102 protein-coding genes (2 of these 102 running past the window's edge) are annotated in these 115,343 nt (G+C 54.8%); 66 read left to right on the top strand and 36 right to left on the bottom strand.

What is annotated here, in order from left to right:
* The 3 genes from INT32_RS01265 to INT32_RS01255 form a co-directional block, all read right to left on the bottom strand.
* Window positions 1-522, bottom strand: the 5' portion of a protein-coding gene (locus tag INT32_RS01265; RefSeq protein ID WP_193086917.1) for an ABC transporter ATP-binding protein. Its footprint begins 195 nt before the window's first position; only the first 522 of its 717 coding nucleotides appear in the window; its start codon is at window positions 520-522; the stop codon falls past the left edge of the window.
* Window positions 522-2,186: an iron ABC transporter permease gene (locus tag INT32_RS01260; protein ID WP_193086916.1), complete on the bottom strand. Its 1,665-nt coding sequence runs from the start codon at window positions 2,184-2,186 to the stop codon at window positions 522-524. The genes INT32_RS01265 and INT32_RS01260 overlap by 1 nt, the downstream gene beginning before the upstream one ends.
* Before the next feature lie 138 nt (window positions 2,187-2,324).
* Window positions 2,325-3,356: a Fe(3+) ABC transporter substrate-binding protein gene (locus INT32_RS01255; RefSeq protein WP_193086915.1), complete on the bottom strand. Its 1,032-nt coding sequence runs from the start codon at window positions 3,354-3,356 to the stop codon at window positions 2,325-2,327.
* Window positions 3,357-3,745: 389 nt separating this feature from the next.
* Here INT32_RS01255 and INT32_RS01250 point away from each other — a divergent pair, with 389 nt between their 5' ends.
* The 4 genes from INT32_RS01250 to INT32_RS01235 all read left to right on the top strand — a co-directional run bounded on the left by INT32_RS01250 (window position 3,746) and on the right by INT32_RS01235 (window position 8,522).
* On the top strand, window positions 3,746-4,132 hold the full coding sequence (locus INT32_RS01250; protein WP_193086914.1) for a Rid family detoxifying hydrolase: 387 nt from the start codon (window positions 3,746-3,748) through the stop codon (window positions 4,130-4,132).
* Between the two features lie 13 nt (window positions 4,133-4,145).
* Complete coding sequence (gene recG, locus INT32_RS01245; RefSeq protein ID WP_193086913.1) at window positions 4,146-6,194, top strand: ATP-dependent DNA helicase RecG; 2,049 nt, start codon at window positions 4,146-4,148, stop codon at window positions 6,192-6,194.
* 128 nt (window positions 6,195-6,322) lie between these two features.
* Window positions 6,323-7,270 (top strand): LysR substrate-binding domain-containing protein, encoded by a 948-nt coding sequence (locus INT32_RS01240; RefSeq protein WP_193086912.1) that lies wholly within the window; start codon window positions 6,323-6,325, stop codon window positions 7,268-7,270.
* Window positions 7,271-7,400: 130 nt separating this feature from the next.
* On the top strand, window positions 7,401-8,522 hold the full coding sequence (locus INT32_RS01235) for a high-affinity branched-chain amino acid ABC transporter substrate-binding protein (protein WP_193086911.1): 1,122 nt from the start codon (window positions 7,401-7,403) through the stop codon (window positions 8,520-8,522).
* 225 nt (window positions 8,523-8,747) lie between these two features.
* Here INT32_RS01235 and INT32_RS01230 read toward each other — a convergent pair whose 3' ends face one another.
* The 4 genes from INT32_RS01230 to ugpB all read right to left on the bottom strand — a co-directional run bounded on the left by INT32_RS01230 (window position 8,748) and on the right by ugpB (window position 13,131).
* A complete protein-coding gene (locus INT32_RS01230) occupies window positions 8,748-9,830 on the bottom strand; it encodes a sn-glycerol-3-phosphate import ATP-binding protein UgpC (RefSeq protein WP_193086910.1) in 1,083 nt (360 codons plus the stop codon).
* Window positions 9,831-9,841: 11 nt separating this feature from the next.
* Window positions 9,842-10,687 carry a sn-glycerol-3-phosphate ABC transporter permease UgpE gene (gene ugpE, locus INT32_RS01225; RefSeq protein ID WP_193086909.1) on the bottom strand — a complete coding sequence of 282 codons (846 nt, stop codon included), beginning with the start codon at window positions 10,685-10,687 and terminating at the stop codon, window positions 9,842-9,844.
* A gap of 12 nt (window positions 10,688-10,699) precedes the next feature.
* Entirely contained in the window at window positions 10,700-11,581 is an 882-nt protein-coding gene (gene ugpA / locus INT32_RS01220; protein WP_193086908.1) for a sn-glycerol-3-phosphate ABC transporter permease UgpA, read from the bottom strand.
* A gap of 239 nt (window positions 11,582-11,820) precedes the next feature.
* Window positions 11,821-13,131: a sn-glycerol-3-phosphate ABC transporter substrate-binding protein UgpB gene (ugpB, locus tag INT32_RS01215; protein WP_193086907.1), complete on the bottom strand. Its 1,311-nt coding sequence runs from the start codon at window positions 13,129-13,131 to the stop codon at window positions 11,821-11,823.
* Between the two features lie 226 nt (window positions 13,132-13,357).
* Between ugpB and proC the strand changes: the two genes are divergently transcribed.
* The 6 genes from proC to INT32_RS01185 all read left to right on the top strand — a co-directional run bounded on the left by proC (window position 13,358) and on the right by INT32_RS01185 (window position 18,575).
* Complete coding sequence (proC, locus tag INT32_RS01210; RefSeq protein ID WP_193086906.1) at window positions 13,358-14,227, top strand: pyrroline-5-carboxylate reductase; 870 nt, start codon at window positions 13,358-13,360, stop codon at window positions 14,225-14,227.
* A 1-nt stretch (window position 14,228) separates the two neighbouring features.
* Window positions 14,229-14,789 (top strand): queuosine precursor transporter, encoded by a 561-nt coding sequence (locus tag INT32_RS01205; RefSeq protein ID WP_226816368.1) that lies wholly within the window; start codon window positions 14,229-14,231, stop codon window positions 14,787-14,789.
* A gap of 157 nt (window positions 14,790-14,946) precedes the next feature.
* Window positions 14,947-15,873, top strand: coding sequence for a high-affinity branched-chain amino acid ABC transporter permease LivH (gene livH / locus INT32_RS01200; RefSeq protein ID WP_193086905.1), 927 nt, complete (start codon window positions 14,947-14,949; stop codon window positions 15,871-15,873).
* Window positions 15,870-17,108, top strand: coding sequence for a high-affinity branched-chain amino acid ABC transporter permease LivM (locus INT32_RS01195; protein WP_193086904.1), 1,239 nt, complete (start codon window positions 15,870-15,872; stop codon window positions 17,106-17,108). The genes livH and INT32_RS01195 overlap by 4 nt, the downstream gene beginning before the upstream one ends.
* Entirely contained in the window at window positions 17,105-17,872 is a 768-nt protein-coding gene (gene livG, locus INT32_RS01190; protein WP_193086903.1) for a high-affinity branched-chain amino acid ABC transporter ATP-binding protein LivG, read from the top strand. Before INT32_RS01195 ends, livG begins: the two co-directional genes overlap by 4 nt.
* Window position 17,873: 1 nt before the next feature.
* On the top strand, window positions 17,874-18,575 hold the full coding sequence (locus INT32_RS01185) for an ABC transporter ATP-binding protein (RefSeq protein ID WP_193086902.1): 702 nt from the start codon (window positions 17,874-17,876) through the stop codon (window positions 18,573-18,575).
* A gap of 236 nt (window positions 18,576-18,811) precedes the next feature.
* Here the strand turns inward: INT32_RS01185 and INT32_RS01180 are convergent, their stop codons facing one another.
* The 6 genes from INT32_RS01180 to INT32_RS01155 form a co-directional block, all read right to left on the bottom strand.
* A complete protein-coding gene (locus tag INT32_RS01180; protein WP_193086901.1) occupies window positions 18,812-19,567 on the bottom strand; it encodes a glutathione S-transferase family protein in 756 nt (251 codons plus the stop codon).
* A 374-nt stretch (window positions 19,568-19,941) separates the two neighbouring features.
* Window positions 19,942-20,565 (bottom strand): SCO family protein, encoded by a 624-nt coding sequence (locus INT32_RS01175; RefSeq protein ID WP_193086900.1) that lies wholly within the window; start codon window positions 20,563-20,565, stop codon window positions 19,942-19,944.
* A gap of 17 nt (window positions 20,566-20,582) precedes the next feature.
* Window positions 20,583-22,742, bottom strand: a complete 2,160-nt coding sequence (locus INT32_RS01170; RefSeq protein ID WP_193086899.1) for a M3 family metallopeptidase — start codon at window positions 22,740-22,742, stop codon at window positions 20,583-20,585.
* Window positions 22,743-22,744: 2 nt separating this feature from the next.
* Window positions 22,745-23,608: a bifunctional methylenetetrahydrofolate dehydrogenase/methenyltetrahydrofolate cyclohydrolase FolD gene (folD, locus tag INT32_RS01165; RefSeq protein WP_193086898.1), complete on the bottom strand. Its 864-nt coding sequence runs from the start codon at window positions 23,606-23,608 to the stop codon at window positions 22,745-22,747.
* Window positions 23,609-23,623: 15 nt separating this feature from the next.
* The gene (locus INT32_RS01160; RefSeq protein WP_193086897.1) at window positions 23,624-24,229 is read right to left on the bottom strand and encodes a response regulator transcription factor; all 606 of its coding nucleotides are present in this window, start codon (window positions 24,227-24,229) and stop codon (window positions 23,624-23,626) included.
* Entirely contained in the window at window positions 24,226-25,980 is a 1,755-nt protein-coding gene (locus INT32_RS01155; protein ID WP_193087233.1) for a PAS domain S-box protein, read from the bottom strand. The genes INT32_RS01160 and INT32_RS01155 overlap by 4 nt, the downstream gene beginning before the upstream one ends.
* 292 nt (window positions 25,981-26,272) lie before the next feature.
* Between INT32_RS01155 and aceE the strand changes: the two genes are divergently transcribed.
* The 9 genes from aceE to INT32_RS01110 all read left to right on the top strand — a co-directional run bounded on the left by aceE (window position 26,273) and on the right by INT32_RS01110 (window position 39,191).
* The gene (aceE, locus tag INT32_RS01150) at window positions 26,273-28,975 is read left to right on the top strand and encodes a pyruvate dehydrogenase (acetyl-transferring), homodimeric type (RefSeq protein ID WP_193086896.1); all 2,703 of its coding nucleotides are present in this window, start codon (window positions 26,273-26,275) and stop codon (window positions 28,973-28,975) included.
* Between the two features lie 11 nt (window positions 28,976-28,986).
* The gene (gene aceF / locus INT32_RS01145; RefSeq protein WP_193086895.1) at window positions 28,987-30,732 is read left to right on the top strand and encodes a dihydrolipoyllysine-residue acetyltransferase; all 1,746 of its coding nucleotides are present in this window, start codon (window positions 28,987-28,989) and stop codon (window positions 30,730-30,732) included.
* Between the two features lie 8 nt (window positions 30,733-30,740).
* Entirely contained in the window at window positions 30,741-32,630 is a 1,890-nt protein-coding gene (gene lpdA / locus INT32_RS01140) for a dihydrolipoyl dehydrogenase (protein ID WP_193087232.1), read from the top strand.
* A 207-nt stretch (window positions 32,631-32,837) separates the two neighbouring features.
* On the top strand, window positions 32,838-34,145 hold the full coding sequence (folC, locus tag INT32_RS01135; protein WP_370540159.1) for a bifunctional tetrahydrofolate synthase/dihydrofolate synthase: 1,308 nt from the start codon (window positions 32,838-32,840) through the stop codon (window positions 34,143-34,145).
* 32 nt (window positions 34,146-34,177) lie between these two features.
* Window positions 34,178-35,134 (top strand): SPOR domain-containing protein, encoded by a 957-nt coding sequence (locus INT32_RS01130; protein ID WP_193086893.1) that lies wholly within the window; start codon window positions 34,178-34,180, stop codon window positions 35,132-35,134.
* Between the two features lie 15 nt (window positions 35,135-35,149).
* Window positions 35,150-35,638 carry a CvpA family protein gene (locus INT32_RS01125; RefSeq protein ID WP_128394236.1) on the top strand — a complete coding sequence of 163 codons (489 nt, stop codon included), beginning with the start codon at window positions 35,150-35,152 and terminating at the stop codon, window positions 35,636-35,638.
* 62 nt (window positions 35,639-35,700) lie between these two features.
* A complete protein-coding gene (purF, locus tag INT32_RS01120; RefSeq protein WP_193086892.1) occupies window positions 35,701-37,218 on the top strand; it encodes an amidophosphoribosyltransferase in 1,518 nt (505 codons plus the stop codon).
* Between the two features lie 298 nt (window positions 37,219-37,516).
* Window positions 37,517-37,972 (top strand): MarR family winged helix-turn-helix transcriptional regulator, encoded by a 456-nt coding sequence (locus tag INT32_RS01115; RefSeq protein ID WP_193086891.1) that lies wholly within the window; start codon window positions 37,517-37,519, stop codon window positions 37,970-37,972.
* Window positions 37,965-39,191, top strand: a complete 1,227-nt coding sequence (locus INT32_RS01110; protein ID WP_193086890.1) for a multidrug effflux MFS transporter — start codon at window positions 37,965-37,967, stop codon at window positions 39,189-39,191. Before INT32_RS01115 ends, INT32_RS01110 begins: the two co-directional genes overlap by 8 nt.
* 33 nt (window positions 39,192-39,224) lie before the next feature.
* Here INT32_RS01110 and INT32_RS01105 read toward each other — a convergent pair whose 3' ends face one another.
* The 4 genes from INT32_RS01105 to map are packed head-to-tail and all read right to left on the bottom strand — an operon-like array spanning window position 39,225 to window position 43,872.
* Entirely contained in the window at window positions 39,225-39,710 is a 486-nt protein-coding gene (locus INT32_RS01105) for a disulfide bond formation protein B (protein WP_193086889.1), read from the bottom strand.
* Window positions 39,707-40,420: a MarC family protein gene (locus INT32_RS01100; RefSeq protein WP_193086888.1), complete on the bottom strand. Its 714-nt coding sequence runs from the start codon at window positions 40,418-40,420 to the stop codon at window positions 39,707-39,709. The genes INT32_RS01105 and INT32_RS01100 overlap by 4 nt, the downstream gene beginning before the upstream one ends.
* 7 nt (window positions 40,421-40,427) lie before the next feature.
* Window positions 40,428-43,031, bottom strand: a complete 2,604-nt coding sequence (locus INT32_RS01095; protein WP_193086887.1) for a [protein-PII] uridylyltransferase — start codon at window positions 43,029-43,031, stop codon at window positions 40,428-40,430.
* Between the two features lie 37 nt (window positions 43,032-43,068).
* Window positions 43,069-43,872 (bottom strand): type I methionyl aminopeptidase, encoded by an 804-nt coding sequence (map, locus tag INT32_RS01090; RefSeq protein WP_193086886.1) that lies wholly within the window; start codon window positions 43,870-43,872, stop codon window positions 43,069-43,071.
* A gap of 463 nt (window positions 43,873-44,335) precedes the next feature.
* Here map and rpsB point away from each other — a divergent pair, with 463 nt between their 5' ends.
* The 17 genes from rpsB to INT32_RS01005 all read left to right on the top strand — a co-directional run bounded on the left by rpsB (window position 44,336) and on the right by INT32_RS01005 (window position 61,492).
* Complete coding sequence (rpsB, locus tag INT32_RS01085; protein WP_193086885.1) at window positions 44,336-45,085, top strand: 30S ribosomal protein S2; 750 nt, start codon at window positions 44,336-44,338, stop codon at window positions 45,083-45,085.
* Between the two features lie 193 nt (window positions 45,086-45,278).
* The gene (gene tsf / locus INT32_RS01080; RefSeq protein ID WP_193086884.1) at window positions 45,279-46,154 is read left to right on the top strand and encodes a translation elongation factor Ts; all 876 of its coding nucleotides are present in this window, start codon (window positions 45,279-45,281) and stop codon (window positions 46,152-46,154) included.
* A 201-nt stretch (window positions 46,155-46,355) separates the two neighbouring features.
* Entirely contained in the window at window positions 46,356-47,069 is a 714-nt protein-coding gene (pyrH, locus tag INT32_RS01075) for a UMP kinase (RefSeq protein ID WP_193086883.1), read from the top strand.
* A 9-nt stretch (window positions 47,070-47,078) separates the two neighbouring features.
* The gene (frr, locus tag INT32_RS01070) at window positions 47,079-47,639 is read left to right on the top strand and encodes a ribosome recycling factor (protein WP_193086882.1); all 561 of its coding nucleotides are present in this window, start codon (window positions 47,079-47,081) and stop codon (window positions 47,637-47,639) included.
* A gap of 51 nt (window positions 47,640-47,690) precedes the next feature.
* Window positions 47,691-48,458, top strand: coding sequence for a polyprenyl diphosphate synthase (gene uppS / locus INT32_RS01065; RefSeq protein WP_193086881.1), 768 nt, complete (start codon window positions 47,691-47,693; stop codon window positions 48,456-48,458).
* 10 nt (window positions 48,459-48,468) lie between these two features.
* Window positions 48,469-49,356, top strand: a complete 888-nt coding sequence (locus tag INT32_RS01060; RefSeq protein ID WP_193086880.1) for a phosphatidate cytidylyltransferase — start codon at window positions 48,469-48,471, stop codon at window positions 49,354-49,356.
* Between the two features lie 40 nt (window positions 49,357-49,396).
* A complete protein-coding gene (dxr, locus tag INT32_RS01055; protein WP_193086879.1) occupies window positions 49,397-50,569 on the top strand; it encodes a 1-deoxy-D-xylulose-5-phosphate reductoisomerase in 1,173 nt (390 codons plus the stop codon).
* 5 nt (window positions 50,570-50,574) lie between these two features.
* Window positions 50,575-51,909: an RIP metalloprotease RseP gene (rseP, locus tag INT32_RS01050; RefSeq protein WP_193086878.1), complete on the top strand. Its 1,335-nt coding sequence runs from the start codon at window positions 50,575-50,577 to the stop codon at window positions 51,907-51,909.
* Window positions 51,910-52,021: 112 nt separating this feature from the next.
* A complete protein-coding gene (gene bamA / locus INT32_RS01045) occupies window positions 52,022-54,391 on the top strand; it encodes an outer membrane protein assembly factor BamA (protein WP_193086877.1) in 2,370 nt (789 codons plus the stop codon).
* A gap of 116 nt (window positions 54,392-54,507) precedes the next feature.
* Window positions 54,508-55,119 carry an OmpH family outer membrane protein gene (locus INT32_RS01040; RefSeq protein WP_193087231.1) on the top strand — a complete coding sequence of 204 codons (612 nt, stop codon included), beginning with the start codon at window positions 54,508-54,510 and terminating at the stop codon, window positions 55,117-55,119.
* Window positions 55,116-56,207 (top strand): UDP-3-O-(3-hydroxymyristoyl)glucosamine N-acyltransferase, encoded by a 1,092-nt coding sequence (gene lpxD, locus INT32_RS01035; RefSeq protein ID WP_193087230.1) that lies wholly within the window; start codon window positions 55,116-55,118, stop codon window positions 56,205-56,207. Before INT32_RS01040 ends, lpxD begins: the two co-directional genes overlap by 4 nt.
* 95 nt (window positions 56,208-56,302) lie before the next feature.
* Entirely contained in the window at window positions 56,303-56,761 is a 459-nt protein-coding gene (fabZ, locus tag INT32_RS01030) for a 3-hydroxyacyl-ACP dehydratase FabZ (protein WP_193086876.1), read from the top strand.
* Window positions 56,758-57,552: an acyl-ACP--UDP-N-acetylglucosamine O-acyltransferase gene (gene lpxA / locus INT32_RS01025; RefSeq protein WP_193086875.1), complete on the top strand. Its 795-nt coding sequence runs from the start codon at window positions 56,758-56,760 to the stop codon at window positions 57,550-57,552. The genes fabZ and lpxA overlap by 4 nt, the downstream gene beginning before the upstream one ends.
* Window positions 57,549-58,718, top strand: a complete 1,170-nt coding sequence (gene lpxB, locus INT32_RS01020) for a lipid-A-disaccharide synthase (RefSeq protein ID WP_193086874.1) — start codon at window positions 57,549-57,551, stop codon at window positions 58,716-58,718. Before lpxA ends, lpxB begins: the two co-directional genes overlap by 4 nt.
* Before the next feature lie 25 nt (window positions 58,719-58,743).
* Window positions 58,744-59,355, top strand: a complete 612-nt coding sequence (rnhB, locus tag INT32_RS01015; RefSeq protein ID WP_193086873.1) for a ribonuclease HII — start codon at window positions 58,744-58,746, stop codon at window positions 59,353-59,355.
* A gap of 214 nt (window positions 59,356-59,569) precedes the next feature.
* A complete protein-coding gene (locus INT32_RS01010; RefSeq protein WP_193086872.1) occupies window positions 59,570-60,643 on the top strand; it encodes a fatty acid desaturase in 1,074 nt (357 codons plus the stop codon).
* A gap of 75 nt (window positions 60,644-60,718) precedes the next feature.
* Entirely contained in the window at window positions 60,719-61,492 is a 774-nt protein-coding gene (locus INT32_RS01005) for an RNA methyltransferase (protein ID WP_193086871.1), read from the top strand.
* A 34-nt stretch (window positions 61,493-61,526) separates the two neighbouring features.
* Here the strand turns inward: INT32_RS01005 and INT32_RS01000 are convergent, their stop codons facing one another.
* The gene (locus INT32_RS01000; RefSeq protein WP_193086870.1) at window positions 61,527-62,372 is read right to left on the bottom strand and encodes a pyruvate, water dikinase regulatory protein; all 846 of its coding nucleotides are present in this window, start codon (window positions 62,370-62,372) and stop codon (window positions 61,527-61,529) included.
* 144 nt (window positions 62,373-62,516) lie between these two features.
* Here INT32_RS01000 and ppsA point away from each other — a divergent pair, with 144 nt between their 5' ends.
* The 4 genes from ppsA (at window position 62,517) to INT32_RS00980 (ending at window position 67,027) form a co-directional block, all read left to right on the top strand.
* Window positions 62,517-64,883, top strand: a complete 2,367-nt coding sequence (gene ppsA, locus INT32_RS00995; RefSeq protein WP_193086869.1) for a phosphoenolpyruvate synthase — start codon at window positions 62,517-62,519, stop codon at window positions 64,881-64,883.
* Window positions 64,884-65,172: 289 nt separating this feature from the next.
* On the top strand, window positions 65,173-65,502 hold the full coding sequence (locus INT32_RS00990; RefSeq protein ID WP_193086868.1) for an FKBP-type peptidyl-prolyl cis-trans isomerase: 330 nt from the start codon (window positions 65,173-65,175) through the stop codon (window positions 65,500-65,502).
* Window positions 65,503-65,593: 91 nt separating this feature from the next.
* On the top strand, window positions 65,594-66,046 hold the full coding sequence (locus tag INT32_RS00985) for an NfeD family protein (protein ID WP_193086867.1): 453 nt from the start codon (window positions 65,594-65,596) through the stop codon (window positions 66,044-66,046).
* Window positions 66,047-66,061: 15 nt separating this feature from the next.
* A complete protein-coding gene (locus INT32_RS00980; protein ID WP_193086866.1) occupies window positions 66,062-67,027 on the top strand; it encodes an SPFH domain-containing protein in 966 nt (321 codons plus the stop codon).
* 133 nt (window positions 67,028-67,160) lie between these two features.
* Here INT32_RS00980 and smpB read toward each other — a convergent pair whose 3' ends face one another.
* Window positions 67,161-67,622 (bottom strand): SsrA-binding protein SmpB, encoded by a 462-nt coding sequence (gene smpB / locus INT32_RS00975; RefSeq protein WP_193086865.1) that lies wholly within the window; start codon window positions 67,620-67,622, stop codon window positions 67,161-67,163.
* Window positions 67,623-67,789: 167 nt separating this feature from the next.
* Between smpB and INT32_RS00970 the strand changes: the two genes are divergently transcribed.
* From INT32_RS00970 to INT32_RS00960, 3 genes are all read left to right on the top strand, one after another.
* Window positions 67,790-68,224 (top strand): type II toxin-antitoxin system RatA family toxin, encoded by a 435-nt coding sequence (locus INT32_RS00970; RefSeq protein ID WP_128394208.1) that lies wholly within the window; start codon window positions 67,790-67,792, stop codon window positions 68,222-68,224.
* Window positions 68,217-68,603 (top strand): RnfH family protein, encoded by a 387-nt coding sequence (locus tag INT32_RS00965; RefSeq protein ID WP_193086864.1) that lies wholly within the window; start codon window positions 68,217-68,219, stop codon window positions 68,601-68,603. The genes INT32_RS00970 and INT32_RS00965 overlap by 8 nt, the downstream gene beginning before the upstream one ends.
* A 130-nt stretch (window positions 68,604-68,733) precedes the next feature.
* Window positions 68,734-69,888, top strand: a complete 1,155-nt coding sequence (locus tag INT32_RS00960; RefSeq protein WP_193086863.1) for an enoyl-CoA hydratase/isomerase family protein — start codon at window positions 68,734-68,736, stop codon at window positions 69,886-69,888.
* Here INT32_RS00960 and INT32_RS00955 read toward each other — a convergent pair.
* Window positions 69,862-70,836, bottom strand: coding sequence for a folate-binding protein YgfZ (locus tag INT32_RS00955; RefSeq protein ID WP_193086862.1), 975 nt, complete (start codon window positions 70,834-70,836; stop codon window positions 69,862-69,864). The genes INT32_RS00960 and INT32_RS00955 overlap by 27 nt on opposite strands.
* Before the next feature lie 218 nt (window positions 70,837-71,054).
* Here INT32_RS00955 and mltG point away from each other — a divergent pair, with 218 nt between their 5' ends.
* From mltG to crcB, 8 genes are all read left to right on the top strand, one after another.
* Complete coding sequence (mltG, locus tag INT32_RS00950) at window positions 71,055-72,068, top strand: endolytic transglycosylase MltG (protein WP_193086861.1); 1,014 nt, start codon at window positions 71,055-71,057, stop codon at window positions 72,066-72,068.
* Window positions 72,065-72,694 (top strand): dTMP kinase, encoded by a 630-nt coding sequence (gene tmk / locus INT32_RS00945; RefSeq protein WP_193086860.1) that lies wholly within the window; start codon window positions 72,065-72,067, stop codon window positions 72,692-72,694. The genes mltG and tmk overlap by 4 nt, the downstream gene beginning before the upstream one ends.
* Window positions 72,695-72,700: 6 nt before the next feature.
* Window positions 72,701-73,762, top strand: coding sequence for a DNA polymerase III subunit delta' (holB, locus tag INT32_RS00940; RefSeq protein WP_193086859.1), 1,062 nt, complete (start codon window positions 72,701-72,703; stop codon window positions 73,760-73,762).
* A gap of 13 nt (window positions 73,763-73,775) precedes the next feature.
* Window positions 73,776-74,543, top strand: coding sequence for a TatD family hydrolase (locus tag INT32_RS00935; RefSeq protein WP_193086858.1), 768 nt, complete (start codon window positions 73,776-73,778; stop codon window positions 74,541-74,543).
* Window positions 74,544-74,639: 96 nt separating this feature from the next.
* Entirely contained in the window at window positions 74,640-75,293 is a 654-nt protein-coding gene (locus INT32_RS00930; protein ID WP_193086857.1) for an ankyrin repeat domain-containing protein, read from the top strand.
* 12 nt (window positions 75,294-75,305) lie between these two features.
* Window positions 75,306-76,097: a hypothetical protein gene (locus tag INT32_RS00925; protein WP_193086856.1), complete on the top strand. Its 792-nt coding sequence runs from the start codon at window positions 75,306-75,308 to the stop codon at window positions 76,095-76,097.
* A 172-nt stretch (window positions 76,098-76,269) separates the two neighbouring features.
* Window positions 76,270-77,571, top strand: a complete 1,302-nt coding sequence (locus INT32_RS00920) for a Glu/Leu/Phe/Val dehydrogenase (RefSeq protein ID WP_193086855.1) — start codon at window positions 76,270-76,272, stop codon at window positions 77,569-77,571.
* Window positions 77,572-77,856: 285 nt separating this feature from the next.
* Window positions 77,857-78,246: a fluoride efflux transporter CrcB gene (crcB, locus tag INT32_RS00915; protein WP_193086854.1), complete on the top strand. Its 390-nt coding sequence runs from the start codon at window positions 77,857-77,859 to the stop codon at window positions 78,244-78,246.
* Window positions 78,247-78,539: 293 nt separating this feature from the next.
* Here the strand turns inward: crcB and INT32_RS00910 are convergent, their stop codons facing one another.
* The 6 genes from INT32_RS00910 to INT32_RS00885 form a co-directional block, all read right to left on the bottom strand.
* The gene (locus INT32_RS00910; RefSeq protein WP_193086853.1) at window positions 78,540-79,235 is read right to left on the bottom strand and encodes a glutathione binding-like protein; all 696 of its coding nucleotides are present in this window, start codon (window positions 79,233-79,235) and stop codon (window positions 78,540-78,542) included.
* Entirely contained in the window at window positions 79,232-79,714 is a 483-nt protein-coding gene (locus INT32_RS00905; protein WP_193086852.1) for a glutathione peroxidase, read from the bottom strand. The genes INT32_RS00910 and INT32_RS00905 overlap by 4 nt, the downstream gene beginning before the upstream one ends.
* Complete coding sequence (locus tag INT32_RS00900; RefSeq protein ID WP_193086851.1) at window positions 79,711-80,610, bottom strand: DMT family transporter; 900 nt, start codon at window positions 80,608-80,610, stop codon at window positions 79,711-79,713. Before INT32_RS00900 ends, INT32_RS00905 begins: the two co-directional genes overlap by 4 nt.
* Window positions 80,611-80,859: 249 nt before the next feature.
* Window positions 80,860-81,843: a tripartite tricarboxylate transporter substrate binding protein BugE gene (locus INT32_RS00895; RefSeq protein ID WP_193086850.1), complete on the bottom strand. Its 984-nt coding sequence runs from the start codon at window positions 81,841-81,843 to the stop codon at window positions 80,860-80,862.
* A gap of 127 nt (window positions 81,844-81,970) precedes the next feature.
* Complete coding sequence (locus INT32_RS00890; protein WP_193086849.1) at window positions 81,971-82,891, bottom strand: DMT family transporter; 921 nt, start codon at window positions 82,889-82,891, stop codon at window positions 81,971-81,973.
* A 1-nt stretch (window position 82,892) separates the two neighbouring features.
* Entirely contained in the window at window positions 82,893-83,774 is an 882-nt protein-coding gene (locus tag INT32_RS00885; RefSeq protein ID WP_193086848.1) for a LysR family transcriptional regulator, read from the bottom strand.
* Window positions 83,775-83,904: 130 nt separating this feature from the next.
* On the opposite strand from INT32_RS00885, the gene INT32_RS00880 reads away from it, so the two are divergent.
* From INT32_RS00880 to INT32_RS00860, 5 genes are all read left to right on the top strand, one after another.
* The gene (locus tag INT32_RS00880) at window positions 83,905-84,585 is read left to right on the top strand and encodes an RraA family protein (protein WP_193086847.1); all 681 of its coding nucleotides are present in this window, start codon (window positions 83,905-83,907) and stop codon (window positions 84,583-84,585) included.
* A 12-nt stretch (window positions 84,586-84,597) separates the two neighbouring features.
* The gene (locus INT32_RS00875; RefSeq protein WP_193086846.1) at window positions 84,598-85,584 is read left to right on the top strand and encodes an NAD(P)-dependent oxidoreductase; all 987 of its coding nucleotides are present in this window, start codon (window positions 84,598-84,600) and stop codon (window positions 85,582-85,584) included.
* Window positions 85,585-85,670: 86 nt separating this feature from the next.
* Window positions 85,671-86,645: a tripartite tricarboxylate transporter substrate binding protein gene (locus INT32_RS00870; RefSeq protein ID WP_193086845.1), complete on the top strand. Its 975-nt coding sequence runs from the start codon at window positions 85,671-85,673 to the stop codon at window positions 86,643-86,645.
* A gap of 15 nt (window positions 86,646-86,660) precedes the next feature.
* Entirely contained in the window at window positions 86,661-87,827 is a 1,167-nt protein-coding gene (locus INT32_RS00865; RefSeq protein WP_193086844.1) for an alpha-hydroxy acid oxidase, read from the top strand.
* A gap of 77 nt (window positions 87,828-87,904) precedes the next feature.
* The gene (locus tag INT32_RS00860; RefSeq protein ID WP_193086843.1) at window positions 87,905-89,215 is read left to right on the top strand and encodes a M20/M25/M40 family metallo-hydrolase; all 1,311 of its coding nucleotides are present in this window, start codon (window positions 87,905-87,907) and stop codon (window positions 89,213-89,215) included.
* Between the two features lie 294 nt (window positions 89,216-89,509).
* Here INT32_RS00860 and INT32_RS00855 read toward each other — a convergent pair whose 3' ends face one another.
* The 4 genes from INT32_RS00855 to INT32_RS00840 all read right to left on the bottom strand — a co-directional run bounded on the left by INT32_RS00855 (window position 89,510) and on the right by INT32_RS00840 (window position 95,213).
* Window positions 89,510-90,385 (bottom strand): SMP-30/gluconolactonase/LRE family protein, encoded by an 876-nt coding sequence (locus INT32_RS00855; RefSeq protein WP_193086842.1) that lies wholly within the window; start codon window positions 90,383-90,385, stop codon window positions 89,510-89,512.
* 82 nt (window positions 90,386-90,467) lie between these two features.
* The gene (locus INT32_RS00850; RefSeq protein WP_226816365.1) at window positions 90,468-92,498 is read right to left on the bottom strand and encodes an ABC transporter permease; all 2,031 of its coding nucleotides are present in this window, start codon (window positions 92,496-92,498) and stop codon (window positions 90,468-90,470) included.
* Complete coding sequence (locus INT32_RS00845) at window positions 92,499-94,019, bottom strand: sugar ABC transporter ATP-binding protein (RefSeq protein WP_193086841.1); 1,521 nt, start codon at window positions 94,017-94,019, stop codon at window positions 92,499-92,501.
* A gap of 66 nt (window positions 94,020-94,085) precedes the next feature.
* Window positions 94,086-95,213 carry a sugar ABC transporter substrate-binding protein gene (locus INT32_RS00840; RefSeq protein ID WP_193086840.1) on the bottom strand — a complete coding sequence of 376 codons (1,128 nt, stop codon included), beginning with the start codon at window positions 95,211-95,213 and terminating at the stop codon, window positions 94,086-94,088.
* 160 nt (window positions 95,214-95,373) lie between these two features.
* Here INT32_RS00840 and INT32_RS00835 point away from each other — a divergent pair, with 160 nt between their 5' ends.
* From INT32_RS00835 to INT32_RS00825, 3 genes are all read left to right on the top strand, one after another.
* Window positions 95,374-96,069, top strand: a complete 696-nt coding sequence (locus tag INT32_RS00835; RefSeq protein ID WP_193086839.1) for a GntR family transcriptional regulator — start codon at window positions 95,374-95,376, stop codon at window positions 96,067-96,069.
* A gap of 85 nt (window positions 96,070-96,154) precedes the next feature.
* On the top strand, window positions 96,155-96,757 hold the full coding sequence (locus tag INT32_RS00830; RefSeq protein WP_193086838.1) for a DNA-3-methyladenine glycosylase: 603 nt from the start codon (window positions 96,155-96,157) through the stop codon (window positions 96,755-96,757).
* 358 nt (window positions 96,758-97,115) lie between these two features.
* Entirely contained in the window at window positions 97,116-97,784 is a 669-nt protein-coding gene (locus INT32_RS00825) for an RraA family protein (RefSeq protein WP_193086837.1), read from the top strand.
* Window positions 97,785-98,049: 265 nt separating this feature from the next.
* Here the strand turns inward: INT32_RS00825 and INT32_RS00820 are convergent, their stop codons facing one another.
* Window positions 98,050-99,066: a LacI family DNA-binding transcriptional regulator gene (locus INT32_RS00820; protein ID WP_193086836.1), complete on the bottom strand. Its 1,017-nt coding sequence runs from the start codon at window positions 99,064-99,066 to the stop codon at window positions 98,050-98,052.
* 212 nt (window positions 99,067-99,278) lie between these two features.
* Between INT32_RS00820 and INT32_RS00815 the strand changes: the two genes are divergently transcribed.
* Entirely contained in the window at window positions 99,279-100,247 is a 969-nt protein-coding gene (locus tag INT32_RS00815) for a tripartite tricarboxylate transporter substrate binding protein (protein WP_193086835.1), read from the top strand.
* A 151-nt stretch (window positions 100,248-100,398) separates the two neighbouring features.
* Here INT32_RS00815 and INT32_RS00810 read toward each other — a convergent pair whose 3' ends face one another.
* The 5 genes from INT32_RS00810 to INT32_RS00790 form a co-directional block, all read right to left on the bottom strand.
* On the bottom strand, window positions 100,399-101,319 hold the full coding sequence (locus tag INT32_RS00810) for a hypothetical protein (RefSeq protein ID WP_193086834.1): 921 nt from the start codon (window positions 101,317-101,319) through the stop codon (window positions 100,399-100,401).
* Window positions 101,316-103,304 (bottom strand): iron-containing redox enzyme family protein, encoded by a 1,989-nt coding sequence (locus tag INT32_RS00805; protein WP_193086833.1) that lies wholly within the window; start codon window positions 103,302-103,304, stop codon window positions 101,316-101,318. The genes INT32_RS00810 and INT32_RS00805 overlap by 4 nt, the downstream gene beginning before the upstream one ends.
* Window positions 103,305-103,314: 10 nt before the next feature.
* Window positions 103,315-104,286 (bottom strand): fatty acid desaturase, encoded by a 972-nt coding sequence (locus INT32_RS00800; protein WP_193086832.1) that lies wholly within the window; start codon window positions 104,284-104,286, stop codon window positions 103,315-103,317.
* Entirely contained in the window at window positions 104,283-105,071 is a 789-nt protein-coding gene (locus INT32_RS00795; RefSeq protein WP_193086831.1) for a sterol desaturase family protein, read from the bottom strand. Before INT32_RS00795 ends, INT32_RS00800 begins: the two co-directional genes overlap by 4 nt.
* A gap of 619 nt (window positions 105,072-105,690) precedes the next feature.
* A complete protein-coding gene (locus INT32_RS00790; RefSeq protein ID WP_193086830.1) occupies window positions 105,691-106,284 on the bottom strand; it encodes a TetR/AcrR family transcriptional regulator in 594 nt (197 codons plus the stop codon).
* Window positions 106,285-106,359: 75 nt separating this feature from the next.
* Here INT32_RS00790 and INT32_RS00785 point away from each other — a divergent pair, with 75 nt between their 5' ends.
* The 6 genes from INT32_RS00785 to dkgB all read left to right on the top strand — a co-directional run.
* Window positions 106,360-107,838, top strand: coding sequence for a phytoene desaturase family protein (locus INT32_RS00785; RefSeq protein ID WP_370540146.1), 1,479 nt, complete (start codon window positions 106,360-106,362; stop codon window positions 107,836-107,838).
* A gap of 313 nt (window positions 107,839-108,151) precedes the next feature.
* A complete protein-coding gene (locus tag INT32_RS00780) occupies window positions 108,152-109,351 on the top strand; it encodes an efflux RND transporter periplasmic adaptor subunit (RefSeq protein ID WP_226816364.1) in 1,200 nt (399 codons plus the stop codon).
* Window positions 109,352-109,361: 10 nt separating this feature from the next.
* Window positions 109,362-112,541, top strand: coding sequence for an efflux RND transporter permease subunit (locus INT32_RS00775; RefSeq protein WP_193086828.1), 3,180 nt, complete (start codon window positions 109,362-109,364; stop codon window positions 112,539-112,541).
* A complete protein-coding gene (locus INT32_RS00770) occupies window positions 112,538-114,016 on the top strand; it encodes an efflux transporter outer membrane subunit (protein WP_226816363.1) in 1,479 nt (492 codons plus the stop codon). The genes INT32_RS00775 and INT32_RS00770 overlap by 4 nt, the downstream gene beginning before the upstream one ends.
* Before the next feature lie 209 nt (window positions 114,017-114,225).
* Complete coding sequence (locus INT32_RS00765; RefSeq protein ID WP_193086827.1) at window positions 114,226-114,651, top strand: organic hydroperoxide resistance protein; 426 nt, start codon at window positions 114,226-114,228, stop codon at window positions 114,649-114,651.
* A 495-nt stretch (window positions 114,652-115,146) separates the two neighbouring features.
* Window positions 115,147-115,343, top strand: the 5' end (the start) of a protein-coding gene (dkgB, locus tag INT32_RS00760; protein ID WP_193086826.1) for a 2,5-didehydrogluconate reductase DkgB. It continues 610 nt past the right edge of the window; 197 of the gene's 807 nt are visible here — the first part of the coding sequence; the start codon lies at window positions 115,147-115,149; the stop codon falls past the right edge of the window.

Here is a 115,343-nt window from a genome sequence, read left to right as displayed (position 1 = left end):
ATCCAGATTGGAAAAGGCTTCATCCAGCAACAGCAATTTGGGCGAGGGCGCCAGTGAGCGCACCAGTGCAATGCGTTGTTGCTGGCCACCGGAAAGTTCGTGCGGGTAGCGGTCACGCAGATCAGACAGACGTACCAGCTCCAGCAATTCATCCACCCGCTGTCTGCGCGCTTGTTGTGTTTGTCTGCGCAGGCCAAACTCGACATTCTGTTCAATCGTCAGATGCGGAAACAGAGCATAATCCTGGAACATCATGCCAATGCGGCGATGTTCCGGTTCGATCATGCGACCGGGTTCGGCGATGACCTGGCCGTCGAGCAGAATCTGCCCTGCGTAGACCGGCTCGAATCCAGCGATGGCGCGCAGGACCGTGGTTTTTCCGCAGCCGGACGGCCCCAGCAGGCACACGATTTCACCCGCAGGCACCTGCATCGTGTAGCCGTCGACAACCACCTTCATCCGGTGGTCATGTTTATAGCCCAGCCGAATGTCATTGATTTGCAAAATGGGGGTTGGGTGCATCAGTAGTTTGCCTTCAATTGGGTACGGGCCAGCAAGATCACCGGAATCAGGCCGGCAAATACAATAATCAGAGCGGCAATCGCCCCTTCGTCATAGGTGCCACGTGCCGCCTCGGCATATAGCCATGTTGACAGGGTTTCAAAATTGAGCGGACGCAGCAGCAGTGTAGCCGACAACTCTTTCATGGCATCCACAAAAATCAGCAGAGCCGCTGCGCCCAGCGCCGGACGCAGCAACGGAAAGTGAACACGCAGGAAACTGCGAAATGCACTGTGTCCCAGACTGCGCGATGCCTGTTCTAGCGATGGGGGAATCCGGGCCAGGCCCGATTCAATGCTGCCAACCGAAATGGCCAGAAAGCGCAGCGTATAGGCCAAGACAATGCCGGCTGCCGAGCCCATGATATACAACTGCGGAGGAATGCCGGCTAGCACGTTCATGGCGCCTGAAATGAGTTGATCAAACCACGAATAGGGAATCAGCAGTCCAGTGGCCAGGACGGTGCCTGGGATGGCATAGCCTAGGCTACTGCAACGGGCAAGCAAGCGTGCGGTGCCGCTACGAGCATGACGCGCAGACCAGGCGATGATCAACCCGCAGCAGATGGTGACGACAGTGGCTAGCAGCGACACGGATACCGTGTTGTATGTGGCGCTGAGCAGCTCCATTGACACTGCTTGCAGCGACGACAGGCGCTTGATCGATTCGTTCACCAGAAACCAGAAGGGGATGATAAAGCCGGTAATGATGGGGAACCAGCCCAACAACATGGCGACAAGGGCAGCAACGCCGCGCAGCTGCACGGGTTGTATCGGGTGCATGCGCTGGGTGATGGCATAGCGTTGGCGACGCCGGGCGTAGCGTTCCATATAAATCAGCAGCGTTACCACGGCCAGCATGACAATCGCAATTTGCGCTGCGCCCTCCAGATTGGACCGGGTGATCCAGGTTGTATAAATGGAAATGGTCATGGTCTGGATGCCGAGAAATTCTGAAGCGCCTACATCGTTCAGCGTCTCCAGCAGCACCAGGCTCAAGCCTACCGCCATGGCTGGACGAGCCAGGGGCACCACAACGCGCCAGAAGGCTTCACGACGCGAGCATCCCAATGTTCTGGCCGCTTCCAGCAGACTGGCAGCCTGCGTCATGAACATGACCCGGACACTTAAATAGACATACGGATACAACACCAGCCCCAGCAAAAGGATGGCGCCAGCCATGGAGCGCAGGTCGGGTAGCCGGAATTGGCGCGGTGAGTCATAGCCCAGCAGGTCGCGGATCAAGGTTTGAATTGGTCCCAGCGGGTGAAGCACATCCAGATAAGCGAACGCCATGATATACGTGGGCACGGCCAGGGGTAACAACAGGCCCCAGGTTACCAGCCGGCGGGTGGGAAACAGATAAGCGGTCGTCAGCCATGCGCTGCCGCCGCCGATCAGTGCACTCAGGACACCCACGCCCAGCAGCAGAAGCACGGTGTTCGATAACGAGACAGGAAGCACATTATGCAACAGGTTCAGCCAGTGGCCGGTCTCGCCGGATACGGCCAGCGCGGTCAGCACCAGCACCGGTGCCAGAACGCACAACGCCAGGGCGGCAGCTATCCACTGACTGGGTGACCAGCGACGGGTAGCGGTCAAGGCGGCAGAAGAAGGGGTGGCCATACCGAGTTTACCAAACGCATGCGGCGGGCTTGATGCCCGCCAGACAGGAAAATACAAAAAAGAGAACGGTTGGTCGGCGTTGACCAGTGCCTGACACGAGTGCCTGGCTTTCCGTTCTCAGAGCGCAATAAGCGGTAATTATTGATCGAACCCGACTTGGTCGACCAGTTCGCTGGCTTGCTTACGGTGCTGGGCAATGTCTGCCAATGGCAGGGTGTCGGCTTTCAATGCACCGAAGCTGGCTACCGTCGGATCCAGTTGTACGCCCTGGCGTACCGGGTATTCGTAATTGGCGCTAGCATACAGACCCTGCGCTTTTTCCGAAGTCAGATATTCTAGCAGTTTGACTGCGTTGTCCTTGTTGGCTGAGTGTTTGGCGATGGCTGCGCCGCTCACATTGACATGGGTGCCGCCTTCTTTGCTGCCGGCAAAGGTCGGTAGAATAACTTTGATTGCATTGCCCCATTTATGTTGGTCCGAATCGGGCTTTGCATTGCGCATCTGGCCGACATAGTAAGAATTGGCAATGCCGATGTCGCATATCCCGCCAAGAATATCTTTGGCAACGTCACGGTCGCCGCCGGCTGCCTTACGGCCCAGGTTGGCCTTGACGCCTTTGAGCCAGGCCTGTGCTTTTTCGGCGCCGTCATGGGCAATGATTGCAGCAAAAAGGCTGGTATTGTATGGATGCTGGCCCGAGCGGATGCATACCTTGCCTTTCCACTTGGGATCGGCCAGTTCTTCATAAGTAAACTTGTCCAGGTTCAGGTCTTTAGCGGCATACAACACCCGGGCCCGTGTCGACAACGCAAACCATTGGTTGCCTGGATCACGCAAACTGGCCGGAACGGCCTGGTTCAGCGCATCCGATTGCACCGGTTGGGTAATGCCGGCATTCACCAGATCAATCAGGTTACCGTAATCGACCATCATGAGCAGGTCGGCGGGTGAACGCTCACCTTCGCTCTTTACGCGCTCGACCAGGCCATCTTTCATGAAAACCGTATTGGTCTTGATGCCGGTTTCCTTGGTAAAGTTGTCCAGAATGGGCTGGATCAGCTTGGGCTCGCGTGTCGTGTAGATATTGACTTCACCTGCGGCATAGGCCTGAGCGCCACAAAGAACACCAGCGCACGTGAGCGCCTGAGTTAGGATAGAGAGAGATTTCATGACCGCCTTTATTATGTGAGAATAAATCCAACCGGATCAGTCGTTGCTGTTAATCTGATACCGGCAAATCGAATGTTGCTGACAATAAGAATGATTTTCACTATATTACTTCAGCAAAATTTCAGCTACGAAATAAATCAAGTTTTTTTAAAAAATTTTGTCAGAAAAAAGTAAAAAAATGCGACAAATTTCATCCTGACATCCCGGATTTGCCTGTTGCGCTAGACCAGTATGGACGCTGGCGTGGTGCAGGCATGCATCGCCCGCTTCAAGGTCCCGTGCCGTAACGTCGGTAGACTGCGCCTGCCAGCACACGATTATTTTAGGGCCGAAAGTGTATATACTATTGTTATTGCCTATAGTAAACGCCTCGTTCATTGGAGAATCTCATGACCAAACAAGTCATTCAGACAGACAAAGCCCCCAACGCCATCGGTCCTTATTCCCAGGCAGTAGTCACGCCCGCTGGCAGCACCGTCTACCTTTCCGGCCAGATCGGTCTGGACCCGACCACAGGTGATCTGGTTTCCGAACAGGTTGAAGAACAGGTGCGTCAGGCTTTCAGCAACATGAGCGCCGTCATTCATGCTGCCGGCGGTTCATTGCACAGTATTGTCAAACTCACCTTGTTTTTGACCGACCTGGCCGATTTTGGCATTGCGAACACAGTGATGTCCGAGCTGATCCCTGAGCCGTTTCCGGCCCGCTCGACGGTTCAAGTGAGCGCGTTGCCCAAAGGCGCTCTGTTCGAGGTAGAGGCCATCATCGTCGTCTGACCATCCCGCTGCCATGCCTGTTGCTTCCGCGAGAACCAATAGTCCCACCGCCATCGGCAAGAAATTTGCAAGCCTCGGACTGGTTCAGGATTTTGATTTTGTGTTGCATTTGCCGTTGCGTTACGAAGACGAAACTGCGCTGCATCGCATTGACTCCCTGTGTCCTGGCCAAATGGCGCAGGTCGAAGGGATCGTGCGCAAAGCGCAGGTGCTTATCCGGGGCCGGCGGCAACTGACCGCCACGATCGACGACGGATCCGGCCAACTGTCGCTGCGCTGGCTGAATTTTTATCCGAGCCAGATTAAAGCCGTTGAAGAAGGGCGGCTTATTCGGGTGCGCGGCGAAGTACGTGGCGGATCGTTCTGGGGTTTTGAAATGGTGCACCCCAAAGTCAGTCGTGCCGGCGTACCGCTCTCGGATCGCCTGACGCCGGTGTATCCGGCGACTGAGGGCCTGAACCAACCGCAAATTCGCAAGGCGGTCAATGCCGCGCTTTCCCGGGTGCAGCTGGACGACACGCTGCCCGTAGCGGTTCAGCGCAAATATCAGCTTGCTCCCTTTGCCGAGTCCATACAGTTGCTGCACAATCCACCCAAGCAAGCCGATACGCTCGCGCTGATTGAAAAAACGCATCCGGCGTGGGAGCGGATCAAATTTGATGAGTTGCTGGCTCAGCAATTGGCGATGTCGCTGGCACGCGCCACGCGACAGAGCAAGAAGGCCTATGCCATGCAGGGCAAGCGTTCCGGACTGACGCAACGCCTGCTTGCCCAGGTAGGCTTTGCTTTGACCGGGGCACAGGAACGCGTCTGCAAGGAGATTCTGGCCGATATGCAACGCACCTTTCCTATGCAAAGATTGCTGCAGGGAGATGTGGGCAGCGGTAAAACCGTGGTGGCCGCCATTGCAGCGGCTCACGCGATCGATCAGGGGTTCCAGGTTGCCGTTATGGCGCCCACCGAAATCCTGGCCGAACAGCATTTCAGAAAGATGTCCGCCTGGTTTGAGCCGCTAGGTATCAGCACCGGCTGGCTGGCAGGCAGCCTGACGCCGAAAAAAAAGCGGCAGGCTGCAACGCTGGTGGCCGAGGGCACCACGCAACTGGTCGTCGGCACCCAGGCGCTGATTCAGCAGCATGTGACGTTCGCCAGGCTGGGACTGATGGTCGTGGACGAGCAGCATCGTTTCGGTGTCGGACAGCGCCTGAGCCTGGCCCGCAAAGGCGAGCAGGAAGCGGTCGCGCCCCATCAGCTGAGCATGAGCGCCACGCCGATTCCGCGTACATTGGCCATGACCTTTTTTGCTGATCTGGATGTCTCGGTGATCGACACCTTGCCGCCGGGTCGCACGCCGGTGATGACCAAATTGTTTGCCGATTCCCGGCGCGACGAATTGCTGGCACACGTGCATGAGGTGATTCGCCAGGGCAGGCAGGTATACTGGGTCTGTCCACTGGTCGAAGAAAGTGAGGCTTTGCAGTTGCAGACGGCGACCGACACGTTCAACCGGCTGCAGCAGGAACTGCCCCAATTGCGCATTGGCCTGCTTCATGGACGCTTGCCGACACAGGAGAAAACAGCGATCATGTCTGCGTTTCATGGGCATGCGCTGGATTTGCTGGTCGCCACCACCGTTATTGAGGTCGGCGTGGATGTGCCCAATGCCTCGCTGATGATCATTGAACATGCCGAGCGCTTCGGGCTGGCGCAATTGCATCAGCTGCGGGGTCGGGTGGGTCGCGGAAAAAATGAATCGGTGTGTGTGCTGTTATACCAGGCGCCCCTGTCGTCTGTGGCAACGGCCAGACTCAAAGCCATGTATGAGACGCAGGACGGCTTTGAAATCGCCCGGCGTGATTTGGAACAGCGCGGTCCGGGTGAATTTCTTGGTTTGCGGCAATCGGGCATGGCGCTGCTGCGTTTTGCCGATATCGAGCTGGACGCGCCCATTGCCGAGCAGGCGCGGGACACAGCGCAGTGGCTACAGTCAACGTATCCCGAAGCGGCAGCCGCGCATTTACAACGCTGGGCGCGACAGCGGGCAGATCTGCTCAGAATATGAAGTATTTCATCCGGATGTAGACGTTCTGGGCCCGCATGCACGGCTCAGAATGTGCGTTTGAACAGGACTATCCTGTCCACGGCTGCCTATTGCGGCCAACTTGACCCTTACTTAACGCGGAGCCTGGTGTGACGCTTACCGAACTCAAATATATCATTGCAGTGGCCCGGGAACGACATTTCGGTCGTGCGGCAGAGGCGTGCTTTGTCAGCCAGCCAACCTTGTCTGTTGCTATCAAAAAGCTTGAAGATGAACTGGGCGTGGTTATTTTCGAACGCGGCGGCAATGAGGTTGGCGTGACGCCGACGGGGCTGCGGATCGTTACACAGGCCCAGAAGATTCTTGAAGAAAGCGCCAATCTGAAGGAAATCGCCAGGCAGGGCAACGATCCGCTTACCGGCGCATTGCGCGTCGGTGTGATTCATACCATCGGGCCTTATTTGCTGCCCAAGCTGATTCCGCTGCAATTGCGTATTACACCGCAGATGCCGCTGATCCTTCAGGAGAGTTTTACGGTGCGCCTGCTGGAGTTGCTGCGCCAGGGCGAGATCGACTGCGCCATCGTCGCATTGCCGCTACCTGAAGCCGGACTAGAGGTGCGCTCGCTTTATGAAGAACATTTTATTGCCGCGGTTCCGCGCAATCATCGCTGGGCAGGACTCGCGCAAATCGACACCGAAATGCTCAAGCAGGAAACCATGCTCTTGCTGGGCGCCGGTCACTGCTTTCGTGATCAGGTATTGGAAGTCTGCCCGGAAATGTCGCGATTCTCCGCCGCTGCGGATGGCATCCAGCGATCCTTCGAGGGCTCTTCACTGGAAACCATCCGTCACATGGTAGCCGCCGGCCTGGGCATTACGCTGCTGCCGATGACGGCCTTGCCCGAGAAGCCGCCTGCCGCAGACGATTTGGTGCATTATGTACCGCTAAAGGAACCGATACCAAACAGGGAAGTGGTGCTGATCTGGCGTCGCAGTTTTCCTCGACTGCAGGCCATTGATGCCTTGGCCGATTGCATTTATCGATGCGATCTGACCGGCGTCAGAATGCTCAACGGCAAGATCCGCAGCCTGTAAGTGCATCGCTTGTAAACGCAGATCAGGGTTTACCTTGAGGGTTCGGACAAAATTGAACCATGGCAAAAAAAGTGCGAGAATAGCAGCGTTAAACGTTATTACGTATTCTTACATTACCGGAGTATTACAAATGAACTATCTGAAAGCATCTGCACTGTCAATGGCCATTTCTGCCGGCCTGATGCTGTCGACCCAGGCATTGGCTGCAGATACCATAAAAATCGCGGCAGTCGGACCGGTGACCGGCCCGGTAACGCAATATGGCGATATGGTACGCGAAGGCATTCGCACAGCAATCGAATCAATCAACGCCGCAGGCGGATACGATGGCAAACAGTTCGAAATGGTTGAAGTCGACGATGCCTGCGAACCCAAACAGGGGCCCATTGCGGCCAATAACGTCGTCAACAAGGAAATTGGTTTCGTGGTCGGCCCGGTATGCTCGGGCGCTACGGTAGGTGGCGCATCTATTTATAACCAGGAAGGGGTAGTCATGATTACGCCTTCTGCAACTGCGCCCAACGTGACTGATGGCAAGAATTTCGATTTCGTTTTCCGCACCATCGGACGCGACGATCAGCAAGGTCCTGCAGCGGCAAAATATATCATCGACAGTGTCAAGCCCAGCAAGGTTGCTATCCTGCATGACAAGCAGTCTTATGGACAGGGCATTGCCTCATCGGTACGGGACAACTTGAACAAGGCCGATATTGATGTCACCTTGTTCGAAGGCATTAATGCTGGTGAGACCGATTACTCGTCCGTGATTACCAAAATGAAGGCAGCAGGCGTCGATTTCGTTTACTACGGAGGCTACCATCCTGAAATGGGCCTGCTTATGCGCCAGGCAGCAGAGCAGGGGCTCAAAGTCAAATTCATGGGCCCGGAAGGCGCCGGCAATCCTGAAATCAATGCGATCGCCGGTGACGCGGTAGAGGGCATGCTGCTGACGCTGCCTGCCGATTACTCTGCACTGCCGGAAAACAAAGCCGTGGTCGAGGCCTTCAAGGCCAAAAAACGCAACGCGTCCGGTGCTTTCCAGCTGACTTCCTATGCAGCGACACAGGCTATCTTCGAAGGGATCAAGGCCACCAAGAGTACCGATCCTGAGAAAGTGGCCGAGTGGCTGCATGGCAATTCAGTCAAGTCGGTGATTGGTGATCTGTCATGGAACAAACAGGGCGACCTGAACGAGTTCAAGTTTGACATTTACACCTGGCATAAGGACGGCAGCAAAACGGCTGTGAAGTAAACGGTTTCGCTGCAGTGCCTCTCACACGCGGCCACGTGTAGCGAGCCGGATTGCCCGACCAGACCAAAAAAACCGGATCCAATTTATGGATCCGGTTTTTTTTGAGGTCGTTCCAGGCACTCTGGCACAGAGAGCGCAACACACTGTTGTAGCTAAACAGATTCAGCCGGCGTTCGACGCTGATATGTGGTGTAAAAGATAAGCAAGGATGTTGTTACGTGCGGTTCAATCAATACGGCGTGTCGTCACCGGATCGAACCAGTGCAGATGATGTCGGGCGTCCGCACCGGCATTGATCCTGTCGCCGATTTTATAATTGGCGGAGGCTGTCTCGTGGACATCGCAACGGATAACGACCAGGGTATCGCCGACCCATCCGTGGATGAGTTTTTCAGATCCCAGGATTTCGATCATTTCGATTGTCATCGGGATGCCGGGTTCATCCAATTGGACGTGTTCAGGACGAAAGCCCAGGATAATCTCCTTGCCACGGGCACGTTCCGGAACTTGTGCTGCGGATATGGCCATTTTCTGGCCGTCCCTGGTCATAATGTCACCGCCAGCGTTGACTGACACGGGGATCAGGTTCATCGGCGGCGAGCCAATGAAGGCGGCGACAAACGTCGTTGCCGGTTTTTCAAATACTTCAATTGGCGTGCCGATCTGTTCAGCAACGCCTTTGTTCATCACGATCATGCGGTCGGCCAGCGTCATGGCTTCGACCTGGTCGTGGGTGACGTACAGGCTGGTGGTGCGCAGGCGTCGATGCAATTTCTGGATCTCCAGGCGCATCTGTACTCGCAGCTTGGCATCCAGATTGGACAGCGGCTCATCGAACAGAAACACCTTGGGTTCGCGCACGATGGCGCGGCCCATGGCTACACGCTGGCGCTGTCCGCCGGATAACTGCTTGGGCCGCCGTTCAAGCAGGCTGCCCAGCTCCAGGATGCCGGCCGCCTGCTGCACCCGTTCATCAATCTGCGCTTTGGTCAGCTTGCGGATTTTCAGGCCATAAGCCATGTTTTCATAGACCGACATATGGGGGTAAAGCGCATAGTTCTGAAAGACCATGGCAATATCGCGCTCTGCCGGTTCCAGCCCGTTGACGACGCTGCCATCGATCAGAATCTGGCCTTCTGTTACTGATTCCAGACCGGCAACCATGCGCATCAGTGTGGACTTGCCGCAACCGGAAGGGCCGACGATAACAATGAACTCACCGTCTTTTACCTCCAGGTTCACGCCGTGGATCACGGCAACATTGCCGGGATAGGTTTTTCTGATGTCGTTAAATTGTAGTGTTGCCATTTATTAATCCTTTATTTCTCGGTATCCACGAGCCCCCTGACAAACCACTTCTGCATCAGCACCACGACCAATCCGGGCGGAATCATGGCAAGTAGGGCGGTTGCCATCACAATGTTCCAATCGGTCACGCTGTCGCCACCGCCGATCATGGTGCGGATGCCGACCACAATGGGGGTCATGTCGTCTGTCGTTTTCATGACCAGGGGCCACAGGTATTGGTTCCAGCCATAAGTGAACTGAATCACGAACAGGGCGGCGATGCTGGTTTTTGATAAGGGCAGTAAAATATCGCGGAAAAAGCGCAAGGGACCGGCGCCATCAATTCGCGCGGCTTCAATCAGTTCGTCGGGTACGGTCAGAAAAAACTGCCGGAACAGAAAGGTGGCAGTGGCCGAGGCGATCAGCGGCAGCGTAAGTCCGGCATAGGTATTGGTCAGGCCAAGGCCGGCGACCACTTCAAAGGTCGGAGAAATACGCACCTCCACCGGCAGCATGAGCGTGACGAAAATCATCCAGAAACACAGCATCCGGAACGGAAAGCGAAAATAGACCACGGCAAACGCCGAAAGCATGGAAATGGTGATTTTGCCTATGGCAATCGTCATAGCCGTAACGAAGCTGACCCAGAGCATGTGGGCGACACTGTTTGGCGCAGAACTAGAGCCGCCAAGCAGTGCATTGGTATAGTTCTCTATGAAATGTCTGCCTGGCCAGAGCGACATGGGAGCATTGGCCACTTCCTGGGCTGTCTGCGTTGAGGCCACGATGGCAATATAGAGTGGAAAGGCCACCACGACCAGGCCAATGATCAGGATCAGGTGGGCCAGCAAATCCAGCATAGGGCGTCGTTCAATCATTGCGGTGTTTCCTTAGTACTGGACTTTACGGTCAACATAACGGAACTGGACGACCGTCAGCGCAATTACAATCATCATCAAAATTACCGACTGTGCGCCGGACGAGCCGTAATCGAATGACTTGAATGCAGTCTTGTACACGTTGTAAACCAGTATGTTGGTAGACGTGCCGGGACCTCCCTGGGTGGTCGTATCGATAATCGCGAACGTTTCGAAGAAGGCATAGACGATATTGATGACCAACAGGAAGAACGTCGTGGGCGACAACAACGGGAACACAATGGTGCGAAAGCGCCGGAACGGGCTGGCGCCATCGATGGCTGCCGCTTCCAGCAACGAGGTCGGAATGGATTGCAGGCCGGCAAGAAAAAACAGAAAGTTGTAGGAGATCTGTTTCCATACTGCGGCGATGACAACCAACGTCATGGCATCGGTCGAATCTAAGCGCGGATTCCAGCTGATGCCAAGATTGGCCATGTATACGGCCAGCGTGCCCACGGCGGGCGAGAACAGAAATGCCCACAGTACACCGACGACGGCCGGCGCAACGGCATAGGGCCAGATCAGCAGGGTTTTGTATGCGCCGGCTGCCCGCACCACGCGATTGGCCATGACCGCCAGCAAGAGCGAGACCGCCAGGCCGATGGCAGCGACCAGGCCAGAAAACAGCAGTGTGACCCAGAAGGAGGAATAATAAGTACTGTTGCTAAATAAGCTGGTGTAATTGTCCAGACCAACAAATTGTTGATCACCGCCGAAGGCCGATTCGATAAAAAACGATTGCCAGATTGCCTGGCCGGCCGGCAGGAAGAAAAAAATAGCGGTAATAAGCAACTGCGGCGCCAGAAGCAGATAAGGCAGCAGTTTATGGCTGAAAACTACGCGTTTTTCCATGAGAGAGTTCCAATGCAATATCCGGGAAAAACGATGCAACCCCGGTATATGGCGACAGGCGGACAGCAGTGACGTCAGCGGCCGGGAAAGCAGGTCTGTTCAATCCGAAGACTGTAGAGCAGTTGCCATTGCGCCGGCAAGACCGGCAGAGTTTCAAGGCGAAAAATGATGACTGCGATAAAACAAAAACAGCGAAGGCAATGATGCTGTGCCCTCGCTGCCTGAACAGTCAGAATAGCTTATTTGTTGCCCTTTTCAAAACGGACCAGCAATTCATTCGCCCGTTTTTCCATGTCGGCTGCGCCGTCCTTGATGGAAATCTTGCCGCCGAACATGGATTCCATGACACCTTCCTCTATATCACGAATTTGTGGCAGAAAGCCCAGACGAACACCGCGCGATTGCGCCGTCGTTTCCACATTCAGTTGCTGGAACGGGACATCGGTACCGGGGTTCTTGTCGTAGTAACCGGAAGCCTTGGTCGCATCGTAGGCGGCTTTGACCACAGGCACATAGCCGGTGTCCTGGTGCCATTTGGCGGCAACTTCCGGTTTGGTCAGGTGATGAAAGAAAGCAGTCACGCCTTTGTAGACCTCAGGCGATTTTTTGGAGAATACCCACAGTGAAGCACCACCGATCACGCTATTTTGCGGGGCGCTCTTGACGTCCTCGTAATAGGGCAGTTTGGCAACGCCGAATTTAAATTTGCCGTTCTTCAGGATGTTGGCCCGCGTGCCACTGGATCCGGTAAACATGCCACATTTGCCGGAGATGAAAAGGGCGTTGGCAGCATCGCCGCGACCACCGTAGGTGAAGGTGCCTTCCTTGGACATCTTGCTCAGAAATTCAAAGTGCTTCAGGAATGCGTCCGATTGCAACTCGACTCGGGCGTCCAGGCCACCAAAGCCATTATCTTTGGAGGCGTAGGGCACATTATGCAGGGCGGCAAAGTTTTCGATCAACACCCACGCTGGCCATGAAGTGGTGTAACCGCATTCGACGCCGGCTGCCTTGAGCTTTTTCGCAAAGGCTTCGATATCTGCGTAGGTTTTGGGTCCCTGTTCCGGATCCAGGCCTGCTTTTTTGAACAGGTCTTTGTTATAAAACATCACTGGCGTCGAACTGTTAAAGGGCATGGAAACCAGTTTGCCGCTGGTATCGGAATAGTAGCCGGCAATACCAGGCACGAAGGCTTTCGGGTCCAGCGGATTACCGGCTTTCTCTGCCATGTCCTGTACCGGTTCGATAGCGCCCTGGGAGTACATCATGGTGGCTGTACCCACTTCAAACACCTGGATGATATCCGGTGACTGCCCCGCACGGTATGCGGCGATGCCCGCGTTCATGGACTCTCCGTAATTGCCTTTGTAGGTTGCCTTGACGACATAGTCTTTCTGGGAAGCGTTGAAGTCTTTGACAATGTCGCTGACCCGTTCGCCCAGCGGTCCTTCCATTGAGTGCCAGAAGGTAACGTCGGTAGCCGCAAGGGCGCTGAAGCTGGCAAAGGACATGGCGCTGGCCAGGGACAAAGTACGGATCGTATAGCGCATGGTTAAATTCTCCGGGGGGTAGGGGTGTCCCGATGCAAAACGGGACGTGATAAACGGCATTATAGTATGACTTGTTTGTTACAGAATAGTGACTATCCCTAACCCGCCTCGCGTGCGCGCGCTTGTCGCGAAAGTCCAGTAAAATCACCCGTTTGCTTGTCTTTTTGTCTGGCTCAGCGTATTTTCTGGTGTGCTGTCGGGCATTAGCAGAGTACAATCCCTGACCATGAAAAATTCACTCTCTATCGCTTTTATCGGTGGCGGAAATATGGCAGGCGCCATGTTGGGCGGCCTGCTTGGCAATTTGTGCGAGCCGCAGGACGTCCTTGTCGTGGATCCCAGCCAGACGACGCGCTCGGCATGGGAAGACAAGGGTGTGGCCACCGCAGCCGCAGCTTCCGAGGCGCTCGGTCAATATAAAGTCTGGATCTATGCCGTCAAGCCGCAAATCATGCAACAGGCCATCGATGCGTCACACCGGTTTTTGCAGGACGACACGCTGGTGATCAGTATTGCCGCCGGTCTTACAACGGCATCGCTTTCGGGCTGGCTCGATCAGGCAGAACCAGCGCGCGGCACCCGGCTCATTCGCTGTATGCCCAATACCCCGGCGTTGATCCGCCAGGGCATAACCGGGCTGTACGCCATGCCTGCGGTCCCTTCCTCGGACCGGGAACTGGCCCAGGAAGTGCTCAGTTCTGTCGGCGAGGTGGTCTGGGTAGACAATGAGGCCCAACTGGACGCGGTCACGGCGCTCTCCGGCAGCGGCCCGGCCTATGTCTTCCTGTTTATTGAATCGCTGATTAGCGGCGGCATCAGCCTGGGGCTGAGCCAGGCGCAGGCGCAGCGTCTTGCCCTGGCCACACTCAAGGGTGCGAGCCTGCTTGCCGCCGGTTCTGAGGATTCGCCGGCCCGATTGCGGGAGAATGTCACGTCGCCGGGCGGTACGACGGCTGCGGCGCTGAATCGGTTCACACAGGGCGATTTTGCCGGATTGGTACAAGCTGCCATGCAGGCGGCCAATGACCGGGCAGCCCAGATGGCGCAGGAGTCGGCCGCAGCCGACCAGCCCGCTCAGGATCCAGGAAAAAAATAGCATGAATACCACAAGATTTGACAAAATGACGATCAATCAGACGCTGCTGGCCGTTGCCATCATGGGGCTGATTATCGTGTCGTCCAACATTCTGGTGCAGCCGCAGTTCCATATCAACGCCTGGCTGACTTGGGGCGCCATCACTTATCCCATCTGCTTTCTGGTAACCGACCTGCTGAACCGGCGTTTCGGTCCAGCGCGGGCCCGTCGCGTGGTGTCTATCGGGTTTATCTTTGCCGTGCTGGCTTCCTATGTCGTGGCTGACTCGCGCATCGCGATCGCCTCCGGAGTGGCGTTTCTGACGGCACAGTTGCTCGATATTCTGGTGTTTGACAAGCTTCGCTACAAATCCTGGTGGAAAGCGCCTTTCATCGCTGGCTGGCTGGCCGCCATCATCGACACTTTCCTTTTTTTCGGCGTAGCGTTCGTCGGTACCGATGTACCATGGGTGACCCTGGCCACGGGTGACGTGGGCATCAAACTGGTCATCAACGCGATGCTGCTGGCGCCGTTCCGCGTCCTGATGTGGAATCTTGGCCGTCCACGCAGCGCGCAGGCGTAAAGCAGAAATAATTGCAGCATAAGGGAGCCAAGCGAGGTTGAAGGTTAACCGTCAGGCTTGCTCCTTCAGAAACGACGTAATCCAATAAGAGCAACGGGACCGCCATTCATTCCAGACAGATTTCCAGGAGGAGTGAGGACGGCACGAGGAGCGCATTATGCAGGAATTTCTACCTCAATTCATTCAACAACTGATCAATGGCATGTCGCTGGGTGCGATCTATGCCCTGATCGCCATCGGTTACACCATGGTATACGGCATTATCGGTATGATCAACTTTGCCCATGGCGAGATCTATATGATTGGCGCCTATGTGGGACTGGTGACGCTGTCGGCACTCGGTATTAATCACGGCATTCCGATTCCGTTGGTGATTATCGCCATGCTGCTTATTTCTGCGGTCGTTACCGGCTTTTACGGCTATGCGGTCGAAAAGATTGCCTACCGGCCGCTGCGCGGCAGTCCGCGGCTGGTCGCTTTGATTTCCGCTATCGGTATGTCCATTTTTTTGCAGAACTGGGTAGCGATCGGACAGGGTTCGCGCGATATGGCCGTCCCCAATTTGCTGGCTGGATCGTTCCAGTTCAGCCTGGGCGGTGACTTTGCGATTACGCTGACCTATTCCAGGCTGATGATTATGGGCGTGGTGTTTGTGTTGATGATTGCACTGACGCTTTTCATTCGCCATTCCCGCATGGGCCGTGCGTCCCGTGCCTGCTCCCAAGATATGCGAATGGCCAGTCTGCTGGGTATCGACACGAATCGTGTTATATCATTCACGTTTATTCTCGGTGCGGTGCTTGCCGCCGTCGGTGGCGTGCTCATTGCACTAACCATAGGCAAGCTGAATCCGTTCATTGGCTTCATAGCCGGTATCAAGGCGTTTACCGCGGCTGTGCTCGGCGGCATCGGCAGTGTTCCGGGCGCCATTCTAGGTGGCCTGTTGCTGGGGGTGGCCGAAACCATGGCAGCCGCCTACATCGGTTCGGAATACAAGGATATTGTGGCTTTTGGCTTGCTGGTGCTGATCCTGTTGTTCAGACCGACTGGGTTGCTGGGTAAACCGGAGGTAGAAAAAGTATGACGCAGAATTTGAAAAACGCCATTATTGCTACGCTGGTGGCCGGAATTCTTTTGACACCCATTTTCGGGCTCGGCCTGGTTCGCCAGGGTATCCGCATGACGATCGTTCCCGACTGGACGGTTGTCTTGATAGGCATGGCAATCGTGTTTGTCGTGCAACTGCTCAAGCCGCTGATCTTCAAAGGCAACAAGCAATCGCTGGCGAAAAAGCTGCGTTCGGGCAAGCATGCCGTCCTTGGCCAAAAGACCATGTTCAGCCTGTTCGCCCTGATGCTGGTCATTGCCGTTGTCTGGCCCTTTTTTGGCGATCGCGGCCAGATTGATATTGCCACGCTGGTATTGATTTACGTGATGCTGGGCCTGGGCCTGAATATCGTGGTCGGTTTCGCCGGGCTGCTGGATCTGGGTTTTGTCGGGTTCTATGCGGTTGGTGCCTATACCTACGCTTTGTTATACCATTGGGCAGGCTGGGGTTTCTGGGAAGCGCTGCCCCTTTCTGGGTTGTTTGCCGCGCTCTTTGGCTTTGTCCTGGGGTTTCCGGTATTGCGCCTGCGCGGAGACTATCTGGCCATCGTCACCTTGGGGTTCGGTGAAATTATCCGTCTGCTGTTGACCAATCTGACCAGCCTGACTGGTGGTCCTGATGGCATTTCGGGTATTCCCAAGCCATCGGTCTTCGGTTATGAGATGGCCCGTCGTGCGCCCGAAGGCGAGCAAACCTTTCATCAGTTAATGGGCTGGAAATTTGATACCGTGGATGTGGTGATTTATCTTTATCTGATGGCGCTGGTACTCGCGGTTATTACATTTGTTATATCCGCCAGGTTGATCCGCATGCCCGTTGGTCGCGCCTGGGAAGCGCTGCGCGAAGATGAGATTGCCTGCCGCTCCCTGGGTATGAATCCGACGAAAATCAAATTATCGGCTTTTACTCTGGGCGCCATGTTTGCCGGTTTTGGCGGCGCGTTCTTTGCAGCGCGGCAAGGCCTGGTCAACCCGGAGTCGTTTACCTTTATCGAGTCGGCGCTGATCCTGTCCATTGTCGTATTGGGCGGCATGGGCTCGCAGATTGGCGTAATTCTGGCTGCCATCGCATTGACTGTATTGCCTGAACTGGCGCGTCAGTTTGCCGAATACCGGATGCTGATATTTGGTCTGGTGATGGTGCTAATGATGATCTGGCGTCCGCAGGGCCTGCTGCCGGTCAAACGTCCTCACGTGGAGATTGAAAAATGAGTGATGTAGTCCTGCGTGTCGAATCTCTTAAAATGCGTTTTGGCGGTCTGCTGGCTGTCGACTCGGTCAGCCTGCAAGTCCATAAGAATGAGGTGTTTGCCATTATCGGCCCTAACGGAGCCGGCAAGACCACGGTCTTTAACTGCATCAGTGGTTTTTACAAGCCGACAGAGGGCAGTATCGATCTTCACGGCAAGGGGCTCACTGGTTTACCCAGTCACAAGGTCGCCCAGCGCGGGGTGGTGCGCACATTTCAAAACGTGCGCCTGTTCAAGACGCTGACGGCCCTGGAAAATCTTCTGGTGGCCCAGCATACACAGCACGAGTCCAATTTTCTGGCGGGTCTGCTCAATTTGCCGTCATACCGCCGGGCAGAGCGCAAGACGCTGGATACAGCGCTGTTCTGGCTTGATTTCATGGGCATTCGCGAGTTTGCGAATCGCGAGGCCGGCACCCTGGCATATGGCCATCAGCGCCGGCTGGAAATCGCCCGCTGCATGATTACCAAGCCGACCTTGCTGTTGCTCGATGAGCCCGCGGCAGGGCTCAATCCACAAGAGAAAAAGGCCCTGTCCGGCCTGATCAATCGCCTGCGGCACGAATTTGACCTGTCTGTCTTGCTGATTGAGCATGACATGAGCCTGATTATGGGTATATCCGACAGGATCCTGGTCATGGAACATGGCAAGCCGATCGTGACCGGGGCGCCCGAAATCGTACGCGCTGATCCACGGGTCATCAAAGCGTATCTGGGAGAAGAATAAGATGCTGAAACTGGACAATGTAAGTACACACTACGGCGCGATCCAGGCGCTCAATTCGGTGTCTATTGAAGTCAATGAAGGGGAAATCGTTACGCTGATCGGTGCCAACGGGGCCGGGAAGACGACTTTGCTGATGACTGTCTGTGGCAATCCCAGGGCTTCGTCCGGCACGATCCGGTTTCTTGACCGGGATATTACCGCTGAACCTACATCGTTGATCATGCGCCGGGGTATCGCAGTGTCACCGGAAGGACGCCGCGTCTTTCCAGACCTGACCGTGCTGGATAATCTGAAAATGGGTGGTTTTTTCCTGCCGCGCGAGCAGATAGAACAGGGGATTGATCATGTATTCGGATTGTTTCCCCGCTTGAAAGAGCGAGCCTCGCAACGGTCAGGCACTATGTCAGGTGGTGAGCAACAGATGCTGGCCATTGGTCGTGCACTGATGAGCAAACCACGCCTGCTGCTGCTGGACGAACCTACGCTTGGTCTTGCACCGCTGATTATTGCGCAGATTTTTGAAATTATTCAGACCATTCGCGACCAGGGTGTGACGGTATTCCTGGTGGAACAGAATGCGCACAAGGCGCTGAAGGTGGCCGACCGTGGATACGTACTTGAAACGGGTAACGTTGTACTGGCCGATACTGGCGCCAATCTGCTGGTGAATGATGAAGTGCGCAAAGCCTACCTGGGTCACTGATTCTACATGGCCATTGGCTAGTAGTGATGAGCGATGCGTTGTGTCGCGAATAAACACCCTTATCCTGCGCCTTGGATAACGCCATTCTGATGATGTCCTGCACAGGCAGGACGATCTGTGCAGGACAACTGATTCGGATGGGCCCGCCTGATGGCTGAGGTCAGCGGCCCGCTTCTGCTTGCATAAATCCGCTTCGACCGAGGCACGTCTTTTGAAACGGAGCTACAGAACTAGTTCTATCGGGTGGCGTCTGTGGGTGCTGATGCGTTGGCCGCGTCAACTGACGGTTCTACCGTGGGTTCCTGGGGATCATTTTTTCCTGGCAGGGACAGCGTCAGCAAGCCTGCCTTTTCTTTTGCGCGCTGATAGGCCGGCCGCAAGCGAATGGCTTCCAGAAATGCCTTGATGTTCAGCAGGTTGTCACCGATGAGGCCACGACCGTGCAGAACCTGTAGCGCGAATCCCATTTGGATGTCGGCGGCACTGAAGTGACTGCCACAGAACCAACCGGTATTGCCCAGTTCGGAGTCCAGGAAATCCAGTTTGACGTTCAGATCAGGCATGACAAAGCTGTCGAGTGTGCCGTTGACTGTTTTTTTCACAATGGAGCGTGCAAAAAAGGGCACCCGGGCATTGGCCATTTTGTTGAGCACCAGCGTAAGCAAGGCGGGTGGCATCAGCGAACCTTCGGCAAAATGCATCCATTGCGAATAACGCAGGTAGTCTTCGGAACTGATGGGTGGACGCAATCCACGATTGTCGTAGCGGTTAAGCAGATACTCGATAATGGCGCCGGATTCGATCAGGGTGAAGCCGTTGTCGCACAGCACGGGGGCTTTACCCAATGGGTGTACGGCCTTTAAGGAGCTTTGCGCTCGCATGGTTTCCGGATGACGCTCGTGACGCTCAATCTGGTAACTCAGCTCAAGTTCTTCCAGCAGCCAGATGATGCGGAACGAACGTGAGGCTTCCAGATGGTGTAGTGTGATCATAGCTTTCCCAGGTCAATTTGATTACAGGTAACTGCCAGTTTACCAAAATGCGTGAATTGTTGCCGCGTATCGCTCGTTGCAGCGATAGCCCACGCATGAATGCAGCCTGAATCGGGGCGATGGATGATGCGGTTAATCGGCGCGATGACGGCGTAGCGCATCACAAGGCGTGACCGAGCAGGTGCAGCGGCTGCGATTGCGCAGGCAGCTGGCCTACTACGCAACCACGATTGTGCCGTTCCCGGTCATTGGGTAGCGACAGGGAGCATGGCTGCAGCCGTAGCGGATTGATACTCGAACGGCTAGACCGAGAAAGTCAGGTTGTAACCAGAACGCAGGTAGAACGCAGGTAGTAGAGGCCTGCTGCTTTGGGCTCAGAGCAGAGTGCGAATTTTCTCCGTCACCTGTTCCGGCGTTTCGCTGTCGGAGGCCAGATAACGGGCGCGGCCGTCTTTGTCGAAAATATAGATACCGCGACCATGCATCACTTCGTATGCCTCTGGGTTGCTGGCATCCTTGGGTTTGCTGATCTGATAGGCAACACGGTAACGGCGCGCGACAGAGGCAATCTGCTGCTCGCTGCCGGTCAGCCCGATCGCGCCATTATTGAAGGCATTGACATACGCCTGCAGCACTTCAGGTGTATCACGGTGCGGATCAACACTGATGAAGAGAATCTGGGCTTCTTTGGCCTTGGGCCCCAGTTGTTGCATTACTTCGGACAGTTGCGCCATGGTCGTGGGGCAGATGTCCGGGCAGCTTGCATAGCCGAAAAACAGCATGACCACCTTGCCTTTTACTGCCTGTTCGGTCAGGGTTTTGCCTTCGCTTGCATTGAGCGAGAAGGACAGGTCGGGCAGGTGATTGGCTATCGGATAGATCGTTGTCGGACGCTGGCTTTGCGTCGCGCCGGGGACATCGGGAATGCCCTGGGCGACTGCCGCATGCAATACGAAAGGTGTGGCCAGGGCCAGCATCAGGGAAAGGCGAACGCGCATTATACTTCCATTAAAAATCAGGCGGCGGCCTCGGCCACAAGCCCGCTGTGACGCAGCAGGGCAACGGGTGAGGGGCTGCGGCCGCGAAATGCTTCAAATGATTCTGCAGCAGGACGTGAGCCGCCCACGGCCAGAATCTGCTCCTTGAATGATTGACCGATTTGCGGATTCAAAGTTCCCCGATCGCTGTCGGCGTGCTCTTCAAAAAGACTATACGCATCGGCCGACAACACCTCGGCCCATTTATAGCTGTAATAGCCTGCGCCATAGCCGCCGGCAAACAGATGAGAAAAGTTATGCGCAAATCGGTTCCACGACGGCGGCATAATGACGGCCACTTCCTGACGGACCTGATTCAGGATGTGCATCACGGTCTCAATCGCGGTCGGTTCTGCACGTGTGTGAATCAGCATATCGAATAATGAAAATTCGATCTGGCGCACCATTTGCATGCCGCTTTGGAAGTTGCGAGCCGATAGCAGTCGCTCGAACAAATCGCGATCCATTTGTTTGCCAGTTTCCCAATGCGCGGCCATGCTGCGCATGACCGGCCACTCCCAGACGAAATTCTCCATGAACTGGGAAGGCAGTTCGATTGCGTCCCATTCGACACTGGCAAAAGGCGAGGCTGCAGGTTCGTCTACTTTTGACAGCAGCGCATGCAAGGCATGGCCTGTTTCATGAAACAGCGTGATGACATCATCATGGGTCAGCAGGGCAGGCTTGGTCCCCTGGGGACGCGAGAAATTGCAGTTAAGGTAAACAACCGGCATGATACTGAGCGTGCTGGTAATGTGCCTGCTTCGCTCGCTGTCGACCCACGCGCCGCTTTGTTTTCCCTTGCGGGCATAGAGGTCGGTATACAGATGGCCGATGACACGTCCCTGTTCCTGCACTTCAAAAACACGTACGTCGGTATGCCATACCGGGGCATCGAAGGGCACCAGATCTATATTGAATAGCGTTTTGATCACATCAAACAGCCCGCTCATGACGTTCGCTTCGCTCAGATATTGCCGGACTTCTTCGTCCGAGTAGGCGTATCTGGCCTGACGCAATTGTTCCGAAACGTAGGTGTAGTCCCAAGGTTCCAGTGTTGCCATGCCCAGTTCCGTGGCTGCAAATTCGCGTAAGGTTGCGACATCCTGTTGGGCAAACGGGCGGGCCTTTGCTGCCAGATCACGCAGGAATGCAATGACCTGGTCTGCCGATTGGGCCATCCGGGTTTGCAGGCGCATCTGGGCAAAGTTGGCAAAGCCCAGCAGGTGTGCATCTTCCAAGCGCAAGTCGAGCAGCTTTTCAATCACCGGCGAGTTGTCGTATTGCGGTTCGCCCAGTTCCGAAGCCAGTGTGGCGTAGCCGCGATAGAGCGCTTCACGCAAGGTAGCGCTTTTTGCATATTGCATGACCGGCAGATACGACGGCATTTTCAGGGTAAAGCGCCATCCGGCCTGCGCGGGCTGGTCGGCAGCATTGGCACTATCGGATCCATCGTCGCCTTCAACTTCGGCGGTTTGGGCAGCCGCTTCGCTCGCAGCCTGGGCAGCCGCGTCAATGACGTCTTGAGGCAAGCCGTCGAGCATGGCGGCATCATGGACCTGATAATGCCAATTGTCCATGGCATCGAGCGCATTTTCGGAAAACTTCTGTGAGGTCAGTGCAATGTCTTCATTCAATTGCGCGTAACGCTGCCTTGTTTCGCCTTCCAGTTCGACGCCGCTTAACCGGAAATCGCGCAGCGCCAGTTCGATGATGCGCTTGCGAGTGGGGGTATAGCTTGCGAATTCGGCACTCTTGGAGACCGCAAGATAACGCTCGAACAGATCCCGGTTCAGGCCGACCCAGGTGGAAAACTCAGTAATGACCGGCAACATGCCGTTGTAGGCATCACGCAGCGCCGCGGTATTGATAACGGCGTTCAGGTGCCCTGCAACCGACCAGGCACGCCACAGGCGGCTGGACAACGCCTCCATGGGATCAATGAAATTATCCCAACCGGGCTGTGTGCTATCGCTGACCAGGGCTTCAATTCCCTGGCGCGTTTCAGCCAGCAGCAGTTCGATGGCCGGCGCAATATGTTCCGGCTTGATCGAGGCGTAGTCGATCAGATCAGAAATGGGAGCGAGCAGTGGATTGCCGGTTGTGGCAATGGTCTGGACAACCTGAGTTTGCGTCATAGTTAAGTTTTCTGTTTCAGATTCTGTTGTTCGGCTGCGTGTACGGTATTGAGCAGCAACATGACAATTGTCATGGGACCGACGCCGCCGGGCACGGGTGTGATGGCAGCGGCCACTTGCCGGGCGCTTTCAAATTGCACATCGCCCTTGAGTTTGCCGTCCTGGCCGCGATTGATACCTACATCGATGACCACTGCGCCTGGTTTGATCATATCGCCCGTGATCATGTCGGGTTTGCCGGTAGCGACCACCAGAATATCGGCGCGTCGGGTCTGGGCGCCCAGATCGCGGGTTTTCGAATTACATATGGTGACGGTTGCGCCAGCTTTCTGCAATAGCAATGCCATTGGCTTGCCGACAATGTTGCTGGCGCCCACCACGACTGCCTCGGCGCCGCGAATAGTTACCTGTTCGTCTTCAAGCATTTTCATGATCCCGTACGGGGTGCACGGAATGAAGGTGGGCTTGCCGATCATCAATGCCCCGGCGTTGCTGACGTGAAAGCCATCGACATCCTTGGCCGGCGAGATCGCTTCGATAACGGTATCGGCATTGAAATGCGGTGGCAGAGGCAACTGAACCAGAATGCCATTGACCGAGGCATCGTTATTGAGCGTGCTGATACGCGTCAGCAGCTCGGCTTCGGTCATGTGTGCCGGATAGGTTTCGACCGAAGAAGTCAGCCCAAGCTTGTTGAACGTGTTGGCCTTGTGATTGACATAGACCTGCGAGGCAGGGTCGTCACCGACCAGAATAACCGTAAGCGAAGGAACAATACCCTGTTCTTTGAGCCTGGCCAGATGCGGGATCATTTGCAGCTTGAGTTTTTCGGCCAGCTGTTTGCCATCAATAATACGTGCTGTCATATTGTTTTTGCAGTCCTACTTTACCAAAGCCACTTTCATTAAATCGGCGACCGTGGTCACTTCGAGTTTTTCCATAATATTGGCGCGATGCGCTTCGACAGTTTTGATACTGATATTCAAATCGTCGGCAATTTGTTTGTTCAGCCTGCCGGCCACAATGCGTTCAAGAACCTGTTGTTCGCGGGCCGTCAGGCGGCCAATAAGTTCTTCATGGTTTTTGCGGGCTTGTTGTTCGGAGGCGTTGCTGACCGCCTGTTCCAGCATGCGTGCGATGATTTCGCGAAGGTCCGCTTCGTTAAACGGTTTTTCCAGAAAGTCGACAGCACCCCTTTTCATTGTGGACACTGCCATGGGCACATCGCCGTGGCCCGTAATGAACACCACAGGAATGGTCGCCTTGCGTGCCACCAGTGTCTCTTGCAACTCCAGACCTGACATGCCAGGCATACGCACGTCGGCGATCAGCACGCTGATGACGTTCGGATTGTAGCCTTCGAGGAATTTTTCCGCGCTGTCGAAGGCCACGACCTGATAGCCGTTGGCCTCGAGGAGCCAGCGCAGCGAATCACGCACTGCTTCGTCATCATCTACGATATATACAATGCTGCTTGGGTTATTCATACGGTTAATTCCTCTTTGATAGGTGTGTCATTGGGCTCTTGTGGAGCACAGGGCAGGGTGAAATGAAACAGGGTGCCTCCGTCTGGATTGGCCTGTGCCCAGAGTCTGCCATGGTGTGACTCGATAATGGTGCGACATATATTCAGGCCCATTCCCAGCCCTTCGGATTTGGTACTGAAAAAAGGCTCGAACAGTCGTTCGGGCTCCTGTATGCCATGGCCACGATCGGTCACGACAAATTCGACCAGCGGGTTCTGCTGTTTTATTTCCACGGTCAGCAGGTCATGCTCGGAGTGGTTCATCGCTTCCAGGCCGTTCTTGACCAGATTCAGCAGCACCTGTTCGATCAGAATCGGGTCTGCCAGCACATGGGGGACATGATCGGGAATAATGGCTTCGATACGAATCTGCCGCTTGCGCGCATCGATTTCGGCGAAGTCCAGTGCATGTTCGACAATCTCTTCAACCGGTACGCGCTGGCGGCGTGGTTCACTGCGTTTGACGAATTCGCGGATGCGACTGACAATTTTGCCGGCGCGCTCAGCTTGGTTTGCCGCCTTTTCCAGTGCTGAAAGCAGCGATTCGTTGGTAGCCCGCCCTGATTTGAGCATGGCCACAGCGGCCATATTGTAATTGGCAATGGCGGTCAGCGGCTGGTTCAGTTCGTGCGCAAGCGATGAGGCCATTTCGCCCATGGTGGTCAGGCGGCTGGTGAGCTGGATTTTTTCCTGCTGGTTGCGCGACTCTTCTTCATGTTTGCGTCTCTCGGTAATGTCGCGCGCCACCTGCAGGCGAACGCGCCGGCCATCGGTCCAGACCAGCATGCGATGCTGCACTTCAAACCAGCTGTTGACACTGGGCGCATATTGTTCGATCGAGTCTTCGGTAAAACGGCCGCGCCGGCCGGCCAGCAGTTCGGCATGGCCCTGGGGCTGGGAGCCGAAAAGGCGGCGATAGGTACGGTTGGCAAACAACAACTCGCGTCCGTTCACTGTATCTGCCACTACGGAGATGGCGTCATCAAGCCCTTCGAGAACCGTCATGAAGCGCTCGTGGGCCGCCGCCAGGGCTTCGCGCACACGTTTGGGTTCGGTAATGTCGGTCATGGAGGTCATCCAGCCGATCTGCTCGCCATTGGGATCGCGCAGGGCAGAGACGTACATGCGCGAAGTAAAGCGCGAGCCGTCGCGGCGCTGCGCCTCGACTTCCAGACCGGTGCTGGGCGTTTTTCCGGACATCAGGATATCGAGCGTGCGCTGGTGTTCGTCGTAGCGACCGGGCACCCAATAGGGAAAGGGCGTGCTTTTGCCCAGCAGATCAGCCTCGTTCCATCCCATCATGCGACAAAAGGCTGGATTCACGTAGGCAATACGGCCCTGCATGTCCAGCACGCGCATGCCGGTTGACATGGAGTTTTCCATGGCGCGGCGAAAACTGGTTTCAGCCTGCAGGGCAGCTTCGGCATGTGAGCGAAAACGCGTATAGCGCCATAACGCGAGCAGGCTGATAATGATGATCAGGGAGAGGGCGATGACGAAAAAAAGCAGCCGCTGCTGTCGGGTTTCTTCGTCCATGGTAATGAACATGACGCTTTGGCTGTGCAAACGCTGCAGCCAGAAAAAACCGGCCATAACCAGCAGATACAGCACCAGAACAAAAACGGGGGTGATCCAGTACAGGCCGCGTTTTCTGAATTTTGCGCTATCGTAAAAAGACGAGGTAAGCAAAGATTTGCTTGGTAATTCGGGCATGCTCATGATCACAATTCGTAACCTGGACATTTTAAAGGAGTTAAATGCAAATTCACAGCAACTGTGCAAATTTTGTCATTTAGTCATGTTGCGCTGCAATGTAAATTTCACATTATAAAATGCAATATCATTATATAAAATATTTCTTGTCAGAGGCGGCCCGCTCTTTTAGAATGGGCACCAGTCAGGTGTACAAACCCGCAAACCGGGTTGTCCTGCGCACCGAAAATGGTATGGTTACACAAACACGATAGTGCCGTGGCCAGCATAAAAAATCGATATGGAGAACTGAATGTCTACATCAGATAAACCTCAGACAGGCAAATCCACAGATGTGGATAGCGTAGAAACCCAGGAATGGCTCGATTCACTGGAAGCAGTACTGGACAGAGAGGGCCCTGAACGCGCGCACTTTTTGCTCGAGCAACTGACCGATCTGGCACGCAGGTCCGGCTCCAACATTCCGTATTCCCCCCATACAGCCTATGTGAATACCATTCCGCCTGGACTTGAACCGCGACATCCCGGCAACATGGCCATGGAAGAGCGTATCCGCTCTTATGTGCGCTGGAATGCCATGGCGATGGTGGTCAGGGCCAATAAACACAATCCTGAGGATGGTGGCGATCTGGGCGGCCATATCGCGTCTTTTGCTTCGCTGGCAACCATGATCGGTTGCGGCCAGAATCATTTCTGGCACGCTGCGACCGAAGATCATGGCGGCGATCTGGTGTATTTCCAGGGTCACTCTTCACCCGGTGTGTACGGACGCGCCTATCTTGAAGGGCGCCTGACCGAAGACCAGTTGGACCACTTCCGCCAGGAAGTGGGCGGCAAGGGTCTGCCTTCCTATCCGCATCCCAAGCTCATGCCGGAATTCTGGCAGTTTCCAACTGTCTCCATGGGCCTGGGTCCATTGATGGCCATTTATCAGGCCCGTTTCCTGAAGTACCTGCACGCCCGCGGCATCGCCGACACCAGCAAACGCAAGGTCTGGGTATTCTGCGGTGATGGCGAAATGGATGAACCCGAATCCCTGGGCGCCATCAGCCTGGCTGCGCGTGAAAAACTGGATAACTTGATTTTCGTGATCAACTGCAACCTGCAGCGTCTTGACGGACCGGTACGCGGCAACGGCAAAATCATCCAGGAGTTGGAAGGGGAATTTCGCGGCAGCGGCTGGAATGTGATCAAGCTCATCTGGGGCGGTTACTGGGATCCACTGTTGGCGCGCGACAAGGAAGGCATTCTGCGCAAAGTCATGCAGGAAACCGTTGATGGCGAATACCAGGCCTGCAAGGCCAATGATGGCGCCTATGTTCGCGAACACTTCTTCGGCAAGGACCCGCGCCTGCTGGAAATGGTCAGCCGCATGAGCGACGAGGAAATCTGGCGCTTAAACCGTGGCGGTCACGACCCCTACAAAGTATATGCTGCATTTGACGCTGCCAAGAATTCGGTCGGCCAGCCTACCGTCATTCTGGCCAAAACCATCAAGGGCTATGGTCTGGGCGCAATCGCGCAGGGTCAGAACCCGGCTCACCAGCAAAAGAAACTGGACATCAATTCGCTCAAGGGCTTCCGCGACCGTTTCAATATCCCGATAGCCGACGAACAGCTTGAAAACCTGCCGTATTACAAGCCCTCTGAAGATTCGCCTGAAATGAAGTATCTGCGCCAGCAGCGCGAGAAATTGGGCGGGTACTACCCAAGCCGTCGTCCCCTGGCGGACGAAAAACTCAAAGTGCCGGCACTGGATGTTTTCAAGGCCGTGCTCGAGCCGACCAGCGAAGGTCGTGAAATTTCAACAACCCAGGCGTTTGTGCGCTTTTTGAATCAGCTGCTGCGCGACAAACAGCTTGGTGAGCGGGTTGTACCGATTCTGGCCGACGAATCGCGCACCTTTGGTATGGAAGGGTTGTTCCGCCAAATCGGTATTTATGCGCCGGAAGGACAGAAGTACACGCCTGTGGATAAAAATCAGGTGATGTATTACAAGGAATCGGCCGACGGCCAGTTGCTGCAGGAAGGGATCAACGAGGCGGGGGCATTTGCTTCGTGGATTGCCGCGGCGACATCCTATTCGACCAACAATCGCATCATGATTCCGTTCTTCATCTACTACTCGATGTTCGGATTCCAGCGGATTGGCGATCTGGCCTGGGCTGCCGGCGATATGCAAAGTCGCGGCTTCCTGCTTGGCGGTACGGCCGGTCGCACCACGCTCAATGGCGAAGGTTTGCAGCACGAAGATGGCCACAGTCATATTCTTTCTTCAACCATTCCAAATTGCGTCAGCTACGATCCGACTTTTGCGCACGAAGTGGCTGTGATCATGCAGCATGGTCTGAAGCGCATGGTTGAAAATCAGGAAAACGTGTATTACTACATCACGCTGATGAATGAAAACTATGCCCAGCCTGGCCTCAAAGAGGGCGATGCAGAAGGCATTATCAAGGGTATGTACAAACTGCAGTCCACAAGTGGCGGCAAGCATCATGTCCAGTTGATGGGGTCGGGTACCATTTTGCGCGAGGTCATGAAAGCCCAGGAACTGCTCAAGCAGGACTGGGATATTTCTTCGGATGTGTGGAGCGTTACCAGTTTTACCGAGCTGCGCCGCGAAGGCCTGGACGTGGATCGTCACAACCTGCTCAACCCCAATGGCAAACCGCAAGTGCCTTACGTTACCAAGCAGCTGGAAACGGCAGAAGGTCCGATCATTGCGTCGACCGACTATATGAAACTGTTTGCTGACCAGGTGCGGGACTTTATGCCCAAGGGGCGCACATACCGGGTGCTGGGCACCGACGGATTCGGCCGTTCCGACTTCCGTTACAAACTGCGTGAGCACTTTGAAGTGGATCGTCATTTCGTTGTTCTGGCTGCGCTCAAGGCGCTGGCCGACGATGGTACGATCGATAAATCAAAAGTGAGCGAAGCCATTCAGAAATATGGCATTGACCCCAACAAAGCCAATCCTCACCACGCATAAGGCAGATCATTATGAGCAATGTAATCGAAATTAAGGTTCCGGACATTGGTGATTTCAGTGAGGTGGAAGTCATTGAGTTGCTGGTGGCGCCGGGCGATACCATCAAGGAAGAGCAAAGCCTGATCACTGTTGAGTCGGAGAAGGCATCCATGGAAATTCCTGCTTCGGCTTCAGGCGTTGTTAAAGAGGTCAGCGTCAAGGTTGGCGACAAAGTGGCTGAAGGCAAGGTTATTCTGACCCTCGAAGCAGAGCAGGCTGCGGACGACAGCAAGCCTGCCGCCGGGAATGCGGCGAACGATGCTGCAAGCGACTCTCAGGAACGCACCTCGGGCGCAGACGAACCTGCGCAGGCGGACAAGGAGGAGCCTGCTGAGCAGCAAGAGGCAGCACAGCAGGCTGGCGCCGAAAGTGGCAGCGCCACGCTGGAGGTGACGGTGCCGGATATCGGCGACTTCAGCGAGGTAGAAGTGATTGAAGTGCTGGTTGCGCCGGGCGATAAAGTCAAGCAGGAGCAAAGCCTGATTACCGTGGAGTCGGATAAGGCATCCATGGAAATTCCTTCGTCTGACGACGGGGAAGTTGAGGCGGTGCTGGTCAAGGTGGGTGACAAAGTGGCCAAAGGCACGGCCATTGTCAAGCTCAAGTCTGGCGGTGGTTCTGCCAAAGCGGCTGCGGCGCCTGCCGAGACAAAGAGCAAGCCTGCCGATAGCAATGTCGACAAGGCCCAGGGCGAGCTGGCTGCTGCTGCCAAGGCGCCTGCGCCACAGGCAAGCGGCGCTGCGCAGCAACGCGTTTCACCAACGGCTGCTTTCGGCTCTGCCGTATCTGCCCGCAGTTTGCCGCATGCTTCGCCATCGGTTCGGAAATTCGCCCGCGAACTGGGTGTGGATCTGACCCAGATTACCGGTTCCGGAGAAAAGCAGCGCATTACGCAAGACGATGTTCGAAAATTCGTCAAGGCCGCGCTTTCTGTGGCCACCAGTACGTCTTCTACGACCACCAGTTCGCAAGTTGGCGGTGGCGGTTTAAGTGTTCTGGACTGGCCGAATATTGACTTCTCCAAATTCGGACCGATAGAAAGCAAGCCTTTGTCGCGTATCAAGAAAATTTCCGGCGCCAACCTGCATCGGAACTGGGTCATGATTCCGCATGTGACAAATAACGAGCAGGCCGATATTACCGAACTGGAAGCCTTCCGGGTTGCCATGAACAAGGAATATGAAAAGGCCGGCATCAAGTTCACCATGCTGGCGTTCCTGATCAAGGCCGTGGTGTCGGCACTGCAGAAATTTCCGGAATTTAACGCCTCGCTCAGTGGTGATAATCTGGTGCTCAAGCAGTACTTTCATGTCGGATTTGCAGCCGATACGCCAAATGGTCTGGTCGTGCCGGTGATTCGCGATGCCGACAAAAAAGCGGTCAGCCAGATTGCCAAGGAAATGACCGAGCTGGCCAAACTGGCGCGGGATGGCAAATTGTCGCCAGCCCAAATGCAGGGCGGGTGTTTTTCCATCAGTTCGCTCGGTGGTATTGGCGGCACAAGCTTTACGCCTATTATCAATGCGCCCGAAGTGGCCATTCTGGGCGTCTCCAAATCGTCCATGCAGCCGGTATGGAACGGTAAGGAATTTGCACCGCGCCTGATGTTGCCGCTGTCGCTTTCCTATGACCATCGTGTGATCGACGGTGCCGCTGCAGCGCGCTTTAACGCGTATCTGGCTGCAGTTCTGGCGGATTTCCGCCGTGTCCTGATCTGACGGAGATACTGATGAGTCAAGTAGAAATCAAGGTACCCAATATCGGCGACTTCGATGCGGTAGAGGTTATCGAAGTACTGGTCGCCGAAGGCGATACGGTCAAGGAAGAACAGAGCCTGATTACCGTTGAGTCGGACAAGGCATCCATGGAAATCCCATCTTCGGCTGCCGGCAAAGTTGTGTCCCTGTCGGTCAAAGTGGGTGACAAGGTTGCCGAGGGCGACGTAATTTTGATGCTTGAAGCTGCCGCGGCAGGTGCACAGGCTGCCAGCGACAAGCCAGCGGCGCAGGACAAGGCGCAGCCTGCTGCAAAAAGCGATGCGGCTGCGGCTCAGAAAGCGGCTGATGCTGGCGACGAGGGCAAAACACGGGACAGTGCCAGTGATTCGCCAAGCAAGTCGCCAGCGCCGGATACGGGTGACAAAAAATCCACAGACGTTGCTGCTCGCAGCGAGGTCAAGTACGCGCCTGTGGCATCGGCGCCTGCGGACGGTTGCGACGTGCTTGTACTGGGCGCCGGTCCTGGCGGTTATTCGGCTGCGTTCCGTGCCGCCGACCTGGGACTAAACGTGGTGCTGGTCGAACGCTACGCCACACTGGGCGGCGTATGTCTGAACGTCGGATGCATCCCCTCCAAAGCACTGCTGCACAGCGTAGCCGTACTGGAAGAGGCGAAACACCTTTCTCAGAACGGCATCACCTTTGGTGAACCGACCATCGATCTGGACAAGCTGCGAGCCAGCAAGGACAAGGTGGTTTCCACACTTACCGGTGGTCTGACCGGCATGGCCAAGGCGCGCAAGGTCAAGGTGATTCAGGGGTTGGGCGAGTTTGCCGACGAACATCATTTGACTGTGAAGAAAGATGATGGATCAAGCGAAACAGTGGCCTTCAAGCACGCCATTATTGCGGCTGGCAGTCAGTCGGTGAAACTGCCGTTTCTGCCGGAAGACGAAAGGATCGTCGATTCCACCGGTGCCTTGAAACTGAAAAGCATTCCGGAAAAAATGCTGATTATAGGCGGCGGCATTATCGGCCTGGAAATGGGCACGGTCTATTCCGCGCTTGGCGCACGCCTGGATGTTGTTGAAATGCTCGATGGCCTGATGCAGGGCGCAGATCGCGATCTGGTCAAGGTATGGCAAAAGAAAAACGAAGACCGTTTCGATCAGATCATGGTCAAAACCAAAACGGTTGCGGCCCAGGCCAAGCCCGATGGTATCTGGGTCACGTTCGAGGGTGAAGCGGCGCCTGCCGAGCCACAAAGATATGATCTGGTTTTGCAGGCGGTGGGGCGTTCTCCCAACGGGGCAAAAATCGGGGCCGACAAGGCTGGGGTTCAAGTGTCTGAGCGCGGGTTCATTGAAGTTGATGAGCAGATGCGTACCAACGTGTCGCATATTTTTGCCATTGGCGATATCGTGGGCCAACCCATGCTGGCGCACAAGGCCGTGCATGAAGCGCATGTGGCTGCCGAAGTCATCGCAGGGCACAAGAGTTATTTTGATGTCCGCGTTATTCCTTCTGTTGCCTATACCGATCCGGAAGTGGCTTGGGCAGGTTTAACAGAGGAAGAAGCCAAGACGCAGGGCATCAAGTACGAAAAGGGCGTGTTCCCATGGGCGGCGTCGGGCCGGGCCATTGCCAATGGTCGCTCCGAAGGCTTTACCAAGTTGCTATTTGACGCCGAGACCCATCGAATCATTGGCGGCAGCATCGTGGGCACCCATGCCGGCGACCTGATTTCCGAAGTGGCCCTGGCCGTGGAGATGGGTGCCGATTCCGTTGATATCGGCAAGACCATTCATCCTCATCCTACGCTTGGCGAATCGGTGGGCATGGCGGCAGAGGTCGCGCATGGTACATGTACCGATTTGCCTCCGGTCAAACGCAAGTAGACCGGTTGGCTTGTGCGGCCACTGATGGCAGCTGCACATAGTATGCGCCGTTGTTGTCGCAGCAGGATACTGTCGTGTCATCTGGTTTTCTGCGGACTGCACAGGCTGCAGGCAAGTGAAGAACACTCTTATTTCCGGTTAACGCCGAAAATAGGGGTGTTTTTCATTTTGATGACTTAAAATTCTGCTTTCGGGTATTTCATTTTTATTATGTCTGCCGTTCCTACTAGTAAGCACTCGCTGGCCGATTGGCTAGCTTATCTTGAATCGCTGCACCCCACGGCAATCGAGCTCGGCCTGGACCGGGTCAGAACGGTAGCCCAGCGCCTGCAGGCCTGTGAGGGCGGCGGCGTCAAAATCATTGTGGGCGGCACCAACGGCAAAGGCTCCACCTGCGCCATGCTCGAGGCCATTTATCTGGCCGCCGGATACAAAACCGGCCTGTATACCTCTCCGCATCTGATCGATTTCAATGAACGCATCCGTCTTCGTGGCGAACTGGCTACAGACGAGCAAATCGTCCGACAACTGGCGCACATCGAGATGGCGCGCGGCGAAATATCTCTCACCTACTTCGAATACACCACGCTGGCTGCGCTGTTGCTGTTCAAGGAACACCAAACCGACGTGGCCATTCTTGAAGTCGGCCTGGGCGGGCGACTGGACGCAGTCAATATCGTGGATGCAGATTGCTCCATCGTTACCAGCGTCGATGTTGATCATATCGAATGGCTCGGGGATACCCGGGAGAAAATCGGCTGGGAAAAGGCGCATATTTTCCGCAAGGGAAAGCCGGCCATTTGCAGCGACCCGCAGCCGCCGCAGTCAGTGCTGGACTACGCCCGCGAGATTGAAGCGGATCTGTGGCTGTTCGGACACGATTTCAACTATTCGGCCGACAAGCAGCAATGGGCTTTTGCCGGCCGCAACCAGCGGCGCAATGCGCTGGCGTATCCCGCCTTGCGTGGCGCTAATCAGTTGCTCAATGCTTCGGCTGCGCTGGCGGCAATCGAGTCGTTGCGGGACCGGCTTGCTGTTCCACAGCAGTCGGTGCGCCAGGGCTTGATTCAGGCGGCGCTGCCCGGACGCTTTCAGATTATTCCCGGACAGCCTACCGTGGTGCTCGACGTGGCGCACAACCCGCATGCAGCGGCAGTGCTTGCTCACAATCTTGATAGCATGGCCTATTTTCCCTATACCCATGCGGTGGTCGGCATGGTCAATGACAAGGATTGCGACGAGATCATCAAAAAGTTCGGCCGCAAGGTGGATCACTGGTATTGCGCCAGCCTTGATGGCGAGCGCAGTCGTAGCGGCCATGATATCGCCGAAAGAGTGCGCGGGCAGTTGCCGGCCGATGCAGAAGGGTTACCAACCGTAACGGTTTTCGATTCTCCGGCTGCTGCCTATGATTCTGCGCGTTCAAAGGCCGCCGACAATGATAGAATAGTCGTGTTTGGCTCGTTTTTAACCGTGGCCGCAGTTTTACAGCATTTGGGGCGTCCAGCCGTCTGAAGCTTATCTTTATAAATAGTCGGGAATAAGTTATGGGTTTATTCAATTCACAAGATAATAATCGGCCGGGACAACGCCGTACCCAGTCTGAGCAGAACCAGGCAAATGACCTGCGGGTCAAGGCCAGAAACCGGCTGATCGGCGCGATTATTCTTGTTCTGGCCGCGATCATTATCGTGCCTATGGTGCTCGATACCGGCGGCACAGACAGTACGCCGACGCCGGCCCAGAAACCGCCCTTGGTATCGGGCGGGGGCAGCGACAGCAATTCCCTGTCCGTGACGACAACGCCGGGCGTTGAATCCAGCGGTCCAAGTTCCACATCACAGCAGGCTACCGTTGATGGCAGTGTGCCGCAGACTCCACCGGTGACAGGATCGGTCGCTGCAGGGACCGCTGAGCAGCCGCAGGACCCGGGAGTAGCGCCGGAAACCCAGGAGCCGGGATTGACAGGGCTGACCGAAGCCATTGATCCGAACCGATCCATCGCTTCGGGTACCGCAAACCAGCCGGTAACGCCTGAGGATCAGGCCGAGCAGGCAAAGCAGGAAGCTGCTGCTCAGGCTAAAGCCCAGGCAGATGCCAAAAGGGCGGCAGAACGCAAAAAGGCCGCAGCCAACAAAGCCGCTGAGCAGCCTAAAAAGCCTGGCGTGATCAGGGACAGCAACCGTACCGATGATGGCTCCCGTGCGCTGGCTATCCTGGAAGGCCGTGAACCTGCACAGGCGGAGAAAAGCAAACCCAAGGTCACCTCGGGAGATTATTCGCTGCAGATCGCTTCCTACGGCTCTGCGGATGACGCACAAAGCCGCCGCAGCAAACTGGCTACCGAGGGCGTATCCAATGTATATGTTCAGAATTCTGTCGTAAACGGCAAGCAGATTTATCGTTTGCGCGTAGGCCCGTTCAAATCACGTGAGGCTGCACAGGCAGCGCAAACCCGCCTTCGTTCACTGGGTTATGACAACGGTTTCATCTCGTCGAATTGATATCCATGCATCGAAGTGACCGAATTTGATTACACCTGCCTTGGGATTATCGCGATCTCGGGGCTCCTTGGATTAATGAGAGGGTTTCTTAAAGAAGCCTTCTCATTAATCGCTTATGCTGCCGCATTTATTGGCGCGATCTGGTGGGGCCCGGTGGTTTATCCCTGGGTGATGCAATACATCAACAACGCGCTGATCAGCATGGGCATCGGGTACGCGGTGGTATTTATCGCCATTTTACTGGTTGTCGGTCTGGTCAATGTGACGCTGGCAACCCTGATTGAGGCCACGGGCCTGGGACCGGCCGATCAGGGGCTCGGCATTTTGTTCGGCATCGCCCGTGGTGTCATGATTATCCTGATACTGGTTGTACTTGCTGGTTATACGCCATTTCCCAAGGAGCCCTGGTGGGTCAATGCCAGATTTTCACCCATGGCGATGATGGCGGTGCATGAAATCAAGCTGCGCCTGCCAGACAGCATCGGGTCGTATTTACCTTATTAGTTTTCTTCCCTTAGTTTTCTTCCCTTAGTTTTCTCTCTCGTATTTTTCAGGATAGGCTTTTTATGTGCGGAATTATCGGTATCGTCGGGCGCGGTCCAGTGAATCAACTGGTATACGACAGTCTGCTGTTACTGCAACATCGTGGACAGGATGCAGCCGGCATTGCGACCGCCTACGGCAACCACTTCAATATGTACAAGGCCCATGGCCTGGTGCGCGACGTATTTCGCACTCGCAATATGCGCGATCTGCCTGGCCATTCCGGTATCGGACAGGTGCGTTATCCAACGGCCGGCTCCAGCGATTCGCTGGAAGAGGCGCAGCCATTTTATGTCAACGCGCCTTTCGGCATTACGTTTGCCCACAATGGCAATCTGACCAACTGGCGTGAACTGCGCGAGTCGCTGTTCAATGTAGATCAGCGCCATATCAATACCAATTCAGATTCTGAAGTCTTGCTCAATGTACTGGCGCATGAACTGCAATCGGCTGCAAAGGGCAGCACCCTGGATCCGGCCGCGATCTTCAGCGCTGTGGCTGCATTGCACCGGCGAGTCAAGGGGGCGTACTCGGTGGTTGCGCAAATTGCCGGATATGGGTTGCTGGCTTTCCGCGATCCATTTGGCATCCGGCCGCTCTGTTTGGGTAAGTACGAATCCGAACTGGGCGCGGAGTGGATGGTGGCATCTGAATCGGTTGCGCTTGAAGGTAGCGGGTTTGATTTCGTTCGTGATATTGGTGCCGGCGAAGCCGTGTTCATTGACTTGGATGGTAATGCGCATGAGCAGCAATGCGCCGACAATCCGGTGCTCACGCCCTGCATTTTCGAGTATGTCTATTTTGCCCGCCCCGATTCCACCATTAATGGCGTAAATGTCTACAATGCACGCCTGAAGATGGGTGAGTACCTTGCCGATAAAGTGGCCAGGCAGTTACGCTTGCGGGAAATTGATGTCGTGATGCCCATTCCTGATTCTTCCAGGCCGGCCGCAATGCAGCTGGCCTCCAAGCTCAAGCTTGAGTATCGTGAAGGGTTCATCAAGAACCGGTATGTGGGTCGCACCTTTATTATGCCCGGGCAGGCGGTACGCAAAAAATCGGTCCGCCAGAAATTGAACGCCATGAGTGTTGAGTTTAAGGACAAAAATGTGCTGCTGGTGGATGACTCCATTGTACGTGGCACGACCAGTCGCGAGATTGTCGAGATGGCAAGGGCGGCCGGAGCCCGGAAAGTGTTTTTCGCCTCGGCCGCGCCTCCTGTCTGTTTTCCCAATGTCTACGGTATTGACATGCCAACCCAGGATGATTTGATCGCCAACGGCAGAACGCCTGAAGAAGTTGCAGCCGAGATTGGCGCAGACGGCCTGGTGTATCAGGACCTGGCTGACCTGAAAGCGGCCATTTCGGATTTGAATCCGGCGCTCACTCAGTTTGAAGCCTCCTGCTTTGACGGCCAATATGTTACTGGCGATGTTGATAGCGCTTATCTGGAAAGACTGCGCCTGACCAGGCATCAGGTCAAGGAAGGCCAGGCGGTTGGCGGCCTGCAATTTAATATGGGGTACGCAGCGAACGTTTAAGCGTAGTGTGCGCTTTAGTCCCTGTCTGTGCAAAGCAGCAGGGACGCTATTTATACCGTAGAGCCGTGTTCATAACGGGCGCTATGAATCTGACCAAACAAGTGCCGTTGGATTTAAAAGGGCGTCATTGCGGCGAACGTTAGCAGATCACAGAATTATTCCCAAGAATTATCCCATTTGCGTCGGTAATGCCGATTCATTGTCGTCTGGTGTGTTTCGGAATATAATTGACATATCATCTATTGATAAGTCACTTATGTCTCTCTCCAATACAACCACAAAACCTGATTGCGGACGAATGCTTCTCTCTCTTTCGGGACAAATCAATCGTCAGTGGCGCAGGGCACTGGATCGCCGCCTGCAGCCTTTGGGGCTGACCGAGGCTACCTGGTTACCGTTGCTGTACATTGCAAGGGCAGCGCAGACATTGCGTCAAAAGGATCTGGCCGCGCTGATGGGGCTCGATAGCTCATCGGTGGTGCGTCTGCTCGAGGGTCTGCAAACTGCGGGTTACATCCAACGTCTGGAAGGCACGGACCGGCGTGAAAAAATCATCCACCTGACCGATACCGGTCGGCAAACAGTATCCAGCGTCGAGCGGGTAGTGCATGAAGGCCGGCGTCGCCTATTCCTGGATATTGATGACGCAGATCTGGAAACAACCCGAACGGTATTGCAACAGCTTCTGGACACACTGGAATCACTGGACGGCGCGCTCTGGTCTGATACGGATGGCACCGATTCTCATGCCTGAAAAAATCGTCATACGCGCGCCATTGTGGCTGTTGGTGCTGGTAACGCTGAGCGGCACCCTGGCCATGCATATGTTTGTGCCGGCCATGCCGGATGCTGCGGCCGATCTTGGCGCCAGCATGAGCGCCATGCAAATGACGATCAGCCTGTATATACTTGGCCTGGCTTTCGGCCAGCTGATCTATGGTCCGCTCTCGGATGGGTTCGGCCGGCGCCCGATGCTGCTTGCCGGCCTGTCGATCTATGTGCTGGCCGGCGTGGCAGCGGCCTTATCGCAAAGCGAGTCTACGCTGGTGTTGGCGCGGCTGTTTCAGGCGTTGGGCGGATGTGCCGGCCTGGCGCTGGGGCGGGCCATTGTACGCGATACGGCGGCAGGCGATAGTGCGGTCAAGGACCAGGCGTTACTCAACCTGATCATGATGGCCGGGCCGGGTCTGGCCCCGTTGCTAGGGTCGTTCCTTACCTTGCAATTCGGTTGGCGCGCTGTTTTCTATGCACTCGTATTGCTGGGCGTCATTACTTTGCTTTCGACCTGGCGATTGCTGCCGGAAACCGGTGCGCCAACGGGTAAAGTGAGGCCGGCCGCTTTGGCCTTGGATTACAAATCGTTGCTGCGTTCTCCGTCGTTTCTGGCTTATGCGTTTGGCGGTGGCTGCGCCACGACTGCCATTTATTCCTTTATTGCCGCCGCGCCTTTCATCATTACGATGGATTTGCATCGATCCGTACAAGAAGTAGGCATATATCTGGCCCTGTTGATCGTTGGGCTGTCGGTAGGAAATGCGGCGACGCGGCAACTGATCGGTCGCTATTCGCTTGAGCGACTGCTGATTGGCGGCAATGCGCTAAGTGTTGTTGCGGCCTTGCTGCTGCTGGCCTCTACGCTGGCCGATCTGCTGCATATCGTTAGCGTGACAGCGCTGATGTTCGTATTTGCAATCGGCGCTGGCATTGCAAGCCCGGCGGCCCTGACCAAGGGGCTGAGTGTGGATCGTCATTTGATTGGCTCGGCAGCAGGCTTGTATGGTTTTACACAAATGTTGGTGGGGGCCATCTGTACGTCGCTGGTCGGGCTTGGAGATGATCCCGCGCTCACGGCATTTACGGTGCTTGCATGCACCGCTATCCTGGGTCAGGCTGGATTATGGTTCGGCATGAAACAGGACCGGCGCCTGTCGCATAACGTATTGGCCTCGGATGCGTCGGCGGGTCATCACTAAAACGGTCTGCGGCCGACGCCGGAGGCTGTTATGCTATATGCGGGAAGTGCGCTGTGTTTTCCCGAACAATGCGTAGCCACTCAACACGAGCAATACGACAAACAACAGTAACGCCCACAGGACATATTCAACGCCAAGCACACTCACTTTGGCGTCCATGCAGGTGGCATAAATGCCGAAAAGCCAGGGCGCCAGGCTATCGAGTCCGGTGGTTCTGGACATAAATATGTCAGCAAATGTACGGTCGCATGACACCATTTCTGCCGCAACCGTATGCTGATACCATGCTGCTACGATACCGGCGATGGACAATGCGAAGGACAACAGGGCCATCATGCGCTTTGCAGCCCCCGGAATCAGGTTGCCCAGCAGGCAGACCCCCGCGATAAGCAACAGAATGAGCCGCTGCAGCACACACCATGCGCAAGGCGGCATGTTGAAAACATGCTGGCTGACAAGTGCAACAGCCAATGCAAGCAGGCAGAGCAGGGCAATGAGATTCAGGCGAGACTGGGTCATAGAGAGGTTCTGGAGTAGGTTGAATAAATATCGGCAAACAGGCGCATGATCAGCTCATGTGCGCCGTCCCACATAATCTGGACGCCGATACACAGCAGAATGAAAGCGGACAGCCGCATGAATACGGCGGTCCCTGAAGCGCCCAGACGGGCAAGAAAGCGCGCGGCAAAACGCAGGCAGAAAAACAGGATAGTGCTGACGCTGATCACCGCCAGGATCATGGCGCTCACGCTCATGACGCCCGCGCCTGCGCTGATAAAATCAAAGGAAGCCCCAACGGTAATAGCCGCCGATATACTGCCCGGCCCGCAGGCGATCGGGAAGGTGAGCGGGTAGAAGGCGCTGGACTTTACTTTTTCCTGCGAATAATTTTCCACCAGTTTTTCATGGGCATCGGTATCCGGATCTTTCGCATTGACCAGTTGCCAGGCACTGGCCACGACCAGCAGGCCGCCACCGAGACGGACAATGGGCAGCGAGAGGCCGAAAAAACTCAATACCATATTGCCAAACAGCGCGGCAAGCGTGAGCATCACAAAAACGTTGATTGAAATGCGCTTGGCCAGCAGCTTGCGGGTTGAGGCGCTGGCCCCTTCGGTCATGGTCAGGAAGATGGGCGCAACTGCGGGTGGGTTTACGATAGGCAGCAGCGTGGCAAGGACAAACAGAAAACTGCGGCTGAAAATCAGGATATATTCATTAATGCTCATTGTTGTTTTATTTCTGCGCGGTCAGGTTGTTGATTGCGGTCAGCAAGTCACGTTTAAACTGCATTTGGGTGCGAGGATTATCCAGCGCATTGCCGCCGAGAATGAAAATATCCTCGACCCGGTCTCCCAGTGTCATGACCTTGGCCATTTGCAGGTTAATCTGGTGCCGCTTGAAGGTGTTGGCAAGCGCATAAAGAATACCAGGGCTGTCCATCGCTGTAATTGACAATCGCCAATACTGACTGTTTTCATCAGGCAAAAGTTCAATAAGAGGCACCAGCGGGAACGTGCGCGAGCGGCGAACATTGGCGCCCACGACATAGCGGTTGCTCTTTAAGGTCAAGGGTTCATTCTGTGCCGGCAGCGGCGTGTTCAGCCGGTTGCGCAAGCCGTGTTCGATCAGCGGCACATTGGAGCGGATGTCCGCGTCAATGGCTGCACTGTCCACCACGAAACTGTCCAGCGCGTAGCCCTGGCGCGTCGTGTGGATGCGGGCGTCCAGAATATCAATGCGTTGTTCGTAGAAATACGAGCAGATTTGCTCAAACAGATCGAGGCGATCGGGTGTGTACACCATCACCTGAATGCCTTCGTTATTTTCGGTAGGACGGGCGCGGACCTGGGCCCCTACCTGCGGTAGCATGCGATACAGAAGGCGGGTATGCCAGGCGATATCTCTGGCTTCGTGCCGTAAAAAATAGGCTACATCCAGGGTATTCCAGAACCGATCCCGGTCCTCGTCGCTGATGCCCGAAAAACGTACCAGCGCGATCGCGTCATTCTTGCGTTGCGTCAGTACCGATTGCCGGTCGAAAACGTTGGTTCCCAAGGCGGTCAGGGTGTAATGGTACAGGTCTTCAAGCAATTTGCCTTTCCAGGCGTTCCAGACTTTGGGGCTGGTGCCGCGAATATCGGCGACAGTGAGCAAATAAAGGGCGGTCAGGCGGCGTTCCGTGCCTACGATATCGGCAAACTCCTGGATAACCGAGGGCTCGGACAGATCCCGTTTCTGGGCGAACGCAGACATAGTCAGATGGTGTACTACCAGAAACTCGACCAGCGCGCGATCTTGCGGATCCAGATTGTGGTCGCGGGCGAATTTACGCACTTCCAATGCACCCAGTGTCGAGTGATTGCCGCCACGCCCTTTGGCGATGTCATGAAACAGGGCGGCCACATACAGCAGCCAGTGCTGGTCCATGTCGGCAATCAGCCGGCTGGCCAGCGGATATTCCTGGGCATGTTCGGGCATGGTGAAGCGGCGAATATTGCGGATCACCATCAGTGTGTGCTGGTCAACGGTGTATACGTGAAACAGGTCGTGCTGCATTTGTCCCACGATTTTCCGAAATACCGGAATGTACTGGGGCAAAATGCTGAGCATGGTCATTCGTCTGAAGCTGTGCACGATGCCGGTGGGCTGCTGCAGTATTTGTAGAAACAGCCATTTGTTCACCGGATTGCGGCGAAACTGTGCGTCGATCCTGTGGCGTGAGCTCCAGATCTGTCGTTGTAGCTTGGCCGACATGTCATTGACTTCCGGGTGCTGTTGCAATACCAGAAAGGCTTTCAGAAGCAGTTGCGGTTTGCGCTCGAATGCGTCGTCTGCGACAAGATCAAGCTGCTGACCAACGCGGCAGAAGTCTTCATCGATCATGACACTGCAATCTTTGACCGGGAAAAAGTACTCCCGGAAACTTTGCATCATGATGTGGTTCATCAGATAGACAATTCTGGCGGCCCAGTAATAGCGCTGCATGAGAATTTCGCTCGGACGCCGGGTATCGGTGGCCTTGATGCGGTATACCTCGGCCAGCAGCGGCTGATTATGGAACATCAGGCGGTCGTCACGTTTTCCCGCAAGCAAATGCAGGTCTATGCGCAAGCGCTTGAAAGCCTGCTCGGATTTGGCGCATTTGGCTGCTTCGTCGCGCGTCATCATGTCGTGCGTGACCAGGTCGCGCCAGGTGCCCGATAGCCCGGCAGCTAGACTGATCCACCGAATCATCTGTAGATCGCGCAGGCCTCCCGGTGATTCCTTGCAATTGGGTTCAAGCGAATAGGGCGTTTCACTGTAACGTGCGTATCGCTGCTGCAGCTCGAGCTGCTTGGCCAGAAAGAAATCCTGGGGATTCAACTGTTCGCGAAACCGCGCTTCAAGCGCGGACACAAGCTTGCGATTGCCCAGAATAAAACGCAATTCAAGCAAGCCGGTTTCAATCGTGATATCGGCGGCGCTCTCGCTCAGGCATTCGTCGATGGTCCGCACGCTATGGCCGATGTCCAGGCCCAGGTCCCATAAGGACGACACGAATTGCTCCAGAAGCGCTTTGTCGCCATCCTCGGGCGGTCGCTGCAAAAGGATAAGCAGATCGATATCCGAATAGGGAAACAGTTCGCCCCGTCCATATCCGCCGATTGCGCACAGGCTGGCGCCGGCGGGCAAGGGAAAACTGGCGGCCAGCTCCTTCATTGCCTGGTCGGTGTGTTTCCTGAGCGCTGCCAGCAGCGAATCCGGACGCGATCTGTGCTGGCGGTAATTGTCCACGGCCTGTGTTTTCTGCGCCTGCAGGCGGTTACGGATCGCGGTAGCCGGACTCACAGTGTTCATGAATGTCCTTCGGGCCTCATGGTGTGCAAACTGGCTGTCAGGGCAGGCTCTTGACGAAAGCAGGCGGGGCAGGCATGCCCGGCGAGCGCGTCAATACATCGTAGCCGCTCTCGGTCACGATCAGCGTATGCTCCCACTGTGCAGACAGACTATGGTCGCGGGTGACCACAGTCCACTGATCCGCCAATACCCGCGTTTCCCGGCGACCGGCGTTGATCATGGGTTCGATGGTGAAGACCATGCCCTGTTCCAGAGTGAGACCCTCGCCGGGTTTGCCATAGTGGAGCACTTGTGGGTCTTCATGAAAGCGCTGGCCGATACCATGTCCGCAATATTCCCGAACGACGGAAAAGCCGTTGCTTTCAGCGTGTTTTTGAATCGCGTGGCCGATATCGCCAAGCGTTGCGCCGGGACGCACTTGTTCTATACCGAGCCACATGCATTCATAGGTGATGTCGGTCAGGCGTCGGGCCAGAATGGACGGGGCGCCCACGTAGAACATGCGGCTGGTATCGCCGAACCATCCGTTCTTGATGATGGTGACGTCAATATTGAGCACATCGCCCGATTTGAGCTTTTTGTCACCCGGGATGCCATGACAGATGACATGGTTGACCGAAGTGCATACGGCGCCGGTGAAGGGCGGGTAGCCTGGGGGCTGATAGCCGATGGTGGCCGATTCGACGCCCATCTCTGTCATAAAATCGTGACAGATTTTGTTGATTTCGCCGGTGGTCATGCCCGGTTTGATTTGAGGGGCGACATGATCGAGGACCCGGGCGGCGTCTTCGCAGGCTGCCCGCATGGCATCAATGTCCTGCTGATTTGTGAGTGTGGCCATAACTGCTTGAGTAAATGAGTGAAATAATAGTAGAATTATAGGCTTTCCCGGATTTGTGTGGCGAATCTTTGGTAAAAGCAGCCAGTTATCAGGGTTGCCGGGGGGTGCCACACAGTGTACAGGGCAATGGCCCTGGCTTGCAAAGCCGTGCGTCAGAATTGGTAATGCCAAGTTGAGATTGCCTTTAATACAAAAGACGTTATTACCAAAGACGTGAATACTAACACCAAAGGCATTAATGCCAATCATTAATACCAAGATGTCAGGTATCCAAGGTAATGCGACGTCAAGGCATGACGACTCATAGGTAGGCCAGAGCGGGTGGCGGGAAAAAATGCTGGAAAGTCTCAGTGAAGTTTGTTTTTTATTTTAATAGCGCGCCGTTTTTCCTAGGGTGTTGATTATATACAACAAAATCAATATCAAGACGGTGCTGGAACTTAACCCTTTGGAGTTATAAATCATGTCATTAATGCGTGAAATGCTTGAAGCTGGTGTGCACTTTGGCCACCAAACCCGTTACTGGAACCCCAAAATGTCTCAGTACATTTTCGGTCACCGTAACAAAATCCATATTATCAATCTGGAAAAAACCGTTGCCAGCTTTCTGGAAGCCCAGAAATTCGCACGCCAGATTGCCTCTCGTGGCGGCAACATCCTGCTCGTGGGAACAAAACGCGCTGCCCGTGAAATTATTGCCGAAGAAGCGGCACGTTGCGGTATGCCCTTTGTAGACAGCCGCTGGCTGGGCGGCATGATGACCAACTTCAAAACGGTCAAAACGTCCATCAAGCGCCTCAAGGACATGGAAGCGGCTGTTGCTGACGGCAGCAAAGAGCGCATGAGCAAGAAAGAAGGTCTGATGTTCGATCGCGAAATGGATAAGCTGAACAAATCCATCGGCGGCATCAAGGACATGAACACCTTACCTGACGCGTTGTTCGTTATCGACGTCGGGTATCACAAAATCGCCATCCAGGAAGCCCGTACACTGGGTATTCCCGTTATCGCAGTTGTCGATACCAACCACTCTCCGGACGGTGTTGAGTACGTGATCCCAGGAAACGATGACTCTGCCAAAGCGATCGCGCTGTACGCAAAAGGAATTGCAGACGCAGTTCTGGAAGGCCGCGAGCAGAATCTGAACGGCGTGGTTGAAACCATCGTCGAAGGTGAAGAAGAGTTCGTCGAAGAAGTACCGGAAAACAACTAAGCTTTACTGCAGCACAATGCGCCCGTCGCTCACGGGCGCATTCGTCAAATCCGGCAATACTTGCAGCGCGGTTTGCCGCTATCATGTCATCCGCACCTGCTATTGTCACTATTTCGAGTGGCACGGGCCTGTTCCGCGTCGCATCTCTTTCCTGCCATAGCAGGATCGTTCAATAAATTTAACTGGAGTTATCATGGCTGTGATTACCGCCTCAATGGTCAAAGAGTTACGGGAAAAAACCGACGCCCCCATGATGGAATGCAAAAAAGCCCTCTCCGAAGCAGAGGGCGATATGGCGCGCGCGGAAGAAATTTTGCGTGTCAAGCTGGGTAGCAAAGCCAACAAAGCCGCGTCGCGTGTGACCGCCGAAGGCCTGATTGGCTTGTATATTGCTCCTGAAGCAACAACTGGCGCCGTTGTTGAAGTCAATTGCGAAACAGACTTTGTTGCCAAAAACGAAGATTTCATCAATTTTGTCAACAGCGTCGCCCAGCTGATCGCTGAAAAGAACCCTGCCGATGTTGCGGCCCTGGCCGACTTGCCAATGGGCGAGGGCACGGTTGAAACGACGCGCGCCGCGCTGGTAGGCAAAGTGGGTGAAAATATGGCCATTCGCCGTTTCACCCGTTTCGAGACCGAAGACCAACTGGCCAGTTATGTGCATGGCGGCCGTATCGGCGTTCTGGTTGATTACAAGGGTGATGCCGAAGTGGGTAAGGACTTGGCCATGCACGTTGCCGCAACCAAGCCTAAAGCGCTGGATGCCTCAGGTGTTGCCCAGTCTGATATCGATGCCGAACGCTCTGTTGCCGAGCAGAAAGCGGCCGAGTCAGGCAAGCCTGCCGAGATCGTTGCCAAAATGGTCGAAGGTTCTGTCGCTAAATTCCTCAAGGAAGTAACGTTGATGAACCAGCCCTTTGTCAAGAACGACAAGCAAAGCGTTGAGCAAATGCTCAAAGAGAAAAAAAGCAGCATCAATCGCTTCTCTCTGTTTGTGGTCGGTGAAGGCATTGAAAAGAAATCAACCGACTTTGCAGCAGAAGTTGCCGCTGCAGCTGCTGGTAACTAACTTCTCTTTATTGCGGTTGCGGTTTGCAGCAACGCATGCAGGCGCGACCGGCGATAAAGCAGTTGTCTAATACAGGCCACCCGTTCGTTTACGGGTTGTCAGTCCAAAGAATCCCCTTTTAAGGGGATTCTTTTTAATTTCCGTAATTGTCGTAGCCAGAGTGGTTACAATAGCGTGTCAATTTTCAAAGGTAGTTCGGCCATGAGCAGCAAATACAAACGTGTGCTTTTAAAACTTTCGGGTGAAGCGTTAATGGGCGACGACGCCTACGGCATCAACCGCAGCACCATCAATCGCATGACTGGTGAAATCGCTGAAGTCTCGCGCATGGGCGTCGAGCTGGCTATTGTCATCGGTGGCGGCAATATTTTCCGGGGCGTAGCGCCCGGCGCTCAAGGCATGGATCGTGCAACCGCCGACTACATGGGGATGATGGCCACGGTAATGAATGCGCTGGCGCTGCAGGATGCGCTCAAGGGGCATGGCGTGGTCACTCGGGTGCAATCGGCCCTGAATATTGACCAGGTCATCGAGCCTTATATCCGCCCCAAGGCGTTGCGCTATCTGGAAGAGAAAAAAGTCGTCATCTTTGCGGCAGGCACCGGCAATCCGTTTTTCACGACCGACACGGCTGCTGCGTTGCGCGGCGCAGAAATAGGCGCAGAGATCGTCCTGAAAGCGACCAAGGTCGATGGTGTCTACTCAGCTGATCCAAACAAGGATCCTACCGCTACGCGCTATTCCCGCATCAGTTTCGATGAGGTTATTACACGTCGCCTGGAAATCATGGATGCCACAGCGTTTGCGCTTTGTCGCGACCAGAAACTGCCTATCAAGGTGTTCAATATCAACAAACCGGGCGCGCTTGCCCGCGCAGTTTGCGGTGAAGATGAAGGCACGCTTGTACACGTATAAAGGAAAGAAATGAGTATCTCTGAATTGCAGAAGTCGGCCGAGAGCCGCATGAACAAATCACTGGACACCCTGAAAACAAACTTGTCCAAAATTCGTACGGGCCGTGCGCACGCCGGCATTCTGGATCAGGTTAATGTGGACTATTACGGCTCTGCAGTGCCGGTCAGTCAGGTCGCCGCAGTCAATGTTGTTGATGCACGCACACTGAGTGTCCAGCCTTGGGAAAAGCAGATGTCCGGCCCGATTGAAAAGGCGATTCGCGAGTCTGATCTGGGTCTCAATCCTGTATCCATGGGCGAGACTATCCGCGTTCCCATGCCAGCATTGACCGAAGAGCGTCGCCGTGATCTGGCCAAAGTGGTCAAGAGCGAAGGCGAGGATGCCAAGGTTGCCGTGCGCAATTTGCGCCGAGATGCGAATGACAGTTTCAAGAAATTGCTCAAGGACAAGGAAATATCTGAAGACGATGATCGTCGCGCCCAGGATGTTATTCAGAAAATGACCGACCGCTTTGTTGCCGAAATCGACAAGGTCGTTACACAGAAAGAAGCCGAAATCATGACGGTTTGATCGTGCCGGCATTATTCCGACGGCATTGTTTTTAACTGAATAGATCAACTCATGAATCCAAGTTCCACACTCTGCGTACCAGAGACTGGCAACATACCCAGGCATGTCGCAATCATCATGGATGGAAACGGGCGCTGGGCGACTCGTCGGTTCATGCCGCGGACAGCGGGCCATGCCAAAGGCGTGCAGGCGGTGCGGCGAGTTGTGGAATATTGCGGCGCCAATGGCATTGATTACCTGACGTTGTTTGCTTTCAGTTCCGAAAACTGGCGCAGGCCGCAGGAAGAGGTGTCGCTGCTGATGAAGCTTTTCGTGCAGGCGCTGGAAAAGGAAGTCTCCCGCTTAAACAGCAATAATGTCCGGCTGCGGGTAGTGGGTGATCTGTCGCCGTTCGAGCCTTATTTACAGAAGTTGATCCGGGATGCCGAAGCCACCACCAATGGTAATAGCGGCTTGACGCTGACCATTGCGGCCAACTACGGAGGGCGCTGGGATATCTTGCAGGCCTTTCGCAAAATGTTGCAGGTGCACCCGGAATTGACCCAGGATACAGCGCAGGTGTCCGAGCAGTTGCTCGGCGAGTATCTCTGCATGAACTGGGCCCCCGAGCCCGACTTGTTCATTCGCACGGGCGGCGAGAGCCGCATTTCAAACTTTCTTGTCTGGCAGCTTGCCTACACCGAATTATATTTTACCGACTGTTACTGGCCTGATTTCGGCGCCAGGGACATGGATCGGGCCATCGAGTGGTATCGTGGGCGTGAACGCCGATTCGGCCGAACCAGCGCGCAAATTTCGGATGATTCCCCGTCCGCCTGAAGGAGAGCGCATGTTATTGCAGCGCATCATTACCGCGGTCGTTCTGTTGATCGTTCTGCTGCTGGTCAGCGTTTTTCTTGCGCCGGTCTGCTTTCGCATCTTTGTCGCCATAGCGAGTGCCATTGCGTTGTGGGAATGGCTGCGGCTGACTGCCTCGGCAAATGCGGCGCGGATTATCGCCATTGTTTATCTGATTGTGGCGGGGTGGACCGCAATCGCGGGGTTTGATGATGCCGCTGTGAACACTGCTGGCGCCATGCCCGCAGATATGCCGTGGGCCGGCGGGATCTCGCCGGTTGCCGCTGCTGTTGCCACGCTGGGGGTGTTGTTCTGGACAATCGCGGTGCCGCTGATCCTGAACCGCGCCGATACGCAGCGTACACCTGTCAGTGTGCTCAGCAGCCTGGCCGGCATCATTGTCGTTGGCGGCAGTGCGCTGGCCCTGGCGATGCTGCACTTGCAACATGGAGTCTGGTTTATTTTCTCGTTCCTGGGTGTTATCTGGTGTGCGGATACTTTTGCCTATTTTGGCGGCAAGCATTTTGGCGGCGCCAGGCTGGCACCGGCTATCAGCCCGGGCAAAACCCGATCGGGTGCAATCTGCGGTCTGATTGCAGCGGTCATCTGGATGCTCGCCACCATGTATATCGACGGCAGCTTTGCCGGCTATGTGCACCAGTATTTCCCCGCGTTTCTTGTGCTATTGGTTGGGGCTGTGTTGGCAACGTATTCCATGATTGGCGATTTGTATGAATCCCTGATCAAGCGCCGCGCCGGCATCAAGGATTCAAGCAATCTTTTGCCGGGACATGGCGGAGTCTGGGACCGGTTCGATTCGATACTCTCGGTCACCCCGCTGGTTCTTGCCTTATGGATGCTGATCCGGCATTTTCATTAACGGCGCTTGCGCCCAAACACTTTTCCGGAAAAGAAAGTCCATGCAGAATATTACGATTTTCGGAGCAACCGGCTCGATTGGCGACAGCACACTCGATATTGTGCGCCGGCACCCAGACAGATTCAGTGTGTATGCACTCAGTGCCCAGCGACGCATGCAGAAACTGGCGCAGCTGGCGCTTGAGTTTTCGGCCAAAGTGGTCATTGTGCCGGACGTCGATGCCGTTGATGCGTTCCGCGAGCACTGGCCTGCCCAGCATGCGCTGCCAGAGATCAGGATGGGCGAACGCGGATTGTGCGAAACGGCCAGGGATCCCGAGACAGATTGCGTGGTGGCGGCGATAGTCGGCATTGCGGGCCTGGCGTCGGCGTTCGAAGCAGCGCAGGCGGGCAAGCGTATTTTGCTGGCCAACAAAGAAGCGCTGGTCGCCGCCGGATCGCTATTTATGCACACGGTGCAAACCCATAACGCGCAATTGTTACCCGTCGATAGCGAACACAATGCCATTTTCCAGTGCCTGCAAAACGGCAGGCAAAAGCAGCAAATACAGCGACTGATTCTCACTGCCTCGGGCGGCCCGTTTCGTGATATAGCCATCAGTGAGCTGGACCACGTAACGCCAGAACAGGCTTGCCGTCATCCGAACTGGAGCATGGGGCAGAAGATTTCCGTAGATTCGGCGACAATGCTCAATAAAGGCCTGGAGGTGATCGAGGCGCACTTTCTGTTCGGCCTGGCACCCGACAAAATCGACGTGGTCATCCATCCCGAGAGCACGGTGCACTCCATGGTCGAGTTTATCGACGGTTCGCTGTTGGCCCAATTGGGCAACACGGATATGCGTATTCCGATTTCCTATGTCATGGGGTATCCCGAGCGCATCGAAAGCAATACGCCAGCCTTCGATCTGCGCAAGCTGCAGCAGCTGAATTTTTCGCTTCCCGATTTTGCGCGCTTCCCCTGTCTGAAGCTGGCCTTTGATGCTTTGCAGGCAGGCCAGGCCGAGTGTATTGCCCTGAACGCGGCCAACGAGATCGCCGTGGCCCATTTTCTGCAGGGCGGTTTGCGTTTCACCCAAATTGCAGATGTGATTGATCGAGCGCTGGACTGGCAAAGCGGCCAGACCAACCCGATTACTCACATTGATGATGTTTTCCAGCTTGACCTCCTGATACGCGAACGCGCCAGGACGTTTTTACCTGCCTCGGTCTGACTATTATGCTTTCCAGTATTATTTTTTTCATTGTCACGATCAGTATCGTGGTGGTTTTTCACGAGCTGGGGCACTATCTGGCTGCACGCCTTTGCGGTGTTCATGTCGAGCGCTTTTCACTTGGCTTTGGTAAAGTGCTGCTTAGCCGGCGCGATACCCGCGGTACGGAATGGGTCATTTCGGCGTTGCCGCTGGGTGGTTACGTCAAGCCTCTGGCTGAACCCCAGGCGGGCCTCAAGGCACAGCCGGGCAGGGGAGCCATGAGCGAAAAATCTCCCTGGCAGCGCATGCTGATTTTTGCCGCGGGCCCGGGCTTCAGCCTGCTGCTGGGCATTCTCATTTATTCGGTCATGTACATGGCAGGCAGCAATGTGCCGCAGGCGATCCTGGGTGCACCGGCCGCCGGAACACCTGCCCAGGTAGCGGGCGTAATGAAGGGCGATCGGGTGATCGGCCTCAATGGCAGCGACGTTCATTCCTGGACCCAGTTGCAGCAACAATTGCTGGAACCCATGATTCTGGGACAGTCGGTCACATTGCAATTGCGGGATCAAAGCAATACCGACCGTGACGCTACGATTGCCTTGCTGGCAGCCCCTAAAGACCTTGAAGGGGTCAATCTGTCCAGGCTGAACGGGCTGGAAATTGATGCACCGCCGCCGAGTGCGGCGCAGGTTATTGCCGGCGGCGCCGGAGAAGCCGCTGGGATAAAACAGGGTGATGTGATTGTGCAGGCCGGCGCCCGTACAGACCTGAATGCGCGGGTATTTATCGAGGAAATCGAGAAAAACGCAGGCCAGGATGTGCCCCTGGTTGTGTTGCGCGATGGCCAGCGCGTCACACTCAATGTGACCCCGCGCCCGACCAAAGGCCCGGATGGCGTCTCGCAGGGTAAAATTGGCGTGGCGCTGCAGTCCGGCTACCCAATGACATTCGTAAGGTACGGGTTGTTTGAAAGTGTGGCCCTGGCCACGACGAGAACGCTCGATACTGCCTGGTTTTCGGTAAAAATGCTGGGTAAAATGGTAATTGGGCAGGTGTCCTGGAAAAATATCAGTGGGCCTGTCACCATTGCCGACTACGCCGGCAAATCCGCCAGCCTGGGATTCGAGCGATTCATTGAGTTCATTGCGTTGATCACCATCAGTATTGGTGTGCTCAACCTGATTCCGATCCCCGGCCTGGATGGCGGGCAAATGCTGTTTGCGTTTTTTGAAATTGTGCGGGGTCGTCCCTTGCCGGCATTTGTGCAGGAGAAGGGCCTGGCATTTGGCTATATGCTGCTGCTTGCCCTGATGGTAGTAGCATTTCTCAATGATGTCATGAGAATTGCCGGATAAGGCCGGTGATGCCGCTAACGTATTAACATACAAGGAAAATTGCTGACAAGACGCTGTGTTCTGACATACAATTTAGCGCTTATGCATATCCGAATCCACAAGGAAAGTCCGAATGTCTTTGAGACAGCTTAGTTCAATGAAAAAGAAAGCGATCCCGGTTCTGATCGCAATGCTCATTCTTCCGCAGGCATCTTTTGCATTTGCGCCATTCGTGGTGCAGGATATTCAGGTAAAAGGATTGCGCAGTACCGATCCGGCAACGCTGTTCAATTACGTTCCAGCCCGTGTCGGCAAACAGTTTACAGAAGAGCAGGCCACAGATTCGGTCAAGCGGCTTTTTGCCACTGGCCTGTTCAATGATGTCAATATTTCCACACGTAACCGTATCGTGTATGTGAATGTGGTAGAGCGTCCGGTCATTTCATCGGTCACGTTTGACGGAATGAAGGCATTCGATAGCAAAACCATTACTGAAACGCTGTCCGGTGTCGGCTTTGGCGCAGGGCGCGCCTACGATGAAGCCTTGCTTGAGCGCGCCAAGAATGAAATCCGGTCGCAATATGTTTCAAAGGGCCACTATGGCACCGAAGTGAATTCGGCCATTACGCCATTGCCTAATAACCGCGTCGGCATCAGCTTCACCGTGCAGGAAAGCAGTATCTCCCGCATTCGGGACATCCATTTTGTGGGCAATGAAGCCTTCTCCGAAGGCACACTGCGCGATCAGATGGACATGACCACACCCGGTTATATGACTTGGTATACGGGCTCGGACAAATATTCGCGTGAAAAACTGGACAAGGATAGCGAATCCATTCGTAAATATTACCTGGATCGTGGCTATTTGGATTTCTCCATGGATTCGCCCCAGGTCAATATCACACCTGATCGTGAAGATATTTCAATCAACCTGACCGTCAACGAGGGCAAGCCTTACAAACTGCGCAAGGTGCAGCTGGCTGGGAACCTGATGGGATTGAACAACGAGCTGCAGGCGCTGATCGAACCCAAGCCTGGTGAAACGTACAGTGAAGAACGGGCGCAGAAAACCACGGATGCAATCAAGAGCTATCTGGGCGGACTCGGCTATGCGTTCGCCAACGTCAACGCCAATCCGGTGCCTGACAAAGAAACCCAGGAAGCCGATCTGACTTTTTTTGTGGATCCCGGCCGCCGCGCGTATGTAAACCGTATCAATATTGGTGGTAATGTACGTACGCGTGATGAGGTTATCCGTCGTGAAATGCGTCAACAGGAATCCGGGTGGTACGATGAAAACCGTCTTTCCCAGTCCAAGGACCGGGTCAATCGTCTTGGTTATTTCAACAGTGTAGACGTGACCCAAATGCCGGTTGCCGGCGCGGATGACCTGGTTGACGTGAATGTGGACGTCAAGGAAAAGCCTACTGGTCTGATCAATCTTGGGGTGGGCTATGGGACCACCGACAAGCTGTCGTTTACTGCCGGTATCAGCCAGGAGAACGTTTTTGGTTCGGGCACCGATCTTGGTCTGCAGGTCAATACCAGCAAACGCTATCGTAATGTCAGCCTGACCCACACAGATCCATACTGGACAACCAGCGGCATCAGCCGCACGACCTCGCTGTATTATCGTACCGAAACACCGTTGAACTATAACGTTGAGCAGGACGAAGATTCTTATCGCACCCGTACAATCGGCCTGGGCATGAACTTTGGCGTACCCATTTCCGAAAATGACCGGATTATCATGGGCGCCACTTTCGAGAACAGCAAAATCACGTTGCCCGGTGAAAACTCAGGCTATCTGATTCCCAAGGCGTATCGTGATTTTGTAGATGATTATGGTGAATCCACCAATGTGCTGATGCTCAATCTGGGCTGGAGAAAGGATACCCGTGACAATGCGCTGGCGCCAACACGCGGCTATTTGAGTTCCATACAGGGTACACTGGGCGTGGGCGACCTGAAATATTATATGTTAAGCGCTCAGCAGCAGTATTACCTGCCACTGGGCAAGGACTACACGCTGGCGTTCAACCTGAGTGCCGACTATGGCCGTTCACTGTCCAACGACAAGCCATTCCCGGTCATCAAGAACATTTACGCCGGTGGTATTGGTTCGGTGCGCGGTTATGAAGGCGCTTCCCTGGGCGCGCGCGATCCCGTATCCGGAGACTATCTGGGCGGTTCAACCCGTGTTGTCGGTAATGTGCAGTTGTATCTTCCATTCCCCGGCACCCATAACGACCGTACATTGCGCTGGTTTGTCTTTGCCGATGCTGGTAAGGTGGGCACAACAGGCAAGGCAAGTTGCACCACCGGTAACGTAGATGAAGGCGGACTTGTCGAGGATCCTTGCGGTTGGCGCTATTCGGCCGGGGTAGGTCTGTCGTGGCAATCTCCGTTGGGGCCGCTGGAAATTTCCTACGCACATCCTATCAGTCCCAAACCTGGTGATAACAAGCAGAAATTCCAATTCCAGATTGGTACGTCATTTTGATTCTTTTGCCGTAAGTAGTCTGTTGTAACACGTCTGCAGTCGCCCTAAGCGGGCGACAGACGTCATCGCCTGCTTTTTAACGCTATAATCAATTTTTTCTCTGAAGGTTAATGTATATGAATTTTAGCTTGGCACATACGAAGTTCAACAAACGCACAATTAACCAGTTGCTTGTGGCTACTGTGCTCGGCGTTTCTGCATCTTCTGTTGCATTTGCACAAACTGCCGGCAAAGCTGCAGACAAAAAACCGGCGAATGCAGCATCAGCCGCGGCTGAAAGTGCTCCGGTTTCCAATATCAAAATCGGTTTCGTCAATACGGAAAAAATCCTGCGTGATTCAGCGCCCGCAAAAGACGCCCAGACTAAAATTGAAGGCGAGTTCAAAAAACGCGACTCTGAACTTCAGAAGCTGGCGAGCACGCTGCGCACCAAATACGAAAGTTTCGACAAGAATGCGCCCGTCATGTCCGATGCAGATCGGACCAAGGCTCAGCGCGAACTGTCCGATCTTGATACCGACCTGCAGCGCAAGCGTCGTGAATTCCAGGAAGACTTCAACCGTCGCCGTAACGAAGCATTCTCCGGCATTGTCGAGAAGGCAAACGCAGCGATCAAAAACATTGCTGAAAAACAGAATTACGATCTGATTGTGCAGGATGCGGTAACCGTCAGTCCACGTATTGATATTACCGATACTGTTATCAAAGCTCTCGACAACGGTAAATAGACATGGCGCAGGATCCTGAGACTGTTCACGCGGTAACGCTGGACCGCCTGCTTAGCGCAGCCGATACACAGGGTCTGGAGTGGGAAATAAAAAATCCACAAAGCAGGGCGATGCCGGTCATCACTGGCATCGCATCCCTGACGCATGCGACTGCGCAATCCATCAGCTTTCTTTCCAATCCCAAGTTCTTCGAGCAACTGGCTACCACAAAGGCTGCAGCGGTCATGCTGCCTGCACGGGCGCTCGAACACCTCCCATCGCAAACGCCGTACATAGTGGTATGTTGCGAAGACCCGTACCTGCTGTATTCTCGCCTGAGCCAATGGTTTGAGAAACAGCGCCTGGCAGGGCTGTCGCGCACCATCCATCCAACGGCCGTCATCCATGAAAGCGCCAGCATTGGCAATAATGTTGCCATTGGCCCTCATGTGGTCATCGAAGAAAACGTACAAATCGGCGATGGCGTCACCATCGGTCCCGCCTGCGTCATTGGCCGTGATAGCCATATCGGCGCAGATAGTCTGTTGCACGCCCGTGTGACGTTTTATCCCGATGTCCGCCTGGGCGAGCGCGGCATTGTCCATAGTGGTGCGGTATTGGGCGCTGATGGTTTCGGTTTTGCGCCGGACGCAACGCGCGAGCCGGGTGGCTGGTCCAAAATCGTCCAATTTGGTGGCGTCGTTCTTGGCAACGATGTTGAAATTGGCGCCAATACCACGATCGACCGCGGCGCGCTGGACGACACCAGCATCGGCAATGACGTGAAGTTGGATAATCAGATCATGATCGGGCACAACGTGCAGATTGGCGATCATACGGCTATGGCCGGCTGCGTGGGTATCGCAGGCTCCACGACCATCGGCAAGCGCTGTACCATTGCCGGCGCGGCCATGCTCTCGGGACACATTACGCTGGGCGATGATGTGCACATTTCCGGCGCAACCAGTGTTATGTCCGACATCAGCAAGCCCGGGCGCTATACCGGCGTATTTCCGTTGGCTGAACATACCGTGTGGCAGAAAAATGCAGCGGTCCTGCTGCAGCTTGCACAACTGCGCCGTCGCCTCCGAGATCTGGAAAAGGCATAATATCCCGTTCGTTGCCGAAGGCTCGCTATTTTCCGGCGAAATTGTCTAAAATACCCCCATCCCTATAACCATAGATTTTAATTACAGGATTATTCATGCAAGTAGATATTCAAAGCATTATGGCGCGGCTTCCACATCGCTATCCGATGCTGCTTGTAGACAGAGTCCTGGAAATGGTACCTGGAAAAAGCATTATTGCCATCAAGAATGTGACTATCAATGAGCCGTTTTTCAACGGGCACTTTCCCGGCCGACCTGTCATGCCCGGGGTGCTGATCATTGAAGCGCTGGCTCAGGCTGCGGCGATATTTTCTTTCACAGAGGAAGATGGCTCCTGCAAACAGGATATCTCGCGTAAGGCCTACTATCTGGTGGGTGTAGATGGGGCGCGCTTTCGCAAGCCAGTAGTTCCGGGAGACCAGCTTCAGCTGGAAGTTACTGCTGATCGTGTCAGCAAAGTCATCTGTAAATACAGTGCACGTGCCACCGTAGACGGGGCAGTTGTAGCTGAAGCTGCGATTATGTGCGCGATTCGTGATCTGGACGAGCAATGAGCAAACTTATTGATTCCACCGCCATTATTCATGATGGCGCAAAGCTGCATCCGTCCGTGAGGGTGGGTGCCTATTCCGTCATCCATGGCAATGTCACGATCGGTGAAGGCAGCGTTGTTGGCGAACATTGCGTCATCGATGGCTTGACGACAATCGGCAAAAACAACGTGTTCTACCGTTTTTGTTCGATCGGCGGCAACCCGCAGGACAAAAAATACTCTGGCGAAAAAACGTCACTGGAAATCGGCGACTGCAACACCATCCGCGAGTTTGTGACCATCAACACCGGCACGACACAAGATGTGGGTACCACCCGTCTGGGTGATGATAACTGGATCATGGCGTACGTACATATCGCCCATGATTGCCAGATCGGCAGTCACACCATTCTGGCCAATTGCGTACAACTGGCCGGCCACATTCATATTGACGACTGGGCCATTGTTGGCGGCAGCTCCGCCGCACATCAATACATTCATATCGGTGCCCACTCCATGACAGGCGGCATGAGCGCAATTCGCCAGGATATCCCCCCTTATATTCTGGGGGCTGGCCAACCCTATCGGCCTGCCGGTATCAATTCCGAAGGACTCAAGCGCCGCGGCTTCACGCCGGAACAGATTCACGCCATCAAAGACGCCTATAAAATCATTTATATGCGCAAGCTGAGCACCGCTGATGCAGCCGAGGAAATCATTCGCTATCAGCAGGATCATCCGGATACTGCCAGCGTGCTTGATCCATTTGTGAGCTTTTTCGAAACAGCCTCACGTGGCGTTAGCCGGGGATGAGCCTGGTCTTGTCGATGGTGGCGGGCGAGCCCTCCGGTGATCTGCTCGCCTCCAGGATCATCCAAGGGGTACGCGCGCGCGACCCGGGGCTGCAGGTCTCCGGAATCGGCGGCCCTGAGATGCAGCAGCAGGGAATGCAAGTGTTGTATCCGATGGACGATCTGTCCGTTTTTGGATACGTGGATGCGCTTAAAAATCTTCCCCGGCTTATTCAGACGCATTTGCGCTTTCGTTCCTCAGTGCTCAAGTTGCGACCTGACGTCTTTGTTGGTGTGGATGCTCCTGATTTCAATCTTCGTCTTGAGCACCATCTTCGCCAGCGCGGCATTCCTACTGTTCATTTTGTAGGCCCATCCATCTGGGCATGGCGTTACGAAAGAATCCACAAGATCCGTGCTGCCGTTTCCCACATGCTGGTGCTGTTTCCTTTTGAGGAAGAAATCTATCGCAAGGAAGGCGTGCCTGTAACCTATGTCGGTCACCCGCTGGCAGCGCAGATCCCGGCACAGCCCGACAAACAGCGGGCGCGTCTACGGCTGGGCATGGAGCCGGACGGAGCGGTGCTGGCCATTTTGCCGGGCAGCCGTGCCTCGGAAATTGCCGAACTGGCGCCGCGTTTTCTGCAAGCGGCGAGCCTGCTGCAAAAAGACGATCCGTCCCTGCGGTTTATTGTGCCGCTGGTCAATGAAGCCCGCCAGGCGCAGTTCAATGCGATTGCCCAGCGCTATCCGGTGAAAAATCTGCAGTGTTTTCGCAGTCGAGTGGCTGACCACCCCATCGCCTGGGATATTATGGAAGCCTGTGACGCCGCGCTTGTTGCCAGCGGCACGGCGACACTGGAAACGGCCTTGTTTCAGCGACCCATGGTTATTTCCTATGTGCTCACACCACTGATGCGCCGGCTGATGGAGTGGAAAGCCGGGCAGGATGGCCCCTCACTGCCGTGGGTCGGCCTGCCCAACGTACTGCTGCGTGAATTCGCGGTGCCCGAGCTGCTGCAGGAAGCGGCCACGCCGGCCAATCTGGCCACAGCATGCGTACGAGCGTTGACCGACACGACGTATATTGAGCAAACCGAAGCGAAATTTCGCCAGTTGCATCGTGAGCTCAATCGCGATACGGCAAAACTGGCGGCGGAGGCGATTCTTGCGACGGCGAACGGCTGATCTCTCTCTGTTTGGCAATCTGCCTATGCCGCGCATGACTGCCGGTATCGATGAAGCGGGCAGGGGGCCGTTGGCCGGGGATGTCTTTGCCGCCGCGGTCATTCTTGATCCCGGGCGTCGTATCAACGGCCTGGCCGATTCAAAAACCCTGACAGCTGCCAAACGTGACAGCCTTGCGCTGCGCATTCGTGACAAAGCCCTTGCCTGGTCCATCGCGAGCGCCAGCGTTGCGGAAATAGACCAGTTCAATATTCTGGGCGCAACCATGCTGGCAATGAAACGCGCATTCGAGGGGTTGGCAGTGTCTTGCGAGCAACAGCAGGCAGAATTGGTATTGATTGACGGAAACCAGGTGCCCAAGGGGCTGGGTGTGCCATGCCACGCAGTGATCAAGGGTGATGCCCTGCATGCATGCATTTCGGCCGCATCCATATTGGCAAAAACAGCCAGGGATGCGCAACTGCTGCAATTGCACGTGCAGTATCCACAATATGCCTTTGACCAGCACAAAGGGTATGGCACCGCGCTGCATCTGGAGCGCCTGAAAACCCACGGTCCCTGTCCGGTGCACCGCAGTACATTTGCGCCGGTCCGTACCCTTATGTCGTTACAGACAAACGAGGGCTTTTTGGCGTAAAATTAGAGTTATTCTCTCAACATACATGAGTGTAACTTGTTTGATTGAGCCTTTATTGTCTGTAAACTGGCTTCAGAATGCATCGAAAATCGGTTTTTTCTTCTGAAACGTGCACTAAATAGAACATTGCATTAAATTGACACGTAGCTGAAGCCTATTACAAGTACAATATGCACTGCCTATTTGCGGGGACACCCGACATGAAAATCACATAATGGAAACGAAATTTACCCCTATCGCGCCCGATGCAGAATTGCCGCACCGGAAAATCATACGCAGCTGGCTGATCCCCATCTCCCAACAGAATACGTTTCGCGCGTTTCTGCTGCTGTTTGTTGATTACACTTTGCTTCTGACCCTGCTGGCCGGCACCATCTTTCTGTCGGCATGGTGGCTCAAGCTGATTTGCGCGCTGGTGGCCGGTTTCGTGATTGGTCGCCTCTTCATTATCGGACATGATGCCTGCCATCAAAGTCTGACGCCTCATCGCAAGCTCAATAAATGGATAGGCCGTATCGCCTTTCTGCCCGCAGTGTCGCCCTACAGTCTTTGGGATGTAGGGCACAATGTGGTACACCACGGCTTTACCAATCTGAAGGGAATGGATTTCGTCTGGTGTCCGAAGACCAAAGAAGAGTATGACGCCCTGTCGCCCATGGGGCGCTTCATGGAGCGCGTCTATCGCGGTCCTCTTGGTGCCGGCATCTATTACATCGTTGAGATCTGGTGGAACCGCATGATGTTCCCTGGCAAGGGGTATATGGGAACCCAGCGCAAGGTGTTCTTCTGGGACGGCCTGCTGGTAAGCATTTTCGGGCTGGCCTGGCTCGGCGGGGTGGTCTACGCGGCACATGCAACCGGGCAGTCGGTACTCATGCTGGTGGCATTTTCCTGGCTGATTCCATTGTTGTTCTGGTTTTACATGATCGGCTTTGTGGTTTATATTCAGCACACGCACACGCGTGTGGTGTGGCACGATAATCGCGCGGTCTGGGCTAAAGCGCAGCCGTTTGTATCAACCACTGTCCACATGATGTTCCGACTCAAATTCGGCACGCTCATGCACCATATCATGGAACACACCGCGCATCACGTTGACATGAGTATCCCGTTGTACAAGCTGAAAAAAGCACAGAAAACGCTGGAAGACATGTTGCCAAGCCGAATCGTGATTCAAATGTTCAGTTGGTCGTGGTACTTTCGCACAGTCAAGGCATGCAAACTGTATAACTATCAGGAAAGGTACTGGACCGATTTTGACGGCAATAAATCGCCTGACGTCGTTTAACGAAAAGCGCAGGCCAGCATATTTGGTCTGCAACAGAAATACGTTAATATCCCTGCTGAGGCAGGGATATTTTTTATGAAACAGATTCAGTCAAAAGACAATTTAGTGGTCCGACAGGGCATGAAAGTAGCGGCAGGGCGGGACAAGACTCGCATCCTGCTTGAAGGCGTGCACCTGTGTGAAGAATGGCTGAAGCGCTACGGTCCGCCTGAGTCGGTTTTGGTGCAGGCTTCTGCAGTCGATCACCCTGATATCGTCCGCCTGCTTGCTGCAAACGACGCTGCGCGCCAATATCTGCTTGCTGACGTGCTATTTAACGCTATTGCCACGGTGCAAACACCGCAAGGCATCATGTTTGTCGCGACACGTCCCATTCCAGCGACCATTACCCGGCTTGCGACCACTGCCTTGTGGCTTGACCGCCTGCAGGACCCTGGCAATCTGGGCACTATTTTGCGAACGGCGGCCGCCGCCGGCGTCAGGGACGTATTGCTTTCGGCAGGATGTGTAGGCGCCTGGTCTCCCAAGGTGCTGCGCAGTGCGCAGGGCGCCCATTTTGCGCTGGAGATTTATGAGCATCAGCACTTTCCAGACATCAGGACCAGACTGGATATGCCGGTTTTGGCATCCTCGCTAGCGCCTGGCGCGCGCAGCCTGTATGCAGGCGCTTTGCCAGCTGCCTGCCTGTGGGTCGTTGGCAATGAAGGGCAGGGCGTCCAGCCCGGCATTCTGGCCGATGCCGATCAGTGCATTTTTATCCCACAGAGCGATGCCGTGGAGTCGCTGAACGCCGCGGTTGCTGCGGCAATCCTGTTATTCGAGCAACGGCGCCAGCATATGCAGACTTGATCAAGCCTGGCTGGCGTGTGTTCCACAGTGGATATCAATAGGTCGCCGAGGAGTTGGATTTGAGTCCCAGGATCTGGATAACCGTCGTAGAAATTTCCTCAATGGATTTAGTCGTTGTCGATAGCCATTGAATGCTCTCGCGTCTCATCAGGCGTTCTGCTTCGGCGACCTCATACAAACATTGTTTGATCGAAGCGTATTGGCTGTCCGGGCGGCGTTCGTTGCGTACCTCGGAAAGGCGATCGGGCTGGATCGACAGGCCGAACAGCTTGTTGCGATACGGTTGAAGCGTTTTGGGCAGCGCGCCGCGTTCAAAATCCTCGGGAATCAAGGGGAAATTGGCTGCCTTGATGGCGTATTGCATGGCAAGGTAGAGACTGGTTGGTGTTTTGCCGCAACGTGAAACACCAACCAAAATGACGTCGGCTTCCTTCAGGCCGTGCACGAACTGCCCGTCATCATGCGCAAGCGTAAAATTAATGGCTTCGATACGGTTGCGATATTGTTTGGAGCTGGCGCTCAAGTGGGACAGGCCAATGGTCGGGCGCGATTTGGTTTCCAGGGCGGTTTCAAGCTGGTTGACGCAGGCGCCGAAAATATCCAGAAAAATACAGTTCGATTGCTGCACCACGGCCAGAATTTCGGGCTTGACCAATGTGCTGAACAGCAGCGGCGGTGTATTTTCAGCCAGGGCCGCCGCGTTGATTTTTTCGGCAACCTTGGCTGCTTTTTCCTCGGAAGTGACAAAAGGCTCACGTAACAGCGTGAAATCAAAATCCGCGCTAAATTGCGACAAAACGGAGTGACTGAAGGTCTCTGCCGTAATGCCCGTGCCGTCAGATACGATGAAGACCGTCCGTTTTTTTTGTGATTCTGGCATGTTCCAATTTGATCCTGTGAGTGTAGAAAAAGACGGTACAATCATGATACTTTGTACCTGGCCGATAGTATCAGGCTTATTTGGTTAGAAAAGCATGCATTTTCTAACCAAATAAGCTTTCATTTTAATCTAAGGGTGACTTAAATGTCGTATGTTGTTCCATTCGAGAAACTCCGCATGTCGGATGTTGACTCTGTCGGCGGGAAAAATGCCTCGCTCGGGGAAATGATCAGCCAGTTGGCCAATGCCGGGGTTCGTGTGCCAGGTGGTTTTGCCACCACTGCCGATGCCTTCCGCGATTTTCTCAAGACCTCCGGGTTGGACAAGCGCATCGCTGATCGTCTTACCTCGCTTAACCCTGAGGATGTTCGCGAACTGGCACAAGCCGGTGCAGAAATCCGAGGCTGGATTACCGAAGCGCCATTCTCTGACGAATTCGAAAAACAGATCCGCCAATCCTACGCGCAACTTGATGCCGATGGCAAGGGTTCGTTTGCCGTGCGCTCATCTGCCACCGCAGAAGACTTGCCCGATGCCTCCTTTGCCGGCCAGCAGGAAACGTTCCTGAACGTCGCTGGTATTGACGATGTGCTGGATAAAATTCGTCATGTTTTTGCGTCACTATATAACGACCGTGCTATTTCCTATCGCGTCCACAAAGGCTACGCGCACGCAGACGTGGCATTGTCTGCTGGTATCCAGCGCATGGTGCGTTCCGACAAGGGCAGTGCCGGTGTGATGTTTACATTGGATACCGAATCCGGTTTCAACGACGTCGTATTCATCACTTCTTCCTACGGCTTGGGTGAAACCGTGGTGCAGGGTGCTGTCAATCCAGACGAATTCTATGTTTTCAAAACCACGCTGGCGTCGGGAAAATATCCGATCGTCGGGCGCCGCATCGGCTCAAAACTGATCAAAATGGAGTTCAACGGGGAGCGCAAGCCTGGCGAGAATGCCGTCAACACCGTTGAGGTACCAGTTTCCGAACGTAACCGCTACTCACTGACCGACGATGAAGTGATCGAGTTGGCCCGTTACGCGGTCATCATCGAGAAACACTACCAGCGCCCCATGGATATCGAATGGGGGCGCGATGGCATCGATGGCAAACTCTATATTCTGCAGGCTCGTCCCGAAACGGTGAAATCTCAGCAGACCGACAACGATGTCCAGCTGCGCTACAAATTGAAAGCAACCGGCAAGGTCCTTATTACCGGTCGCGCCATTGGTCAGAAAATCGGCTCAGGCAAGGTCCGTGTCGTCTCCGACATCAACGATATGGATCAGGTGCAGGCCGGCGATGTGTTGGTGACAGACATGACAGACCCGAACTGGGAACCCGTCATGAAACGCGCTGCAGCCATCGTCACCAACCGTGGCGGGCGTACCTGCCATGCGGCAATCATTGCCCGTGAATTGGGCATTCCTGCTGTTGTCGGATGTGCAACGGCCACAGAAGATCTCAAGGAAGGCGCCGAAGTCACTGTCTCATGCGCCGAAGGCGACGAGGGCCGCATTTACGACGGATTTCTTGAGACCGAAGTAGAAGAAGTGCGTCGCGGCGAGATGCCCGAGATTCCAGTCAAGATCATGATGAACGTGGGTAATCCGCAACTGGCGTTTGATTTTTGCCAAATTCCCAACGGCGGCGTGGGTCTGGCCCGTCTGGAATTCATCATCAACAACAACATCAATGTGCACCCCAAGGCGGTGCTGGACTATCCGAACATTGACGCGGAGCTCAAGAAAGCAGTGGAGTCGGCTGCCCGTGGCTATGCCAGCCCACGTGCCTTCTTTGTTGAGAAACTGGCCGAGGGTATTGCGACCATCGCTGCGGCGTTTTATCCCAAGCCGGTTATTGTGCGCCTGTCCGACTTCAAGTCCAATGAGTATCGCAAGCTGGTGGGCGGCTCTCGCTACGAACCCGAGGAAGAGAACCCGATGCTGGGTTTTCGTGGCGCCTCGCGCTACATTGCTGAAGATTTTGCCGAATGTTTCCGCATGGAATGCGAAGCGCTGCGATTTGTTCGCGATGACATGGGGTTGACCAACGTTGAAATCATGGTGCCATTCGTGCGCACGCTGAGTCAGGCGGAAAAAGTCATCGGCCTGCTTGCAGATAACGGCCTGAAACGCGGTGAGAACGGCCTGCGTGTCATCATGATGTGCGAAGTACCATCCAATGCCATCCTGGCCGATCAGTTCCTCGAATATTTCGATGGCTTCTCTATCGGTTCCAACGACATGACCCAGCTTACGCTGGGGCTGGATCGCGATTCGGGCATGGAGCTGCTGGCTGCCGATTTTGACGAGCGTGATCCTGCGGTGCAGTTCATGCTGCAACGGGCTATCCAGGCGTGCCTGAAAGCCAATAAATACGTCGGCATTTGTGGCCAGGGGCCCAGTGACCATCCGGATCTGGCTGTATGGCTCAAGGAGCAGGGTATTCTGACGATGTCGCTCAATCCCGATACGGTTGTCGACACCTGGCAGAAACTGGCCAAATAAACGCTGGCCAGCGCTAGCTCACTGCCGGAGGGCAGCGGCCGAGGCATTTGCGGGCACCTTTTTCTGATCACGGGTCAGGGCAGGGTGCCCGTTTTGTTTTGTCCTGGTGGTTCATCAATCGGGCTGGAAATTCAACAGAATCCTGTGCCTCGCACGGGGCGCAGTGCCGGTTGGCGATGTGCTGTCCCGTATTGTGCAGTCCAATCCCCGCTATGATCGGGTCTTTTTGTCGAATGCATCAGCGACTTACGGTACACTGGTGTTTTACCCCGTATTCAGGAAGATACACGTGAGCGAACTTATTATTGAAGATGTCACCGAAGGAAGTGGCGAACAGGCAAAAAGCGGACAGCAGGTGTCGGTGCATTATACCGGCTGGCTCAAGGACAATGGCCAGAAATTCGATTCCAGCAAGGACAGGGGGCAGCCATTCTCATTCCCGCTGGGCGCTGGCCACGTGATCAAAGGCTGGGATCAGGGTGTGCAGGGCATGAAAATCGGTGGCACCCGCAAGCTGACCATCCCGGCTGAGCTGGGCTATGGTGCGCGCGGCGCAGGCGGCGTCATTCCTCCCAATGCGACGCTGGTCTTTGAAGTGGAATTGCTCGGTATCAATTGATAGTGGTTTTGGGGGTACGGCAGTCACCTGATGGCTGCTGTGCTTCTGCATGCGGGCCATTGTGGCACGCATCTACTGCAGGAAGGCGATCATGTGGATCTGGTTTGTTGTTGCAGCCATCGCGCTTATTCTTGAGCTGCTCACAGGTACTTTTTTCCTGTTGCTGGTCGCGGTCGCCGCAGCAGGCGCGGGAGTAGTGAGCTGGCTGGGTGGCGAGCTTGCCTGGCAATTGCTTGCCTTCAGCGTGCTGGGCATCGCAGGTTTTTTTGTTCTCAAATCCAGCGGCTTTGTCAAACGTGGCTCGCGCCACGACGCCAGCCGAAATACCGATGTCAATCTGGATATCGGTCAGGCTGTGCATGTCACGGACTGGTCTCCCATGAAGACGGCAGTGATTCAATACCGTGGAGCGACGTGGCAGGTACGGCTGGATCCCGCCGTCAGCGGCACGCCGGTCCCCGGCAGCTATCGTATTACCGATATTGACGGCATCGTGTTTGTCGTCGCACCTGTATCGGGCCCTCTTACACCAAGCAGCTCGTAGTTCAGGAGTCAAACTATGGATACATCGATTATCTTTCTCGCCATACTGGTTGTGCTGGTACTGGTCTTCCTGGTCAAGTCCATTGCCATCGTACCGCAGCAGAATGCGTGGATTATTGAGCGGTTGGGCCGATATGATCGCACCTTATCGCCGGGCGCCCGTTTCATTATTCCCTTTGTCGATCGGGTTGCCTACAAGCATTCACTCAAGGAAATACCGCTGGATGTTCCCAGTCAAATCTGCATTACCAGGGACAATACCCAGTTACAGGTCGATGGCGTTATTTACTTCCAGGTGACCGATCCCATGCTTGCCTCCTATGGCTCGTCAAATTACATCTCGGCCATTACGCAACTGGCGCAAACCACCTTGCGTTCGGTCATCGGGCGAATGGAGCTGGACAAGACCTTCGAAGAGCGGGATGCCATCAACAGTACCATCGTGGCCTCGCTGGATGAAGCGGCGACCAACTGGGGCGTCAAGGTGCTGCGTTACGAAATCAAGGATTTGACGCCACCCAATGAGATCTTGCGCGCCATGCAGGCCCAGATTACCGCAGAGCGTGAAAAACGCGCCTTGATCGCCGCCTCAGAAGGGCGCAGGCAGGAACAGATCAATATTGCAACCGGTGAACGGGAAGCGGCCATCGCCCGTTCTGAAGGTGAGAAGCAGGCTCAGATCAACCAGGCCCAGGGTGAAGCGGCAGCGGTCATTGCCATCGCCGAGGCCACAGCCCAGGCTATTGAACAGGTGGCGCACGCAATCGAACAACCGGGCGGCATGGCAGCGGTCAATCTTCGCGTAGCGGAAAACTATGTTGATGCGTTTGCGAATGTGGCCAAGGAAGGAAATACCCTCATTCTGCCGGCCAATCTGGCTGATGTGGGTGGTCTGATCGCCTCTGCCATGACCGTAGTCAAGGCCACAGGACATGGCAATCAGGCCGGTGCTGGTCTGACCAATCCTGGGCAGACCCGATAGGGCGCCACCGGCCCGGTAATGGCGCTATCTTCCCGCGCCTGATAGGTTTCTCCGCCCTGATCCTGGCGGTCGGGTACGGCGATGTTAGTCGTTTCAATGGTAGAAGGGGGCTGTGCTGTTCAACAGGCTTGATTCAGGAATCGCGCTTGCGCGTATCGTGTTTCATAATACGCTCCTTCTCACGCAGCCAGTCTTTGTCGCGGGCACTGTCCCGTTTGTCGTGCAGCTTTTTGCCCTTGCCCAGACCAAACTCCAGCTTGATTTTGCCGTTGCGAAAGTGCAGATTCAATGGCACCAGCGTATAGCCGCGGATTTCCACTTTGCCAATGAGTTTGTCGATCTCGTTCTTGTGCAGCAGCAACTTACGGGTACGGGTGGCATTGGGATGGATATGCGTTGAGGCGGTTGCCAGCGGGCTGACGTGCATGTTCAGCAACTGTAATTCGCCGTCGCGCACAATGACATAACTCTCGCCCAGTTGCACGCGGCCAGCCCGGATGGACTTGACTTCCCAGCCTTCCAGGACGATGCCTGCCTCGAAGCGCTCTTCAATGAAATAGTCGTGGGTTGCCTTGCGATTGTTGGTAATGCTCATGTTTGATTTTATAAATGGATTTGACCCGTTAAAATAGGGGTCTGTTTAATCGCGCAAAATGCAATGATTTCACGCAATTGTAATTGAATCAAACTGCTTGTGCTGCTTGTTGATTACACTGCAAGCGTATTTTGCCTTGTCACTTACCCTACGTTGCCAATTAATTCATGTCCACTACTGTTCATCGTTCCGTTCTGCTTCCATACTCCGCTGCCGATATGTTCGCGCTGGTCGCTGATGTGGAGAAATATCCCGAGTTCATGCCATGGTGCGGCGGGGCGCAGGTTCTGGAAACGGATGATGCCGGCATGACGGCCTCGATCATGATCAGTTTTGCCGGACTCAAGCAAACCTTCACCACCCGCAATACTCATCACTTTCCCGATAAAATTCACCTGCACCTGGTCGATGGGCCGTTCTCTGCCCTCAATGGTACCTGGGAATTTATCGCACTGGCGCCGGATGCGTGCAAAGTCCAGTTCGCCCTGGATTATGCATTCAACAGCCGTTCACTTGAAATGCTGGTGGGGCCGGTATTTAACCGCATCGCCAACAGCTTTATCGACTCCTTTACCAAGCGGGCCGAGCAGATTTATGTCTGATGAGGATATGACCATTACGGTCTGCTATGCACATTCGGCAGGCCAAGTATGGCTGTCTGCGGTCACGCTGCCCTGTGGCAGCACCATTGAACAGGCCATCGCGGCATCGGGTGTCTATCAGGCATGCAATATTACCACAGCAGATATCGCGGATACGGGGGTGTTCGGCTTGCGTAAACCACGCGATTGTGTGCTTCGCCAGGGCGATCGGGTGGAGTTATACCGCCAATTGTCCTTCGATCCCATGGAGTCGCGACGTCGTCGTGCTGCTCATCGTAAAACCGGTATCCTCAAGCGCAAGCATTTGAAAAAAAGTAAAGTAGCGTGGCAGGAGTACATGGAAACCTCGCCAGCTGGCCACAAGAAGGGATCTGATTGACTGGTGGCTGCATATATAATGATTGCCATTCAGGTAAAGGCCGGATCTGCATCCGACCTGCCAGACTTCATGCGAATGGAAACATCAGCCGGATGATGCCAATCCGGCACCGGGTATAACAGGAGACATTATGACCGCCCCCGTTTTATTTCAGGAAAAGCCGTTGGCCAGCCAGGGTTGCTACGGCATTGCCACGTTGAACCAGCCATCCAAGCTCAATAGTCTGTCACTTGAAATGTGCCAGTTGCTGACTGAGCAACTAACGCTCTGGGAACAAGACCCTGCGATTGCATTTGTCATATTTGAAGGGGCGGGGGAAAAGGCATTCTGCGCCGGCGGGGATCTGCACCAGCTGTATACCAGCATGCAGCAGTATGCCGGTAAGCCGGCCGCCGATAATGCCTATGCAGCTCAATTCTTTGATGTGGAATACCGCCTGGACTATCAGATCCATACCTATAGTAAACCCATTATCTGTTGGGGCCATGGTGTGGTCATGGGCGGCGGTATCGGGCTGATGGCCGGTACTTCACATCGCGTGGTCAGCGAATCATCGCGACTGGCCATGCCTGAAGTCACCATTGGCCTGTTTCCCGATGTGGGCGGCAGTTGGGATCTGAATCACCTGGCAGGTCGTATCGGTCGCTTTTTTGCCGCAACCGGCGCCATTTTGAATGCTGCCGATTCGCTCTTTACCGGTATGGCCGATTATTGCGTTCGTCATGCAGACTGGTCTGCCATCATTGCTGGTCTGGAACGCATAGATGGCACGCAAATGGCCGACCGGCGCCAGCTTGATCAGCGCATTCATGACGTGCTGGCGCAGCACAGCGCAGCGGCAACGCTGGATGCCGGCCCACTGCAAACGAACTATGCCATGCTTACCGCGCTCTGCGCCAATCGAGACATTGTCAGCCTGTATCGCGCATTCGCTGCATTGGCCGATCATGCTGACCCTTGGCTTGCGCGGGCGGCGCAGACCATGCTCAAGGGCGCGCCGCTATCGGTCGCGCTCGGCCTGACCTTGCAGGAACGGGCACTTCACCTGTCACTGGCCCAGGTATTTCAACTGGAATATAAGGTCGCGCTCAATTGCTGCGCCCACGGGCAACTGCAGGAAGGTATCCGGGCGCTGCTTATTGACAAGGATAAACATCCGCAATGGCAGCCGGCGACAATCGAGCAGATCACACCGGCCGACATCGACGCATTGCTGGCTTCTCCGTGGCAGAACGCGTCGGACAATCCACTGGCCAGTTTAGGCCAGGGTCGGTTTGTCCAGTGAGTATGGAATAGTCAGCAGCGTTATCGGCGGGCCATTTTCGTCTCCCAGCACCAGGCGATTATGCTCCGCGGCTTCAAGCCGTACTTCAAACAGCATGTAGAGGGCGTCTGCCAGCGTTGCGGCATTGACGATCTGGCCACTGGGCTCCCGCGTGTTCGTGCTGTCTGTAATGTCTGTACCCGGCGCCACTGTTGTGGCTGGCGGGTTATCACATACGCCATTGAGCATCCGCCGCTTCAGTTTGCCCCGATAATGGCTGCGCGCGACAATTTCCTGGCCAGGATAGCAGCCTTTGGTAAAGCTGACTGCGCCTATAGCGTCCAGATTCAGATCCTGGGGAATGAACATTTCCTGGTTGGCTTTCTCCACCCAGGGCAGGCCAGCCAGAATATCCAGGACCGCCCATTGCCCGGGCTGTCCTGCTTGAGCCTGGCTGGTGTCAATGGCAGTGTCTGCGATCAGAATGCCACGTTGTATGCCGGCTGTGCCGGGCAGTCCGAGCTGCATCATTGATTCAGTTGCAATAATCTGCCACGGCTCGGGGCGTGCGAGTGTGGTGTCCGAGATCGTATTATCGCCAGCCCAGTACGCGTAGGGAGTGATGTCTGTTTCTTCTACCGTGACCTTGGCGCGCAACACGAACATCCGCAAGCGCTTGGCAAAGCTGTCGGCAACATCGCTGCGCACCATCACTTGGTACGCATTTTCCTGAGGGGCCTGTGGCTGCGCTTGCTGCCAGAAAATAAAACTGGCCAGCATGCGGCCCTTGGCGGAGCAATAGGCGGACAGCCGGGCCGACTCGGTAGTAGCGGCCATGACGTCCTGAGTGAACTGTCCCTGCAGAAACGCCTGGGCTTCAGCGCCGCGGATCGTCAGGATGCAATAGTCGGGCAGCGGCGTGATATGTAGCGGGGTATCCGGTGTGAATCCGGTAGGGGCTGTGGACATAAAATAGTTCCTTTTCATTGCTGCAGAACCCAGGCAACATGCGATCGGGTTCCGCTCAGATTCTCATGCCTGATATCGTAACGTATTGAATAGGTTTTTTGCTGCTAATCAATGAAGGGATCAGGGATTCCCGGGTATCAGGCGGCACTGGCAGCTGCCCGTGCCTGATACAATAGGTGCTCTGTAGATGTCGGGCCCGGCGGATCATTATTTCACCCATGAAACTGTTCAAATATATTATTTTTTCGTTCTTTATTTGTGTCTTGCTGCTGGCAGCCGGTCTCGCCGGCAAGGTATGGCACTGGACGAAAACACCTGCACCCATGAGCGCCGATGTCATCGATTACAGCGTGCCGCGCGGCAGTACGATAGCGTCTGTCGCCCAGAACATGGTTGCCGCGGGCATCCGGATCGAACCTTATCTGTTTGTCATGTATGCACGCTATACCGGCCAGGATCGGCAGCTCAAAGCGGGCGCCTATGAGGCCAAACGGGGCGATACGCCCGTGGATCTGCTCACCCGCATGGCCTCAGGGCAGACCAGCAAAAGTCAGTTCCAGATTATCGAAGGTTGGTCCTATCGGCAGATTCGCACGACATTAAAGAACAACCCGAATATTACGCACACGCTGGACAATTTGAGCGATGCCCAGCTGCTGGAAAAGCTTGGCGCACCCTACGACAGCCCCGAAGGCCTGTTTTTCCCGGACACCTATGTCTTTGTGCCGGGAGACACCGATATGGATATTCTGAGGCGCGCCTATACCGAAGGTCAGAAACGCCTTGCTGCGGTGTGGGACGCACGCGATAGCGACCTGCCCTTGAAAACGCCCTATGAGGCGTTGATTCTGGCTTCCATCATCGAAAAGGAAACCGGACACGAGCAGGATCGCAGCCGGGTTGCGGGCGTGTTTATCAACCGCCTGGACAAAAGGATGTTGCTGCAAACGGATCCGACCGTTATCTATGGAATGAAAGAAGCCTATCGGGGTGTCATTACCAGAAACGACTTGACGACCGATACGCCCTGGAACACATATACGCGCGGCGGACTGCCACCCACGCCTATTGCCAGCCCGGGCTTGCTGTCGCTGCAGGCGGCAGTCCATCCCGAGCGGCATAAGTATTTGTATTTTGTGTCGCGGGGCGATGGCACCAGTGAGTTTTCCGAAGATCTGCGCGGACACAACCGTAACGTCAAAACTTATATCCTGAAGAAGGGCATACAATGAAGGGTTTTTTTCTCACACTCGAAGGCGTGGACGGCGCGGGTAAAAGTTCGCATATCGGTCATTTGCGCGAGCTGTGCGAGTCACTGGGGCACGAGGTCGTGATGACCCGGGAGCCGGGTGGTACGCCCATCAGCGAGGCGCTGCGCGCCATGCTGCTCAAAGAGTCAATGCACATGGAAACAGAAACGCTGTTGATGTTTGCCGCCAGGCAGGAACATATTTTGTCTGTGATAGCCCCGGCCCTGACCTCGGGAAAAATCGTGATCAGCGATCGCTTCACCGATGCGACTTATGCTTACCAGGGCGGCGGGCGTCATTTCCCGGCGCAGCGGATTCAAATCCTCGAAGACTGGGTCCAGCAGCAATTGCAGCCGGACCTGACCATCCTGTTCGATGTGCCACTGGAAGTGGCGCGCGAGCGACTGGAAAATAGCCGCGAGCAGGACCGGTTCGAACGCGAGGATAGCGGTTTTTTCGAGCGCGTCCGGGCAGCGTATCATGCGCGAGTCAAGGCCGATCCGGCGCGGTTTTATATCGTTGATTCCAGCCGCCCCAAAGCCGATATTACGCAGCAACTGCAGGACATGTTAAAGACAAGGCTGGCGCAGCATGCCGCGCAAAGGTAATCATTCATGACGGCGATCACATCCTTTTTCCCCTGGCAAACGGCAAGCGCAGGCAACTGGTTGGGTGACCGCGAACGGTTTGCGCATGCCTGGCTGATTTACGGACCGCCTGGCATCGGCAAGCTTACATTTGCGCGGGCAGCGGCAACCAGCCTGCTATGCGAGCGGCCAAGCGGCGGGCTGGCTTGCGGAACGTGTCAGTCCTGCTCCTGGATTGCCAATGATGCTCACCCCGATCTGCGTCTGGTGCTGCCCGACAGGCTTGCCCTGCACTATGGCTTGCAGGAGGCGGCCACGGCGTCGGATGCGCAAGAAGGGGCGGCGACAAAAAAAGCCTCCAGCGAAATCCGTATTGACCAGGTTCGGCAACTGGATTCGCTACTGAGCGTTACCACGCATCGCAGCGGGATGCGCGTCATTATCCTTTTTCCTGCAGAGTCGCTGAACACTGCCTCTGCCAACTATCTGCTCAAGTCTGTGGAGGAGCCAGCGCCGGGGACGGTATTTCTGCTGGTCTCGCACGCGCCGGACAAAGTATTGCCAACGCTCCTGTCAAGGTGTCGTCGGCTGTGCCTACCCATGCCGACAAGGGACGAGGGGCTGGTCTGGCTGCAGGCGCAGGGGCTGCCCGAAGCGCAAGCTGAAACCTGGCTGCATGCCAGTGGCGGAGCGCCGGTGGGTGCACTGGCGCTGAGTCGCTCCAGTACTGAACCGGTCAGCTACTGGCTGGGGTCGTTTGCGCAGACGCTGGCTGATCGCACCATGCCTGATATGGCAGACTACCTGCCCAAACTGGAAAAACTGCAGGCCGAAGAATGGCTGGGGTCTTTGCAGCGCCTCTTTACAGACTTGATGTTGCAGAGCAACGGCCTGCCGTTGCGTTATTTCCCGCGCCTGGCCCCCTTTATCAAGGTCATGGCGGCAGAACTGAGCGCGACCAAGATCAGCCAGACTTCAGTGTGGCTCGCTCGACAACAGCGTATTGCAGACCACCCGCTAAATGCCAGATTGTTCATTCAATCCGTGCTGCAACGTGTGTGCGTAACCTGCCTGTCAAAAAACGGATAAATGGAACTCGCTTATGTATGTAGACTCTCATTGTCATCTTGATTTTCCGCAACTGCAGGAAGATCTGCCGGCAATTCTGGATAATATGAAACGCAATCAGGTCAGTCACGCGCTGTGCGTCAGCGTGAACTTGCCCGATTGGCCACGGATTGTCAGCCTGATTGAAGCCCATGACCATCTCTGGGGATCGGTAGGGGTGCATCCTGATTACGAGGATACACCGGAGCCCGATGTGGAGACCCTGAGCCGCCATGCCCAGCACAGGAAAATCGTAGCGATCGGTGAAACCGGGCTGGACTATTACCGTCTGTCAGAACCGCTGGACTGGCAGCGCAATCGCTTTCGTGTCCATATTCGTGCAGCCAATGAAACCGGGCTGCCGCTGATCATCCATACCCGTTCTTCTGCGGAAGATACGCTGCGGCTAATGCGCGAAGAAAATGCCGCCGGGTGTGGCGGCGTCATGCACTGTTTTGCCGAAAGCTGGGAAGTTGCGCAACAGGCCATGGAGCAGAATTTTTACATCTCCCTCTCAGGCATCGTCACCTTCAAAAACGCTGTTCAGTTGCAGGAGGTGGCGCGGCTCATGCCACTGGAGCGTCTCCTGATAGAAACCGACTCTCCCTATCTGGCGCCGGTGCCGTACCGTGGCAAGCGCAACGACCCATCCAAGGTCATTCACGTTGCCGAAAAAATTGCGGAACTGCGACAAATTTCCGTAAGGGAGGTAGCAGAGGCGACGACGAATAATTTTTTCAATTTATTCAAAAAGATACAATGATTATTTGCTATATTGGTTTAAGTTTGTAGCTTGCAGCTGAAATTCTCCAATAGTTAAACTATCTTAATGAATTCAAAGAAATAGGAGATATATATAATGTATTACATGAATAATGGATTAATCCTAAAAAAAGCCATGCTGGCAGCCGTGCTGGCTGTGACAGTAAGCGCATGCGCGGCAAATGCCGGCAGCAGCAGTGGCTTGTGGAATGATATAAAAAACAATCGCGCCAGTGAAGTAACACAGGCGCTGTCCCAGGGAGCAGATCCCAATGCAGTCAACGAAAACGGGGAGCCTGCGCTGATTCAGGCAATCCGTGACCAGTCTATGGGTGTATTCGATGCGCTGGCCGCCAATCCCAAGACCGATGTCAATGCGGTAAATCGCACGGGTGAAACGCCCCTGATGTATCTGGCGATTATTGGCGATCTGCCGCGTGCCAAGAAACTTGTCGCCCGAGGAGCGAAGGTTAACCGCCTGGGCTGGACTCCGTTGCATTACGCGGCCTCCAAAGGGCATGCAGACGTGGTCAAATTTCTGCTGGGCAAGGGCGCCTACCCGAATGCGCCGGCACCCGATGGCAGTTCGCCATTGCTGATGGCGGTGACGTCGAAAAATGCCGATGCGGTGCGTGCACTGGTGGCGGCGGGTGCCGATCCGCGGGCGATCAATCAGAAGAACGTAAGCGCTCTTGATATGGCCCAAAAACTCGGCAACACCGAGGTGCTAAGCGCATTGGGTACAAAATAAGGATATACGACCATGACCTGGTATTTGAAATCCCGTTTGGCCAGCAAGCAGTCCCTTTATGCGGTGATCGGCCTGGCGTGCGCGTTGACTGGCGGCATCGCTCATGCAGAGCAGAATTATTGCGACAGCCCCTGGCTGGCGCCCAATACGCGCCTGTCCGGTTCGGTCGATGGGGCAACCGCCAGATTTTCAGTACTGGTCAATCAGGTTAACCGCGTCAGTGCGAATCAATGTACGGCCCACCTGACGGTCGATGCGGATGCGCCCATTGCCGGGCAAAGAGTGCAGGGCACCGGACCCTTCACGCTGACGGTGGAGCAGGGCAGATCGACGCTTAACGGCTCCTTTGATGCCTCAGGGCTGATGAATACGCTGATGAAGACATCGGTGCAAAGCGCACTGACCGGCTACTTCCTCAAGCCTGCAGACACGGTCAACCCTGGCGAGACGCTTGCGCCGATTTCCGGGCATTCCAATGTAAATCTGGCCGTAACCCTGCAAAATGGCATCCCGCTGAACCAGATCAACGTCAGCAACGCATCCATTTCGACCGGCCCCAGAAAGGTCGAGCAACTGCAAAGCCGTTCCACGTCTGTCGGGACCTTGCAGTGTATGCCGGTCACCTATTCGGCGACCACATCCAGTGGTAATCTTAGCGGTGCGCCGGCCGGAAACGACAACGCAGCCAGATCCGGCACTGCACAAGTGACAGATTGGTATTGCCCCGAAAAAGGATTGACCATGGAATCGGTGATTACTCGTGGAAGCAAGACAACGCGCGTGGTGATCAGTTCCATCCAGTAATTCGGCCCAGGGCCAGCAAATGAGTGGCCGTCGGCATGCCGCAAAATGCAGTTTGCTATTGTTTGAAACATACATTTATTCTGTCCCTATTTAAATTTTTACAAGCAAAAATGGGGACAGATTGAGTTGGCGTTACACTTGTGCTTTGTCTGATCATGTCAAGGAGACGATTTTGAGCCAGGATACATCCAGCAACCGCCAGCATGCCTTACCTTCCTACCTGAATTCGGAAGATCTGGGGGCATGGGGCATTTACCTGCAACAAGTGGATCGGGTCACGCCGTATCTGGGGTCATTGCAACGCTGGGTTGAAACACTCAAACGTCCCAAGCGGTCAATGATTGTCGATATTCCTGTGGAACTGGACAATGGGACCATCGCGCATTTTGAAGGGTACCGGGTGCAGCACAATACATCGCGCGGTCCAGGCAAGGGCGGGGTGCGTTTTCACCAGGACGTCTGCCTTTCCGAAGTGATGGCGCTGGCCGCCTGGATGTCGATCAAAAATGCAGCAGTCAATCTGCCCTTTGGCGGCGCCAAGGGTGGCGTGCGCATTGATCCCCGCAATTACTCCAAAGCCGAACTGGAAAAAGTAACGCGCCGTTATACCAGCGAAATTGGCGTTATTATCGGCCCCGCCAAGGATATTCCGGCACCTGACGTCAATACCAATCCGCAAACCATGGCCTGGATGATGGATACCTATTCGATGAACGTCGGCGCTACGGCTACCGGCGTGGTCACCGGCAAACCCATTTCCCTGGGTGGCAGTCTGGGACGGGTTGAAGCAACCGGCCGCGGTGTATTTGTGGTCGGGTGTGAAGCCGCCAGGGACATCAACCTGTCCATCGAAGGCGCGCGCGTGGCGGTCCAGGGTTTCGGTAATGTGGGCGGTACGGCGGCGCGGCTCTTTTTCGAAGCAGGCGCCAAGGTCGTTGCCGTGCAGGATCATACTGGCGCGATTAGAAACACCAACGGCATTCAGGTGCATGAACTGCTCGCGCATGTGGAAAAACATGCCGGCGTCAAAGGCTTTGCAAGCGCAGAGGAAGTCGCTGTTGACGACTTCTGGTCGGTGCAGACAGACTTTCTTATCCCGGCCGCGCTGGAGAACCAGATTGATGCCCGTGTTGCCGATCTGGTCAACGCGAAAATCGTGGTCGAAGGCGCCAACGGTCCGACGACGCCCGACGCCGACGACATCCTGACCGAAAAAGGCGTATACGTGGTGCCCGACGTGCTTGCCAATGCGGGCGGTGTGACGGTCAGTTATTTTGAATGGGTTCAGGACTTTTCCAGCTTTTTCTGGACTGAAGACGAAATCAACCACAGGCTGGAACGTCTGATGCGTGAGGCCTATCGTGCGGTATCCGAGGTCGCCAAGCATAACTCGGTTACATTGCGCACTGCGGCCTTCATTGTGGCGTGCTCCCGGATTCTGGAGTCGCGTGAGGTGCGTGGCCTGTATCCCTGATTAATGGCAAGCAGGGCGTGGCGATGCTATCGTCCTGCTTGCCAGTTCAGTTGGTCGTGCATCGTTGACAAAAGCGCACCAGACGCGTGATCTTGTCTGGTGCGCCGGCAACATGCTACTATTTGGGCCATGCGGAGATGGCTATCCTCCTGGCATTGCCCGAACTGCTGTCCCTCGGACAGATAATGATACCTGCGCAACCTTCTGCCTGCTGCTCGCATCCAGGCGTTGGAAACGCAGGTATTTTTATGTCCGCACATTATTCAACCTCTACGGAGTCGCTCCATGTTGCAATCTCTGGTCATGATAAGCGCTGGCGCCTCTTGCGGAGCGGTATTGCGATGGGCACTGGGCTTGGCGCTGAATAACGCCTTGCATCCTATTGCAATGGGTACACTGATTGCCAATCTGAGTGGTGGTTACCTGATCGGCCTGGCATTGGGTGTGTTCGCCGCCTTTCCCTCATTTCCTGCGGAATGGCGATTGCTTATTGTGACCGGCTTTCTGGGCGGGCTCACAACATTCTCTTCGTTTTCAGCTGAAGTCACGATCCTGCTGCATCAGGGAAAAATCCAGTGGGCCTTGCTGGAAATTGGTATGCACGTGCTTGGCTCGCTGCTGATGACGGCCCTGGGACTGTACACCGTTACCGCGATCCGTCGCTGGTATGAGTAACGCATGCCGGATAAGTTTGCATGTCTATCGGTAGGCAGGCAATGCTATTTTATGACCATTGGCTGACGTACTGCGAGCAAGCCTGAGTCGGTGTAGGCAGCGCCTGTGTCATTGCGTATGTAACTGTGTTTGTAATTGCTTAGGTGGATGACCCGTGCAATGACCCGTGCAATGACCTGAGCAATGCAAAGAGTGAGCTATGCCACATCAGAGATGGCATAGCAGTCAACGTATTTCTTGTCGGTCCGCGCATTTCGATCCTGGCAGTTCAATCTGCGCGGAGTAAGGCGGCTTTATTTATCGTCGTTGTTCAGGCCGAACAAAATCTTCTTGGCTTCATCGTCATTCGGCGGCTGTCCGGGGTTGATCCGATCAACCACAGCATAAGCACGCTCGGTCGCCGGGCGTGCGGCAATCGTTTCAAACCAGCGCTTCAGATTTGGAAAATCGTCTAGATTTTGCATTTGGCGCTCATGCGGCACCACCCAGGGGTAGCAGGCCATGTCCGCGATGGAGTAGTCACCAACGATAAATTCGCGATCCTGAAGGCGATGATCCAGCACGCCATATAACCTGCCCGTTTCCTTAACGTAGCGGTTGATGGCGTAGTCGATTTTTTCCGGTGCGTACTGGCCAAAGTGATGATTCTGGCCTGCCATGGGGCCGAGCCCGCCCATTTGCCAGTTCAGCCATTCAAGCGTCTGGATTCTGGCGCGCAGGTCTGATGACATGAATTTGCCGGTTTTTTCAGCCAGATATTGCAATATGGCGCCCGACTCAAAGACCGGGATCGCGTCACCATGATCGTTAGGGTTATTGTCCACAATGGCGGGAATGCGATTGTTTGGCGCAATCTTCAGAAATTCGGGCGCAAATTGATCGCCTTTGCCGATATTGATGGGATGGATGGTGTATTCCAGCCCGGTCTCTTCAAGAAACAGGGTAATTTTGTGTCCGTTGGGCGTAGTCCAGTAATAGAGATCAATCATTTCAATGCGTCCTTGATGTCCTGTTCAATGTCCTGCGGTTTTGCGGTTGGTGCGTAACGGTGCAGTACCTGACCATCGCGGCCGACCAGAAATTTTGTGAAGTTCCACTTGATCGATTGTATACCCAGCAGTCCTGGTTTTTCTTTCTTGAGCCAGGCAAAGACCGGATGGGCCCGTGGCCCATTGACCTCGGTCTTGTGGGTAAGCGCAAATGTCACTCCGAAGTTCATTGCACAGAACTCCTGAATTTCCTGATCGGTCCCGGGTTCCTGGTTACCGAACTGGTTGCAGGGAAAACCCAGCACTACCAGGCCCTGGTCGCGATATTGTTCATGCAAACGTTGCAGGCCGGTATACTGCGGCGTAAAGCCGCATCTGGAAGCCACATTCACTACCAGCACGACTTTGTCCCGCAAGGATGACAGCGGCAGAGGGCTACCATCCTGCAAAGTGACGCTCATTGAATAAAAATCACTCATTGCTTTTCCCTCTCGGTATCGGTCACCGGCGGTGCAGGTGAGGTGGTGGCGCAGCCGATCGAAGCGGCGACGATGAAGGCGATCGCCAGCCACTGGGCCAGCGTAAGCTGTTCATGCAGTATAACCAGTCCGGCCAGCGCACCCATGGCAGGTTCCAGGCTGAGCAAAATACTCATGGTCTTGCGAGGCAGCGACCTCAGCGAAATCATTTCAAGCGAATAGGGCACGGCGCTGGACAAAATGGCAACCAGCAGGCCCGAAATCATGAAGGCGGGCGTAAGCAGCGTTTCGCCACTGTGGGCAATACCAAATGGCAAGACAAATATGGCCGCCACCGTGATCCCCAGCGACGTCGCCTGGCCCGGGTGAATGTTACGCGTGCGCTGGCCGAAAACAATATATAGTGCCCAGAAAACGCCGGCGCCGATGGCAAACATCACGCCCACCGGATCGATGGCAGATACGTCCTGCTGCGATTGTGGGATCAGCAAATAGAGGCCCAGCGCTACAAAGCCGATCCACAGGAAATCAATTTTGCGGCGCGACGAAAAAATGGCCAGCGATAACGGACCCAGGAATTCAATGGCAATACACAGGCCCAGCGGCACAGTACGGATGGCCATGTAAAACAGGAAATTGATCAGCCCCAGGCATAAGCCGTAACTGGCAATGGCCAGCGCGTTTTTGCGCGAAAGAGGGAAACGCCAGGGTCGCCACACGCACCAGAGCAGCAGCGCGGAAAATCCCAGGCGGTAGGCGGTTGTGCCCTGAGCGCCCACGGCATCAAACAACGATTTGGCAAACGAAGTGCCGATGCACAGCGACGCCATGGAGCCGACCAGTGCGACGATCCCCATGGTTTGTGTGTATGTTCGTATTGAATTGCCCGCTGCCATGCCCTCTCATCCTTTGCGTCATTCTACCTGAAATCGGCCTTTGCATAAGGGTTTATACCGGGGCAGTTTGTGCAAGTACAAAGCCGTGCAATCGGACTGATGCACGGCATGAAGAAAACGCCTGAGCATTGCGTTATTGTTGCTCTGGTTCGTCAACTTCAGGCGAGGGCCAGACACATCATACAGCTATGCAGCCCAGGATGCGACAGGGTGTATATCATGTCGTCAATCCACCCGAGGTCGCGCCAATCAGTTGCGCTTCATCTGCAAATTGCCATTTTTTACGATAGCTTTGGCAATGTCGTATTGTTTTTTGATTTCTTCGGCAAAATGCTCTGGCGAACCGGGATCGGGGATGGCGCCCTGTTTTTGCAAAGCAGCAACCACGTTGGGAGCAGCAAGCGCTTCGGTCGCAGTCTTGTTCAGTTTGTCGATAATCTCTTTGGGTGTGCCTGTCGGGGCCAGCAAACCGTAAAATACGCCGTTGTTCAGGTCGGGGTATCCCTCTTGGGCATACGTAGGCAGATCCGGCAGCTCCTTGATGCGCTCAGGCCAGGCCAGCACGATGGGCTTGAGCTTGCCTCCCTGGATATTTGCCATGGAGGAGGGCAGGTTATCGAACATGACCTTGACCTGGCCACCCACCACATCGGTAAGCGCCGGGCCGGCACCCTTATAGGGCACGTGGCTGATTTCTACGCCCAATTGCTGTTTGAAGGCTTCCCCCATCAAATGGGCGATGCTGCACACGCCGGGCGAGGCATAGGAATATTCCTTGGGATTCTTTTTCAGCTCGGCGACAAATTCCTTGAAATTGCTGGCTGGAAAGGAGGGGTGTACCTCGACGACATTGGGCGTATTGACGAAATTGGATACGGGTGCGAAATCCTTGACCGGGTCATATGTCAGGTCATCGGGACGACAGGCAGGATTGACCGCCATGGTCGATACCGTGGCAATGCTCAGCGTGTAGCCATCAGGTTTTGCCCGGGCCGCTTCGGCTGCACCGATGGCGCCGCCTGCACCGGCCTTGTTTTCAATGACCATTGATTTGCCGATGATTTTCGACATTTCCTGAACCACGATACGCGCCACAATATCTGTGGAGCCACCAGGCGCAAAAGGCACAATGACCCGGATCGGTTGGGTTGGATAATCATCGGCGGCATACGCAGACGAAGCCACCAGGCCACTTATGGCGGCAGACAGGGCAATACGGGACCAGAGTTGCATACTCACTCCTGAGGTATATAAAAATGAACAGAGCAGCAGGTTATTAGAATTCCGATATGAAATATATGAGTGAATACCATTAGCGCATGCCGAACCTGCCACATTGCTGGTCAATGAGTAAGCTTGGTCACGCCTTTCTGACATGCGCTGATGCCCTGGTGCTGGCCAGCAATACGCCGGTGATGGCAACTGCCATACCCACCCAGCCAGAGGGTGCCATGGTTTCGCCAAGCATGAGCATGGCAACGACGGACGCGCATGCCGGCACCAGAAAGAAGAGGGCAGAGACTCTGGCCGCCTGCTGGCGTCGGACCATGGCCAGCAGCAGCGAGATGGTGATAATCGAATTGCACAACACCAGATAGGCCAGGGCACCGCCGAACTGCCAGGTCAGCTCGATATGATTGGTTTCCATGAGCAGGGCCAGGGGCAGGCAAAACACCAGGCCAATGGCACATTGAATGATATTGGCGGTGACCGGATGCGGCCCTGCACCGGCAGTACTGCTGACGCGTTCATATAGTACGCCTGCAGTTAAGGCGAACAGGGAGATAATGACCAGCACCAGGCCGAACCAGGAGCCGGCCTGCAAGGAAGACCCTGACGCGATGACGATGACGGCACCGATCAGGCCAAGACCCAGTCCGAGCCACTGAAGGTGACTTTGGCGCTCCCCGGTCAGTTGTGGGGCACAAATGCCAACCAGAACGGGCTGCAGCGAGACGATCAAGGCCACGGTTCCGGCGCTGACCCCCTGTTTCATGCCGACGTAGCTGAAACTGAAATACATGAACTGGATCAGCAGGCCGACGATACAAATATTGGTCCATTCCCGGCGTGTCGCCGGCCAGGACAGACCCAGCACTTGTTGTATCGGTAGCAGGGCAATCACCACGCAGGCATAACGCAGGGACAGCAGCGTCAAGGGCTCTGCATACTGCAGCCCGATTTTCCCGAAACTGAAGCCCGATGACCACAGCAGGATAAATACAATGGGCGCGCCCCAGGACCACCATAGGGTCGGGCTGGGAGAAGGTGCAGAGGTCATATTAATTGAACAGGTTCCGGGCGTACATGGCAATGGATTTGCTGATAGTACCGCGCGGGCTCTGATTTGACCATATCATGCCGATCTTGCGGATCTGTGTGCGGCCTGACAGCGGAACTTTTTGAATACTCTTTCCCAGGCTTTCCAGCGAAAATGAATCGGGAACCAATGCGACGCCGACACCGCGGGCAACCAGCGAGGCAATGGTAAGCAAGCTATCGATTTCCAGGCGTTGATTTGGCACAATGCGATGATCTTTCAGATAGCGATCAACCAACTGACCGCTATAAGAGCTTCGGGCATAACGGATAAACGGACTTGCGCGCAAGAGGTCATGGGCATGTGCAGTTGACTTTGTCGTTGCGTATTTCGGCGGCACAATCAGCGTCAGCGGCTCATCCTGGATCTTCAGCCAGGAACAGTTCTTGTAGATCGCAAATTGCGGCTCTATTGCAAGTGCAATATCCAGTGTGCCCGAATGTACTTGCTGGCATAGTTCTACCGATGGAGCATACGAAACAAAAATGCTTACGTCCGGATGATGTTCATAGGTTTTTTCCAGAAGCCGCGGCAGATGAGTGGTAAGCCCCGAAAAGAAAGAACCAAGTCTCAGTTCGCCCAGTACATTGCCGCTTTTGACCATGGCTGTCATATCGCGGGAGTCCTGAATCATTTGCCGCGCCTTGTCACAGATCAGCAGACCATGTTCGGTGGGCCTGACGGTATGGCCAGAACGCCTGATCAAAGGCTGGCCAAGCTCCTGTTCAAGCCCACGGATGCGCGCCGAAACTGCACCAGGGGTGATGTCCAGATAGCGCGCCGCGTCAGAGATGGAGGCGCAGTCCAGGGTTTTGACAAAAGTTTCCAGATAGTTCGTGTCCATGGCGTATCCTGCGGCTTCGAATTGAGGGAAGTGAAATGCTGAATATTTTTGCATTGAAAAAGCAAAAATATTCAGTATTTTTTTGGATTCTACGCCATAAAATCGTCTCAACTTATTCAGGAGACAAACAATGGTAGAAATCAGCATACGTCAGCGAGCCCGGGCCGTCAGCGCAGCACTGGTCAAATCCTTTGCCGCCATTCCGGTGGCCAATATCAGTGACGTGATGCAGCGCCTGACGGCCGGCGGCCCTTCACTGCGGCCAATGCATGCGGGTGGCGTGCTGGCCGGGCCAGCCTTCACCGTCAAATCGCGGCCGGGCGACAACCTGTTTGTGCACAAGGCCATTGCCATGGCTGCGCCAGGCGATGTGATCGTTGTGGATGCCGGTGGTGATACAACAAATGCAATTATCGGCGAGCTGATGGTTCGCACCGCAAGCCGCAAGGGCATCGCCGGCATCGTTATCAACGGCGCCATTCGGGACCTGGATGCCATCAGCGACGGCGCCTTTCCCGTATACGCAGCTGGTGTGACGCATCGCGGACCCTATAAAAACGGCCCGGGACAAATCAATACGGCCATCAGCCTTGACGGCATGGTCATCGAACCGGGTGATCTTATTGTGGGCGATGCAGACGGGCTGCTATGCGTGCCTTACGAGCAGGCTGAAGATATTCTTAAATGGGCAAGCGACAAAAACGCGCTGGAGGCCGAAATCATTCGTGATATTGACAGCGATCGACTGGATACCAGCTGGATTGACGTCGAGCTGGCAAAGCTTGGTTTCGTATCGAAAGATGCTGGTTGAACAGGGAATGTCATGAACGAAAAAGTCTGTGTGGTACGCACCAACTTGTGGATTGATCCGGTTTTTGACCAGTTGCTTACAGAGAACGACAAGGTTGACCTGCGAATCATAGATGTGGCGGCCCCTGAGCAGGAGTGGCACGAAACATTAAAGCACGCCCATTACTATCATGTCTCGGCGGCCAAGGATGAGCTGCCGGCCGGGTTGTTCGTCACAGAAGCACTACTGGCGCACTGTCCCGGGCTCAAAGGCGTTTCTTCGTCCGGTGCCGGCTACGACACAATTGACGTTGCAGCATGCAATGCGCGCAATATTACGGTGGTCAATCAGGCAGGGGGCAACGCCAACTCGGTTGCGGAAATGGCGCTAGGCCTGTTGTTGGCGGTGTCGCGGAAAATCGTGGAGTCTGACCGTACATTGATTGCCCAACAGGCAAGCAGTCGCGAAGCATTGATGGGTCATGAGGTGGCAGGAAAAACGCTGGGCCTGATCGGGATCGGCCACATAGGAGGCCGCTTTGCACAGATGGCAACCGGCCTGGGCATGAATGTGCTGGCGTACGATCCGAATCTGACACCCCAGGATATTGGCTTGCGGCAAGCGCAACCAGTGGCCTTCGACGTGTTGCTTGCGCAGTCTGATATTGTTTCGCTGCATTGCCCACTGAACAATGACACACGTGATATGTTCAATGCCCAGGCGTTTCGTGCAATGAAGCGGGGGGCTATTTTTATTTCGACCGCACGTGGCGGCATTCATAACGAAGAGGACCTGCATGCGTCTTTGCACGATGGACATCTGGCTGGCGCCGGCCTGGATGTCTGGCGCCAGGAGCCGCCGGCAGCGGACAATCCATTACTTGGCCATCCTCGAGTGGTTGCGACGTTTCACACTGCAGGGGTGTCTCATGAGGGCAGGCGCAATGTCGCCCGCATGGCCGCCCAACAACTATTGCTGATGGTAGACGGTAAAACACCACCGCACGTCGTCACTTCCTAGCTGTATCACCAACGGGCTGTCGGCCTTATTAACCAGTCGGCGGGTCGCACACTTATGCTTTTGCATTCTAATAACGGAGACAACTCATGAAATATACACTGACACGCGTCCTTGCCGCGACAGCGCTGGTCTTTGGCGCTACCCAGGCCCATGCCCAATACCCCGAACACGCCATCAGTATGGTGGTGTCGTATGCACCAGGTGGCGGCACTGATCTGGTGGCACGGGCCATTGCTCCCTATATACAGAAGTATCTGGGCGAAGGCGCCAATATTGTGGTGCTCAATCGCCCCGGTGCCGGTGGCGCCATCGGTTTTTCGGAAATCAAGCGAGCCAAGCCAGACGGCTATACCATTGGTTTTGTCAATACGCCAAATATGCTGACTATACCGATTGAACGCAAAGTCAATTACCATTGGCGCGAGTTCGACCTGATCGGCAACTTGATCGATGATCCGGATGGCTTTGCCGTCAGCGGTAAAGGCGATATCAAAACGCTCAAGGATCTTGAAAAATACGCCAAGGAAAATCCCGGCACGGTCACGGTAGGCACCACGGGTGTGGGTTCGGACGACCATCTGGCCATGATGAAATTTGAGAAGCTGACCGGCACAACTTTGAATCACGTGCCTTTCAAGGGCGCCGGCGAAGTGCGTAACGCAATACAGAGCGGGCAGATCATGCTGGCGGCCATGAACGTGGGCGAAGTACTGGCTTATCAAAAGGGCGGCACGGATATCCGTTTGCTGGGTTCGATGAGTCAGCAGCGCAGTGCGCTCGCACCTGAGGTTCCTACCTTCAAAGAGCAAGGGTATGATGTCATCATGGCTTCTTTAAGAGGGATTGCTGCGCCCAAGGGTTTGCCGGAAGAAATAACGACAAAACTCAGGGTAGCGGTGCACAAAGCATCCTCCGACCCGGAATTCATCGCGAAAGCAAAAAAACTGTTTGTCCCGCTACGCTATATGGACAACAAGACCTACCACGATGAACTTGATCAGGCCGAAAAGGAATTCAAGGCTTTGTGGCAGGCGAGTCCCTGGTCCGAGAAAACACAATAATCAGCGAGGGTAGTAATGGCACGAACAGATCGGGCACTTTGTCTGGACGATTTTGAAGCGATGGCGCGGCGGCACTTGCCCAGGCCCATTTTTGAATATATACGGGGCGGTGTCGAGACCAACGCGTCCGTTGAGGACAATCGCCGCGCCTTTCAAGAGTATGCGTTCATTCCCAGGTCCCTGGTGGATGTATCGGCAATCGACACGTCAGTCTCCCTGTTCGGACAGCAATACCGATCGCCGCTGGGCATCGCGCCAATGGGGCTGAGTGCGCTGTCTTCGTATCGGGGCGATCTGGTGCTTGCCCAGGCCGCAGCGCTTGCCGGTGTTCCAATGATTATGAGCGGGTCATCCCTGATTCGTCTGGAAGAAGTGGCGTCCATCGCGCCACAGGCCTGGTTCCAGGCCTATCTGCCAGGGGATGGACAGGAGATTGCCAAGCTTGTCGATCGCGTCGCCCAGGCTGGGTTTGCCACCCTTGTCATTACTGTCGATACGCCCGTTGCTGCAAACCGGGAAAACAACATCCGCGCGGGGTTCTCCACGCCGTTGCGCCCATCGCTGCGGCTGCTGCTGGACGGCTTGACGCATCCGAGCTGGGTGTGCAATACGTTTCTCAGAACTTGCGTCAAACACGGCATGCCACACTTTGAAAATAATTACGCCACCCGAGGCGCACCCATTTTGTCGAAAAATGTATTGCGCGATTACTCGGACCGCGGGCATATCAGCTGGGATCATTTGCGTACGATCAGGAAACAATGGAAAGGAACGCTGATCATCAAAGGTATCCTGTGCAAAGCGGACGCCGCCACTGCAATTGAGATTGGCGTTGACGGCATCATTGTTTCCAATCATGGCGGCCGCCAGCTCGATGGCAGTATTTCGCCCTTGCGTGTATTGCCAGAAATTGCCGATACCGCCGGACATATTCCGGTCATGCTTGACAGCGGAGTGCGTCGCGGCACAGATGTGCTCAAAGCGCTGGCGCTGGGCGCGCGCTGTGTTTTTGTTGGTCGTCCTTTTGCATATGCCACAGCGGCGGGGGGGCAAAATGGCACCGACAGAGCCATTCATTTAATCACAAACGAAATAACACGGGATCTGGGACTGCTTGGTGTTGCCCGTTTGCAGGACCTGTCCCTCGATTGTCTGCGCAGGATCCCTGGCACCTTCGGCTGATGTACTGTTGCGCTTGACATCATCCTGATGCGGGAATAGAGTGCAATTTTTGGAGGAGACAAATCGTGTTATCACAAATGAAATTAACTCGCATCAGCCGGCTTTGTATTGGCGTCAGTGCTGCGCTTGCAATGAGTGCAGCCGTTGCCCAGCCACAGGACGTCAAAGCTACATTGAGCTCGCTTAACGCGTCCAAAGAGGTCAAGGCACTCATGACAGCTTTGGAAAAAGATCATGACCGGACTATTGAAGACCTACGCAGCATTACCGAAGTTGAGGCGCCGCCCTTCAAGGAAAAGACCCGTGCTGAACATGTATTGAAGCGCTTCAAAGCTGTTGGGCTGACAGACACGGCGCTCGATTCAGCAGGCAATGTAGTAGGCATTCGCAAGGGTAGCGGCAAGGGGCCGACAGTGCTTGTATCCGCACACCTTGATACCGTATTTCCTGAAGGCACTGACGTCAAAGTCAAAGAGCAGGATGGCAGACTGCTGGCTCCGGGTATCAGCGACGATACGCGTGGCATCGCCGTCGTCATCTCGTGGATCAAGGCATTGAATGAACACAAAGTGGCTACTGTAGGCGATATTATGTTCGTGGCTAACGTGGGCGAAGAGGGGCTGGGCAATCTGCGTGGCATGAAAGCATTGTTCAAGGAACACAAGAATATTGACGGCATGGTCGGGCTGGAACCCGGTGAGGGCGACAAAGTGCTTATTCAGGGCACTGGCAGCCATCGTTATGAAGTGTCCTTCAAAGGGCCTGGTGGACATAGTTTCGGCGCCTTTGGCAAAGTGCCCAGCGCCATTCATGCAATGGGGCGCGCCATTGCCCATATTGGCGACGTTCAGGTTCCCGCCGATCCCAAGACGACGTTCACGGTGGGCACCGTGGGCGGCGGAACCTCAGTCAATACGATTGCCGGCGATGCAAAAATGGCGGTTGACATTCGTTCGAACGAAACTGCATCGCTTCTGGAAACTGAAAAGAACATTATGGCGGCCATTCAAAAGGGCGTAGAACAGGAGAATGAACGCTGGAAATCCGAGGGTAAAATCACATTCGATACGAAATTGATTGGTGATCGTCCTGCAGGGAAGACGCCAACCGACAGTGTGATCGTCAGGGCAGCGCTGGAGTCGATTGCGCTGGCTGGCGGCAAGGGACAAACCAGAGCCGCCAGCACAGATGCAAACGTGCCAATGAGTCTGAATATTCCTGCAGTCATTTTGGGTAGCGGCGGAAAATCCGGAGGCGCTCATTCCTTGAAAGAATGGTTTGATCCGACCGATGCCTGGAAGGGTTCACAGATCAGCTTTACCACCGTTTTGTCGCTGGTCGGTGTTGAAGGGGTCAGTGAACCGTTGCTCAAACGCGCTGCCAAATAATTGACGCATATGGCGTGCCGTGATTCGAACAACGTGTAGCGGCGGGGCACAGGCCTTTATCTTGATAAGCTAGACTTGACCTGCCTGAGTCATGCACGCCAGCGCCTATAGTAGAAGGTTACGCGAAAACCAGGCGCTGATGCACTGGACCCGGCTGTGCCGGATCGCAGCGGCAGCGTTTTGGTAATCGTTCATCGCATGATGTGAAAACCATGTTTTCCGGATGGAACAATCACCATGATGTTTGACCCGATCACGACATTCGTGTCGATCCTGCCCGGAATGAATGTGTCCTTATCCCGCAAATCGATGCTCGGGCAAGCCTCGCACCCCCAAACCGGTGATGGCGAACACACTGCCGCCCAGTACGCTGTCTGTGGGGAAGCGAGCAAGTGGTGGTTTTGACATGCAGGTCACATATAAAATATCCAGATCGGGCCCGCCAAACATGACGCTTGTCACATTTTTCACTGGCATGGGAATGGTCCGATCAATCGCGCCGTCGGGACGATAGCGAACCAGATTTCCTTCATAGACCTGGGCATTCCACAAGCAGCCTTCCTCATCGACTGTCGAACCGTCGGATGACTTGAAGTGTTCTCCCCGCAGGGTAGTAAACACGCGTTTATTGGATATGGCGCCAGTGCGCTGGTCATAGTCATAAGCCCAAATGTCGCCGCACCACGTGTCAGAGAAATAGAAAGTATTGCCGTCCGGGCTCCAGCATGGACCATTGGACACAATGATATTGTCTTCCAGTTTGTGCACCGTCATGTCCGGATCAAGCCGGTACAGTGCCCCATTGGGGCCTTCTTCCAGTGTGTCCATGCTGCCGAAAATAAACCGGCCCTGTGCGTCGACCTTGCCATCATTCAGGCGGTTATTGACCAGGTCCGGTTCGGGATCAGTAATCAATTGAACCTCACCAGTCTCAAAATCCAGCGCATGAATCCCTCGGGCCAGTGAAACAATGGCCCCGCCATTTTTGCGCAATGCCATCGATCCTATTTTCTGCGGCACCTGCCAGGCACGGATTTCATCTCCCTGAGCCGTTGCACGAAAAACCCGACCATCTGCACTGTCAATCCAGTACAGGCGCTGTTCCTGAACGTCCCAAAGCGGGCCTTCGCCCAGCGTCGTCTTGACATCTACCAGCACTTCAATTTTCATACCAATCTCCTTGGATAAATTGCTTTTTTTCTGTTGACTTCCTGTTCATATCAACCTTGAATGGTTCACATTGCGCTGTGCGCTATCTGGCCCGCTCACGCAGCATCGCGACAGCGCCCAATAACACGATGCCGAATAAAATAGGACGCACAGCATAGGGCAGGCCGCTGCCTGCGAGCAGAATTTGCAGGGTCGTCAAAAGCAGTGCGCCGGCAAGAATGCCCAGGTAGTGTCCGCGGCCGCCAGTAATCAAGCCCCCGCCGATCACGATGACAGCAATGGAGGGAAGCAGATAATCGTCGCCCATTCCCAGGCTGGCCTGCCCGGAAAAACCGGTCAACAGGATGCCGGTAACAGCGGCACACACTGACGACAAGATATAAACCAGAATAAGCACGCGGCGCGTAGGCACGCCGGACAGATAAGCCGCGTTCAAATTACTGCCGGTTGCGTAGATATGACGACCGAAGCGCGTTTTATTTAACAGGATTACGGAGCCGATCACAAATAAAATAAGCAGCACAATTACAGGTGTGATACCGGCAACGCGCGCGGTCATGAGCCAGCTGATCGATGGCGACGGGAATGCGCTGGGTGTACCGCCTGAGTAGAGCAGGGCAATGCCTTGAAGAATCCCGTTGCTCGCCAGTGTGGCAACGATTGGGGAAATGCCGAGAACGGCGACCATCACACCGTTGCTCAGCCCTATCAGTATGCCAACAAGCAGAATCACCGGCAGTGCATAAAGCAACGCTTCATTGGAACCCTGCGTTAACCCAGTAAACAGAATGCCTGACAGTGCAATGGTCCAGGGAATGGACAGATCCAGTCCCCCGGTGAACACCACCACGCCCTGACCCAATGCCAGGATGATCAGGAAGGTTGACAAGACCAGCATCGCGTTCCAGTACGACCATTCGTATACGCTACGCCCCAGCAAAAACTGAGTGGCCACGAGCAGGATCGCCAGGCCGGCGAGCGCGGGTAATGAAATACGCAAGTCCTTCTGATGCTTCTTGAGAAAACTGATGCGACTGTCCGGCAAGCCCGGGCTATTGCCACTCACATCAATGTATTTGGGCTGGTGGCCACGCTGCGAGGCGAGGCGCCCATTGCGCATTGCCTGCCACCGATGCCCGAGTAGTCGGAGAAATTTTCTGAGTTCAGCGTCCTTGCCCAGGCCGCCTATCATGACCGCAACAATGAGCACGACACCCTGGGCGATGGTGGAATAATAAGCAGAGATATTAAACAGCAGCAGAATATTGACAATCAGCATGAGCACAAACGCGCCAAGAACTGATCCAACCGGTCCGCCTTTGCCGCCTCCCAGACGGGTGCCACCAATAACAATTGCGGCAAACACGGAAAGCAGCAGCGAATTGCCGACCAGGGGATCGCCGGCACCGGTCTGCGCGCTGAGAAAAAAACCTGCCAGGCCGTAAAACGCGCCTGCCAGTGTGTAGGTCAGTAAATAGCTGCGCCCCAGCGGGATCCCAACGGCCCGTGCGGCCTCGGGATTGCCGCCGATGGCATACAGGTGCAGGCCAAATGGCGTTCTTTTTATCCACGCCCATACGAGTAGGGAAAGAATAATGAGAAACAGCGAGGCAGGCAAGCGTTCTGGCAACACATCTCCCATCAGATAGGTGCCCAGTGACGTTGGGACTGTCCCACCGGGTGAGTTCATGATCAGTAACGTGATTCCCTGAATGATGAACATGGTCGAGAGCGTGACGACAATAGGCTGAATCCTCGCATAGGCAACGAGCGCGCCATTGACGAGTCCGCACACTGCACCGATCAGTAAGGCCAGCGCAAACGAAACAGCAAAAGCTGCCGGGGTGCTGTCATCAATATAGCCGGCGGCCAGAACGACATTCACAAGTGAAATAATAGCGCCTACCGAAAGATCAAAGCCACCACTTAATATTACCAGCGTACCGCCAAGGGCAGCCAATGCAAGTGTCGTGCCTCCGCTGGCAAGCAAGGAAACATCAAAATAACTGAAACCGGCGCTTGTGGCGATGATGATGGCGAGCAATATCACCAGTACTACAAAGGCCGTGATCAGATTTCCATATTTATGCAACAAGGTGTATTGCTGATTCATTTAATGTGCTCCCGCCTGCCGCAAGTTCCCCATGGCAATGTCCATGATGCGAGTCTCGCCGATGTCGCTTCCCGCTACCGTTTCCCTGATTTCACCTTTGTACATCACATGGACGCGGTGGCTGAGATTGACCACTTCCGGAATCTCGGTCGAATAAAACAGTACAGAGCCACCCATTGCAGCGAAATCGGCAATCAATTCGTACAGTTCGTGTTTGGTGCCGACATCGATGCCACGGGTGGGATCAAACAGCAGGAGTATGCGGCTACGCGCAAGCAGCCATTTGGCAATGACAATTTTCTGCTGATTTCCTCCCGAAAAAGAGGCGGCATCCATCCAGAGTGCCCGACGATCAAGCTCGATCCTTGTAAATACTTTAGCCGCCGACTGCGCTTCATTTTTTTCATCGAGGGCGCCGTATACGCTAAAGCGAGAAAGTACCGGCAGGGATGTATTCTTCAGGCCGCTTTGATTCAAAAGCAGACCCTCTGTTTTTCTGTCTTCCGGCACAAAGCCGATACCGACATGCGGTCTGATGGCATCGACTGGAGACAGTAATGTGAGCGGCTGGCCATCAAGCAGCAATGTTCCGGAGTCCGGCTGTTCAATGCCAAAACACAATTGAAAGAGGTCCAGCTGACCCATGCCCTGCAAGGCAGCAATACCAAGAATTTCACCTTTTTTCAGGTCAATATTGATATCGTTCAATCTTGATGTATGGACATTTTTCAGTGTCAGCACAGATTCGGTCGTCAGCGGCAGTCGTTTCTCCGGATACACTTGGGAGATCGAGCGGCCGACAATTGACTCGACCACTTCCGTGTCCGAAAATGCATCTGCCGGGCGTGTGGCAATATGATGACCATTGCGCAGAATCGACAGATCATCGCAGAACTCGCGTACCTCTTTCATACGATGAGAAATAAATATGATCGTCACGCCCCTGGCCTTGAGTTTGCCGATAATGTCCCCCAGCCAGTTAACGTCCGAAGCAGTTAAGGTGGACGTGGGTTCATCCAGAAGCAGGATCTGTGGCTGGCGAAACAGCGCGCGGGCGATTTCCAGTTTCTGTTGCAAGGCAAGATTGAAGCGATTGACAGGCAGGTCCAGGGAAATAGGAAAACCCAGTTCTTCAAAATGCCGCTCCAATTGCTGGCGCAAAGCGCCGCGCTTGAGCATACCGCTCCGATTGGTTGCCGCGTAGGGCAGCATCATATTATCGAAGACCGACAGATCGGGCAATAGCGTCATTTCCTGAAAGGCGGTCTGTATCCCGGATGCCTGCGCGATGCGCGGCGAGGCAAGCTGCACCTGTTTGTCAAAGATTTCGATCGTGCCCTTTGTAGGTGCAATCAGGCCCGACAGCAGTTTGACGGTCGTTGATTTTCCTGCGCCATTTTCTCCCAACAGTGCGTGAACACGGCCGCGCTTGACTGCAAGGGAAACATCGCTCAGTGCTTTTATTGGTCCGTAGTTCTTTGAGATATCCGACAGACGTAATGCAATGGCGGACTCATTCATGGTGAGCAATTCCAGTATGTGTGTAAAAGAGGCGCACGCGTGGCATGCGCTCATATAAGCATTGGTTTATTGTGCGTCCGGCTCTGATTTGAGTGCTGCGTTAATCCCCAGCCCTTCCGTTTGCTCAGAATAGATCGAGGCGAACCAGCCTGGTTTGCTGACCAGTTCAGGAGAAAAAACGTTGCAGCCATCTTTCAGGTCGTTCCAGCTGCCGTCCTTACACAATTTGATCGTTTCGTTGGTCACTTGCGGTAGGGGCAGTGTGATTTTTTGCGGGAATGTCTTGCCCTCGATGGCCTGTACCGCCAGCTTCAGCGCCAATGCGCCTGAATAGGGCGGAGAGGCATAGGAAATTCTGGGTGCACCCAGAGGGCGATAGCTACCGGTAGCGCCCTCCAGCTGCGTGTCTGCCGGGAGCATCTGCACGCGACCGCCGTTGGAGCCTTCACCGGCACACGGTAGCAGATCCTTGGCGTCTTTGCCTGCTTCCAGCTGCATGGCGTTTGCCGTGTAGCAGCCCACCTGAAGCCACAGTCCATCTATCTGGTCCCAGTTTCTGACGGCGACAATTTTTGATAACTCGGTTCGGGCAACGGCCTGGTTCCACATGCCTGGTGTCTCTGCCACAACTTTCATTTCAGGATGTTTGGCAAAAACTTTCTTGGCCGCTTCGGTTCGATATTTGTCCACCGATGTGCCAGGCACACCCGTTAGCATAACGACGTTGCCTTTGTAGTTCATTTTCTTTGCCAGCCATTCTGCGGTCACCCGTCCGGCCTCGTGCTGGTCGATGGCCACGTTGCGCGCGCACGGCTCGGTGACCTCACCGTCGTAGGCAAAGACCTTTACCCCTTTATTGCAGGCATTCTTGATCACGCGATTCAGTGCAGTGGGAGAGATTGGAAATACGACGATGGCTTCGGCGCCCGCCTGAACCATGGCGTTGATCTGCTGAATCTGTTTTTGCGCATTTTCCCCGGATACCTGGACGTGAAGGTCGACCTTGTCCGCCAGCTCGGGGGTTTTGGCCATGGCTTTGACCATATTGGCCGCTTCAGCCTGCCAGTCATTTCCGATGAAACTCATGCTCAGATAGATCTTGTGCTTTTTTGCTGCCTGAGCGTGCGTCACCGCGCTCAGAGGCGCTAATGTCAATGCCAGCAATGATGCCAGTAGTACAGATTTAGTTTGCATCTTATGTCTCCGGTAAGATCCAACTTCAAATTGAATGAATGTTATTTTTTCGTTGATTTGCCCATTAATATCAGGCTATTGTATGATCTGTGATCACACTATGATTGGACGTTAGCATGAGATTTGCGATACTGTCAACATTTGCAGGGGAAGTATTTCAATGATGGAAATGAGCAATAAATTGAAAAAAGTGGATCGCAGCAAGCTCTCGGATCGGGTGCACACTGAGCTCAGTTCGCTGCTGATTTCAGGACAGCTTTCCCCTGGGGATATGTTCAGTTTACGTGGCCTGGCGGACACGCTTGGGACCAGTGCCATGCCGGTGCGCGAAGCCGTAGGCAGGCTGGTCGCAGAGAGGGCGCTTGAAATTCTCCCGAATCGCGCCATCCGCGTACCACTGATGACCGTCAGTCGATTTCTTGAGTTGCGAACCATCCGTATACAACTGGAGGGGCTGGCAACGGCGCGCGCAGCCGTCAACCGCAGCCAGAAGCAACTGAACCGGATGCAGGATATTCAAATGCAATTCGAGATGGCCCGAAAATCCCTGGAGCCAAATGGAAAAGCAGCAGTCAGGTTGAATAAAAATTTGCATTTTTGCGTATACGACGCGGCTGGCATGCCTATTTTGTTCGACATGATCGAAGTGCTCTGGTTGCAGATCGGTCCGGTTCTCAACTACGATCTGGCGGTCAATTCTGAAAGATTGATTAATCGGCAGGCGCATATTCATCATAAAAATATGGTGGAAGGGATAAAAATGAAGCAGCCTGAGCCGGCCCGTGCTGCCCTGGTGGCAGACTTGATGAGCGCGAGTGAATTGATCATACAGAAAAATGTGCTGTCGCCCGGATAGCTGGCATACTCGCACACTATTGGATTGTCGATTGATATGGTTTGGGCAGCCCTTTACAATTGATCTAGGCCAACCGGAGCACACCATGCCGATATTCCAATACGGAGACACCGAAATTGAATGGCTTAGCAAGCGCGACAAGCGTCTGGCCCAGGCCATTGAACGTATCGGATTGATCGAGCGCAATACGTTACCCGATCTGTTCGCTGCATTGATTCGATGCATTATCGACCAACAGATTTCAACTGCTGCTGCGCGTACGGTCAATGCACGGCTCCTGCAGGTGTGTGGCGGGCAAATGAGCGCCGAGGCTTTGCTGGCAGCGGGGGCAGAAAACCTGCAGCGTTGCGGCACAAGCATGAGAAAAGTGCAATACATGCTTGGCGTGGCCGAGGCGGTCCAATCGGGAGAACTGGATCTGCCAGCCATTGCGGCAATGGATGATGCGCAGGTGATCCAGACGCTTACAAGCTTGAAGGGCATCGGTATCTGGACGGCCGAAATGCTGATGATATTTTCACTTGGCCGCCCAGATGTGTTGAGCTGGGGCGATCTGGCAATTCAACGAGGCATTATGCGTCTGTACAATCACAAGACGCTGCCTCGCGAGCGTTTCGAGCGCTACCGGCGGCGCTATTCACCCTACGGCAGCACTGCATCGCTTTATTTGTGGGCCCTGTCAAAATAATTATTTGATGATTGCGTCTGCTGCTTTGACGGCGGCAGGACGCCTGCACATATTCGCCGAAACACCGGTATGGTTCAAAACAATCCGGCCTTCATCCCTCGGGAAAGTCCCTATATTGACGAATATCGATTAATCACATTAATATGGTTAAACGTTTAATCTAATCTGACGTTTTGTAGTGATTTGCTAGTTATTGTCGTTGCTTTCATCCGCTATTTTCACTAATTACTTAACGATTGCACTGGTTACCAGTCGCGCGCTTAATGCTTCACCTGCGTCATGCGTTCTCATGAACCCGGACTGGTGCTGCGGGCGCACCTTCGAACTGGTCGCGCGCATCCACAACACGAGGCCAATAATGAAAGAGCAGCAGTTTGATTTTGAGAATCTGAAAGGCAGGTTGTATACCGCTGTGCTGTCCGATGTGCTCGATAGCATGGGCTATCGGAACCAGGCAATGTTGCCGTTTGTGCGCCCACTGTCCGAAGAATGCACAATGTTTGGCCGTGCGCGAACAGGCTATTTCATGAACACCTTTTCTGTCGCTCCGGGCGAGAATCCTTATGAACATGAAATCGCCCTCATTGATGATCTGAAACCTGACGATGTCGTCGTACTGGGGTGCGATGGCCCGACAACCCGTATTGCGCCCTGGGGAGAATTGCTCAGTACAGCGTCTCAATACCGCGGCGCAGTCGGCTGCGTGACCGATGGCCTGATAAGGGATATTCGATATATTCGCAAATTGAATTTTTCTGTATTTCATGGCGGGATCGGACCGCTGGATTCGCAGGGCAGGGGCAAGATGATGAATTACGATTTGCCGATTCAATGCGCCGGGGTGACGGTGCGCCTCAATGACCTGGTCTTTGGCGATGCCGATGGGGTCATTGTGATTCCGATCGAGGTAGCAGCGCAGGTGATTGAACAATCATTGGAAAAAGTGGAAAGTGAAAATCACACACGCCAGGAGCTGGCCAAGGGTCTGCTATTGCAGGACGTCTATCAGAAATACGGCGTACTGTAATTTTCCGGGCTTAACCGTAACCTGGGCTTGATGATAGAAGCTGCGGCTGGCAACAGCCCGGCGTGTTTATGACGGTTTACGGCCCGGTCAAACTACCGCTGGCGTTCGGACTTCGGACGTAAACGGAATGAATTAAATGCCAATTGGCATGCAGGTAAGCTTGCAGCTCCTGTCTGGGGATAAAACAAGGACAGATCCCGGCGCAAGAGATGCTTTTTCGGCAGTAATAATGACAGACACGGCTGATATAGCAGGCATGGCAGCGTTAACGCAATGTCGTACCGACCGCCGGTAATACGGGCAGAACCAATGTGTCGAATTCGAAACGGCCATTTTCCAGTCTGGAAAGCAGGGCTTCGCCGCCGGTCTGGCCTAATGTATAGGCCGGCGAATGTACCGATTCCAGTACCGGTTGCAGGGCAGCATTGGCGTCGAATGCATTGAAGCCGGTAATACCGATCTCGCCAGGGACTGGATGGCCACTGTCGGTCAGATGTCGGTAGGCGACGTAGGCCAGCCGGTCATTGGTGCCAATAATAACATCGGGCACGCCGTGCGCTGCCATGGCGGAATCCAGCGCCTGCTGGATAGACTGATGCAGATTCTCGTCACTTGAAATAATCTGATAATTGCATTTGTGTTTATTCAGTACCTTGCATAGTCCTTTTACCCGTGCTTCGATTGCGTGCCACTGCAATTGCGGAGTCAGTATGAAAATCCGCTTTGGGTTACGCAATACGATTTTCTCTGCCAGTGTTTCTGCGCCACCCTGATCGTCCTGGTTGATAAAACAGCAGTCTGCGAGCGATTTTACGGGTTTCTCCTGAAACGCCACGACGGGATGTCCGCTGGCAAGTACCAGATCGAGATAACGCCGACGTCGTGCAATGGGTCCCGATAGCATCAGGCAGATGGCATCAACCACCGATTCCTTCAACAGAAATGATTGTTCGAAGTTCGTCGGCGCAATCCCGTGCAGCAACAGGCCATAGTTATGGCTGCCAAGAAAGTTCGACAGACCGGCAACCAGGTGCGTGGTATAGGGATCAGTAAGAAAGGTGGGCGAATCGTCGACGATCGCCATGCCGACAATATAATTACGCTGCGCGCGCAACTGGCGTCCCGTGCGATTTGGCCGGTAATTCAATTGCTGGATGATACGCTGGACGCGCTCAACCGTTTCTGCGGAAATGCCTTTGTTTATGCCATTGACCACTTTTGAAACCGTGGCAATGGAAACCTTGGCCTGCTGTGCGACGGTTTTTAGCGTGATAGGCTTCATGATCTGCTCGATATCAGAATGAAAAATTATAGCCTACCGTACAGATATGGGGTAGGGATGGTGCTTCCGCCGCGGCGCGATCACTAGATGATCGTCAACGATTATTTTTAGATTGAATTTAATTTAAACTGATTCTAAAAAGGTCATAAGACCAAACTATTGAATTTTAAGCCTGTTTGGATTATTCTCGTTCTACAAAAGGAGACATAAAAATGATCCACCTACCACGGATGCTGCGCGGCATCCTGCTTATGGCCATCATGGGCGTATCCCATGTTCATGCACAAACCTATCCGGAAAAATCGGTAGTCCTGATTAATCCATACGCGGCAGGTGGACCGGCCGATGTGCTTGCCCGTAAACTTGCCTCGGAACTGCGTATTGAACTGGACCATCCGGTTATTGTTGAAAACAAGCCCGGGGCAGCAGCGGCTGTGGGCACGGCCTTTGTGTCCAATGCCAAACCGGATGGCTACACGTTGCTCATGGGCACTTCTGCAGGCCATGTAGTGACGCCATTGCTGCAGAAGGTAGCCTATGACGGCATTGCCGATTTCAGCTTTATTGGTATTGTGACCCGGCAATCGAATATGCTGGTTGTGAATCCTGCGTTGAAGGTGGATAACGTCAAAGAACTGATCGCGTATGCACGTGCCCATCCCAGGCAATTGAATTTCGGCTCAGCCGGTGCAGGTGGTGCGACGCATTTGAGCGGCGAACAGTTCATGCGCAAAACGGGGGTCGAACTGGTACATGTACCCTATAGCGGGGCAGCGCCTGCACTTACCGATCTGATGGGCGGTCAGGTGCAACTGGCATTTCTGAATCTGTCGGCATCACTCCAGTATGTCAAGGATGGTCGTCTGAAAGCGCTGGCGTATGGCGCAGACAAACGCTCACCCTTGTTGCCGGATGTGCCGACCATGCAGGAGGCGGGTGTGCCTGATGCGCAGGTGGCAACCTGGTACAGTCTTGCCGCGCCGCATGGTACGCCAGGAGTTGTCATAGACCGACTGAACAAGGCGCTCATGACAATCAATCGCAAACCCGACTATCAGTCCTTCCTGCGCAACGTCGATGGCGAGCTATTATCGCTGACGCCAGCGCAGGCCACTGATTTCGTCCTTGACGACCAGCGTGTGATGGTCGATCTGCTGCGCGCTATCGGCAATGCCAAATGAAATAGAAAGTACGCCAAAAAGCAATGGCCATGACGATATGCGTCAGGATGCGTACTAGGTCATCCCTTGCAAATAAGACATATGGAGGGTTTATAAACAGACCCGGTGATAATATGCGGATCGCGAAAAGTGGGTAGCGAAAAATTCCGGATCATTGCTCGGCTTGTGCAACTACGGGCGCGGGTGTAGCCGCTTTTTTTGCTTCGTATTCCCGTTTTTTCTGAAGCAACAGGCAATGCAGCATTTCAGATGACAAGCCATGCAACACCAGCCGATGTCCGGCACGCAAGGTGGACATCGGCACCAGTGGGTGATGATTGTTAACCAGCATCAGGTGTTCCGGTGCCTGCAGGATCTGAGCCGCGTATATCCCGATAGTTTCATCAAGCTGCAACGAGTTGGCGGCTCGCCAGAAATCATTGTCGGTCAGCAGCAATTGATACAGCGGGGTAAACAGTTCAATGGCGCTTTGCAGGTCCAGTACATTGCTGCGTGCCCTGGGCATGTCCTGCAAGCGGATGGTTGGTTCATGCAACATTGAAAAATCCGGATCCTCGAGCGGCCCCAGGCGCTTGTCCGCATCAAGCAAGGCCTGATTCAGACGGATGACGAAGTTGTAGAGATTGATATCATGCTTGACGAATACGTGATCTTTCAGATCGTCTATTGTGTCGGGTTCCAATGGGCTTGTCGACACAGGAGCTGGTGAATTGGCCGCAATGAAAGCCAGGATCTGGGACCCAAGATGAAAATGCCGCAAGATCAGCCAATTGGCTTGTGGTGATACGAAACGCTTGAGTCCCCACACGAGGATGCGGTGCAACAGGGCAGACTGGGCCCAGCGCCTTGGCAGAAACGTCTTGACTACCTGGATCAGAATAATGCACAAGCGAGCCAGGGGCCGCAAAAAGGGCAGCAGATATTGGCGCGAACTTGAGCTGGAATCTTCCAGCCAGGCCTGCTTGACCTCATCGGGAAGCGGGGTACTTTGATCAAGGTAGGATGCCAGCCATGGGCTCGGGTCCTCAGGATTATGTTCTTTTTTGAGAAATTCAGGGTGGTCGTTCGTCACGATTCGTACTCTTTTGCATGATGAAATTGCATGAGATAAAGCGCAGCAGTGCGCCGGGCAGTATCCACGATCTGGCGCTCGGCACGGCCGCGATTGTCGCAATCGAGCGCAAGTGACACGGCAACCAGCCAGCGCTGCAGATGATGCTGATCATTATGCCCATGATATTCCAGAAACCGGAAGGCGTCGGCCGGCAGCGGCAGGCTCGCCCTGAGCAATGGGAGCAGGGCAGGGACAATTCGCTGTCCCGTCCCTTCAATAATGTAGATGGCGCCCAGCAGCCCGATGGGGTTGACAGTAGCGGCCAGGCCATGCAGATAGGCATTCAGTGCTTCGCCGCCGGGGTTGCGGCGTAATGCTTCAATATCGGCTACAGGTCCGCCCGCCTTGCGGTAATCTTCGAAAAGGATTTGAAAATCATTTTGCTCTTCGCCCGCATGCAGGTTGATCAGGTCTGCCAGCGGTGCGTACTGGCCCGACAGCGAACCGGTTGCCTCGCGCATCCATTTGGTGCCTTCGCGTACTTGTGGAATCCAGTGGGCCGTCCAGTTGATATAGTCCTGCGTGTCAAAGCGGCGTTCCCGTAATGCGCTGACAAGGGGCGTGCGCCAGACCCGGGAGCGGTAATCGTGCCAAATTGTGGCCAATTCAGTCAGCAACGGGGCCAGGCCTTGTGGCGCCTGGGCCGGGTCGTGAGGCGGGCCGATCGCTTCGGCGTCCAGGGTGTCCGAAAGCTCCTGCGATCGGGCCTGGCCAGCTATTCCGGTAGTGAACGCCGCAGCGGGTTCATCAGATACATATGCGTTGGTTGGTTGTGACCGCAACAGCATGTCCTGCCTTGATGCTGCATCGTCTGTCTCCACTTCCAGCAGCATGTAGGCAGTCATGAACCGGCCTGATTCGGGTACATAGCACAGGATCTGATCACCGGCAGTCAGCGTTTTGGTTTGTAGAAATTCAGCCAGCATGATCAGTATTGAAGCAGCGCCGGTATTGCCGCGCCAGGCCAGGTTACTGAACCAGCGTTCGCGGGCAATCGATAGACCAGCCTGATCCAGCAGATCTTCGACCACCGGGATGAATTTTTCAGAGGAATAATGGCACAGAAAGTGGCTGATGCGGGCGGGGTCGACCCACTTGTCGCGCACCAGCTTGACGTATTCGTGAATGCCGATATCGAACAGGTGCGGCAACAGTCTGATGTCCTGGCGCAGGGCCAGGGCGCCATCGGCTTCGGCATCTGCCCAGGACGGATAGTCAAGATGGCCACGCTGGCGATCGGCCGACAAGCCCAATTGCATGCAGACCGGATAGTCACCAGAGAAAGAGCGCTGGTGTATCCATTTGAGCCTGATGCGCAGGCCCGGCAGAATCGATTTGCCCGCCTGGTCGATGCCCGACAACAGGACTGCGCCGGCGCCATCGGATAACATCCAGCGCAGGAAATGCGCGTCAAAATCGGCATCATAGCCACGGGAGGCGAACCGGGAACGCTTGAACAGACGCGACGGCATTTCGCTGGCCACCGCGATGCCGTGCGTGTGAGCGCCGGCCTGTATACCCTGGGCAACTGCCTGAATGGCAGCAACCCCGGCCGCACAGATACCGTGGATTGATATCGTTTCCATGGGCGGGGCAGACAGCTGGCCCTGGATCATGTTGGCAAAACCCGGCATGAGCGTGTCGCCGCCGGAAGAGCCGCTGGCAAGCAGCGATATATCTGACAGCGTCAGTTGTCCTCGTTGCAGGCAATCTGTCACCGCCGCAGATGCAAGCATGGCATTGGAGTGCGTCGTATTGCCGTCGGAATCAATTGCGTAATAACGCTGCTTGATGCCATTTTCTGCAAGAATGCGCTGCTTGATCCGGCCGGAGATACGGTTAAGCGGTGCGATGTACTGGTCCATCGGCTCGTTCTCTACCGGGTCTCCAGGTAAAAAATAACTGGCTTGCTGCAAAAACACTTGGTCAAATTGAATAGGCATAATCAGGCCATCAGGAAGTGGGCGGGGGCAGGTGATTGGTGCGGGGACACATCAGCGATTGACTGCGAAAGCGCGGGTTGAGCGTTCCCTTAACAAAGGTGCGTATCATATAACTTATCAGCCCGCGTTCAAGCAATGCAGGATGAACCTGGCTGCGATACTGGTTTTTGTGCAAGCGCGTCAGCAGCGACCAGTGGGCGCGGGAGTGTTCGTGATGCGCGGTGTGCAGGCCGATATTAAATAGAAGGGGATTGACCCATCCTTCGAAATTTCGGGCGTAGGCAAGTGGCAATTGCGTTTTGCGACTTTGCACAGAGCCGTCGGCATGAGCGTGTTGCAGATAATTGGTGGCCAGTAACCAGTGTAGCCCGTGCAACTGCGGGATAATGACAAGCAGAATGGCTTTGCCCGGGTTGATCGTCAGCAGCGTTGCCCAGAGCAGGAACCAGAATGCGTACTGGCGCAAGCAATAGCGCCAGACGCCCGGCTGATGACGACGTAATCTGCCAAGCCAATGATAAATGGCCGGATACAGCACACCGATTGCCTGGAACGGATGCAGCACGTAGCCGGGCAGGGTATTGGTGTCGCCTGCGGCAAACCGATAGGTGCGCGCGATATCCCGTTCACTATGTTTATGCCGATGATGATTAGCCACATGCGTCGGGAAAAAGACGCAACTCGGATGTCCTTGCAACAGCGTAATAAGCAAATCAGTACAGCGGTTGGCTCGCTTGCCGTGCCACATGCGCAGATGGGTATGGTTGTGATGGATAACGCCAATGCCCAACGTTAGAAACAGCAGGATTGGATACAGCAGCACAGAAAAGCCGTAGATCCATTGCCAAACCACAAGTGCCGGTAATGCCAGCATGTACAGCAGGCTTTGCCAATCTCTGGCATATTTCAATCGAGGCAGGCCAGATTGCCGCTGGCAAGCGGGTCCACGTTTGGGACCGGATTGATCATGCAGCAGCGTCATCTTGTACCCGCACCCATCGAATCTGGCTGCTTGCGCTTTGCCAGTCGGTCAATGACAGTGCGCGCTGCATCCGCTTCAAGGCGTGTGCCAAAAAGTCGGTCCATGAACGTGAACTGAAAACCGTAATTGCCGTTATAGCAGGCGTGATGCAAGTGATGGCGGCGGCTCGCAGCAAACCAGTGCGCATAAGAGACGCCCGGGAAAAAATCGTAGTTGGCATGGCCAACACAATTGAAGAACAGGCTAAACAGCGGAACCGAAAACAGCGCCCAGAAACTGAAATCGTGTAAAAGCATGGGCAACAGAATCACATTGCCCAGCATGAGGGCTTCAATGGGATGAAAGCTATAGGTGGCAAACGGCGTTGTAACCACCGAGCGGTGATGCGGCAAATGAAACCGGCGCAGCCACCGAGTGTGCAGCAGCCTGTGGTTGAGCCAGAAATGGGCGTCGTTCCAGATGGCAAGAACGAGAATTTCAAGGAAAATCTGCCATCCGGAAGGATTCGGGTCCAAAGAGGCCCATCCCAGCTGGAGCAGCCCCCAGGGGAAAATCATGCCAATGCCAAAAATAAGAACCGACAACCCAGACCAGGTAAACTCATGGCGCAATTGGGCGGCAGTGAGTGCGCGTGGGTCCAGAGTGCGGCCAAGGCCCAGCGCCGGCAATAGATGTCGGGTCAAAGCCCAAGTGATGCTACCGAAGACCAGGTAAATACCGCCGAAAAACAGCAGCCCCCATAGGATAACTTGCGATGCGGACAGCGATTGAAAGACTTGACCCATAATTGATGTGAGGTGACTTATGTCACTTGTTAATTGACCGCGCAAGAACGCGTTGTATTTTAAGTTGCAATAATAATAGCCGGTATTCAGATGTTTGGTGCAATGCTACAGGTAGCCATCGGCATATACGCACCGCGTGCCAAGCAAAGGCGATCAATTGTTTTGAACCCTTGGGCTGTGTGATTATCGATCCGGCAGCGTTATTGTGCAGCAGCCGTGTACATGGCAAGCGCTTAATAAGGCACTTGGTGCAAATATCCGGGCAAGCCTCAAGGTTGTATCAGGGTTTTCTGTTGTTATACGCTAATGGGTTGGGGTTGATTTCGTGGCTCTAATATTCGCATAATATATATTATGTAAAGTTATATATTTGGTTGGGCCTACCGTGTGACGATGACGAGTGATTATTGACTTTCTACCCAATACACCAGCGGCCTCATCTGTGTCCTCTAGGACCATGTAGTTAATGCAATCCCGACTACACCGATTACGCTTCTTATCATTGATTAAAAATTACCGCCGCACCATGCGCCATACAAGCGGTCAAAGCCAAGCCTCATATTTTCTGCCTGGAGTGCATTGTTTTGCCCGATAACTAACAGAAACACCGACACCCGTTCTACTTCTTGCCAGAATCGGCGCCATTCATGAAAAAATCGAAGGCCTGGGCGAACTGCTGACTTAAAGATTGTTCCGGATCGGCCAGCCACTCCATTAACGCGGACAGGTAAAGATAGTGCAGATACCTGGCCAGCCGGTCTGCCGGAATCAATGAAGCGATTTCGTCCGTTTTTTGCGCGGCCTTGATCAATTGCGCATACACCGGAATGAGGTCTGATGGTGCGGCGCCCTGTCCTCCTGGCAAACCATGAAACCGGTATCGAATGTAGGGCGCGGCGAATGATTGATGCTTTTCCCACCAGGCGGCAGAGGCGTTCAAAATGATAGCCACCCGCTCCACAAACGAGGAACGAGTCAGCACCTGATTAACCAGAGGCCCGAGCGCGTCACTCAATTGGGTATGTATCCAGTAAACCAGTACGGCATCTTTGACAGCAAAATGGTTATATAGCGTTCCTCGCGCCACGTCAGATTCAGTCGCTATTTGCTCCATGGTGACCGATTCGTAGCCATGCTTTTCGAACAAAGCCACCGCGATCTGCGCGATGTGTGCTTGCGTCCGTTGGCGCTTACGTGTAATACGATCGGTCATTTTTGCACCATATAAATAAACAATGTATAGTATTGAACATTGTTTATTTATTGTCAACGCCAAATGCCCACATCTGTGAACGTTCCGACTGTTGTCATTGGCGCCGGTCTGGCCGGCCTGGCAGCCAGCCTGGCACTGGCCCGCGCTGGCCACAACGTCGTGCTGGTCGAAGCCGGCGAGACATTCGGCGGCTGTTGCTCTGCCACGCACATTGATGGTTTTACCTTCAATAATGGTGCCATGTATGTAGCGGTGCCCTCTTTACTGCGGCATGGTTTCCAACGACTGGGTCTGGATTTCGAGGCGCTGGTTCCGCTTCAGGGCATCACGCGTCCGATGCAATCACACCTGGATGATGGCACCGTTGTGCATCTGACCGACGCCAGCAATTCATGGGTTGCGGGTCCAAGGGGCGAACAACGCGAACAATCGACCCAGATTTTGCGAGTCGGGCTCAATCGTCTGCAAACACAGTGGGGGCCAATTTATCGCAAGCTGATTCACGAAATTCTGCCGCAAGAGCCGTCGTTGTGGCATTCGCTGCGCCACCTTGGGTTATATCTGCCGCGCATGGGCGGCCGCGTCGATTCACTCATCAAGACGTATTTTCCCGATGTCGGACTGCAGGCTGCCGTGAGTGCCACATTGTTGTACACCGGAATCGCTGCAGATAAGCTGCCTGCCACTCAAATCATCGGCCTGCTGGCGTTGCTCGAAGAGGGCTTCCATTTGCCCAGTGGCGGCATGAGCGCTATTGGTGAAGCGTTATATCGTCATTTGCCGCCGTCGAATGTGTCGATCCGTTGGGGCCAACGGGTCGTGCGCATAGAGATGGCGGCAGACAAAGTATGTGCTGTGGTTCTGACTAATGGAGAACGATTGCAGACGCAGCGTATCTTGACGACAATCTCTGGTTTTGATGTCGTGCGCAACCTGTTACCGCAAAATGCAGTACCGCAACCCTTGACCCGCATCGCAAACCGTACGTCGTTGTCCCACCGCGCTGTGTCGATCCAGCTGGGTTGCTCTGGTGTTGAGTTCCCCAACTCGTTCATGATTAATCACGTGCCCGGCATGGAACATCAAGGGCGGATGCACAGAACCGTAACCACGCGACCTGACTATTGTTCCTATAGCGTGCCTACGCAGGTGTTGCCGGATCTTGCTCCGGATGGAAAACAGATCATTGAAATGTTTGCACCGGTGTCGAGTGTGGATAGTGCCTCGGGCTGGACGCCGCAAATGACGGACAAGGCCGTGCAGCTTCACGTTGACGCTTTAAGGCATCGAATGCCCGGCATGCAAATTGAATCCATGCGCGTGATGGATCCTGATGGATTTGTTCGCCAGCGCCACCTATATGAAGGCGCACTCTATGGCGTCGCACCGGGAACCCCGCCCCATCATTTTTTTCCACATCGTTCTGGTATCGGGGGGCTTTACCTGGCGGGTCAGACCACATTTCCCGGATACGGCGTGTCCACCGCCGTTTGGTCAGGCATACAAGCTGCTCATGCCATGATTCAGGATAAACAACGCAGGCCACGACGCTGACAAAGCAAACTGTGGGAATCTGCGGAAGGATCCGCTTGCAGCATGGTTAACGAAAGCTCACACGAACCGCAACACAGCGGCGCGATTTCCGATTTCTACTGAATAAACCGCACTTTGATCCGGTGATACAAAAGTTTCAACTGAAATACTGTGTAATCATGCTACTATTTTTTCGGTTCGCCTGTTCTGTCTGTCGATGCTGGCCTGTGCCGTCGTAAAGGCGTGCTGTTTTCAGCAAAGCCCTGGTAAGCAGACATAGCGGCACGGGGACTGTGAATCCTCCCACCCCCTGCTCCGTTTTTTATTCGATGCCATGATTAAACCCGTCAGTATTTCAACATTGGATCCGCAGCGCCTTGTTCCGGCGCCGGTACTGACCTTGCTGATACTGCTTATGCTTGCCATAACGCTTGTCGGCTGTTCACCGGACGATGGCACGAACACACCCGCACCCAAGGCCGAAGGCCCGCCCGAAGTCGGCGTGGCAACGCTCTCATCACAACGTATCACCTTTACCACTGAACTGCCGGGACGCACCGTTGCGCCGGTCATTGCGCAGATCCGTCCCCAGGTCAACGGGATTGTCCAGAAGCAGCTGTTCACCGAAGGCTCGCAAGTCAAGGCGGGACAGGTGCTTTATCAGCTGGATCCCGCTGTTTATGAAGCCGAATACGCCGTGGCCAAAGCCAATGTGAAGAAGGCAGAATCTACCTATGCCAATGCCCGCACCGTCGCCCGGCGCAATCGCGAACTGGTGCGTATTGATGCAATCAGCGCACAGATAAACGAGACATCGCAGGCCGAATCGCAGCAGGCGGCAGCCGATTTGGCCGTTGCCAAAGCCCAGGAGCAGCGCGCCAGGATCAATCTTGACTATACCCGTATTGTCTCGCCCATTGACGGCTGGATTGAATTGTCCAATGTGACGCCGGGTGCGCTGGTCACTGCAAATCAGGATACGGCGCTCACGATCGTTCAGAAACTGGATCCGCTTTATGTGCATGTATCGCAGTCATCGGCGGAATTATTACAGTTAAAGGACGATATTGCCGCTGGCCGCTTGCAGGCAACGGCAGACAATGACGCAGTCATCCGACTGCGCCTCGAGAATGGGCGCCTGTATCCGCACCCGGGGCGCCTGACGTTTAGCGGCGTGACTGTCAATCCCAGCACAGGCTCGATTACATTGCGCGCCAACGTACCCAATCCGGATCGGGTGTTGATGCCGGGCATGTACGTGCGGGCCGTATTGGAAAACAATACGGGTAACCAGTCTGTCATGGTGCCGCAACAGGCCATCACCCGTCGGCCTGATGCCAGTACAGTCGCGTTAGTGATCGATGCCGACGATAAAGTACAGGAACGCGTTGTCGTGGTCGGGCGCGCGATCGGTGACAGCTGGCAGGTCCTGGAAGGGCTTGCTGCCGGCGAACGGGTCGTGGTGACTGGTTCTCTGCATGTCCGGCCAGGCACTGTCGTGCGCCCGGTAGAAACCGCAAGTAAACCGGGTTAGGAATCGGGGCATGGCACAGTTTTTTATCAGCCGTCCGATTTTTGCATGGGTGCTTTCTATCGTCATCATGCTCGCCGGGCTGGCTTCGATCCAGACCTTGCCGCTAGAGCAATACCCCGACATTGCGCCACCTCGGGTCGCGATCACAGCGACGTATACTGGTGCGTCGGCCAAGACCGTGGAAGACTCGGTGACCCAGGTCATTGAGCAGCAATTGAAGGGTCTGGACAACCTGCTGTACATGCGCAGCACCAGCAACGCAGCAGGACGGGCGCGGATCACGCTTACTTTTGATGCCGGCACGAATATTGATGTCGCGCAGATGCAAGTGCAGAACCGCCTGCAGCAGGCCATGTCGCGCCTGCCCCAGCAGGTGCAAAGCCGAGGCGTGACCGTCACCAAGGGCGGTGAAGAGTTTCTGATGATCGTCTCGCTCTACTCGGACGATGGCAGCGCCTCACCGGTGGATGTTGGCGACTACATTACCAGCAACCTGGTAGACGTCATCAGCCGGATCGATGGCGTCGGCGAAGTGCAGACGCTGGGCACGGGATATGCGATGCGCATCTGGCTGGATCCGCGCAAACTACTCAGCTATAACATGATGCCTGCCGATGTGACCGCAGCCATTCAAAAGCAGAATGTGCAGGTGTCCGCAGGACAGTTGGGCTCACTGCCTGCGGTCAGCGGACAGCAGTTGAACGCCACGATTACCGCACGCAGCATGTTGCAGACCGAAGAAGATTTTCGCAATGTGGTCCTGCGTGTCGCACCCGATGGCGCCGTTGTGCGAATCAGCGATGTGGCCCGGGTTGAATTGGGGGCAGAAAATCTGACAATCCGCTCGGCAATGGGCGGCCTGCCCGGTGCCGGCATGGGCATTATTGCTGCAGACGGCGCCAACGCGGTTGAAGTGGCTCAGCGAGTTCGCGATAAACTGGCCGAACTCGAACCGTTTTTTCCCAACAATCTGAAAACCTTTATCGGCGTTGATTCCACCCCGTTTATCAGCGCGTCCATCGATGAAGTGGTCAAGGTGCTGCTCGAGGCAATGGTGCTGGTGGTGCTGGTTATCTTTCTGTTTCTGCAGAATATTCGGGCCACGCTGATTCCTGCCATTGCGGTTCCCGTTGTATTGCTGGGCGTTTTTGGCATTTGGTCGATTGCTGGGTTTTCGATCAATACGCTGACGCTCTTCGGTATGGTGCTGGCCATCGGCCTGCTGGTTGATGATGCCATTGTGGTGGTGGAAAATGTGGAACGCGTCATGCATGAACAGGGACTTTCGCCGCGTGAAGCGACCCGCAAGTCCATGCGTGAAATTACGCCAGCGCTGGTTGGTATCACACTCGTGTTGTCGGCCGTGTTCATTCCCATGGCGTTCTTTGGCGGTTCCACCGGTGTCATTTACCGGCAGTTTTCCATAACGATTGTTTCGGCCATGGTGCTCTCGGTGACGGTGGCTTTGACGCTGACCCCTGCCCTTTGCGCCAGTCTGCTCAAGCCGGTAAAAAAAGGCGAGCATATTGATCCGTCGCACGCGCGCAAGGGTTTGCTTGGCTATCTGGATCGCTTTTTCGTTGGCTTCAATCGTCGTTTTGACCGGACGGCAGACCGGTATCAGACCACGGTGGCCGGGGTTGCCAAGCGACCCCGACGCGGGCTGATTGCCTATCTGATTATTGCGATTGTCATGGCCTTGCTATTTTTGCGTTTGCCCACCTCCTTTCTGCCGCCCGAAGACCAGGGTGCAGTGCGGCTGCAGGTGACCTTGCCTGCGGGCGCGACAGACGCAAGGCTGCAGCCGATTATGCGACAGATTGAGCAGTATTTTTTAAAGCAGCCGGATGTGCGCAGCATCACAAGCATTACCGGTAGAAGCGGTGACCAAAGTTCGGCCCGAGCCTACGTGATGCTCAAAGACTGGAGCTTGCGGCCTTTGCCGGAACAATCGTCTGCGGCCATCGCCAGAAAGGCCACCCGCGACCTGGCCCATATCCGCGATGCCCGAATTATCGCCACCCTGCCGCCTATTGTGCGCGGTTTGGGTTCAAGCTCGGGGTTTAACTTTTTTCTGCAGGATGTAAACGGCCTGGGTCACGAAGCGCTGATACAGGCCAGCCGCGACGCATTGCGATTGCTTGGCGAGCGCGCAGAATTGACGAACGTGCGTATCGATGCGCCGGAAGATACCGCGCAGTTTGCCGTGAAAATAGACGATGCCCGCGCCGGCGCCTTCAGCCTGGCGACCGATGCGATCGACAGCACCCTATCGACTGCCATGGGCGGAACATATGTGAATGACTTTCTGGATCGAGGCAGGGTCAAGCGCGTCTATGTACAGGGCGATACACCGTTTCGTATGCTGCCAAGCGATATCGATCAATGGAATGTGCGCAACACGCTGGGCCAGATGGTGCCATTTCCTGCCTTTTCCAGTACCAGTTGGACCTTTGGTTCACCGGAGCTGAGCCGCTACAACGGCAGCCCCAGTCTTGAATTCCAGGGTGATGCAGCACCTGGGGTGAGCTCGGGCGCCGCCATGCTGGCGATCGAGCAGGTATTGCAGCAAATGCCGGCAGGCATCGGTTTTGAATGGACCGGTGCGTCGCTGCAAGAACGTATTTCGGGCGCGCAAGCCCCCCTGCTCTACGCCGTCTCCATTCTGTTTGTCTTTTTGTGCCTGGCCGCATTGTATGAAAGCTGGTCCGTGCCGTTTGCCATTATTCTGGTCGTGCCCTTGGGCATTGTCGGTGCGCTTCTGTTTACGGCCTTGCGTGAATTGCATAATGATGTCTTCTTCCAGGTCGGGCTGCTGACTACTGTGGGGCTGACTTCCAAGAATGCCATCCTGATTGTCGAGTTTGCCAAACAATTGCAGGAACGCGGACACACGGTCCTTGAAGCAACGCTGATCGCGGTGCGGCAGCGCCTGCGTCCCATTCTGATGACCTCGCTGGCCTTTGGCTTCGGGGTGCTTCCACTGGCCATCGGTACCGGCGCCGGCGCAGGGGGCCGTCACGCGATTGGCACCGCCGTCCTGGGTGGGATGATCGTAGGCACTGCGCTCAGTCTCTTTTTTGTACCGCTGTTCTTTGTGCTTGTACGCAGCTTCAGACGCAAACGGCATTCGCATGACGACCACCCTGGCGCGCATGCACCGGACAGCACTTCAGGTACGACATCATGAACATATTTACAAACCCCCTGCGCAGATCAATTGCACTTGCCATACCTTTGCTGGGATTGACAGCCTGCGTAAACCTTGCGCCAGACTACCACCAACCGGCGGCCCCTGTTAGCGCAGCCTGGCCCCAGAACCCTGCAGCGAACGCCAGCCCGGTACAAGCGGCAGCAAACGATCTGGACTGGCTGACGTTTTTCACTAATGCACGCCTGCGCGACGTGGTCCGACTTGGCTTGCAAAATAACCGTGATTTGCGGATTGCGACCCTGAATATTGAACGGGCCCGGGCGCAATACGGCATTGCCCGCGCTGATGGGCTGCCCGCAATCGGCGTCGATGCCCAGGCCAACCGAAGCCGCACCCCAGCCAGTGTTGCCAATTCTGGTGAGACCACCCTTTCATCCCGTTATAACGTTGACCTGGGCTTGACCAGCTACGAGATTGATTTTTTTGGGAAGGTCCGCAATCTCAAGGCGGCGGCGCTGCAACGGTACTTGGCGGCACAGGAAACCCGGCGCAGTGCCCAGATCAGCCTGGTCAGCCAAATTGCCGCCGCCTGGTTACAGCTTGAAGCAACGGGCCAGCAGCTTGCGCTGGCACGCAGTACGCTGGTCAATCAGCGCAAGTCGCATGATCTGATCCGCCGCAGCCACGCGTTGGGCGCCGAATCGGGACTCACGCTGGCTCAATCGCAAACCACAGTGGATGCCGCAAGTGTCAAGGTTGCCGAATATGAGACCCAGCTGGCGCAGGATAAAAATGCCCTCACCCTGCTGACGGGTGCGCCGGTTCCCGACACTTTTTTACCTCCTACGGAGTTTGCGCTGCAGGCTCGAACTGCGACCCGACTGGTCATGCCGCCGGCGGGCCTGCCTTCCAGCGTATTGCAGCAGCGGCCAGATGTCTTGGCCGCCGAACATGACTTGATCGCCGCCCACGCAGATATCGGTGCGGCCAGAGCGGCCTTTTTTCCCAGCATTTCGCTGCTGGGATCTGCGGGCACGGCCAGCAGCAGCCTTTCCGGACTCTTTACTGGCGGCACGTTGGCGTGGAGCGTGGTTCCATCATTGCGTTTGCCTATCTTCGATGGCGGCGCCAATCGCGCCAGTCTGGATCTGACGAAAGCGCAAAAAGATATTCTGCTCGCCACCTACGAAAAAGCCATCCAGACGGCTTTCCGCGAGGTTGCCGATGCGTTGGCTGTGCGCACCACCATCGCGGCGCGTTTGCAATCCCAGCAATCGCTGGTTGCGTCTACCTATCGCAGTTTCCAGTTGTCCAGTGCGCTGTTTACACGCGGCGGCGGTTCGGGTTTTCTGGAAGTGCTCGATGCCCAGCGTGCCTACTATGATGCGCAGCAGGACATGATCACACTCGGGCTGCTTGAGCAATTGAACCGCCTGGCCCTGTTCAAGACGCTGGGAGGCGGCTGGCAGCCCCTTGCGACAACCCCATCTGCTTCGACGCCGTCGCGCTGACCCTATCTGCACCCGGCGCCCCGTACCGAGTCACTGGCACGGCGGATATTTCTGGCACAGCCTGAAGGCCTTTTTGCCGATCAAATGAAAACGGTTGCCCAACGCATTTTCCGGCACAGGCGCAGGGTCATCGCCCCATTGTGCAGACCGGGAGTGTTATAACAATAAGGCTAGTTCCTTTCACGCAGTTACCTATACAGGAGTCAGACATGGCGGTTGAAAAAGTACTTTATGTTGCACACGCAACGGCGACCGGTGGACGCGATGGACGTGCAGTGTCTTCGGACAATGTGCTGGACGTGAAACTGACCACGCCGACAGAACTGGGCGGCGCCGGTGGTACCGGCACAAATCCTGAACAGCTTTTTGCAGCGGGATACTCGGCCTGCTTTCTGGGCGCGCTCAAACTGGTCGCTTCACGCGAAAAAGTCAAATTGCCGGACGATACTCGGATTGACGGCAGCGTCGGAATTGGGCCCATTCCCCAGGGATTTGGCATCGAGGTCGAACTGAAAATTTCCGTGCCTGGGGTGGAACGCAGTGTCGCTGAAGACTTGGTCAATAAGGCGCATGTGGTGTGTCCCTATTCAAACGCAACACGAGGCAATGTAGACGTAACGCTGACAGTGGTGTAACACTGCGACGGTCACTTCTCAATGCTGCCGCGTCATCCATGTGATGTCGCGGCAGCATTGCTTAAATGATAACGCAATACCGCGCCCGCCCTGCCCGTCCGGTTTAACCTCCCGCGCGTCCCGCTCTTGCTCGGGCGTTCCCCCGTACTTTTGAATGAAACGCTCAAGCGCGTTTAATGGTGGCAACGACCCTCCTGCCGCATGCTGTGCCACAACCCGATGCATTGGCGGTGACAGCCTGCTCGAACTGCGCTGGCCAGCGGCACGATATGTTGACGATTACTGATTTTCGCGCAACAATTCTTTGTCAGCGTTGCTATTTTTCTTTCGGATTTGGCCTCTTATACTGTCTTTCGTACATTACCGCCTGGCGGTCAACAGCACAAGCATCACTGTCATCGCTGGAAAAGCACAATTACACGTGGCCGAAAAAAGCCTTCGGGTTTTCAACCTCACCGCTGGTCACAAGCAGTGACTTTTACGAGAGATATTCGAATGAGCATACCCACTTTTGGACTTGGCACCTTTCGCCTCAAGGGACAAACCGTCATCGATTCTGTAACGGCCGCAATCGGGCTGGGTTACCGGGCGATCGATACCGCGCAAATCTATGGCAACGAAGCGGACATCGGTCAGGCGTTAAGCGCCAGTCCTGTAGCACGTGATCAGCTGTATCTGACCACCAAAATCTG

Source organism: Advenella sp. FME57, from assembly GCF_014897675.1.
Taxonomy (GTDB): Bacteria; Pseudomonadota; Gammaproteobacteria; order Burkholderiales; family Burkholderiaceae_B; genus Advenella.
Note: the sequence above shows the minus strand (reverse complement) of the source record. Positions and strands in the feature narration are given on the sequence as shown.

Coding starts and splice junctions, on each gene's coding strand:
- INT32_RS01260 (WP_193086916.1), bottom strand. CDS start 2,186: ATGGCCACCCCTTCTTCTGCCGCCTTGACCGCTACCCGTCGCTGGTCA.
- INT32_RS01255 (WP_193086915.1), bottom strand. CDS start 3,356: ATGAAATCTCTCTCTATCCTAACTCAGGCGCTCACGTGCGCTGGTGTT.
- INT32_RS01250 (WP_193086914.1), top strand. CDS start 3,746: ATGACCAAACAAGTCATTCAGACAGACAAAGCCCCCAACGCCATCGGT.
- recG (WP_193086913.1), top strand. CDS start 4,146: ATGCCTGTTGCTTCCGCGAGAACCAATAGTCCCACCGCCATCGGCAAG.
- INT32_RS01235 (WP_193086911.1), top strand. CDS start 7,401: ATGAACTATCTGAAAGCATCTGCACTGTCAATGGCCATTTCTGCCGGC.
- INT32_RS01230 (WP_193086910.1), bottom strand. CDS start 9,830: ATGGCAACACTACAATTTAACGACATCAGAAAAACCTATCCCGGCAAT.
- ugpE (WP_193086909.1), bottom strand. CDS start 10,687: ATGATTGAACGACGCCCTATGCTGGATTTGCTGGCCCACCTGATCCTG.
- ugpA (WP_193086908.1), bottom strand. CDS start 11,581: ATGGAAAAACGCGTAGTTTTCAGCCATAAACTGCTGCCTTATCTGCTT.
- ugpB (WP_193086907.1), bottom strand. CDS start 13,131: ATGCGCTATACGATCCGTACTTTGTCCCTGGCCAGCGCCATGTCCTTT.
- proC (WP_193086906.1), top strand. CDS start 13,358: ATGAAAAATTCACTCTCTATCGCTTTTATCGGTGGCGGAAATATGGCA.
- INT32_RS01205 (WP_226816368.1), top strand. CDS start 14,229: ATGAATACCACAAGATTTGACAAAATGACGATCAATCAGACGCTGCTG.
- livH (WP_193086905.1), top strand. CDS start 14,947: ATGCAGGAATTTCTACCTCAATTCATTCAACAACTGATCAATGGCATG.
- INT32_RS01195 (WP_193086904.1), top strand. CDS start 15,870: ATGACGCAGAATTTGAAAAACGCCATTATTGCTACGCTGGTGGCCGGA.
- livG (WP_193086903.1), top strand. CDS start 17,105: ATGAGTGATGTAGTCCTGCGTGTCGAATCTCTTAAAATGCGTTTTGGC.
- INT32_RS01185 (WP_193086902.1), top strand. CDS start 17,874: ATGCTGAAACTGGACAATGTAAGTACACACTACGGCGCGATCCAGGCG.
- INT32_RS01180 (WP_193086901.1), bottom strand. CDS start 19,567: ATGATCACACTACACCATCTGGAAGCCTCACGTTCGTTCCGCATCATC.
- INT32_RS01175 (WP_193086900.1), bottom strand. CDS start 20,565: ATGCGCGTTCGCCTTTCCCTGATGCTGGCCCTGGCCACACCTTTCGTA.
- INT32_RS01170 (WP_193086899.1), bottom strand. CDS start 22,742: ATGACGCAAACTCAGGTTGTCCAGACCATTGCCACAACCGGCAATCCA.
- folD (WP_193086898.1), bottom strand. CDS start 23,608: ATGACAGCACGTATTATTGATGGCAAACAGCTGGCCGAAAAACTCAAG.
- INT32_RS01160 (WP_193086897.1), bottom strand. CDS start 24,229: ATGAATAACCCAAGCAGCATTGTATATATCGTAGATGATGACGAAGCA.
- INT32_RS01155 (WP_193087233.1), bottom strand. CDS start 25,980: ATGCCCGAATTACCAAGCAAATCTTTGCTTACCTCGTCTTTTTACGAT.
- aceE (WP_193086896.1), top strand. CDS start 26,273: ATGTCTACATCAGATAAACCTCAGACAGGCAAATCCACAGATGTGGAT.
- aceF (WP_193086895.1), top strand. CDS start 28,987: ATGAGCAATGTAATCGAAATTAAGGTTCCGGACATTGGTGATTTCAGT.
- INT32_RS01130 (WP_193086893.1), top strand. CDS start 34,178: ATGGGTTTATTCAATTCACAAGATAATAATCGGCCGGGACAACGCCGT.
- purF (WP_193086892.1), top strand. CDS start 35,701: ATGTGCGGAATTATCGGTATCGTCGGGCGCGGTCCAGTGAATCAACTG.
- INT32_RS01115 (WP_193086891.1), top strand. CDS start 37,517: ATGCTTCTCTCTCTTTCGGGACAAATCAATCGTCAGTGGCGCAGGGCA.
- INT32_RS01110 (WP_193086890.1), top strand. CDS start 37,965: ATGCCTGAAAAAATCGTCATACGCGCGCCATTGTGGCTGTTGGTGCTG.
- INT32_RS01105 (WP_193086889.1), bottom strand. CDS start 39,710: ATGACCCAGTCTCGCCTGAATCTCATTGCCCTGCTCTGCCTGCTTGCA.
- INT32_RS01100 (WP_193086888.1), bottom strand. CDS start 40,420: ATGAGCATTAATGAATATATCCTGATTTTCAGCCGCAGTTTTCTGTTT.
- INT32_RS01095 (WP_193086887.1), bottom strand. CDS start 43,031: ATGAACACTGTGAGTCCGGCTACCGCGATCCGTAACCGCCTGCAGGCG.
- map (WP_193086886.1), bottom strand. CDS start 43,872: ATGGCCACACTCACAAATCAGCAGGACATTGATGCCATGCGGGCAGCC.
- rpsB (WP_193086885.1), top strand. CDS start 44,336: ATGTCATTAATGCGTGAAATGCTTGAAGCTGGTGTGCACTTTGGCCAC.
- tsf (WP_193086884.1), top strand. CDS start 45,279: ATGGCTGTGATTACCGCCTCAATGGTCAAAGAGTTACGGGAAAAAACC.
- pyrH (WP_193086883.1), top strand. CDS start 46,356: ATGAGCAGCAAATACAAACGTGTGCTTTTAAAACTTTCGGGTGAAGCG.
- frr (WP_193086882.1), top strand. CDS start 47,079: ATGAGTATCTCTGAATTGCAGAAGTCGGCCGAGAGCCGCATGAACAAA.
- uppS (WP_193086881.1), top strand. CDS start 47,691: ATGAATCCAAGTTCCACACTCTGCGTACCAGAGACTGGCAACATACCC.
- INT32_RS01060 (WP_193086880.1), top strand. CDS start 48,469: ATGTTATTGCAGCGCATCATTACCGCGGTCGTTCTGTTGATCGTTCTG.
- dxr (WP_193086879.1), top strand. CDS start 49,397: ATGCAGAATATTACGATTTTCGGAGCAACCGGCTCGATTGGCGACAGC.
- rseP (WP_193086878.1), top strand. CDS start 50,575: ATGCTTTCCAGTATTATTTTTTTCATTGTCACGATCAGTATCGTGGTG.
- bamA (WP_193086877.1), top strand. CDS start 52,022: ATGTCTTTGAGACAGCTTAGTTCAATGAAAAAGAAAGCGATCCCGGTT.
- INT32_RS01040 (WP_193087231.1), top strand. CDS start 54,508: ATGAATTTTAGCTTGGCACATACGAAGTTCAACAAACGCACAATTAAC.
- fabZ (WP_193086876.1), top strand. CDS start 56,303: ATGCAAGTAGATATTCAAAGCATTATGGCGCGGCTTCCACATCGCTAT.
- lpxA (WP_193086875.1), top strand. CDS start 56,758: ATGAGCAAACTTATTGATTCCACCGCCATTATTCATGATGGCGCAAAG.
- lpxB (WP_193086874.1), top strand. CDS start 57,549: ATGAGCCTGGTCTTGTCGATGGTGGCGGGCGAGCCCTCCGGTGATCTG.
- rnhB (WP_193086873.1), top strand. CDS start 58,744: ATGCCGCGCATGACTGCCGGTATCGATGAAGCGGGCAGGGGGCCGTTG.
- INT32_RS01010 (WP_193086872.1), top strand. CDS start 59,570: ATGGAAACGAAATTTACCCCTATCGCGCCCGATGCAGAATTGCCGCAC.
- INT32_RS01005 (WP_193086871.1), top strand. CDS start 60,719: ATGAAACAGATTCAGTCAAAAGACAATTTAGTGGTCCGACAGGGCATG.
- INT32_RS01000 (WP_193086870.1), bottom strand. CDS start 62,372: ATGCCAGAATCACAAAAAAAACGGACGGTCTTCATCGTATCTGACGGC.
- ppsA (WP_193086869.1), top strand. CDS start 62,517: ATGTCGTATGTTGTTCCATTCGAGAAACTCCGCATGTCGGATGTTGAC.
- INT32_RS00985 (WP_193086867.1), top strand. CDS start 65,594: ATGTGGATCTGGTTTGTTGTTGCAGCCATCGCGCTTATTCTTGAGCTG.
- INT32_RS00980 (WP_193086866.1), top strand. CDS start 66,062: ATGGATACATCGATTATCTTTCTCGCCATACTGGTTGTGCTGGTACTG.
- smpB (WP_193086865.1), bottom strand. CDS start 67,622: ATGAGCATTACCAACAATCGCAAGGCAACCCACGACTATTTCATTGAA.
- INT32_RS00970 (WP_128394208.1), top strand. CDS start 67,790: ATGTCCACTACTGTTCATCGTTCCGTTCTGCTTCCATACTCCGCTGCC.
- INT32_RS00965 (WP_193086864.1), top strand. CDS start 68,217: ATGTCTGATGAGGATATGACCATTACGGTCTGCTATGCACATTCGGCA.
- INT32_RS00960 (WP_193086863.1), top strand. CDS start 68,734: ATGACCGCCCCCGTTTTATTTCAGGAAAAGCCGTTGGCCAGCCAGGGT.
- INT32_RS00955 (WP_193086862.1), bottom strand. CDS start 70,836: ATGTCCACAGCCCCTACCGGATTCACACCGGATACCCCGCTACATATC.
- mltG (WP_193086861.1), top strand. CDS start 71,055: ATGAAACTGTTCAAATATATTATTTTTTCGTTCTTTATTTGTGTCTTG.
- tmk (WP_193086860.1), top strand. CDS start 72,065: ATGAAGGGTTTTTTTCTCACACTCGAAGGCGTGGACGGCGCGGGTAAA.
- holB (WP_193086859.1), top strand. CDS start 72,701: ATGACGGCGATCACATCCTTTTTCCCCTGGCAAACGGCAAGCGCAGGC.
- INT32_RS00935 (WP_193086858.1), top strand. CDS start 73,776: ATGTATGTAGACTCTCATTGTCATCTTGATTTTCCGCAACTGCAGGAA.
- INT32_RS00930 (WP_193086857.1), top strand. CDS start 74,640: ATGTATTACATGAATAATGGATTAATCCTAAAAAAAGCCATGCTGGCA.
- INT32_RS00925 (WP_193086856.1), top strand. CDS start 75,306: ATGACCTGGTATTTGAAATCCCGTTTGGCCAGCAAGCAGTCCCTTTAT.
- crcB (WP_193086854.1), top strand. CDS start 77,857: ATGTTGCAATCTCTGGTCATGATAAGCGCTGGCGCCTCTTGCGGAGCG.
- INT32_RS00910 (WP_193086853.1), bottom strand. CDS start 79,235: ATGATTGATCTCTATTACTGGACTACGCCCAACGGACACAAAATTACC.
- INT32_RS00905 (WP_193086852.1), bottom strand. CDS start 79,714: ATGAGTGATTTTTATTCAATGAGCGTCACTTTGCAGGATGGTAGCCCT.
- INT32_RS00900 (WP_193086851.1), bottom strand. CDS start 80,610: ATGGCAGCGGGCAATTCAATACGAACATACACACAAACCATGGGGATC.
- INT32_RS00895 (WP_193086850.1), bottom strand. CDS start 81,843: ATGCAACTCTGGTCCCGTATTGCCCTGTCTGCCGCCATAAGTGGCCTG.
- INT32_RS00890 (WP_193086849.1), bottom strand. CDS start 82,891: ATGACCTCTGCACCTTCTCCCAGCCCGACCCTATGGTGGTCCTGGGGC.
- INT32_RS00885 (WP_193086848.1), bottom strand. CDS start 83,774: ATGGACACGAACTATCTGGAAACTTTTGTCAAAACCCTGGACTGCGCC.
- INT32_RS00880 (WP_193086847.1), top strand. CDS start 83,905: ATGGTAGAAATCAGCATACGTCAGCGAGCCCGGGCCGTCAGCGCAGCA.
- INT32_RS00875 (WP_193086846.1), top strand. CDS start 84,598: ATGAACGAAAAAGTCTGTGTGGTACGCACCAACTTGTGGATTGATCCG.
- INT32_RS00870 (WP_193086845.1), top strand. CDS start 85,671: ATGAAATATACACTGACACGCGTCCTTGCCGCGACAGCGCTGGTCTTT.
- INT32_RS00865 (WP_193086844.1), top strand. CDS start 86,661: ATGGCACGAACAGATCGGGCACTTTGTCTGGACGATTTTGAAGCGATG.
- INT32_RS00860 (WP_193086843.1), top strand. CDS start 87,905: ATGAAATTAACTCGCATCAGCCGGCTTTGTATTGGCGTCAGTGCTGCG.
- INT32_RS00855 (WP_193086842.1), bottom strand. CDS start 90,385: ATGAAAATTGAAGTGCTGGTAGATGTCAAGACGACGCTGGGCGAAGGC.
- INT32_RS00850 (WP_226816365.1), bottom strand. CDS start 92,498: ATGAATCAGCAATACACCTTGTTGCATAAATATGGAAATCTGATCACG.
- INT32_RS00845 (WP_193086841.1), bottom strand. CDS start 94,019: ATGAATGAGTCCGCCATTGCATTACGTCTGTCGGATATCTCAAAGAAC.
- INT32_RS00840 (WP_193086840.1), bottom strand. CDS start 95,213: ATGCAAACTAAATCTGTACTACTGGCATCATTGCTGGCATTGACATTA.
- INT32_RS00835 (WP_193086839.1), top strand. CDS start 95,374: ATGATGGAAATGAGCAATAAATTGAAAAAAGTGGATCGCAGCAAGCTC.
- INT32_RS00830 (WP_193086838.1), top strand. CDS start 96,155: ATGCCGATATTCCAATACGGAGACACCGAAATTGAATGGCTTAGCAAG.
- INT32_RS00825 (WP_193086837.1), top strand. CDS start 97,116: ATGAAAGAGCAGCAGTTTGATTTTGAGAATCTGAAAGGCAGGTTGTAT.
- INT32_RS00820 (WP_193086836.1), bottom strand. CDS start 99,066: ATGAAGCCTATCACGCTAAAAACCGTCGCACAGCAGGCCAAGGTTTCC.
- INT32_RS00815 (WP_193086835.1), top strand. CDS start 99,279: ATGATCCACCTACCACGGATGCTGCGCGGCATCCTGCTTATGGCCATC.
- INT32_RS00805 (WP_193086833.1), bottom strand. CDS start 103,304: ATGCCTATTCAATTTGACCAAGTGTTTTTGCAGCAAGCCAGTTATTTT.
- INT32_RS00800 (WP_193086832.1), bottom strand. CDS start 104,286: ATGACGCTGCTGCATGATCAATCCGGTCCCAAACGTGGACCCGCTTGC.
- INT32_RS00795 (WP_193086831.1), bottom strand. CDS start 105,071: ATGGGTCAAGTCTTTCAATCGCTGTCCGCATCGCAAGTTATCCTATGG.
- INT32_RS00790 (WP_193086830.1), bottom strand. CDS start 106,284: ATGACCGATCGTATTACACGTAAGCGCCAACGGACGCAAGCACACATC.
- INT32_RS00780 (WP_226816364.1), top strand. CDS start 108,152: ATGATTAAACCCGTCAGTATTTCAACATTGGATCCGCAGCGCCTTGTT.
- INT32_RS00775 (WP_193086828.1), top strand. CDS start 109,362: ATGGCACAGTTTTTTATCAGCCGTCCGATTTTTGCATGGGTGCTTTCT.
- INT32_RS00770 (WP_226816363.1), top strand. CDS start 112,538: ATGAACATATTTACAAACCCCCTGCGCAGATCAATTGCACTTGCCATA.
- INT32_RS00765 (WP_193086827.1), top strand. CDS start 114,226: ATGGCGGTTGAAAAAGTACTTTATGTTGCACACGCAACGGCGACCGGT.